Origin of the sequence: Pseudomonas sp. MYb13, from assembly GCF_002980075.1 — a bacterium.
Lineage (GTDB): Bacteria > Pseudomonadota > Gammaproteobacteria > Pseudomonadales > Pseudomonadaceae > Aquipseudomonas > Aquipseudomonas lurida.
This window is the reverse complement of sequence record NZ_PCQI01000001.1, coordinates 112,095-227,437: the sequence shown is the minus strand read 5'-3', so window position 1 is coordinate 227,437 and position 115,343 is coordinate 112,095. Positions and strand designations below refer to the sequence as shown.

Sequence of the window (115,343 nt, the reverse complement as noted above, 5' to 3'; positions counted from 1 at the left end):
GGCCGCGCGGTACGCTGAACACGGCGTCTTCGGCGATGGAGTAGATGTTCGGGATCACCGCGAACCCCATGGCCAGGCCGACGACCAGGGCGTTGCGCTGGTCGTAGGTGATGCCCAGGTCGTGGGAGATCCACATGCGCATGTCGCCGCCGAAGAACCAGGTTTCCAGGTACGGGCTCATGTACAGCGAGAGCCAGCCCACAAACAGAATCACCGGGATCAGGATCGCGCTTTCCCAGCCATCGGGAACCCGCAGGCGGATGGACTCAGGCAGGCGACTGAAGATGAAGCCAGCCACCAGGATGCCAATCGGCAACAGCATCAACAGACTGAAAATGCCCGGTAGATGCCCTTCCACATACGGCGCCAGGAACAGGCCGGCGAAGAAGCCGAGGATCACCGTCGGCATGGCTTCCATCAATTCGATCACCGGCTTGACCTTGCGGCGCAGGCTCGGGGCCATGAAGTAGGCGGTGTAGATCGCTGCGGCAACGGCCAGTGGCGCGGCCAGCAGCATGGCGTAGAACGCGGCCTTCAAGGTGCCGAAGGTCAGCGGGGCCAGGCTCATCTTGGGTTCGAAGTCGGTATTGGCGGCGGTCGATTGCCAGACGTACTTGGGCTCGTCGTAGTTTTCGTACCAGACCTTGCTCCACAACGCACTCCAGGACACTTCCGGGTGCGGGTTGTCGAGCATCAACGGTTGCAGCTTGCCGCCGGCTTCGACGATCACACGGTTAGCCCGTGGCGACATGCCGTACACGCCCTGGCCGTCGACCACCGGGTCCACCAGCAGGGTGCGGTGGGCGGTGCTGTGGAACACGCCGAATTTGCCGGAAGCGTCGAGGGCGGTGAAGCCTTTGCGGCGCTCTTCGGCGGAGATCTCCACGATAGGCGTGGTGCCCATCTGGAAGGTGCGGATCTGCTTGAAGCGCTGCTCGCCATCCGGGTCGCGGGCCATGAACCATTGGGCCAGGCCGCCCTTGGAGTTACCGATGATCAGCGAGATACCGCCCACCAGCTGCGTGCTGGCGGTGACCTCGGCATTGCCGTCTTCCAGCAGTTTGTAGCGACCATTGAGACTCTTGTCGCGCAGGCTGAACACATCGGCAAGGGCACGGCCGTTGATCACATACAACCATTGCTGGCGTGGGTCGATGAAAATCGCCTTCACTGGCTCGGTCATCTGCGGCAGCTCGATACGCTTCTGCTCGCTGGTGACTTCGCCGGTCATCATGTTTTCTTCGCGGCTCAGGGACAGCACGTTCAAGTACGAACCGGCGGAACCTGCAATGACCAGGGAAGAATCCGTGGCGTTGAGGGCCACATGCTCCAGTGGCCGACCGGCGTCGTCCAGCACGATCGGCGTTTCGCCGTAAGGGTATTCGATCGCGGGAGTAATGGTTTTCTTGCCGTCCGGGTAGGACACCTTATAGGTGTGGCGGAATACCAGGGTCTGGCCATTGGACAGACCGAGGATCACCAGCGGGCTACCGGGCTGGTCTTCACCGATCGAGACAACGCGGGTGCCCGCTGGCAGTGGCAGGTCTACACGCTTGAGTTCAGCACCGGTCTCGACGTTAAAGAACAGCGCCTGGCCCTTGTCGGAAACCCGCATGGCCACTTGGTTCTGTTCTTCGAGGGAGATCATCAGCGGCTTGCCGGCGTCCTGGATCCAGGCCGGGGTCAGGGCGTCTTCCTTGGTCAATGAAGCGCCCTGGAACAGCGGCGCGACCACATAAGCCAGGAAGAAGAAGATCAGGGTGATGGCGCCAAGGACGGCGAGACCGCCGACCAGCACGTACCAACGGGTCAGGCGATCCTTGAGCGCGCGAATGCGGCGCTTGCGTTGCAGCTCAGGCGTATTGAAATCAATGCGCTTGGGGGGAGAAGTCGTCGTCATGGTGGAATTGGCCAGATCATTCATGCGCACACCCTAGCGATCCTGTATGACAGAAAGATGACAGTGCAGTGACGCAACAAATCCGCCGCGAAGCAAAGCTGGCAGCGGACTAGAAAATTCGGATGCGGGACCGGTAGGCCGGCCCCGCAGAGGCAATCAGTTGCCTTCTTTCAGACCCAGGTCAGCCAGGGCCTTGGCGGCGACTTTGGCTGGCAGGGGGATGTAGCCGTCTTTCACCACAACTTCCTGGCCCTGTTTGGACAGAACCAGTTTCACGAACTCGGCTTCCAGCGGGGCCAGAGGCTTGTTCGGGGCTTTGTTGACGTACACGTAGAGGAAGCGCGACAGCGGGTACTTGCCGTTCAGGGCGTTTTCTTCGGTGTCTTCGATGAAGTCAGTGCTGCCTTTCTTGGCCAGGGCCACAGTCTTCACGCTGGCGGTCTTGTAGCCGATGCCCGAGTAACCGATGCCGTTCAGCGAGGAGCTGATCGACTGCACGACCGAAGCCGAGCCAGGTTGTTCGTTCACGTTTGGCTTGTAGTCGCCTTTGCACAGGGCTTCTTCCTTGAAGTAGCCGTAAGTGCCGGATACCGAGTTACGACCGAACAGTTGCACCGGCTTGTTGGCCAGGTCGCCAGTCACACCCAGGTCACCCCAGGTTTTCACGTCAGCTTTGCCACCGCACAAACGTGTCGAGGAGAAGATCGCGTCGACTTGTTCCATGGTCAGGTGCTGGATCGGGTTGTCCTTGTGCACGAACACAGCCAGGGCATCCACGGCGACCGGGATAGCGGTTGGCTTGTAGCCGTACTTCTGCTCGAAGGCCGCCAGTTCGGTGTCCTTCATCTTGCGGCTCATCGGGCCCAGGTTGGAGGTGCCTTCAGTCAGCGCGGGTGGCGCGGTAGCGGAGCCGGCAGCTTGAATCTGGATGTTGACGTTCGGGTATTCCTTTTTGTAACCCTCAGCCCACAGGGTCATCAGGTTAGCCAGGGTATCGGAACCGACGCTGGACAAGTTGCCCGACACACCAGTGGTCTTAACGTAAGCCGGAATTGCCGGGTCAACACCAGCGGCCACCGCGTTGGCGGTCGCAACGCCAGCAGCGACAAAAGTCATTGCCGCCATCAAACGTTTCAGTTTCATGCCTTGCTCCTAGCAGATAGGGATAGTTGGATCGGGGCCAAGTATCGGGAGGCCGTGTGAACACTCTATGTCTGCAATGTGACAGTTAGATGAAAGGCCACTATTGGGAGCGAAGGCGTATGAGGAGCGAAACAGTGAATACGCAGAAGGGGCGAGGTAGCTTGCTTGCGCCGGGCCGCTAAACGGCCCCAAAAAAGGGACTGCCGCGCAGTCCAACGCGAGCAAGCTCAATCGCCACCGGGGATCGGGCGGGTTTCAGCGTCCGCGCTTCCACAGATAGCCACCCACCAACAGGCCCATCACACACAGGGCAGCCACGTAGTAAGACGGCCCCATCGGGCTTTCCTTCATCAGCAGCGACACCGCCAACGGCGTCAGTCCCCCGAATATGGCGTAGGCCACGTTATAGGAGAACGACAACCCGCTGAAACGCACCACCGGTGGGAAAGCCTTGACCATGACGTAAGGCACTACGCCGATGGTGCCGACGAACAGACCGGTCAACGTGTACAGCGGGAACAGCCAGTCCGGATGAGCGATCAGGCTGTGATACAGCGTCCAGGAGGTTGCCAGCAACAGCGTGCAACCAACGATCAGCACGCGGCCGGCACCGAAGCGGTCCGCCAGGGCGCCCGAGGCAATGCAGCCCAGGCTCAAGGCGACGATGGCCAGGCTGTTGGCCTGCAGCGCGACGGTCGCGCTGAAGTGATAAACCGTCTGCAGCACGGTCGGGGTCATCAGGATGACGACGACGATACCCGCCGACAGCAGCCAGGTCAGCAGCATCGACAGCACGATGGCGCCCCGGTGATCACGCAATACCGCGCGCAACGGCAGCTCGGCGGCCAGTGTCTTGCGTTGCTGCATCTCGGCGAAAATCGGCGTTTCATGCAGCCAGCGGCGCAGGTAGACCGACAGCAGGCCGAACACGCCACCGAGCAGGAACGGGATACGCCAGGCGTAATCCGAGACCTGCTCCGGGCTGTAAATCGTATTGATCGCGGTGGCCACCAGCGAGCCCAGCAGGATCCCGGCGGTCAGGCCGCTGGTCAGGGTGCCGCAGGCATAGCCGATATGGCGGGGCGGTACGTGCTCGGAGACGAACACCCAGGCGCCAGGTACTTCGCCGCCAATGGCCGCGCCCTGGATGATGCGCATCAGCAGCAACAGGACCGGCGCCCACAGGCCGATCTGCGCGTAGGTCGGCAGCAGGCCCATGATCAGGGTCGGCACGGCCATCATGAAGATGCTGAGGGTGAACATCTTCTTGCGGCCCAGCAGGTCACCGAAGTGCGCCATGATGATGCCGCCCAGGGGGCGGGCGAGGTAACCGGCGGCGAAGATGCCGAAGGTCTGCATCATGCGCAGCCATTCGGGCATGTCCACGGGGAAGAAGAGTTTTCCGACCACGGTGGCGAAAAACACGAAAATGATGAAGTCATAAAACTCCAGCGCCCCGCCCAAGGCAGACAGCGACAGGGTTTTGTAGTCGTTGCGGGTCAGCGGGCGCGACGGTTGCGCACTGCTTGCGGGCACGGAGGACATGGCAAGGCTTCTCTTATAGTAATCAGGAGGGCAAGCGGGACTTGCGGCAGGTTTGGCAAGATAGCAAATCGCTAGAAAAAGCACAGCGTTGAGCGAATAACAGTTCAAAGCGATGAAATATTCCCCATTCCTGCTCTTTAACGGCGCCCAGAAGCACAGTTACCGGAAAAAGCCGCGATACAGCCGCTAATTGCCGACCAAATGAGCGCCCAGAGGTCGTCGTGGCGCCAGGGTCTCGATATACTCGGCCCCTGCGAGCGCAAGACCCCCAGTCTTGAGGGGCTGCTGTGCCAAAACGTCGTTGGGCGCCATCCAGCCGATTTGGCAGAGTTTCCCTTTAGTACGCCTTACGAGAAATGCATCACGCGGTGTATGTTGGTGCTGAAACGTTTTTTTCGAAGACGGCTATCCACTTGAAATACCCATGAAGCGTTACGGGTCAGAGGCACCCTCGGCATGATCGAACTCGAACAAGAAGATCCTATCCCGCAAGGCGATCTCGCCCTGCAAATCACCGCACTCCCGCGTGAAACCAACGGTTTCGGCGACATCTTCGGCGGCTGGCTGGTCGCGCAGATGGACCTGGCTGGCACCGCAATGGCCAGTAAAGTTGCAGGCGGTCGAGTGGCCACTGTCGCCATTGATCGCATGGCGTTCCTGGTGCCGGTCGCCGTGGGCGCGCAACTGTCCTTCTATACCCAGGCCCTGGAGATCGGCCGTAGCTCGATCCAGATGATGGTCGAGGTGTGGAGCGATGACCCGCTGTCCAGCGAATGGCGCAAGGTTACCGAGGCGGTATTCGTGTTCGTCGCCATCGATGGCAGCGGTCGTACGCGTTCGGTTCCGTCGCGCGCGCGTTAAACCTCACCGGGTTTTAACGGTCAATTGCCCCATTGCCTGCCATTGAGAGTGCTTTGTTATGCCGACGCCCCACGTTGAAACCGTGAAAATCGACGAGCTGGATTGCTGGCGCATCCGCCACAACGGCGCCGAGCTGATGGTGGCCCAACAGGGCGCGCATATCTTCAGTTACCAGCGCGCCGGCGAGCAGCCGCTGATCTGGCCGAATCCTCAAGCGGTGTTCAAACAGGGCAAGGGCATTCGTACCGGCGTACCGGTGTGCTGGCCGTGGTTTGGCGTATTCGACCGCAACCCGCAGAGCGTGAAGGCGATGCGCCAGAGCGAGCAACCAGCCGGCGCCCACGGTTTTGTGCGTACCGCGCTGTGGGAATTGGCCGCGAGCGAGTGTGAAGGCGACGCGTTGCGCGTGGACCTGGTGCTGCCGGTGCCGGCAGGCGGCTTTCCGGGCTGGCCCCATCAGGTCGACCTGAAGCTGAGCGTGTTGCTGGACGACCAGTTGCATATCCACCTGACCAGCCACAACCGTGGCACTGACACCGTGACCCTCAGCCAGGCGCTGCACACCTACTTTGCCGTGAGCGATGTGCGCAAGGTGCAGGTCGAGGGCCTGGACGGGCTGGCTTATATCGATACCGCCGACGGCTGGGCCGTGAAGAATCAGTCCGGCCTGCTGCACTTCACCGCCGAGACCGATCGCATCTACCTCGACACACCGCCCCAACTGGCTATCGTCGACAACGACTGGCAGCGTCGCATCCAGCTCACTGCCGAGGGCTCGACGTCGACAGTGATCTGGAACCCCTGGACTGAACGCGCGAAGGCGTTCGACGACATGGCTGACGATGGTTGGACCGGCATGCTGTGCATCGAAACGGCGAACGTGCTGGACGATGTGGTGAGCCTGGCGCCCGGTGAACGTCACACCTTGGGCGTGAGCATCACCGGTATCGCCCTGTAGAAACGCCGATCAAAATGTGAGACCTGGCTTGCCTGCGTCGCAGGCAAGCCAGCGCCCACAGGGGTAAGTGTTGGGCCTTAGAGATCTGACTCCTTCACCACCCGCACTTTCCCCGCATCCAGCGCATAAGCGGCGTCCGCCAGATCATTATTCACTTTCTCCACCTTCAACGTGCCCGTCACCCACAGCGGTGTGTAGATGTCATCCAGCTTCAGCCCCTTGGGATAGCGCACCAGCACCAACTGGTTAGGCGGCGGAGGCGGCACGTGGATGCAGGCGCCTGGGTACGGCACCAGGAAAAACAACGTGCTGCGGCCCTTGCCGTCGGTTTCCAGCGGCACCGGATAGCCGCCGATGCGGATGTCCTTGCCATTCATGGCAGCCACGGTCTTGGTCGAATACATCACCGCCGGCAAGCCCTTGCTCTGCTTCAGGCCACCCTTGTCGGTGAACGTACCTTGGGCTTCGGGGGAGTTGTGGTCGATCTCGGGCATGGCTTCGAGGGCTTTTTGATCCGACAACGGCATCAGGTCAAGCCAGTCGGTTTCCGGCAGTTCGCCGGCATGGGCCAGGCCAGAGCCCAGCAATAAGAGCGTAAACAGAAGACGGCGCATGGAGGGGCTCGACAAGGTTAACAGTGTCGGCATTCTAGCCCCCTGCGCCTGCGCAGCGCAGAGGGCCGTGACGCTAAATCATTTTTTTCGCAGCAGACCGTAGATCACCAACAGCACGATGGCGCCGATCAGCGCGCCGAGGAAGCCTGCGCCTTGACCTGCCTGGTAGATGCCCAGGGCCTGACCACCGTAGGTGGCCACCAGGGAACCTGCGATACCCAGCAGGATGGTCATGATCCAGCCCATGCTGTCGTCGCCGGGCTTGAGGAAACGCGCGAGCAGACCGACGATCAAGCCGATAAAGATGGTTCCGATGATACCCATGGCATTTCCCTCTGATTGAATGTGAGTCATGGCAAAGCCTAGTCAGGCTTTGCCATCCTGCAATCAGAGAGACGGCGGCAACCAATGGTTCCCGCCGATCCGAGGCTTATTGCTCGGCGATCAGCGCCTCGACCTTGAGGATCTGCGCCTCGAGGGTCGCACGATCCTTGCAACGCAGGTTGGCGTGGCCGACTTTGCGCCCGGCCTTGAAGGCCTTGCCGTAGTGATGCAGATGGCAATCGTCGATGGCGATGACCTTTTCCACAGGCGGTACAACACCGATGAAATTGAGCATGGCGCTCTCACCGACCTTCGCGGTGGAGCCCAGCGGCAAGCCCGCAACCGCCCGCAGGTGGTTCTCGAACTGGCTGCACTCGGCGCCTTCGGTGGTCCAGTGCCCGGAGTTGTGCACGCGCGGGGCGATTTCGTTGGCCTTGAGGCCACCGTCGACTTCAAAGAACTCGAACGCCATCACGCCGACGTAGTCCAGTTGCTTGAGCACACGGCTGGAATAGTCTTCGGCCAGGGCTTGCAGCGGGTGGTCGGTGCTGGCCACGGACAGCTTGAGGATGCCGCTGTCGTGGGTGTTGTGCACCAACGGGTAGAAGCGGGTTTCGCCATCACGGGCACGCACGGCAATCAGCGAGACCTCGCCGGTGAACGGCACGAAGCCTTCCAGCAGGCAAGCGACACTGCCCAGCTCAGCGAAGGTGCCGACCACGTCGGCTTCGGTGCGCAGGACTTTCTGGCCCTTGCCGTCGTAACCCAGGGTGCGGGTTTTCAGCACGGCCGGCAGGCCGATGCTGGCGACGGCAGCGTCCAGGTCTGCCTGGGACTGGATATCGGCGAAGGCCGGGGTCGGTATGCCCAGGTCCTTGAACATGCTCTTCTCGAACCAGCGGTCGCGGGCAATGCGCAGGGCTTCGGCACTCGGGTACACCGGCACGAACTGCGACAGGAACGCCACGGTCTCGGCCGGGACGCTTTCGAACTCGAAGGTCACCAGGTCGACTTCATCGGCCAGCTGGCGCAGGTGGTCCGGATCGCTGTAGTCAGCGCGCAGATGTTCACCCAGGGCGGCCGCACAGGCGTCCGGCGCCGGGTCCAGGAAAGCGAAGTTCATCCCCAGCGGGGTGCCCGCCAGGGCCAGCATGCGACCCAATTGGCCGCCACCGATTACACCGATTTTCATCGTCAACAACCTCAGGCAATGCGTGGGTCTGGATTGTCCAGCACGCTGTCTGTCTGCTCAGCACGGAATTTTTTCAGCACCGCATGGAACTGCGGATGCTTGGCGCCCAGGATGCTGGCGGACAACAACGCGGCATTGATCGCGCCGGCCTTGCCGATCGCCAGGGTTGCCACCGGGATACCGGCGGGCATCTGCACGATGGACAACAGCGAATCCACGCCCGAGAGCATTGCCGACTGCACTGGCACACCGAGCACCGGCAGGTGGGTCTTGGCCGCACACATGCCTGGCAGGTGCGCTGCACCGCCTGCACCGGCAATGATCACCTCGATGCCACGGGATTCTGCTTCATCGGCATACTGGAACAGCAAATCCGGAGTGCGGTGGGCGGAGACCACTTTCACTTCGTAGGGAATGCCGAGTTTTTCCAGCATATCGGCGGTGTGGCTAAGGGTGGACCAATCGGACTTGGAGCCCATGATCACGCCAACCAATGCACTCATCGTCGTGCCTCTTCTCTCTGGGCGCCCACAGGCGCGTCAAAAAACAACAAGCCACGCGGGAAATCCGGCGTGGCTTGTTGTACGAATTAAGGCCGGTTGGACCGGCCGAAGGCCGCGCAGTATACCGTAATAATCAAGATAAACAGCCCCTTGGATGACCATCTGTCTAGCGGCGCAAACCAGCGGTTTTATTGACTTTCAGGTCAGCGAAAACACCACAAAACCCTGTGGGAGCTGGCTTGCCTGCGATGGCGGAGGGTCAGTGCCTGAAATGTCGACTGATACACCGCTATCGCAGGCAAGCCAGCTCCCACATTTGATCTGTGTTGGCTCAGGTATGCTGCGCTGCCCCACCTTCCAACTTGCGCCACAACAACCGCACATTCGCCTTGCGCACCAGTGCACAGCGATACAGGCGGATCTCCAGCGGCACATGCCATTGCGGCCCGCCGCACACCACCAGTTCGCCACGGGCCAACTCCGCCCGCACGCTCAACTGCGGCACCCAGGCAATCCCCAAGCCTTCAAGGGCCATGCTCTTGAGACTGTCCGCCATGGCCGTTTCGTACACGGTGGTAAAGCGCAGTGCGCGTTGGCGCAGCAGCAGGTGCACCGAACGCCCGAGGAACGCGCCAGCACTATAGGCCAGCAGCGGCACACTGCCCTCGCCTTCCAGGTCGAATAGCGGCTTGCCGTCGGCATCGGCGGCGCACACCGGGAGCATTTCGGTGTTACCGAGGTGCAGCGACGGGAAGATTTCGGCGTCCATCTGCATCGCGGCGTCCGGGTCGTAGAATGCCAACATCAGGTCACAACCGCCTTCGCGCAGCGCGTGCACGGCGTCACCGACGTTGGTGGCCACCAGCCGCGTGGCGATGTTCAGGCCTTCGTTGCGCAGTTGTGCGATCCAGCGCGGGAAGAAGCCCAGGGCCAGCGAGTGGGCGGCCGCCACTTGCATGACTTCGCCCTGCCCGCCTTCCAGGTGATGCAAATGGCGCAGGACTTCGCCCAACTGCTCAACGACCGTACGCGCAGTCACCAGGAACAACTGCCCCGCCGCCGTCAGCTCGACCGGCGTGCGCGAGCGGTTGACCAGGGTCAGGCCCAGTGCGGCTTCCAGGCTGCGGATACGTCGGCTGAACGCGGGCTGGGTGACAAAGCGCCGCTCTGCCGCCTGGGAAAAGCTGCGGGTTGCCGCCAAGGCACTGAAGTCTTCCAGCCATTTGCTCTCAAGGTTCATCACTTCCTCCCACGGGTACGCACCATTTTGGCACACACGCCCGCCATGATAACCGGGTCACACCGACATTATGCCGTTTGTGCATAGGCCAGTGTTTAACAGCATTGGCCCAAAAAGCTCTACAAGCCTAGCATTCGCAGCGTTCCGGCCAGTTCCGGGTCCATATCGAGATGATTTCCGTCATGTCCTCCGCTGCATCTTTCCGCACAGAAAAAGACCTGCTTGGCGTACTCGAAGTACCTGCCCAAGCGTATTACGGCATCCAGACCCTGCGAGCGGTGAATAACTTCCGCCTCTCGGGCGTTCCGATTTCGCATTACCCCAAATTGGTGGTCGGCCTGGCAATGGTCAAGCAAGCGGCGGCTGATGCCAACCGCGAGCTGGGTCAACTCAGCGAAGCCAAGCACGCGGCTATCAGCGAAGCCTGTGCCCGTCTGATCCGCGGCGACTTCCACGAAGAGTTCGTGGTGGACATGATTCAAGGCGGCGCTGGCACTTCTACCAACATGAATGCCAACGAAGTCATCGCCAATATCGCGTTGGAGGCCATGGGCCACAACAAGGGCGAATACCAGTACCTGCACCCTAACAACGACGTGAACATGGCGCAGTCGACCAACGACGCCTACCCCACCGCGATCCGCCTGGGTCTGCTGCTGGGCCATGACGCGCTGCTGGCCAGCCTCGACAGCCTGATCCAGGCGTTCGCCGCCAAGGGCGAAGAGTTCAGCCACGTGCTGAAAATGGGCCGCACCCAACTGCAAGACGCCGTGCCGATGACCCTCGGCCAGGAATTCCGCGCCTTCGCCACCACCCTCGGTGAAGACCTGGCCCGCCTGAAAACCCTGGCGCCAGAGCTGCTGACCGAAGTCAACCTGGGCGGCACCGCCATCGGTACCGGCATTAACGCCGACCCGCGCTACCAGGCCCTGGCCGTACAGCGCCTGGCTGTAATCAGCGGCCAGCCGGTTGTCCCAGCCGCCGACCTGATCGAAGCCACCTCCGACATGGGCGCCTTCGTGCTGTTCTCCGGCATGCTCAAGCGCACCGCGGTGAAGCTGTCGAAGATCTGCAACGACCTGCGCCTGCTGTCCAGCGGCCCGCGCACCGGCATCAACGAGATCAACCTGCCGGCCCGCCAGCCAGGCAGCTCGATCATGCCCGGCAAGGTCAACCCAGTCATCCCGGAAGCCGTGAACCAGGTTGCGTTCCAGGTGATCGGTAACGACCTGGCGCTGACCATGGCGGCCGAAGGCGGCCAGCTGCAGCTGAACGTGATGGAGCCGCTGATCGCTTTCAAGATCTTCGACTCGATCCGCCTGCTGCAACGTGCCATGGACATGCTGCGCGAGCACTGCATCGTCGGCATCACCGCCAACGAAGCGCGCTGCCGCGAACTGGTGGAGCATTCCATCGGCCTGGTGACCGCGCTGAACCCTTACATCGGCTATGAAAACGCCACCCGCATCGCGCGCATCGCTCTTGAAAGCGGCCGCGGCGTGCTGGAACTGGTGCGCGAAGAAGGCTTGCTCGACGACGCCATGCTCGACGACATCCTGCGCCCCGAAAACATGATTGCCCCACGTTTGGTCCCGTTGAAGGCCTAAGCGTTTGTTGCACCGCTCACCAGGTTGAGGGACTAGACACCTCTCACCTTTTGAGGGCCTGAAGGCTCGTTCTTCAGGCCCTTTTTTTTGCCTCAAGGTTGTGAAATGACGCCCATAAAAAATCCAATATCGCCCTGCAAACCCTCCTTGCCCGCCGCCGCCTGGCTGAAACCTTTAATCAGACCGTGCAGACGGATGATGCTCGCCTAGGTATAGTGCCGCCCCTCTTCGCGTCAGAGATCGTCGGTAACGAGGTCCTGGACAGCGCGAAACCGCATGAATAACAACACCCGCAAAAGGATTGGGGTCGAAGCGTCGTGCACTGCCTGGTGCCATACGACGTGTCGGACCGTCCTGCGTTTGCCATTAGAAAAATCAGCGAGGAACACTCCATGCTCGAAGTCATCAACGACTTCCTCTCAGGGAAAGTCCTGATCGTGCTCATTGTCGGGCTCGGCGGTTATTTCACGATTCGCTCGCGTTTCGTTCAGTTGCGCCACTTTTTCCACATGTTCTCGGTGTTTAAAGACAGCCTGAAGAGCAGCTCCGGCCAGCTCAGTTCGTTCCAGGCCCTGATGCTCAGCCTGGCTGGCCGCGTCGGTGCCGGTAACATCGCCGGCGTCGGTATCGCCGTGACCCTGGGCGGCCCAGGTGCCGTGTTCTGGATGTGGATCACCGCGCTGGTGGGTATGTCTTCGAGCTTTATCGAATGCTCCCTCGGCCAGTTGTACAAACGCACTGATGCGGAAGGCACCTACCGTGGCGGCCCGGCCTACTACATCCAGCACGGCCTGCAGAAGCGCTGGCTGGGCATGGTCATGGCGTTCCTGCTGCTGGTGACCTTCGGCTTCGCCTTCAACGGCCTGCAAGCCCACGCCGTGACTCACTCGCTGAACAACGCCTTTGGCCTGGACACCACTTACACCGGGCTGGCCCTGGCGGTATTGCTGGGCCTGGTGTTCATCGGCGGGATCAAGCGCATCGCGTCGATCGCCGACCTGCTGGTGCCGGTCAAGACCCTGGTCTACATCGCCGTGACCCTGTACGTGATCGTGCTGCAATTCGACCACGTGCCGGCCATGCTCGCGACCATCGTCAAGAGCGCCTTCGGCCTCGACCAAGCCTTTGGTGGCCTGGTGGGCAGCGCAATCATCATGGGCGTGAAGCGCGGCGTGTTCGCCAACGAAGCCGGGTTGGGCAGTGCGCCCAACGTGGCGGCGGTGGCTTCGGTAGAACACCCGATCGCCCAAGGCGTGGTGCAGGCATTCAGCGTGTTCCTCGACACCTTCGTGATCTGCACCTGCACCGCGTTGCTGATCCTGCTTTCCGGCTTCTATACCCCGGGTTTCGAAGGCGACGGCATTGCCCTGACCCAGAACTCCCTGGCGGCGGTGGTCGGCGACTGGGGCCGCATGTTCATCTCGGTAGCCCTGGCGTTGTTCGTGTTCACCTCGATCATGTACAACTACTACCTGGGCGAGAGCAACCTGCGCTTCCTGGTGGGTAACAACCGTAAAGTCTTGATGGGCTACCGTGCGCTGGTGCTGGTGCTGATTTTCTGGGGTTCCATCGAGAACCTGAGCACCGTGTTCGCCTTCGCCGACATCACCATGACGATGCTCGCGTTCGTCAACCTGTTCGCCCTGGCGTTCCTGTTCAAGATCGCCATGCGCATCCTGAACGACTACGACAACCAGCGTGCAGCGGGCATCAAGACCCCGGTGTTCGACTCCAGCCAATTCCCTGACCTGGACCTGGATCGCAAGGCCTGGCCAGCGAATCCGGTGAAGCCTGAGCCAACGGCTCACGCATCGGCAGAGCTGAACACTCAAGCGCAACGCTGAGCGTAGCCCGCCTAGATAGATGACACGCCGCCCGGCCTTGGGCATGCTCTGGGCCCGGCGGCGTTTTTCGTTCAGGAGATCTTATGCAACCCGCTAACAACGTAATGGTGCTCTACACCGGCGGTACCATCGGCATGCAGGCCAGTGCCAATGGCCTGGCGCCTGCATCCGGTTTCGAGGCCCGCATGCGTGAGCAACTGGCCAATCAGCCAGTGCCCGCCTGGCGCTTCCAGGAAATGTCGCCGCTGATCGACAGCGCCAACATGACCCCCGCCTACTGGCAGCGCCTGCGCACCGCCGTGGTCGACGCCGTGGAGGAAGGCTGCGACGCTGTGCTGATCCTGCACGGCACCGACACCCTGGCCTACAGCGCGGCGGCCATGAGCTTCCAATTGCTGGGCCTGCCGGCGCCGGTACTGTTCACCGGCTCGATGTTGCCCGCCGGCGTACCGGACAGCGATGCCTGGGAAAATGTCAGCGGCGCCCTCGCCGCGCTGGGTGAAGGCCTGGCGCCGGGTGTGCAGTTGTACTTCCACGGTGCGCTGATGGCGCCGACCCGTTGCGCGAAGATCCGTAGTTTTGGTCGCCATCCGTTTGCCGCCTTGCAGCGCAATGGTGGCGTTGCCAAGGCCGACGCAATTCCCGCCGCCCTGGACTATCGCCAGCCCAAAGCACTGGCCAACGTCGGCGTGCTGCCGCTGGTACCGGGCATTGCCGCCGGGCAACTGGATGCACTGGTCGACAGCGGCATCCAGGCGCTGGTGCTGGAATGTTTTGGCAGCGGCACCGGCCCGAGCGACAACCCGGCGTTCCTCGCCAGCCTCAAGCGTGCGCAAGATCTTGACGTGGTCGTGGTGGCAATCACCCAATGCCATGAAGGCGGCGTGGAGCTCGACGTGTACGAGGCCGGTAGCCGCCTGCGCGGCGTTGGCGTGCTGTCCGGTGGCGGCATGACCCGCGAAGCAGTGTTCGGCAAGCTGCAGGCCCTGCTCGGCGCCGGGCTGCTCACCAGCGAAGTGCGCCGCCTGGTAGAGCTGGACCTGTGCGGCGAACTGCGCTGACCGGCATATAACTTGCTGTCCTTCCAGCCTCCCCTGGCTGGAAGTTCCCATGCTGCACTCCCACCTCACCACCCTCAATGCGGTCTCCCTGGTGCTCAGCACGTTCAAGGCCGAAGGCGTGCCCTTTGATGCGCTGTTGGCCGGTAGCGGTATCTGTGCCGCGGACTTGAACCGCGCCGACACGCGCATCGCCACGCACCAGGAGATGCAGGTGTGTGCCAATGCCGTCGCCCTGCAGCGCGATATCGGCTTGATCGTGGGACGGCGCATGCACGTCTCCTCCTACGGCATGCTCGGCTACGCCCTGCTCACCAGTGCCACTTTCGGTGACGCTTTGCGCCTGGCGCTGCGTTATCCGGCGCTGTTGGGAACACTCTTCGAACTGAGCCTGGAGGAGGACGGCGAACGTATCTGGTTCACCGCTGGCGATTACCGCGAGAACCCGGCACTGGCCGCCTTCAATGTCGAGCTGTGCCTGGGGTCGCTGAAGGTTATCTGCGACGACCTGCTCGGCCACCCGCTGCCCTTGCTGGGCGCGCGCTTTGAGTACGATGCGCCGGATTATCAAGCGCGCTACACCGAGTCTTTCGACTGCCCGTTGCAGTTCCAGGCCACCGCCAACGCGTTCGCCTTTGATAAACGCTGGCTGGCCCAGCCCTTGCCCCTGGCCGACACCGTGACCCACCAGGCCATGGCGGAGCGCTGCCGTAAACAGAACACCGAATTTACCGGGCGCGAGGCCTGGCTGGGACGAATCCGTCAATTGCTCGCGTCGCAACTGCACGCTGCACCTGGGCTGGAGGGCCTGGCCCAGCAGATGAACTGTTCGCCGCGCACCCTGCGCCGGCACCTTCATGACCTGGGCTGCAGTTATCAGGAACTGCTCGATGAACTGCGTTTCGAGCGCGCCAAGCAGTGGCTGGCGCAGGACCAGTGGCCCATCCACCGGATTGCCGAACAGTTGGGTTTCAGTGAGACCGCGAGTTTCAGGCATGCGTTTGTGCGCTGGAGCGGTGTGGCGCCGAGTCAATTTCGCCCCTGACTCGCACCGCGCGCTGCCTTCGCGAGCAGACCATGCGCTCCCATGGGGCGAATTACGGACAGACAATCTGGCCATATTTATCCCCTTTTGGCCGCTCTTGCCGTTCTCATAACACCCGTCGCCAGCAAGACTGCATGCACCGATACCGCCTGCGGAGAACAACAACATGCTGACGATTTACTCGGACGATCACCACCTGCATCACGGCCGTTGTGAACTGATGGACGGGCAACTGATGCCCTGCTTCGAAATGCCCTCGCGCGCCGACCACGTGCTGCAACGCGTCAAGGACCGCGAACTGGGCCCTGTTCACCCGCCGCAGGACTTCGGCCTGGCACCGCTGCAGCGCATCCACAGCCACGACTACCTGGGCTTCTTCCAGGGCGCCTGGGCGCGCTGGACCGAATTCGGCCAGGACGGCGACTTGTTGCCCTACACCTGGCCGGCGCGCACCTTGCGCCGCGTAGTGCCCACCAGCCTGCATGGGCAGTTGGGTTACTACAGCTTCGACGGTGGTGCACCGATCACCGCCGGCACCTGGCAAGCCGCCTACAGCGCAGCGCAAGTCGCGCTCACGGCCCAGGCCGCCATCCAACAGGGCGCCCACAGTGCTTTCGCCTTGTGCCGACCACCGGGGCATCACGCCGCCAGCGACTTGATGGGCGGTTATTGCTACCTCAACAACGCCGCCATTGCCGCCCAGGCCTTCCTCGACCAGGGCCACAAAAAGGTCGCGATCCTCGATGTCGACTACCACCACGGCAACGGGACCCAGTCGATCTTCTACGCGCGCAGCGACGTGCTGTTCACCTCGATCCACGGCCATCCGGAAGCCGAGTTTCCGTTTTTCCTGGGCTATGCCGACGAACGGGGCGAAGGCTCGGGCGAAGGTTTCAACTTCAACTACCCGCTGCCGGCCGGTTCCGGCTGGGAGTGCTGGAGCGCAGCGCTTGAAGAAGCCTGCGCAGAGATCGAGCGCTATGGCGCCGACATCATCGTCGTGTCCCTGGGCGTGGATACCTTCAAGGACGACCCTATCTCGCAATTCAAGCTCGACAGCCCGGATTACCTGGCAATGGGCGCGCGCATCGCGGGCCTGGGCAAACCCACGCTGTTTGTGATGGAAGGCGGCTACGCCGTGGAAGAAATCGGCATCAATGCCGTCAACGTTCTTGAAGGTTTTGAAGGGGCTGCCCAATGAATATGCTCAAGTCACTTGTCCTCTGCGCTGCCGTTATCAGCGGTGTTGCCCATGCCGAAGAGAACACCCTGCGGGTCTATAACTGGTTCGATTACATCACCCCCAAGGCACTGGAAGACTTCAAGGCGCAGAACACCCAGGTCAAACTGGTGTACGACATCTTCGACACCAACGAGGCGCTGGAAGCCAAGCTGCTCACCGGTAACTCCGGGTATGACGTCGTGGTGCCGTCCAATGTGTTCCTGGCCAAGCAGATCGAAGCCGGCGTGTTCCAGCCGCTGGACCGCAGCCAGTTGCCGAACTGGAAGCACCTCGATCCCAAGCTGATGAAGCTGATTGAAGCGAACGACCCCGGCAACAAATTCGCGGTGCCCTACATGTACGGCACCATCCTCATCGGCTTCAACCCGGACAAGGTCAAGGCCGCGTTGGGCGCCGATGCTCCGGTAGACAGCTGGGACCTGATCTTCAAGCAAGAGAACATCAGCAAGCTCAAGCAGTGCGGCGTCGCGCTGCTGGATTCTCCGTCCGAGATCCTGCCGCTGGCCTTGCAACACCTGGGCCTGGACCCCAACAGCAGCAACCCCAAGGACTATGACAAAGCCGAAGCGCTGCTGATGAAGATCCGCCCCTACGTCACCTACTTTCACTCCTCCAAGTACATGGCTGACATCGCCAACGGTGACATTTGCGTCGCCGTCGGTTACTCCGGCAGCTTCTCCCAGGCCGCCAACCGCGCCAAAGAGGCCAAGAACGGCGTGACCGTGGACATGCGCCTGCCTAAAGAAGGCGCGCCGATCTGGTTCGATATGCTCGCCATTCCCAAGGGTGCCAAGAATCCGCAAGACGCCTACACCTTCATCAACTACCTGCTGCAACCCCAGGTGATCGCGCCGATCAGCGACTTTGTCGGCTACCCCAACCCCAACAAGGACGCCACCGAGCAGGTTGACCCGTCGATCCGCAACAACCCCAACCTGTACCCGACCGAGGCGGCGATGGCCACGCTCTACACCCTGAAGCCGCTGGGCCGTGACGCCGAACGCGCCCGCACGCGGGCGTGGACCAAGATCAAATCGGGCACCTGACACCCTTTGGCGGCACCCCATGGGTGCCGCTAACTAACTACCGCCGTCACCACTGAACACCTGGCTACTGTGGGGCAATCACGCTGCCAACTCGCGGCGACCCTTGCCTGACGGATTGCCCAATGACCGATTCTTCCTCACCCGACTCCCGAACGGCGCAGACCACCAATGCCCTGGTCACTCAGCTGACGACGGGGCCCTCAATGCGCGAGGTCGCCGCCAAGACCTTGCGCCCGGCCTTGAAAGCGCTTTACCCACAGCTTGATATCGACCCGGACCTGGCGATCGTCGTGTCGCCTTCCTGGCGGGTCGTGGAGGGGCAAGTCACCCCTGGCGCGCCTCGCTATGAACACCTCAGCAGCGTCCTGGCCCTGCAAGCCAACGCCGACACACCCGTGGTCTATATCGATGGCGAGCATTACTTGACCTACCGCAACACCAACAGTGGCCCGGATATTCATCTGCCGGTACGGATCGACGACATCGCCCGGATGATCAACGAATTCGCACCGCTGCTGTTCATTGCGCTCCAGGAACAACAATTGGATTACTGGAACCACACCGCCGACCCTACAGGGCCACGCTGGAAGACCTTTGCCAACACATTGCGCGGTGCCTGGGGCTTGCAGGGCAACGATTGGGACGAACACGAACAGGCCATCGCCAGGCTGGTGTTCCAATACCCCGACTACGCACTGCGACTACCCAATGACAAATACCGTACGCGCACCTATCTGATCGATGTCGATGTGAACAGGGATAACCGCATCAAACATCTCGGCTATGCCTCCTACTCGGTGTTGATTGGCACCCACGAGAAACGAGCCATCATCCTCGCCTACTCGATTGCCACCGGACACAAGCGATTCGACAGCCTTCAAAACCTGGGAGAAACCCTCAACCGTCATGCCGTCACCGTCCAGGGACATCCGCTGCACTGGCGGTTGTTCGAACCGGAAGGTGATTTTTTTGAGTTCCAGGCCTGTATGTTGATCAGCCAGCAAATCGACGCCCTCACCGAGATTGATTTTTCCGAACGGACCCCGCCCTCAGCCGACGATCCTGAGCAGCAAGACTTGACGCTGGAGTTCAATCAAATATCGGTAGCGAACCAGTCCAAACTGCAATTGATCCGTGATGTGATGCCTGACTGGCTGAAGAGCGCGTCATTCACCGATGGGTCGCTGTACAGCCGTTACTTGCTTGACCTGGCAATGCTCAATGACAGCCAGGCCAACAAGACCTACCTGGACGGGATTGCCCCGATCCGCGACTACGCCCTGCAAGCCCTCCAAGAGGCAATGCTCAAAGACCATCCACGATCGACCAACCTGAACGTGCAAAACATTCGCGTCACCATCACCAGCCAAGTGGTGCTGGGGCTGTTCACCGCCCCAGGGTTGGTAGATACCCAGACCTTCGCCTTGGTCGACATGGCCCTGGAAAACCTGATCGCCCTGCCCCTGGGCAACAAGACGGTGTACTACGAAAACGGCGGTGCTGTGCCAGAGTGGATGACTGCCGATTACCTCGAAAGCCTGATTACCCAAGTGGACGTCGGCAAGCACTATCCGGCTCTGATCAAGCGCACGCTGCTCGATAACCCGACCGAGTCCCTGCGCAGGCAAACGCTCTATGCCAACCAGTTGCGTCTGCAATTGCCGCTGCTGGCCTTGCAATACAAAATCCTCAACCAGTTCGGGGTGGATGAGCTGGGTTACCGCTACGTATGCGCCCTGATGAAAACCGACCCCGACCAGCGACGGGTCGACGGCCAGGCCATCGTGATCCGTCCCCTGGCTTTCATTCCCTCGCGCCGGTTGACGCAAACTGCGGACACTGTCGCCAACATGTTCGTGATCGGGCCTCAGGACGCCCAGGCAGGTCCGTGCCTGCTGTACCGTCCGCTGTCCAACATGCCGTTACTGCAATTTGCCTCGCACACCAACCTGCTCTACGCCATCAAACAGGACACCTCGCTGCGCCAGGCCGTGTTGGCCTGGCTGCCCGACAGCAGCCGTTTCAGCTATGCGCAGTTCGTGTTTCCCGGGTCATTGTCTTCGCCGTGGGTCTTGTCCAAGCTGTTGATCGAACCGTTGACGGCCGTGGTCATGAGCGGGCCCATCGCCTTGGGTGATGGGGCTGTCGGCGGCGACTACATGGCCGCGCTGTTCAAGTCCAATGCCAACGCACTGGTAACGCTGGCCGACCAGCAATCGGTGTCCAACGCTGAAGGACGCTGGGAAAGCTTCAAGCAAGCCGGATGGCTGGTCTTCAATGCCGCATTGCCATTCCTGGGCAAGACGGTGGGCACGGCTGCCTGGGTCGGGCAACTCATCGATGATCTGGAGCAAGCCATCGAGGCCAGTGAAAGTGGCAACGTCGAAGCCAAATGGTCAGCCGTGACCGACATCATTCTCAACCTGGGCATGGCCCTGGCCCTGCATGTCGCCGACAGGCATAAACCGCCAGTGGCGCGTTCCGCCCGCAAACCGCTCGTCGACGAAGAGAAAACAACCCCACCGACGCCGGCGCGCGCGCCCACGATCATCCAGAAACCCGACATCGAAATCGCACAATTGCCCATGGGCCACGAACCCTCGCTGCATACACTGGGCACCCTGACCCGCAACCCCCCTAGCCTGAAAAAGACCCTGGACAGCTTCAGCGTGGCCAAGCCCGAGGGCCTGGGGGCGCAACATGCCCAGGCGGGCGCCTATCAACATCTGTACCCCTTGCAAGAGCACTGGTACGCACCGGTCGCACAGCAGTGGTTTGAAGTGGTGGTCGACGAAAATGACGCCGTGATCATTGTTGATCCAAAGCGACCCACGCGCCTGGGCCCGGTGTTGATCAACAATCGCCTGGGCCAGTGGTTCATCGACACACGCCTGCGTCTGCGGGGCGGTGGGTTCAGGAGCCGCCTCAAAGGACGCCAGCGCCTGCGGCCACCGAAGATCAATGAACTGCGCGAGCAACTGGACGCCTTCGACGATCAGAGAGAACAGAAACTGGCCGAGCTTATGGCTGCCCGCAGCGCCAGTCTGGCGGCACCCTCCGCATCGGCCGAGGCCAAGCGGGCTGAATACACCAATAAGCTGCAAAAGCGCCGGGAGGAATATGAGATCCCCATCGCCCAACTCAAGTCTCTGAACATTCTCGATACCGTCCCCGACTACCCGGAAAGGATGATCCATTACCTCAAGCATCAAGTCCTGCTGACACGAGCCACCATCGACGTGGTCAGGGACGACTTCCAGCAGCAACTCGACGACATTGGCCCGCACCTGAACGACGAGTCGCCGACGATAGACCTGCATCAACGCGTGGACGCGACGACAGTGCAAATGGTGCAGCAACTGGAGTATATGCACGCCCGCTTCAAAGACCTGCAAGGGCTTGGCGCCAATGGCCTTGCCTTCGTGGAAGACACTCGCCTGCACATGCCCGGCACCCGTCTCAATGACCTGAAAGCCTTTCGGATTTCACTGACACGCTACTGTGCCCTGAAGCCAGGCAATGCCGCCGCCCGGAGCGGTGCACGCCAGGCGCTCAACCGTATCGTCGAGTCAGCCGACCTGGCGGTTCAAAGCCTGGAGGAGGTCCAGCAACTGCAAGAGACAGCGCCTCTGAATGAACGGGTCGAGGTACTGGACAGCCTGGTGGACCAATTTGCCACGATCAACCAGGACCTTCTCGACCTGCCCGACGAATACCCGAGGGAGGTCTTGATCGAGCACCTCGAAGACGTGCGCCAACTGATCGATGAATTCGCCCAGCGCGCCACGCGGCAATTGGTGAGCGCCTTGCGCGAGCGAAAATCCCTGGAACCCAAGCCTCAAGCATCAGGCTCCAGCCAGGCGCCCCGGCGCAAAATCATCAAGACCCGTTACAAAGGTATGGTGGTGGGAGAGCCCCGGCCCCATGAGTCGGGCCTGGTCGACGTCACGGAGCCGCTTACCCACAAGGTCATCGCCACCTTCCACGAGAAAACGCCGGGCGTCTGGCTCAGGCGCGAACCGCCACGACAGGAAGCGTCCCGTAAACCGCCACCGGGTCTCTCCGCCAGCATGAAGAGCGGTCGGGAACTGCTCGCTGACGTGGATGGTTTTATCGAACGCACCAAGGTCCAGGCGCGCAAAAAGCAACGCTTGCCGGTGGAGATAGAAGAGAAAGTCCAGCGCCAGGCGAAAAAACTCGAGGAGGCAAGTGCGACCATCGAACACGCTGCCAATGCCACCAACCAAACCGATAACACCACTTCCGAAGCGCTACGCCAGCAGCTCGGCGTGGCCGTTAAAAAACTCTACGACGAAGGCCGGCGGATCAAGCTCGACATGCTAAAGACACGACCTCCCACTGCGGCCCATGTGCAACTGCTGCACCAGGCCAAGGAGGTCACCATAGCGATCAGCGGCAGCCGCCGCAGGCTCAAGGGCCCGCGTAAGGACTACCTGCAGGAATACGAAATACGTGACAAAAAGACTAAACGGGTTTTGTGGTACGCCCACTTTCACTACCAGGCCCCGAAGAGCGGCGATGAGCTTTACAGCGCAGCGCACTTGAAAACGCCCGAACAACGCCGCCTGGGAGGCGCATTCGTGGAGCGCGGCGTCACCTCGGAACAGGCCGGTATCGCGGTGTACCGCAGTGAAATCGGCCCACACCTGGCGCAGTTACTGTTCTTGGGTAAACCCACGGAGCCGGAGGCGTCTACGTCCACGCCTGGCGCAAGCGCATCAGTGCCGAGCTGATCTGCAGTTCGGGCACGGCAGCGAACCCCAGCACCAGACCGGCGCGCTGATCCACCGGCGTACAGGCGTCTGGCAGCCAGTAGTCGCTCAGGCCGTTGATTTCGACACCGACAACAGCGGCCTGGGCGATCAACGCCTGCTCACGCGCAACGTTCTGCACTGGCACCGTCAAGTGCAGGCCTGCCGCCACACTGGGCAATTGGCCAACCCCGTCAATGCCTTCAGGCCATTCGGCCAGCAACGCATCGAGTCGACCCAACGCTGCCCGACGCATACGCCGCACATGGCGCTGAAAGTGCCCTGCCGCCATGAACTCCGCCATCACTGCCTGGGTACTGACCTCCGAATGACGCACATCCACCGCGCGCCGCCGGGCGAAAGCATCCACCAGCGTGGGCGGCAGCACCAGGTAGCCCAAGCGCAGCGCCGGGAACGCGACTTTGCCGAAGGTGCCCACATAAAGAACCCGTCCGCTGCGATCCAGGGCCGCCAGCGGGGCCAGCGGAGCACCGCTGTAACGGTACTCGCCGTCGTAGTCGTCCTCGATGATCCAGCCGCCGCTGCGCTCGGCCCAGGCCAGCAGCTCCAGGCGACGGGCCAGGCTCATGACCACACCCAGCGGGTACTGATGGGAGGGCGTGACATAGGCCAGACGGCAGCCGTGGAGGCTGTTCAACGCGTGACAGTCAAGGCCTTCGCCGTCCACTGCCACGCCATGCAAGCGTCCACCGGCGAGGGCGAACGCATGCCGGGCAGCGCGGTACCCGGGATTTTCAACCGCCACACCGTCGCCGGGTACCACCAGCAACTGTGCACAAAGGCTGATCGCCTGCTGCGCGCCACTGGTGATCACAATTTGCTCAGCCGTGCACTGCAAACCGCGGGAACTGCGCAAATACGCGGCGATCAATCCGCGCAATCGCTCATCCCCTGCGGGGTTGCCGTAACACAGTTGCTCAAGGTCCGGCTTACGCCAGAAAGCCGCAGTCAGCTTGGCCCAGACGTCGAAAGGGAATAGATCGAGTGCTGGAACCCCTACCCGAAACGCTCGCGGCGGCCCCGTGGGCGGCAGGGGCAAATGGTTGTGCTCAAGCCGTTCCAACGCCGGGCTGTGGATAACTTTACCGAGCGAAAAATAGTCTTGTTGCGCGTCAATTGTGGATAAGGCTGGGGATAAGCCTGTTGAAAACCCTGTGGACAGTTTTGTGGATAATTTTTTTGCGCTGGGCAATTGTGCCACGTAGGTCCCATCGCCCACCCTGCCCTCAATAAACCCCTCCGCATACAGCTGATCGTAGGCGCGCACTACGCTGTTACGGGAAATCGACAACGCTGCCGCCAAGTCACGCGTGGCTGGCAATCGCGTGCCGCCGACCAGTCGGCCGTCCAGCACCCGCTGGCGCAAGGCGTCATACAGCTGGCGCGTCAGCCCTTGGCGACGATCCAGCTCGATCCCGGCAGGGTTGAACGACAACGGCGGCGCAAGGGGTGACATGGCAGAAGCTCCGGAATTGGACCTATGAAATTGGCCCTAGATGGCTCTTACAACGAACCATTAGCCTGCCTAGGATGCAAGCATTCGCCAAGGAAAACTTCCATGTACACACCACGCGCCTTCGCCCTCGACGATTTGCCCGAACTCCAGCAACTGATCCAGCACACCCGCCTGGCTCAGGTGGTGACCTTTGGTGAGCAAGGCCTGCAAGCCAGCCACTTGCCGCTGCTGCTCAACCCCGATGAAGGCCCGAACGGCACGCTGTACGGCCACCTGGCGAAGGCCAATCCGCAGTGGCGCGACCTGCACAATGGCAGCGAGGCATTAGTGATCTTTGCCGGTGCGGAAGCCTACATCAGCCCGGCGTTCTACCCGGCGAAGGCCGAACACGGCAAAGTCGTCCCTACCTGGAATTACATCGCCGTGCATGCCTACGGCAAGGCCGAGGTCTTCAGCGATGCCGAGCGTTTACTTGCGGTGGTCAGTGCCCTGACCGATCGCCACGAAGGCAGTCGCGCCCAACCCTGGACAGTCAGTGATGCCCCAGCCGACTACATTGACGGCATGCTCAAGGCCATCGTCGGCTTTGCCCTGCCGATCGACCGCCTGATCGGCAAACGCAAACTCAGCCAAAACCGCAGCCCGGCGGATATCGCCGGCGTGCGCGAAGGCCTGGCCGCCAGCGTCGATGTGCGCGACCAGACCCTCGCCCGCTTTATTCCTCAAGGAGCCTCAGAATGAGCCAGATCGACATCCGCCCGGTTACCGCTGCCGACCACGCCGCCTGGCTGGCGCTGTGGCAAGCGTATTTGACGTTCTACAACACCGAGTTGCCGGACGCCGTTAGCCAGAGCACCTGGCAACGCCTGATCGATGCCAACGAGCCTACTCACTCGGCCCTGGCCTGGCAGGACGGCAAGGCAGTGGGCATGGTCAACTTCATCTACCACCGCTCCAACTGGAGCATCGAGAACGCCTGCTACCTGCAGGATCTGCTGGTGGTCCCGGCCCAACGCGGCACCGGCGTCGGCCGCAAGCTGATCGAATTCGTCTACACCACTGCCAAGGCTGACGGCTGCTGCAAGGTCCACTGGCTGACCCATGAGACCAATGCCACCGCGATCCAACTCTACGAACGCATCGCCGAACGCCCTGGCTTCATTCAATTTCGCAAAGGTCTTTAAGGAGCGCAGCATGACTACCTCTCTCGCCGACTGGAAAGGCGTCCCGGCACCCACGGTCCAACTGCTCGAAGGGCGTTTTATCCGCCTGGAAAAACTCGACCCGGCCCGCCATGGCGACGACCTGTTCAACGCACTGCAAGGCCCCGGTGCCGACCCCAAGCTGTGGGACTACCTGCCTTACGGCCCTTTCCCCGAGCGCAGTGCCTTCAATGACTGGCTGAACAACCATGCTGCCCACAGCGACCCGTATTTTTTCAGCGTGATCGACCGTGCGACCGGCCAGGTACAAGGCATCCTCAGCCTGATGTCCATCGTCCCCGAGCAAGGACGCATTGAAATCGGCCACGTCACCTTCGGCGCACCGATGCAGCGCTCGCCGAAAAGTACCGAGGCCGTGTATTTGCTGGCCAAGTACGCGTTCGAGCAAGGCAACCGCCGCCTGGAATGGAAGTGCAACAACGCCAACGGCCGCTCCAAGTACGCTGCAGAGCGGTTGGGCTTCAGTTTTGAAGGGGTGTTCCGCCAGCACACCGTGGTCAAGGGCAAGAACCGCGACACCGCGTGGTACTCGATCATCGACTCGGAATGGCCGAAGGTGGGCGCCGGGTTTGAGGCGTGGCTGTCGGAAGGAAATCAACGGGGTGACGGGCAGGTGAAGTCACTGGCACAGTGCCGGGGATGAGTCTTAGGTCGTTCCCACGCCTGTGGGAACGACCACATCACAGCGTGCCGCGTGCCAAGGCATCCTGAATGCTTTCAGTCAGCAGGGTTTGCTTAAAATTTTGACCCGTCATCACGTGCTTTTAATCGCGCCGTACTAGAGACAACTCCCGCAAACCAGAGCTCGATAGCCTGACATTTATCACCCCGCCATCTCGCTAAATTCCCGGCCTCACTCATCAGAGGTTGGGACTTCATGCCTTTTACCCCTTGCAGATTCGCCCTTGTCATCGCCCTTGCCCTCAGCGCCGCCAGCCTTCAGCCCGCGCATGCGCGAGGCGATATCGAATACACGCCGTACCCGTCGCAGCCCTACGAGGCGCCGCCCGATGCCTGGTTTTACCCGCCCGAAGCCCAAGCACAGCCCCTCAACGGCCACCTCACCCGCAGGGCCACCTCGCACAATGGCCTGCAAGTGGCCAAGGTGCTGGACCCCGCGCTGATTCGGTTATTGCAGTCCGGCAGCCTGACCGCCGAGCAAGTCAAAGCCCTGGAAAAATTCGCTGCAGCGCTGGGCCAACAACCTGGCGGGATCGGTGCAGGCCTCGAGCAATTGGCCGGCAGCCAGAACGCCAACCTCGCCACAGCAACGCAGAACACCACCCAGCATCTTGGCAGCCAGCTGCTTTCGGCCCTGCGCACACTACCTGCGGACGACGATGGGCACTTGTGGGTGCAAGGCCTGGGCAACGACGGCAGCCTCGATAAGCAAGGCGGCAGCGCCGGCTTGAAGTACGACGTCAACGGACTGCTGCTGGGCGCCGACTGGGCACTGGATCATGCCTGGCGCGTTGGCGTCCTGGCCGCAAAAACCATCAGCCATTTCGATACCCAACGCTTCTCCGCCGACGTGGACAGCTGGCACCTGGGCGCGTACGCCGTGCGCCAGGACGGTCCGCTGGCCCTGCGCCTGGGGGCGATCTACAGCGACCATGCCGGGCAGAACAAACGCGACGTGAGCCTGCTTGATTACAAGGAACAGCTCAAAGGCCAATACAACGCCCAGAGCCAAACCCTGCTATCGGAGCTGGGCTATCAATTGGGCAGCGCGGATCTCAGTGTCGAGCCTTATGTCGGCCTAGGCTTCCAGCGCTATCACCGCGACCGTTTCAAGGAAACGGGTGGCCGGACTGCATTGAACGTTGGCGCACACACCCAGCAAAACCTCAGCAGCACCTTTGGCATTCGCCTGGCGACGGTGTATCGATTCGATAACCAGATCAGCCTCACGCCCCACCTCAGCACCGGCTGGAAACACCTCTACGGTGAAGTCGACAGCCAGGTGCGCCAGTCCTACCGCGCCCTGCCCGGACTGATTGAAGGCTTCACCGTCAATGGCACCGCGCTGGATCGCAACAGCCTGGACGTGCAAGCCGGCCTGGACCTCGCCGTGTCGAAACAACACACCCTTGGCCTGGCCTACAGCGCCCAGGCCGGCACAAACAGCCACAATCAAGGCCTGACGGGGCAGTGGAAAATGAGCTTCTGACCACCAAATTGCGGGCGAAAAAAAAGGGGGGCACTCGCCCCCCCGAGGATTAAACGTTAGTCTCGAAGGCTGCTATCAGCCTTCGATTTCAATCAGGATTTCGCCAGGGTTTACCCGGTCGCCCTTGGCCACGTGAACGGCGGTCACCTTGCCGGCAATGGCAGCCTGCACTTCGGTTTCCATCTTCATGGCTTCGGTAATCAGTACGGCCTGGCCAGCCTTGACCACGTCGCCTTCCTTGACCAGCACATCGACGATATTGCCCGGCATCGCGGTGCTGACATGGCCAGGCTCGGTGGCGTGCTTGCGTTTGCTGCCGCCGCTGCTGACGAATTCGTTGAGCGGTTCGAACACCACCTCTTCCGGCATGCCATCGATGGACAGGTAGAAGTGGCGCTTGCCTTCGGCCTTCACGCCGACACCGGTGATGTCGACGCGGTAGCTTTCACCATGCACGTCAATGACGAACTCGGTCGGCACACCTTCGCCACCGGCACGCGCTACACCGCCAGCTTCAGGAATAGGCAGCAGCACTTCCGGCGCCAGGGTGCCGGCATCGCGTTCTTCGAGGAACTTGCGCCCGATGTCCGGGAACATGGCGTAGGTCAGCACGTCTTCTTCGGACTTCGCCAACGCGCCGATCTCACCGCGCAGCTTGGTCATTTCCGGCTTGAGCAGGTCGGCCGGACGCACATCGATCACGTCTTCGCTGCCAATGGCCTGGCGACGCAGTTTCTCGTTCACGGTGCCCGGCGCCTTGCCGTAGCCGCCTTGCAAGTAGAGCTTCACTTCGTTGGTGATGGTCTTGTAGCGCTCGCCGGCCAGTACGTTGAAAAACGCCTGGGTGCCGACGATTTGCGACGTCGGTGTCACCAGCGGCGGGAAGCCGAGGTCTTCACGCACACGCGGGATCTCGGCCAGCACTTCACCCATGCGGTTGAGCGCGCCCTGCTCTTTCAACTGGTTGGCCAGGTTGGAAATCATCCCGCCCGGGACCTGGTTGACTTGCACACGGGTGTCGACGGCGGTGAATTCGCTTTCGAACTGGTGGTACTTCTTGCGCACGGCGTAGAAGTACAGGCCGATCTCTTGCAGCAGCTCCAGGCTCAGGCCGGTGTCGAACTCGCTGCCTTTGAGGGCGGCGACCATCGACTCGGTACCCGGGTGGCTGGTGCCCCAGGCGAAGCTGGAGATGGCAGTATCGATATGGTCGGCACCATTTTCGATAGCCTTGAGTTGGCACATCGCGGCCAGGCCAGCCGTGTCGTGGGAGTGGATGAAGATCGGCAGGTTCTGTTCGGCTTTCAGTGCCTTGACCAGTTCGCCGGTGGCGTACGGCGTGAGCAGGCCGGCCATGTCCTTGATCGCGATCGAGTCGCACCCCATGGCTTCCAGTTGCTTGGCCTGGGCGACGAAGGCCTCGACGGTGTGCACCGGACTGGTGGTGTAGGCGATGGTGCCCTGGGCATGTTTGCCGGCGGCTTTCACCGCTTCGATGGCCACGCGCAGGTTACGCACGTCGTTCATGGCGTCGAAGATGCGGAACACGTCGATGCCGTTAACAGCCGCCTTGGCCACGAACGCCTTGACCACGTCGTCACTGTAATGGCGATAGCCCAGCAAGTTCTGGCCGCGCAGCAGCATCTGCAAGCGGGTGTTGGGCAACGCGGCGCGCAGTTTGCGCAGGCGTTCCCACGGGTCTTCCTTGAGGAAGCGCACGCACGCGTCGAAGGTCGCGCCGCCCCAGACTTCCAGGGACCAGTAGCCGACTTTGTCGAGCTTGTCGCAGATCGGCAGCATGTCGTCGGTGCGCATGCGGGTGGCCAGCAACGATTGGTGGGCGTCGCGCAGGACAGTGTCTGTAACGAAGATTTTCTTAGTCATTGGTATCTCCTCATAGCGGCAAGTTTCACGCTACAAGCTGCAAGAAAAAGCCACTCTGCTTTTACTTGATGCTTGCGGCTAAAAGCTCGCAGCTGCTTCATTCATAGGCCTGCGTGGGCGGCGATGGCGGCGGCGATGGCCAGGGCCAGCTCTTCGGGTTTGCGCTTGATCGAGTAGTTGGTCAGCTCAGGGTGGCTTTCCACAAAGCTTGTATTAAATTGGCCGCTGCGGAATTCCGGATTGCGCAGGATTTCCTGGTAGTAGGCGGCAGTGGTCTTCACGCCTTGCAGGCGCATGTCGTCCAGGGCACGCAGGCCGCGGTCCATGGCTTCTTCCCAAGTCAACGCCCACACCACCAGTTTCAGGCACATGGAGTCGTAGAACGGCGGGATGGTGTAGCCGGTATAGATCGCCGTGTCGGTACGCACACCGGGGCCGCCGGGTGCGTAATAACGGGTGATCTTGCCGAAGCTGGGCAGGAAGTTGTTCTTCGGGTCTTCGGCGTTGATGCGAAACTGCAACGCGAAGCCACGGTGCTGGATATCTTCCTGTTTCACCGACAGCGGCAGGCCCGAGGCGATGCGGATCTGCTCGCGGACGATGTCGATCCCGGTGATTTCTTCGGTGATGGTGTGTTCCACCTGCACCCGGGTGTTCATTTCCATGAAGTACACCTCGCCCTCGGCGAGCAGGAACTCCACAGTGCCAGCGTTCTCGTATCCCACGGCCTTGGCCGCGCGCACCGACAGGTCGCCGATATAGGCACGCTGTTCCGGCGTCAGTTGCGGGCTGGGGGCAATTTCGATGAGCTTCTGGTTACGCCGCTGGATCGAGCAGTCACGCTCGAACAGGTGCACCACATTGCCAAAGCTGTCACCCAGGATCTGCGCCTCGATGTGCTTGGGGTTGACGATGCACTTTTCCAGGAACACTTCCGCCGAACCGAAGGCCTTGGTGGCTTCGGAGATCACGCGGGGGAAGGCTTGCTCGAGTTCTTCACGGCTGTTGCAGCGACGGATGCCGCGCCCGCCGCCGCCGGAGGTGGCCTTGAGCATCACCGGGTAGCCGATGCGGTCGCCTTCGGTCAAGGCTTCGTGGATATCCGCGACGTTGCCTTCAGTGCCGGGTGTGACCGGCACACCGGCCTTGATCATGCTGCGGCGCGCTTCGGTCTTGTCGCCCATGCGACGAATGACTTCAGCCGACGGGCCAATGAACTTGATCCCGCGTTCGGCGCAGATGTCTGCCAGTTCGGCGTTTTCCGACAAGAAGCCGTAGCCGGGGTGCAGCGCATCGCAGCCGGTTTCCACGGCCAGGTTCACCAGCTTGCGCGGGTTCAGGTAGCCGGCCAGGGGCTCGGCACCAATGCTGTGGGCTTCGTCGGCACGTTTGACGTGCAACGCATGGCGGTCGGCGTCGGAGTAGACCGCGACCGAGCGAATGCCCATCTCGGCGCAAGCACGCACGATTCGTACGGCAATTTCACCACGGTTGGCGATCAGGATCTTTTTTATCACTTGGAAATTCCCTTGAGCCGATTGCTGCGTTCTTCGACCCGCTGGAGCCGGGTCGGCGCGTGACCAAATGTTTCATGACAGTCGCGAGACACACACTAAGCCCGCAGAGGGATTAACAAAAATCAATAATTATTGGGTCATACATAAGTAAAGACTTATAGTTGGCCGGACGGCCTTGGGCGAAAGGATTGAGATAATGCGTAAGTCATTGATGCGTATGACATTGCGTCAACTGCAGATCTTCAATGAAGTGTGCGACTTGCGCTCCTACAGCCGCGCCGCTGAGGAAATGTCCCTCACACAGCCGGCAGTTAGCCTACAAATTCGCCAGCTGGAAGAGCTGATTGGCCAGCCGCTTTTCGATTATGTCGGTAAAAAGCTCTACATGACCGAAGCCGCCGAAGCCTTGCAGCGCGCCAGCCGCGACATTTTCGGGCGCCTGGAAAACCTCGATATGCAGCTCTCGGACATGCAGGGCTCACTGCAAGGCCAGTTGAAATTGGCCATTGAATCCAGCGCCAAGTACTTCGTGCCGCACCTGTTTGCCGCGTTCAAACGCCAGCACCCGGAAGTGCAGCTGCACCTTACGGTAGTGAACCGCGCCCAGGTGATCCGTCGGCTGTCGGACAACCGCGATGATTTGGTGATCATGTCCATGGTGCCCCAGGACATGGGCCTGGAATTCCTGCCGTTCCTCAACAACCCGATCGTTGCCGTGGCACCCCTCGACCACCCCTTGAGCCTGCAAGGCCCGCTGCGCCTGCAGGACCTGGAGCCCTACACGCTGTTGCTGCGCGAACCGGGCTCTGGCACGCGGCTGGCCTGCGAGGAGTATTTCAAGGAGAAACGCGTGCACTTCACCCAGACGGTGGAAGTGGCCTCGGCCGAAGCGCAGCGTGAATGCGTATGCGCCGGGCTGGGCGTGGCCCTGCTGACACGCCACGCGGTCAATATGGAACTGGCCACCGGCGGGCTCAAGGAGCTGCCGGTGGAAGAGCTGCCGCTGTACCGCAGTTGGTGCCTGGTGCAGGCCAAGGCCAAGCGCCTGTCACCGGTGGCCCATGCGTTCCTGGGCTTTATCCGCAGCGAACGGGTGCAGATCAGCGCGCTGGCTGAGCGCTTCGCTGGGCTGCCGCGGGTGCCTGCCAGTGGAGTTCCGGGTAATCCGTGATGCTCTGGAGCAGTTGGCGCTCCTCACAACGGTCTTCGATTGCGCGACGGAACGCCATGCGGCGCTGGTCTTCCTGCTGACGACGGGTTTTGACGGAGCTGCTGCTTTCTTCGTAGTGCCGGGCCATTTGGAGTCTCCCAATGCGAGTACGGGGAGCTCAGGATAGCCTTGGGCGATGACGGTTTGGCGGCGCGGGGGTTACAGGAAGATGAATATTCCAGATAGGTCAGAGATCCAAATGTGGGAGCGGGCTCTGTGCAAAGCCCTTAGTCGTCGAGGGCTTTGACAGACTTGGGCGACAACCGCAGGCTGCGCAAGCTGCGCTTCACGCTCTTGAGGTGGTTGACCAGGCTCGGCCCGCGCGCCATGGCCACGCCCATCGCCAGTACATCGATCACCACCAGGTGGGCGATGCGCGAGGTCAGCGGTGTGTAGATCTCGGTGTCTTCATGGACGTCGATTGCCAGGTTGACCGTGGACAGTTCCGCCAGCGGCGTCTGGCTCGGGCACAGGGTGATCAGCGAAGCACCGCTTTCACGCACCAGGTTGGCGGTGATCAGCAAATCTTTGGAGCGGCCCGACTGGGAAATGCAAATGGCGACGTCAGTGGGCTTCAAGGTCACCGCCGACATGGCCTGCATGTGCGGGTCACTGTAGGCCGCTGCGGTGAGCAACAGGCGGAAGAATTTGTGCTGGGCATCGGCCGCTACCGCGCCAGACGCACCGAAACCGTAGAACTCGACGCGCTGGGCCTGGGACATGGCCGTCACGGCCTTCTGCAATTCCACCGGGTCGAGCTTCTCGCGCACTTCCATCAAGGTGTGCAGGGTGGTGTCGAAGATTTTCAGGCTGTAGTCAGCGACCGAATCGTCTTCATGGATCGCAAACTGCCCGAAGCTCGCACCGGCGGCCAGGCTTTGGGCCAACTTGAGTTTCAAATCCTGGAACCCGGAGCAACCGATGGCTCGGCAGAAGCGCACGATGGTCGGCTCACTGATGCCCACGCTGTGGGCCAGGTCGGCCATGGAACTGTGCATCACAGCCGCAGGGTCAAGCAGCACGTGATCGGCAACCTTGAGTTCCGATTTGCGTAACAGGTGGCGCGACTGGGCGATATGTTGCAACAGGTTCAAAGGGCAGGACTCTTGTTATGGGCAGGGCCAAGGATGTAGCAAGCTTGTAGTTATACTACAAGAATTGTCGTTTTGCCCGTCCGACGCATCACTAAATCGCCCTGCCCGCCTTTGAATCTAAGGGCGGCGCCGTTGTAGCCACCGGAGCGGCCTCGGTGTCACTGGGGAAAATCTGCATTTTTCCGTAACAAATCTGCCAGCCCTTCGGCCTCCATTGGCCGGCTGATCAAATAGCCCTGCACCTCGTCACAACGCTCGCCGCGCAGGAAATCCAACTGCTGCTGGTCTTCCACGCCTTCGGCCACCACCTTGAGCGCCAGCCCGTGGGCCATGGCGATGATTGCCCGGGTGATGGCGGCGTCCTCTCGCCCCTGGCCAAGCCCGCGGATGAAGGTCTGGTCGATCTTCACGTAGTCCACGGGAATGCGCTTGAGGTAGCTGAGGGACGAATAGCCAGTGCCAAAATCGTCGATCGCCAGCTTCACGCCCAGATCGCGCAGTTGCTGGAAGGTGGCGATGATGTGTTCGACACTGTCCAGCAACTGGCTTTCGGTCAGCTCCAGCTCGAGGTATTGCGGGTCCAGGCCGGTTTCTTCGAGTACCTGGCGCACCAGGCTGACCAGCTTGCCCTGGCGCAGTTGATGCACCGAGAGGTTCACCGACACACGGATCGGCGCCAGCCCCTGACGCTGCCATTCACACGCCTGCCAGCAGGCCTGGCGCAGCACGAATTCGCCCAGCGGCACGATCAGGCCGGTTTCTTCGGCAAGGCCGATAAAATCGCCCGGGGGCACCATGCCCCACTGCGGATGCTCCCAGCGGATCAACGCCTCGGCAGCATTCAGTTTGCCGCTGGCCAGGCACAGCTTCGGCTGGTAGAACACTGAGAGCTGGCGGTCGTCGATGGCTTTGCGCAGGTGGTTTTCCAGCTGCAAGCGCTCCAGGGTGCTGGCTTGCAGGCTGTCGGTATAGAACTGGAAGTTATTACCGCCCAGGTGCTTGGCATGCTGCATGGCCATGTTCGACTGGCTGACCAGCGCAGAAATTTCCCTGGCGTTGTCCGGCAACAGGCTGACGCCCATCGAAGCACTGACCACCAGTTCATGCCCCTCCACCGTCACCGGCACCCGAAGCTTTGCCAGCAGACGCGTAGCGACGCGCGCCAGGCTCGACAGGTTGCCGTAGGCGTCGAACAACACGGCAAACTCATCCCCGGACAGCCGGGCAATGGTGTCGGCCTCGGGCAAGGCGTTGATCAGGCGACGCGCCATCTTCTGCAGCAATTGGTCGGCGACTTCATGACCGAGGCTGTCATTGAGCAGCTTGAAACGGTCCAGATTGATGTGCAGCAGTGCCAGGCTGCGCCCGCCCTGGCGAACCCGCTGGTGAGCCTCACGCAGCCGTTCGCGGAACAGCGAGCGGTTGGCCAGGCCGGTCAGCTCGTCGTAATGGGTAAGGTAGCGCATGCGCTCTTCGGATTCACGCCGCGCCGAGAGATCGGCGAAGAAGCCGACGATATGGCTAACTTTTCCTCGAACATCGCGCACCACATTCAATTGCAGCCATTGCGGGTACAGCTCGCCATTCTTGCGCGTCTCTACCAACTCGCCCTGCCAGGTGCCATGGCTGAGCAACGCCTGGCGGATCACCGGGAAGTGGCGACGGGCGTCACGACTGCTGGGCAGCTCAACCACGTTGCGACCGAGCATATCGTCGATGTCAAAGCCTGTGACGCGACTGAAGGCCTGGTTCACAGCGATCAGTTTGTAGTCTGGATCGAGGATCACAATGCCTTCGCTGGCCGCTTCAAATACGGTCGACGCCAGACGCTGCTGTTCCTCCAGGGCTTTGCCGGCGCTGATGTCGCGGCGTGTGCCGAGCATGCGCGTGACCCGGCCGCTGGCCGTACGCTCGACGGCGCGGCCTCGGTCTTCGATCCATACCCAGTGCCCATCGCCATGGCGCACGCGGTATTCCACCTGGTAGTCCTCGCTGCGGCCCTTGAGGTGTTCCACCAGGGCACGCTTGAGCAGCGGCAGGTCTTCGGGATGCAGGCGCGGCTTGAGATGGCTGAGCATCGCCGTGACGTACTCCGGTTCCAGGCCGAACAGCTCCTTGAGCTGGGTGTGGTGGACTTCGTCGGTTTGCAGGTTCCAGTCCCACAGTCCCAACTCACTGGCCTGCAGGGCCATGGCCAGGCGCGCTTCGCTTTTATTCAGGGCCAGGCTGGCCGCGTCCAGCTCCTGGCTGCGCTGCGCGACGCGGTCCTGCAGGCCGATCTGGGCGTCGCGCAGCTCTTGCTCGGCCTGACGACGCTGTTCGACTTCACGCACCAACTCCTGATTGAGTTGCTCGCTGCGCTGCTGCGCCTGTTGCAGATGCTCGATCAGCGCCTGGTTCTGGAAGCCGCGCAACAGCCCGCGCTGGATCAGGCGGTTGACCTGCCACGCCACCAGGCTCAAGGACGCCAGCAGGATCAGGCCGAGTACGCCCCAGCCACGCTGCTGTGGTTCGCCGCTCCAGAACAGATAAAGGATGGCCGGCACCAGGCACGGCAAGGCGAACGACAAAAATGCCGGCAGGCTCACGGCGTAGGCCACGCTGGCCGACAACGTCGCAGCACCGATCAGGCCAAACACCCAGGCCTGTTGCATAAAGCTGTCCACTGGCACCAGGGCGATGGCGGCGATAGCCAGGGTCAAGCCGCTGACCGCCGAGCCGAGCATGAACATGCGCCGCCACACCGGCTGGGCCTGGCGGCTGGGCATGGCCGAATCGAACGCTGCCACTTGGATCACACGCATCGCCACCAGGGCCAACAGCCAGACCAACCAGATGCTGTCCAACAGGTATTGCTGGGGGTTCCAGAGCAGCCAGGCGCAGACCAGGCCATTGACCAGCATCAACAGGGTCGGCAGCAGCGAGCCCTGGTACAGCAGGCGCGTGCGCTCGACCGCCATCTCGGTGGCGTAATGTTTGCGAAGAACCTGTGCGGGCGCCACCGAGGGGCCGAGCAGGTCGGTGCTGAGGGTCATAGGCAGTGTTCTTATAATGGTGAGCCCGAAACGTCGACGGAGCATACACAAGCAAGCGCTTGGGCCAAACTGCTCTACGTCATAAAAACTGCACGGTCACGCAGCGCAAACTTCCGGCCCAGACGGCTTGAGCGAGACGCTGCGCGGGCTGTGGCCATTGACCGACCGGTCATCACCCTGAATGTTTTCCGTCGACCACCCAGCATTGTTATTTGCCCCACTCTCCCGTGGGCCATAGAATGCGCCGATGCGCGATGATCTCTCCCTTCTGCTGAACTCCCTCAACGATGCCCAACGCCAGGCCGTAGCGGCCCCCGTTGGCCGTCAGTTGGTCCTGGCCGGTGCTGGCTCCGGTAAAACCCGAGTGCTGGTGCACCGCATCGCCTGGTTGATCCAGGTCGAAAACGCGTCCCCCCATTCAATCCTGTCGGTGACGTTCACCAACAAGGCTGCGGCCGAGATGCGCCACCGCATCGAACAGCTCATGGGCATCAGCCCGGCCGGTATGTGGGTGGGCACCTTCCACGGCCTGGCGCACCGCCTGTTGCGAGCGCACTGGCAGGAAGCGGGCCTGAGCCAGACCTTCCAGATTCTCGACAGCGATGACCAGCAACGCCTGGTCAAGCGGGTGATCCGCGAGCTGGGCCTGGACGAACAGCGGTGGCCGGCGCGCCAGGCGCAATGGTTCATCAATGGCCAGAAAGACGAAGGCCTGCGCCCACAACATATCCAGGCCAGCGGCGATTTGTTCCTGGCCACCATGCGCAGCATTTATGAAGCCTACGAGGCGGCCTGCGTGCGCGCCGGGGTCATCGACTTCTCCGAGCTGCTGCTGCGCGCCCTCGACCTGTGGCGTGACAATCCTGGCTTGCTGGCCCATTACCAGAAACGCTTCCGGCATATCCTGGTGGACGAGTTCCAGGACACCAACGCCGTGCAGTACGCCTGGTTGCGCCTGCTGGCCAAAGGTGGCGACAGCCTGATGGTGGTGGGCGACGATGACCAGTCGATCTACGGCTGGCGTGGCGCGAAAATCGAGAACATCTACCAGTATTCCGAAGACTTCCCGGACGCGGTCACCATCCGCCTGGAGCAGAACTACCGCTCCACCGCCGGGATCCTCAAGGCTGCCAACGCCTTGATCGCCAATAACACCGGGCGCCTGGGCAAAGAGCTGTGGACCGACGGCGGCGAAGGCGAAGCCATCAACCTGTACGCCGCGTTCAACGAGCACGATGAAGCGCGCTATGTGGTGGAAACCATCGAAAGTGCGCTGAAAACCGGTCTGGCGCGCAGCGACATCGCCATCCTGTACCGTTCCAACGCCCAATCGCGGGTATTGGAAGAAGCCTTGCTGCGCGAACGTATTCCGTACCGCATCTATGGCGGCCAGCGCTTCTTCGAACGTGCCGAAATCAAGAACGCCATGGCTTACCTGCGCCTGCTGGAAGGCCGTGGCAACGATGCGGCGCTGGAGCGGGTGATCAACATCCCGGCACGGGGCATCGGCGAGAAAACCGTCGAAGCCATTCGCGACCATGCGCGCCACGCCGATGTGTCGATGTGGGAAGCCATGCGCTTGCTGATCGCCAATAAAGGCCTGACCGGCCGTGCAGCCGGTGCGTTGGGCGTGTTTGTCGAGCTGATCGAGAACCTGGCCGCCAAGTGCGCGGAAATGCCCCTGCACCTGATGACCCAGACCGTGATCGAACAGTCGGGGCTGATCGCCTACCACGAAGCGGAAAAAGGCGAGAAAGGCCAGGCCCGGGTAGAAAACCTTGAGGAACTGGTCAGCGCTGCTCGTGCGTTCGAGAACACCGAGGAAGACGAAGAACTCACCCCGCTCGCCGCATTCCTCGGCCATGCGTCGCTGGAAGCCGGGGATACCCAGGCCGACGAGCACGAAGACAGCATCCAACTGATGACCTTGCACAGCGCCAAGGGCCTGGAGTTCCCGTACGTGTTCCTGGTGGGCATGGAAGAAGGCCTGTTCCCGCACAAGATGAGCCTGGAAGAGCCCGGCCGTCTTGAGGAAGAGCGCCGCCTGGCCTACGTGGGCATCACCCGCGCGATGCAGAACCTGGTGATGACCTACGCAGAAACCCGACGCCTGTACGGCAGCGAGACCTACAACAAGGTGTCGCGCTTCGTACGTGAAGTGCCGAAGGGGCTGATCCAGGAAGTGCGCCTGTCCAACAGCGTCAGCCGCCCGTTCGGCGGGGGCCAGCAGCAGAACTCCAGCAGCATGTTTGCCGGTTCAGAGATTCCGGAAACCCAATTCAGCCTTGGCCAGCAGGTCAGGCACTCTGTATTCGGCGAAGGCGTGATCCTCAACTTCGAAGGGGCCGGCGCCCAGGCGCGGGTGCAGGTGAATTTCGCCGAAGGCAGCAAGTGGCTGATGATGGGTTACGCGAAGCTTGAAGCCATCTGAAACACTGCACGCTCACTGCAGGAGCCCGGCTTGCCGGCGATGGCGGTCTTAACGTCGCTGTCGCCGCGTCGCGACGACCCGACAAGTCGGGCGCCTACCCCGTGAAGAATGCTGTCCCTCCCTTGTTTTTTATCCGTCCGGGCCAATATCTGTAATTAGTCCTACAGACCCTTCGGAACTGGTCTTACGCAAAAGCCCGAAACATTATGCCGCTAGCCACTATCACTACACCTGTGCAACATGGCGCGCGTGCAATCCACAAATGGGAATTCCCTTTATGAAACGTTTTCTTAGCATCGCCATGGCGTTGTGCATCGGCCTGACGATGAGCATCGACGCCAACGCCAAGCGCTTTGGTGGCGGCAAAAGCATGGGCTCGGCACCGACTCACCAGACGAGCCAAATGGCCCCATCCGCCGGTGCCGGCGGTGCTGCGGCCACCGCAGGCGCAGCCGGTGCTGCAGGCGCCGCTGCCAAGGCTGGCGGTGCTTCGCGCTGGTTGGGCCCTCTGGCCGGTATCGCAGCCGGTGGCCTGCTCGCTTCCATGTTCATGGGCGACGGCTTCCAGGGCATGCAGATCTTCGACATCCTGATCATGGCGGTCATCGCCTTCCTGATCTTCCGCTTTATCGCCGCCCGTCGCCGCAAGCAGCAGGAGCACTTGGCTCCAGCCGGCGCGCCAATGCAGCGTGAAGTGTTCGAGCAAAAACCAGCCATGGGTTCGATTTTCGGTGGCTCGGCAGCACCTGCCGCAGCCCGCCCGGTGATCAATGCGCCGGCCTGGTTCAACGAAGAACGTTTCGTCGAAGCGGCCCGCAGCCACTTCCAGTCCCTGCAGCAGCACTGGGATGCTAACGAAATGGACAAGATCTCCGAGTTCGTGACCCCGCAACTGCTGGAGTTCCTCAAGCGCGAACGCGCCGACCTGGGCGACGGCTTCCAGTCGACCTACATCGAAGACCTGCGCGTACAACTGGAAGGCGTGGATGATCGTGCCGACAAGACCATCGCCACGCTGACGTTCAGCGGTGTGTCGAAGACCTCGCGTTTCGACCAGGGCGAAGTGTTCAGCGAAAGCTGGAACATGGAACGTGCCCAGGGTGACAACCAGCCTTGGCTGGTCGCCGGTATCCGCCAGAACGGCTGATCCCTGCACGCCTGCAAGCAGATACAAAAAACCCCGGACCTGTCCGGGGTTTTCTATTTCACGGTTGCACTTATAGCGAGCTACTGTATAAAACGCCCCTATAAACCGCGCCATCTAGCAAGAGGATCCCGGCCGTGGAAGAAATCATCGAACAATTGCGTGAAGCCAACGAACCGGTCCCGGTTCCTCTGGAGCTGCCTGACGAAGATTTGCTGGTGGAGATCGAGGAACAACTGTTCATCGACATCCCGTTTGTCTTCCGTGAATTCCTGCTGACCGTCAGCGACGTGGTGTACGGCAGTCTGGAGCCGGTGACCGTCACCGACCCGCAGTCCCACACCTACCTGCCGGACGTTGCAGCCAACGCCTGGGACGCCGGTGTTGATCGCAGCCTGATCCCGATCTGCCAGGACGGCGACGACTACTACTGCGTCGAAGAAGACGGCACCGTGGTGCTGTGGTCCGGCGAAGAAGAAATCGTCACCGAAGAAACCTGGGAATCGGTGTGGCACTGGGCGCGGGATGTCTGGCTGGAAAGCTGATAGCACTGCGGTCCTGTAGGCGCCGGCTTGGCGAATCTTCGCGCTGCGGCGATGGCATCGTCGCAGTGCATCAGATGCACCGCTTCGCCTGAATCGCCGGCAAGCCAGCGCCTATAAGGAAATCAGTGCTCCTGCGTATCCTTGTGGTTATCCAGCGTTTCCAGCAAGGCGACCTGCATCCGTGTATGCACGCGGATGAACCACCGCCACAATACGGCCGCTACCGCCGCCGTCACCACGGCGATCAGCACCAACAACTTGTTGGTCGGCAGGATACTGGCCGACAAGGCTGCCAATAGCAGGAAGATCATCAGCAGCGAGAGGATCGGGATCAGTTCCGCGATCACCCGCCGCACACGCTGGGTATGCCGCCCGGCCATTTCCGGCTTCACGCTCATCTCCGCCAGCAGCATCGACAGCGCCTTGAGCTTGCGGTACGCCGCAATCAGGAATGGCAGCGACAACAGCAACGCCCCGCCCCAGATCAACGCCTTCTGCCAGCTTGGATCGCTGATCCAGCCTTCCAGGTACCCACCAATACGCGCCGCGAAAAAGCTGCCGGCAAAGAAGATCGCGATCACCAGCGCCAGGTTGACGCCTACCTGCAGAATGATCTTGCGGATCATCGACGCCAGCATCGCACCCTCGCCCTGTGGCTGAATGCTGCGCAGCCATTCGCCGTACATCCCGAACACTCGGCTCAGGCGCTTGGGCATGACCGCCGCGATCTTCAATGACAACGGATCGGCGCCACGGATCAGGTACGGCGTGAGCAATGTGGTAATCGCCGACACCGCCACGGCTACGGGATAGAGAAAATCGCTGGTCACCTGCAACGTCATCCCCAACGCCGCGATGATGAAGGAAAACTCACCAATTTGTGACAGCCCCATGCCCACACGCAGCGAGGTACGGCCATCATTGCCGGCGATAAACGCGCCCAGGCCGCAGGACAACATCTTGCCCAGTACCACTGCGACGGTGATCACTGCGATCGGCCAGGCATATTGCAGCAGGATCTGCGGGTCGATCATCAAGCCGATCGCCACAAAGAAGATGGCGCTGAACATGTCGCGAACCGGCTCGATCAGGCGCTCGATCTTAATCAACTGACGGGACTCGGCCATGATCGCGCCGATCAGGAAGGCACCGAGTACCATGCTGTATTCCAGCTTGACCACCAGCAGGCAGAAACCGAAACACAGGCCCAGTACGGTGATCAGGAGCATTTCATTGCTTTCGAACTTGGCCACGTAGGCCAGCAGTCGCGGCACCAGCAAGATACCGATGACCAGCGCAACGATCATGAACAGCGAGAGCTTGCCGACCGTGGAAAACACCTCGCCGGAACTGACCGTGCCGCTCACGGCGATGCTCGACAGCAAGGCGATGATGCCGATGCCGAGGATGTCCTCGACGATCAGCACACCGAAAATCAATTGGGCGAAGCGCTGGTTCTTCATCTTCAGGTCGTTGAGCGCCTTGACGATGATGGTGGTGGAGGAGATCGCCAGGATCGCGCCGAGGAACAGCGAATCCATGGTATTCCAGTCGAACCAGCGGCCGATCTCGTAGCCGATCCAGATCATCAGGATGATTTCCAGGAAGGCCGCGATAAACGCCGTGGCGCCGACCTTGAACAGTTTGCGCAGGCTGAACTCCAGGCCCAGGCAGAACATCAGGAAGATCACCCCCAGCTCGGCGAGGGTCTTGATGGTGTCTTCGTCGTGGATCAGGCCGAACGGTGGGGTGTGGGGGCCGATGATGAACCCCGCGACGATGTAGCCCAGCACCACCGGCTGCTTGAGGCGGTGAAACAGGATGGTGACAACCCCTGCCACCAACATGATCACGGCCAGGTCCTGGATAAAGCTGATGGCGTGCATGGCGAGGGGCTCCTTGAAAGTACTGGCACTTCTCCCACTTCCACCCGCGCCTTTGAACCGTTGCAAAGTGCGGAAGGAAAAGTCTGCCTTGATCGTAAGAAATGCCCTGACACGGGCTTTTGAAGGTTAACACCGCGACTTCCAGCAGAAAGCCGGTGCAATATATGGAAACAGATCGGTGCACGCGTGACGGCAAGCCGCCCACTGGCGTCCCGTTATGGATGGCGCTGCAAAGATTCCAGCACCCGTAGAGGTGCCCCCCAACCAATGCCTACAACCCGTGAGTGTGCTATGGAACCCGGAAACGCCCAGCTGTCGATGACGGTATTGATGACCCCTGATATGGCCAACTTCTCAGGCAATGTCCACGGCGGCACCCTGCTCAAGTACCTCGACGAAGTGGCCTACGCCTGCGCAAGCCGTTATGCCGGCCGCTACGTCGTGACGTTGTCGGTAGACCAGGTGATTTTTCGCGAGCCGATCCATGTTGGCGAGCTGGTGACGTTCCTCGCATCGGTCAACTACACCGGCAACACCTCGATGGAGGTGGGCATCAAGGTGGTGACCGAGAACATCCGCGAGCGCTCGGTGCGCCACACCAACAGCTGCTTCTTCACCATGGTGGCCGTGGACGACCAGCGCAAGCCGGCCGCCGTGCCACCGCTGCAGCCGCACAACAGCGAAGACAAGCGCCGGTTCGTGCAGGCCCAGCAGCGCCGGCAGATCCGCCAGGAGCTGGAAAAGCGCTATCAGGAAATCAAGGCAGACGCGCCGTAAGCCATGCCCCCCGTGTAGGCGCGAGCAAGCCCGCGCCTACAACCTCCAGCACCCATCGTAGTGGGCACACACATCAAAGCGCTGATCCAACTGGCTCATGCGCTCCATGTGATGGTTCACGATGTCCACCATCACGGCTTTGCTGGTGTTCTTGTAGTACTGCGCCATCAACTTGTCGTTGGCCTTGACGTGCTCGACGACGACGGCGTCCGTCGGGCTCTGCCATTGCTCCAGAATCGCATCTTCGGTGCCGCTCAGGCGCATGCGGTAGACCCGCTCATAAAGCGCCAGCGTACGCGCCTTGCGGCCGGCCATTTCCTCGTTCACCCGTGCATAGTTCTGACGGAACTCAACCCAGTAGGCCTCAGGTGGAGTGAAGGTGCCAAGTTTCGCCTTGCGCTCGGCAATCGCCTCGTCAGTGGCTTGCGGGCGTTGCGCCGTGTCGGGCTCCATCAACGTGATGAGCTGCATATGGGTTTCAACGATCGCGTTGATCAATGCGGTACGGTGAGGCGTAGCCGGGATCACCTTGCCGAATATCGGGCTCTTGCCCGCGCAAGACGGCATGCCGTTCTCGAATATCGGCTGGGGAATGCGCACATCCTTGCCCTGCGCACGCGTCAGACGCTGAAGCGAGGTCGTGCACATGCCCCGTTCCATATCGAAGGTCACTTCATACTCTTCCCCGGCCTTTGGCGTGATGCTCATGGATTTGCCGCAGACATAGCTTCCGCCATTGGTGTTGATCATCAGCATGGTTTCTTTGCCGGGTGCCAGCTTGAACTCCAGCAGGCCCCTCGCCTTGGCCGGCGGGGGCACGGACATGCCGACACGTCGGCGGGTATCGACCAGGAAAATATTGTTGAGCATGCCAGTGGTCTGGCCCATGCAGTGCTCAGCGTCGTAGACGTCGATGGTGGTATTGGAGGTATTAGAGATGAAGCGCAGTTTGGCGGCATCCGCCTCGGTGGCGTCAGGGTAAGTACCGTTCACACTGCAACCGGCCAGCAACGATGTCAGCACCAGGGCGGTTAGCACCCTTGGCGAGGGGAATACGGGGGACATGGATCTTCCTTGAAAAGCACGGGGGACTAAGAAGCGTCCGATAGTAACGGACGCCCTTTGCCTGGCTCAATCAAGAATATTCCTACAGCTCGATCGGTGTGGCTTCAAAACGCACGCGAGGATGGGCAATGCGATCCTGGGCGCGCACCAGCTCCAGCTCGTAACTGGCACAGGCCTGGGTTTCCAGCAGCACTTCATGGACCGCGGCGGCAGTGAACTCAAAGGCCGCCAGCAGGCTGTCGCCCAACAGAACGCGCGCCAGGAACAGGCCCGAGGTCAAATCGCCAACGCCCACGGGCTGGCGCGGAAACGCCAGCAGTGGACGACGCAAATGCCAGCTGCCTTCGGCGGTCACCAACAGCATCTCGAAACCGTCCGGCAGCTTGCCCGGATAATCCAAGTGCTTGACCAACACCGCCTTCGGCCCGCGCGCCAGCAATGCCTTGGCCATGGCCAGGCAATCGAACAGCGACTGCGGTTTGCGCCCGGCAAAGCTGTCCAGTTCCAGCTGGTTGGGGCACAGGAAGTCAGCCATGGCCGCGGCTTCGTCCAGCAGGAAATCGCTGACCTCCTGAGGCACGATGCAGCCCTTTTCCGGGTGGCCCATCACCGGGTCGCACAAATACAGGGCCTTGGGGTTGATGGCCTTGATCCGCGCAACACCCGTCAGGATCGCCCGGCCCTGATCCGCACTGCCCAGGTAGCCGGACAGAATCGCATCGCAGTTGCCCAACTCGCCGATGGCGGCAATACCTTCCACCAGCGCCGGAATCTGCTGCGGCGCCAACACTTCGCCCGCCCACTGGCCATACTGGGTGTGGTTGGAGAATTGCACCGTGTTCAGCGGCCAGACGTTCACCCCGACCCGCTGCATGGGGAACACGGCGGCGCTGTTTCCGGCGTGGCCAAAGACCACATGAGACTGGATCGCAAGCAAATGAGGTGTGCGTTTCATGCAGAGGATTTCCGTAGAGCCGTTGAAATTCTGGCCGCGCAGTATGCGACTAAACACAGCCTGTACGACAGGCCGGCGACGCAGTTAAGCTGCTCTCACTTTGTTGGAGTTCATCGCATGCTCACCCTGGGAAACATCTTCGTGTTGATGCTGCTGGCCACCGGCGCCGCCTGGGTGTGGCACAACCACGGCCTGCGCGAACGCGCGCTGGAGCGGGTCAAGCAGCATTGCGCCAAGCTCGACATCGAACTCCTTGACGGCGCGGTCGCGCTCAAGCGCATCGGTTTTGTGAAGGATGCCAACGGTCGGCGACGCCTGGCACGCATCTACAACTTTGAATTCACCGTGACCGGCGAAACCCGCCATCCGGGGACCATCACCCAATTCGGTGCCCACAGTGCGCAGATCGAACTGGCGCCCTACCCGTTCGAGATCAAGACGCCACTGCCCAGCGCCGAAGTGATCGAGCTGAGCCAGTGGCGCCAGGACCACGGCACCAAGAACCGTCAGTGACGGCAGGCGGCCAGGGCGGCCTGCAACGCGGTCACATCCTGTGGTTCGCTGAAAATCAATTCGATACGTGAGTCACGCCGCCACTCGCTGGGCTGCCAGGCGAGCGCACTGTTGTCCACCGCGTTGGCCGAAACCCAGCCTTCGGCACTGTGGATAACCAGCTTGGCGCGGCGCCACCCAAGGCTTGCCAGCCAACGCTGCAGGCGTTGCGCATCGAATTGCAGGCTTGGGTGCCAGCGCCAGCCGATGCTCCAGCTGCCCTCTTGGGCCTGGCTCAGGCAGATCGGTTGCGCCGGATCGCTCCAGATCGCTGGCATCTGCGCCAACCCCCTGGGCACGTCGACGTTATCCACAGCCGCTGCCGCCTGCGCATTCAAGCCTGGCAACTGCTCCAGACGCAATTGAGCCTGGCGCGTCCAGTACAGCGGGCAGTCGGGTAACTGCTGTTCAATCGCTCGGCGCTGTGCAGCGTCCAGCGCTTCCTCCTTGTTCAATACCAGCAGCCCGGCGCTCGTTAGGGCTTCTTGCTGCGCTGCCGGCAACGGTTTGCCCGCCGCCAGCGCCTGGGCATCCAGCACCAGCACACAGGGCTGCACCGCCAGCACGTTTTGCCAAGGCGCCTCGCGCAGTTGCTTGAGCAATTGCGCCGGATGACCCAGGCCCGACGGTTCGATAAACAGCCGGTCGGGCTTGGCCTTACGCAACAGGCGACCCAGTCCTACCTGAAACGGCGCGCCATTCACGCAGCACAGACAGCCTCCAGCGACTTCGCCCAGGGCGATGCCGTCGTCATCCTGTGTGAGCAAGGCAGCGTCCAGGCCGATCTGCCCGAACTCGTTGATCAGTACGGCCCAGCGCTCGTTGGCCGGGCGCTGGGCGAGCAGGTGCTTGATGAGGCTGGTCTTGCCGGCCCCCAATGGGCCGGCAATCACGTGAGTGGGAATGTTCTGCAGCATGAGGGGCATCGTTCGGACCATGTAGAGCGTTTGATCCTACGCGGTTATGCGAGCCAATCCAGCGTCAGGATCAAGCGACGCTCGTCGGCCTTGAGTGCCGGCGAACGGTGAACCAGGCCGTGGCCTTCATTGCCTTGCCACTGGGTGCCCTTGAGCAGGGCGACTTCGCCGCAGTGAAGCTGTTCGATACGGTCGGTGGGTTCGGCATCCGGCTGGCCCAGCTGGCGACGGTCCATCACACCTTCACGCAACCACTGGCTGCCGATACCGGCATAGGTGGTGATCAGCCGCACCGGCACATGGTCGACGTGAAACCGTGGGCACATGGCTTTATCCAACAAGCGCAAGCGCACCCCGATGCGCTTGGCACCCAGCAAACAGGCGAATGCGCTGACCAGCCAGGACACATCGGCGATAAAGCCTTCGTAACCTTCAAGGTCACGGCAACTGGACGCCAACCCGTGCAAATCGGGAACGGCGTCTTCGTTGCTCAGCTCGATCACCCTGGCATCGGCCAGCGGCTCGTCAAGCGCCACCAGCAAGGCGCCGAACTCGGCGATGTGCAGGGGCAACTGGCGCTGCCACACCGCCAGGTTGACGCCGTCTTCGAGGATCTCGGAGAGCGCCAGTGGGGTTTCACCGCGGGTCTGGCGAATCACGGGGCGCAGGGGAATAACCGGGGCCAGCATCAGGCGGCTGCCTCCTCATACCAGGGGCCAAAAGGATCGGCCAGCAGGCGCCAACCGTCGACGCCCAGAGCCATTTCTTCATCATTGAGCAAGCAGGCGTCCAATTCGACGCGCAGTTGGGTGAAGTCGATGTTCTGCCCGATGAACACCAGTTCCTGGCGACAATCACCGGTGCTCAATTGCCAGTTGCCCATGATCGCCGCGACGTTTTCTTCGTCCTGGGGCCACTGGCTCTTGGGCACGAAACGCCACCAGCGACCGGCGAACCCATGGCGCATCAAGCCGCCGGCCTGGGACCAACTGCCCGCATCCTGGTGCTTGCTGGCCAGCCAGAAAAAACCCTTGGAGCGCAGCAGTTTGCCGTTGACCCACGGGCGGTCGATAAAGTCGAAGAAGCGCTGCGGATGAAAGGGACGGCGCGCACGGTAAGCACTGGAGGCGATGCCGTACTCGTCGGTTTCCGGCACATGTTCACCGCGTAATTCCTGTAACCAGCCCGGGGCTTGCGCGGCGCGTTCAAAGTCGAAACGGCCGGTGTTGAGGATCTTGTCCAGCGGCACTTCGCCCATGACCATCGGGATGATTTCTGCCTGGGCATTCAGGCGCTCGAGGATCGCTATCAGTTCTTCGCGATCACGGCTGCTGATCAGGTCGATCTTGCTGATCAGGATCACGTCAGCGAACTCGACCTGCTCGATCAACAGATCGGTGATGGAGCGCTCATCTTCTTCACCGAGGGTTTCACCGCGCGAGGCCAGGCTTTCGGCGGCCTGATAGTCGAGCAGGAAGTTCATGCCATCGACCACCGTGACCATGGTGTCCAGGCGCGCGATGTCGGCCAGGCTTTGCTCGTCTTCGTCACGAAAGGTGAAGGTTTCGGCGACCGGCAAGGGTTCGGAAATGCCCGTGGACTCGATCAGCAGGTAATCGAACCGCCCTTCCTTGGCGAGCTTTGCGACTTCCTCCAGCAAGTCTTCACGCAAGGTGCAGCAGATGCAGCCGTTGCTCATCTCCACCAGCTTTTCTTCGGCGCGGTTGAGGGTGACGTCACGCTGGACTTCGCTGCCGTCGATGTTGATTTCGCTCATGTCGTTGACGATCACCGCGACCCGCAGGTTTTCGCGGTTGCGCAGGACGTAATTGAGCAGTGTGCTTTTACCGGCGCCGAGAAAGCCGGACAACACGGTAACGGGGAGACGATTGGGCATCAGGTATTCCTCATCAGGGTTGGCCGGTCAAATCGCCCGTTTATGGCGTTCGCGCAGCTCTTCACGTTCTTTGGCTTCGATACACAGGGTGGCGGTGGGCCTTAATAGCAGGCGTTGCAGGCCGATCGGGTCGCCGGTTTCGCGGCACCAGCCGTATTCGCCACGGGCGAGCAATTCGAGGGCATCGTCGATCTTGTCCAGCAGCTTCTTTTCCCGTTCAAGCAGGCGCAGTTGCCATTGGCGCTGTTCTTCGGCGCTGCCCACATCGGCCGGGTCGCTGTTGGTTTCCTGCTCACGCAGCACCAGGAACTCGGCGTCGATACGCACTTGCAGTTCATGGCGATGGGTCAGCAGCAACGCACGGAAGAACCCTTGCTGGGCTTCATTCATGTAGTCGGCAGGCGGCTGGGCCAGGAGGTCTTGTTCGGTCATGGGGAGCGGTTCACGGGTCAGGCTGTGCTTTAATGTTATAGTATAACAATGCAAATAAGCCAATCCCCTCTTGCTCACCTCGACGAAGGGCGTAATCCTTGAAAACCTCCCTGCCGCGAGAAACCCCATGAAATACCTGGTGTGCGCCCTGCTATTGCTTGCGACAGGATCCGCCTGCGCCCAAGCGCCGAGCCTGCTGGCCAACTGCACGCGCAGCGCCAACCTGCTCGCTTGCGTCGACCCATTGGGCAATGCCTACAGCGTCGCCACGGTCGGCGGTACCACGTATTTGCGCGGGTATGAGGTGATCGGCAATCGCTATTGGGCACAGACCAACAGCCGCTACGGGCAACTGACGTTCTTCACCGGGTTGGCGTCGGACGGTGAGGCGTGGGTGGGCTACACCCGGCGTGTGGGCTGGACCACCCTCAACCGGTTCTCCAGTTCGGGTGGCACCAGCGCCAGATTCACCTGCAGCCGCCTCACTGGCTGTTAGACCTGACTGTTCTTCTGTTCCTGAACCCACGCCATGTAGCTGTTCATTGGTGGGTTCTTCTGGAAGTATTTTTTCAGGCCTTCGAACAGGCCGTCGGCAACCGCTTGCTGATGACGCGCGGTGACCAGGCGCGCACTGTCACGCGCATTGGAGATAAACCCGGTTTCCACCAGGATCGACGGCACGTCCGGTGACTTGAGCACCGCGAACCCGGCCTGTTCCACGCGTTTCTGATGCAGGCTGGTGATGCCTTCCAGGCTACCCAGGATCGAGTTGCCCAGTTGCAGGCTGGAGGCGATGGTGGCGTTCATCGACATATCCAGAATCACCCCCGCCAGCATCGGGTCCTTATCCTTCAGATTGAGCAGGCTGGTGGCGCCAAGCAGATCGGCGCCGTTTTCCCGTTGTGCCATGAAGCGTGCGGTAGCCGACGTCGCGCCGCCTTCGGACAAGGCATACACCGAAGCGCCCGACGCGGTGATCCGTGGTGCCGCATCCGCATGCACCGAGATGAACATATCGGCATTGTGCTTGTGGGCGATCTCCACCCGTTTACGCAGCGGTACGAAGAAGTCGTCGTTGCGCACCAACTTCACGTCAAAGCCCTTCTCGCGCTTCAGGCGCTTGGCCAGCAGCTGGGCAATGGACAACACCACGTCTTTTTCGCGCTGGCCCTTGGAACCGACCGCGCCTGGGTCCTTGCCGCCGTGACCGGGATCGACCACCACAATGATGTCGCGTTTGGGATGCGCCTTATCCACCAGCGGCTTGGGCTCAGGCGTAATTTGGCGAGGCACCTGGGTGGCGCTGGTCAGGTCCAGCACCAGGCGATGCCCCTGGCCATCCTGGGGAGGCAATAAAAAGCTGTTGAGCTGCATCGGCGCGGCCAGGTCCAGCACGATGCGCGTATCGCCTTGACCAAAATGCCCTGAGCGGATCGACGTGATTCCGCTGTTCGTCAACGCCAGCTGAGAAAAGTCGCCACTGAGGCCGGCGCCGCTCAGGTCGATGATCAAGCGTTCCGGCGCGCTCAGGGTGAAGGTCTTGTACTGCACCGGGCCACTGAGGTCGAACACCAGCCGCAGCTTGTCGTCCGAGCGCCATAGGCGGGCATTGCGTATCTGTGTGGCGCGGGCTGCAAACGGCAACGTGAAAAGAGGGCTGGCCAGAAGCAGGTTAAGGAGCTGACGTCTGTGCATGAAAAATACCGCGAATGAAGGAGCGTCCCTACTCGACATGACTGAAAAAAGGCTGGAGCAGAAAAATCATCGTCGACTCAATAGTTATAATATAACATGTCTTTTTATTTCCAACGATGGACCTGCTCATGAATGCGCTGACTCTGCCGGATATCGCCGCGCAGGCTTCACGCCAAGCCTTGCCACTCGAATGGGTGGGCATGTGCGGCATCGCCCTGCCCATTCTCATCGACGGCCAACGCCTCGCCGCCACCGCCGATGCCGGGGTAAGCCTGAACGACGGGACTGCCCGTGGCATTCACATGTCACGCCTGTACCTGGCGCTGGAGATGCTCGACCAGCAAGCACTTACGCCTGCACTTCTGCGTAATGTACTGCAGCGTTTTCTCGACAGTCATGAAGGTTTATCTAATAACGCCTACCTGCGTATCCACACCGATGTACTGCTCAAACGCCCTGCGCTGGTCAGCCCGCTGGCCGGTTGGAAGGGCTACCCGGTAAGCATCGAAGCGCGTCTGGAAAACCAGATGTTCCACGTGGAACTAAAAATTGACGTTGCTTATTCCTCAACCTGCCCTTGCTCCGCTGCCCTCGCCAGGCAGTTGATTCAGCAGCAGTTTCTCCAGGACTTCGCCAACACGCCGCTGCAACATGAAGACGTGTTGACCTGGCTCGGCAGCGCCAGCGGCATCGTCGCCACGCCTCACAGCCAGCGCAGCAGCGCGCAATTACTGATCCAATTGGACGGCGACCAATCCGGCCTGCCCATCACCGATCTGATCGATGACGTTGAAGCCGCTCTCGGTACCGCCGTACAAACCGCCGTGAAACGCGCGGACGAACAAGCCTTCGCCCTGGCCAACGGGCAGAACCTGATGTTCTGCGAAGACGCCGCGCGCCGCCTTAACCTCGCCTTGAAACGCTCGGACGCCGTCAAAGCCTTCCACCTCAAAGTGATCCACGCCGAAAGCCTGCACGCGCACGATGCCGTGGCTGAAAGCCGCTGGACGAGAAACCCTGCATGATCACCTGCACCGCATTGCGTTGGGGCGCCCCAGGCCAGCCGCTGACGCCAGCCATCGATCTCAAGCTGGAAAAAGGCAGCCTCACCGGCATCATCGGCGCCAACGGCACGGGTAAGAGTAGCCTGCTCAAAGTCATCGCCGGCCTGCAAAAACCGCTGGCGGGCAAGGTCACGGTTGAGGTTCCACGGCGTGGCGGCCTATCGTTTCTGCCCCAGCAGCAACACCTGGACCGCCAGTTCCCCATCAGCCTGCAAGAACTGGTCGCCGCTGGCTTCTGGGGTACCCAACGCTCCCCGCAACAACGCAGCCAGCACTTAGAAGCGGTACTGGAAGACTGGTGCCTCAGCGGCCTGGAGCACCGCCCATTGATGGCGTTGTCCGGTGGCGAACTGCAACGCGCCCTGCTCGCCCGCATGAGCCTGGCCGAAGCGCCGGTGCTGCTGCTCGACGAGCCCCACGCCGCCCTCGATGAAGAAGGCCAGGCGCTATGCTGGAAGCACATTCATGCCTGGCACGAGCAGGGCCGCACGCTGATCGTGGTCTGCCATGACCTCGCGTCGGTTCGCCACCACACCCAGCAAGTGGTGCAGATCAAAAGCACCGGCTGCCTATTCGGCCCGAGCAAAGAGCTGATCCGCCCGCAGCCTCACATGCAGGTGGCCTGATGCACTTGGCCGGCCACCTGTGGGCCCCCTTCCTCGACTTCGTCTTCATGCGCCGCGCCCTGATTGGCGGCCTGGTCCTCGCCTGCAGCACTGCGCCGCTGGGGGTGTTTCTGATCCTGCGGCGCATGAGCCTGATCGGTGATGCGGTGGCACACGGCATCCTGCCCGGAGCGGCCCTCGGCTTCTGGTTCGCCGGCCTAAGCCTGCCCGCCCTGACCATCGGCGGCCTCGGTGCAGGCCTGAGCATGGCCGGCCTGTCCGCCTGGATCACCCGTCGCACCGGCCTGCGCGAAGACGCCAGCCTCGCCGCCATCTACCCCATCTCCCTCGCCGCCGGCGTACTGATCCTTGGCCTCGCCGGCAAACGCCTGGACTTGCTCCACCTGCTGTTCGGTTCCGCCCTGGCTGTCGACGAAACCACCCTCACCGGCATGCTCTGGGTCTCCAGTTTCAGCCTGATCGCCATGGCCGTGATCTACAAACCGCTGCTGCTGGACACCCTCGACCCACTGTTCCTGCAGACCGTCAGCCGCCTCGGCCCGTTGGCTCATGGGTTGTTCCTGACCCTGGTGGTGCTGAACCTGGTGATTGGCTTCCAGGCGATCGGCGCGTTGATGGTGGTGGGGTTGATGATGTTGCCGGCCATTGCCTCACGTTTCTGGAGCCGGCGCCTTCCGGTGCTGATCGCGGTATCGGCGGTGCTGGGATGCCTGTCGGTATGGCTGGGGTTGTTGCTGTCGTTCTACTACTCGCTGCCCAGCGGCCCGGCCATCGTGCTGGTGGCGGGCGCGGGGTATCTGCTGTCCGTGGTCTTCGGTCCGGTGCACGGTTTGCTGCGCCGCCCGCCTTTGCTTACATCCCAATGAGGTGCTTCCCGATGCGCGCTCTACTCGTGCTGTTCAGTCTCGTCTTGTCGCTCTCGACGGCTCAGGCCGCAGACAAGCTCCAGGTGGTTACCAGCTTCAGTATTCTCGATGACATCACCCACCAGATCGGCGGCGATCACATCCAGATCAGCAACATGGTTGGCCCCGACGCCGACGCCCATACCTACGAGCCAACACCCGACGACGCCAAGGCGCTGCTCAAGGCCAAGGTGATCATCAAGAATGGCCTGGGCTTCGAGCCATGGCTGGACCGCCTGGTGACCAGCACCGAAACCAAGGCCACGGTGGTCACCGCCAGCAAAGGCGTGATCTCCCACACCATGGAAGAAGACGGCGAAACCATTCCCGACCCACATGCCTGGCACAACCTGGCCAACGCCGAAATCTACGTGAACAACATCACCAAGGCGCTGGTGGCCGCCGACCTGGCCAACAAGGCTGATTACCTGCGCAACAGCCAGGCCTACCTCAAGGAAATCTACCGTCTGCTTGCGCAGGCCAAGAGCAAGTTCGGCGCGCTGCCACCGGGCAACCGCCGCATCGTCACCTCCCATGACGCCTTTGGTTACCTGGGCCAGGCCTATGGCATCGAGTTCCTCGCGCCACAAGGCCTGTCCACCGAGCGTGAGCCGTCCGCCGCCGAAGTCGCCGCCCTGATCACCCAGATCCGCAAAGACAAAGTCAAAGCCGTGTTCATGGAAAACATCAAGGACTCGCGCCTGCTCAAGCAGATCGCTGACGAAAGCGGCGCGCAGATCGGCGGCACGCTGTATTCCGACGCCCTCGCCGCAGAAGGCCCGGCCAGCACGTTTACCGGACTGTTCGAATACAACCTCAACACCCTGTGCGCGGCCCTGGGCAAGCCATGAGCCTGAGCATGCTCGACCTGGAAGGAGCTGCCGTCGGCAGCCGCTTTCCACTCGAACACGTCCTGGACGCGCTGCCCTGGAACAGCGTTGGACTGATCGCCGCCATTGCCCAGCAACACCGCAGCGGCGAGGTACTGATGCTGGCCTGGATGAACCGCCAGGCCCTCAAGGAAACCCTGGCCACCGGGCAAGTCTGCTACTGGTCGCGCTCGCGCCAGCAGTTGTGGCGCAAGGGCGAGAGCTCGGGCAACGGGCAGCAGTTGATCGAGGCACGACTCGATTGCGACGGCGACGCCGTACTGCTGATCGTCGACCAACAAGGCCCGGCCTGCCACACCGGTCGACCGACCTGCTTCTACAACGCTATCGATGGCGACTACGTTCACATCCTCACGGAGCCCTGCGCATGATCCGCAAGAACCCTTCCGGCGACCTCCCAGTGATTGCCGAATCGGCCTACGTCGACAAGACCGCAATCATCTGCGGCAAGGTCATCATTGGTGAGAACGTGTTCGTCGGCCCCTACGCCGTGATCCGTGCCGACGAGGTCGACGCCAGCGGTGCGATGGACCCGATCACCATCGGCGCCAACTCCAATATCCAGGACGGTGTGGTCATCCACTCCAAGTCCGGCGCGGCGGTCACGATCGGGGAATTTACCTCCATTGCGCACCGCTCCATCGTCCACGGCCCCTGCACCGTTGGCGACCGTGTGTTCATCGGGTTCAACAGCGTGCTGTTCAACTGTGCCGTGGGCGACGGCTGCGTGGTGCGCCACAACTCGGTGGTCGACGGTCGCGATTTGCCCGCCGCCTTCTATGTGCCCTCCACCACCCGTATAGGGCCCAACACCGACCTGTCGCAATACCCGCCGGTGAGTGTGAGCGCCTCGGAATTTTCCGAAGACGTTGCGCGCACCAACGTCGACCTGGTGCGCGGCTACAAAGCCTTGCAAAACGAGTTCTGAACCATGAGCCGCCTGCTGATTCGCAATGCCCACCTGGTGAACGAAGGCCAGACATTCCACGCCGATGTGCTGGTTGCCAACGGCCGCATCGAGAAGATCGCCAGCAGCATCGAGGGCTGCAACGCCCCCGTGGCCATCGACGCCCAAGGCCAATGGCTGCTGCCGGGCATGATCGATGACCAAGTGCACTTTCGCGAACCCGGCGCGCCGGACAAAGGCAGTTTCTACAGCGAATCTCGCGCTGCAGTGGCCGGCGGCATCACCAGTTTCATGGACATGCCCAACACCCACCCGGCTACCCTGACCCTGGAGGCCCTGGCCGATAAAAAACGCCGCGCGGCCCTGCACTCGGTGGCCAACTATGGCTTTCACTTCGGCGTGAGCAACGACAACCTCGACACCGTCGCTGCCCTCGACCCGCGCGAAGTCGCCGGGGTCAAAGTGTTCATGGGCGCGTCCACCGGTAACATGCTGGTGGACGACCCACGGATCCTGGAGCGGCTGTTCGCCGAAGTGCCAACCCTCCTGCTGGCCCACTGCGAACACACGCCGAGTATCCAGGCCAACGAACAACGCCTGCGCGAACGCTTCGGTGACAAGATTCCCCCCGTGGCCCACCCGCTGATCCGGGATGCCGAGGCGTGTTATCGCTCATCGTCGTTCGCCGTGGAATTGGCCCGGCGCCTGGGAACGCGCCTGCATGTGCTGCACCTGACCAGCGCCCGCGAGCTGAGCCTGTTCGAGGACACGCCACTGGCGGAAAAACGCATCACAGCGGAAGTCTGCGTGCACCACCTGCTGTTCGATGACCGCGACTACCATCGCCTGGGCCATCAGATCAAATGCAACCCGGCGATCAAGACCCGCGCCGACCGCGACGCGCTGCGCCAGGCCTTGCTGAGTGATCGTCTGGATGTGATTGGCACTGACCATGCGCCGCATACCTGGGCGCAAAAGCAGTCGGGCTATCGCGAAGCGCCGTCGGGTTTGCCCCTGGTGCAGCACGCGCTGCCCGCGTTGTTGGAGCTGGTGGCCGATGGGCTGCTGCCGCTGACCACCCTGGTGGCGAAAACCAGTCACCGCGTGGCCGACCTGTTCGCCATCCCAGACCGGGGTTATCTACGCGAGGGTTATTGGGCCGACCTGGTGCTGATCAAACCGGAGCCTGCGGGCAAACCAGTCAGCAGCCAACCGATCCTGGCCCGCTGCGGCTGGACGCCCTTTGCCGAACGCAGCTTTCGCCACAGCGTCAGCACCACGCTGGTCTCCGGCCACCTGGCTTGGCACAACGGCCAGGTGGTCGACAGTTGCCAGGGCCTGCCGCTGCATTTCCTGCGTTAGGCTCGCGGCTTGACCGTACCGCAATCGTTGCCCAGCCACTGGGCATGACTGTCGAGGCTGCCCTTCTGCTGAATACCGGTGGCATTGAAGGTGCCATTGACCGTGGTGGTGAATTCTTTCTGGCTCTGGAAAGTGGCGACACCAGTACCCTGGGCCTTCGGGCAACTGAAGCGGAATTTCCACTGGTTACCGGTCTTGTCGGTGACTTCCTGTTTGCAGCCCGACTGCGGGTCGGTCAGGGGGATCGAATCGGAAGCGACCTGTGCCGGTGTCAGGCACACCTGCACGCCTTTGCCGGCCATGGTGATGCCTTGTTTCTCCAGCATGGCGCGCTGTTCGGGGGTCATCTGTTGCTTGAGCTGACCGAGGATCAACGACAGGTCCGGCAGGTCCTGGTTATCGACTTTCATATTGCTGGTGGTCAATTCCCACAAGCCCGGCGCCAGCATCTGCGCCTGTGCTGCCAAGGGCAGCGCCAAACCAGTAACCATGGCTAAACAGAGCAAACGAGCATTCATCGGGTAACTCCTGGGCAATTGTTGGCGTTAGACGCCGCAAAGCGGCCAGTGTTGCACGGCAAATAAAATAGCGACATTCGTGATCGAACATGGTCTGTTAGGCACTGGATTGCCTGGAGTACCGTCGTCCATGGATTTTTTTGGTCCGCACCTGCTCGCCTATTTCATTGCCACGCTGCATTTTCTCGGGTCGCTTGCCGCGATCCACGCGGTGCTGACAGTCAGGACCGCCCAAGGCTCGATCGCCTGGGCCTTGTCGCTGATGTTCATGCCCTACCTCACCCTGATCCCTTACCTGATCTTCGGTCGCAGCACCTTCGACGCGTACATCCAGGCGCGTCGCCAGGCCAACCAGGAAATGCACACGGCAATCACCGAGCTGAACTGGCGACCCTGGGTCGAGGAAGCCCTGGCCGCGCGCAACTCCAGCGCCTACGCCTCACTGCGCGCCATGCCCAAGCTGGGCCGCATGCCGTGCCTGGCCAACAACGAGGTGCGGTTGTTGATCAATGGCGAGGCCACTTTCGGCGCGATTTTCGAGGCGATTCGCAACGCCAGGACCGCCGTGCTGTTCCAGTTTTTTATCATTCATGACGACGAACTCGGCCGCCAGCTGCACGCCCTGTTGAAGGAAAAAGCCGCCGAAGGCGTGAACATCCACGTGCTCTATGACCGCATCGGCAGCCACGCCCTGCCCCATCGTTATGTGCAATCGCTGCGCGATGCCGGGGTGAAAGTCAAAGCCTTCGCTACCCGCAGCGGCTGGCTCAATCGCTTCCAGGTCAACTTCCGCAACCACCGCAAGATCGTCGTGGTGGACGGCATCACCGGGTTCGTCGGCGGGCATAACGTCGGGGATGAATACCTGGGCAAGAAACCACCGCTGGCACCGTGGCGCGATACCCATGTGCAGGTCACCGGTCCTGTGGTGGCATGCTTGCAGGAGTCGTTCGCCGAAGACTGGTTCTGGGCGGCGCGCGAGTTGCCGCCGCTGATCCTGCCAGACGCCTACCCCGAGGACGGCGTGCTCTGCCAATTGCTCGCCAGCGGGCCGGCCGACCCGTATGAAACCTGCTCGCTGTTCTTCGTCGAAGCCATCCACGCGGCGACCGAGCGCGTGTGGATCACCAGTCCGTATTTCGTTCCCGACGAAGCCGTGTTCGCCGCGTTGCGCCTGGCCGTCTTGCGTGGCGTCGACGTACGCCTGCTGCTGCCCTCACGACCCGATCACCGCATCGTCTACGCCGCCTCGAGCCTCTACGCGATCGAAGCCGTACGGGCCGGTGTGCGGGTATTTCGCTATACGCCGGGGTTCCTGCATCAGAAGGTGGTGCTGGTGGACAGCGAAATCAGCGCCATTGGCAGCGCGAACATGGACAACCGTTCATTCCGGCTGAATTTTGAAGTGATGCTACTGACCGTCGACGAAGCCTTCGCCAAACAGGTCGAGCACATGCTGCTGGACGACTTCGCCCTGGCCCATGAAGTCAGCCACGAAGAAAGCCGCGAAACCCGCCGCCTTCAACAACTGGGCATGCGGATCGCGCGGCTTATTTCACCCATTCTCTGACAGCTCCCACAGAGGTATCGGTGTTTTCCACCCTCAGCGGTAGATATCTTCCCGTGTCCACGGCAGCTCATGACTGCCATCGGCATGGGGTTTCACCGCCAGAATCTGGTGCAGGTTGATCCAACCCCGTGCGAATGCATACGCGCAACCGGCCAGGTAGAGCCGCCAAATGCGCAGCGCTTGCTCTGGCACCATCTTCGCCGCGGCTTCCAGATTGTCTTCCAGGCGCTCGCTCCAATGATCCAGCGTGCGCGCGTAATGCAAGCGCAGGCTTTCGACGTCGACCACTTCGAGCCCGACTTCACTGATCTCGGCAGTCATCATCGCCAGGTGCGGCAGTTCGCCATTGGGGAACACATAACGCTCGATAAAATCTCCGGCGCCACGCCCTACAGGACGGCCATCGGTGTGCTTGGCGGTAATACCGTGGTTCATCACCAGGCCGCCTTCGCGCACTGCGCCATACAAGGTCTTGCAGTACTCGGCCAGGTTGGCATGGCCGACGTGTTCAAACATGCCCACGCTCACCACTTTGTCGAAACGGCCGTCCTGCGGGAGGTCACGGTAGTCGAGCAGTTGCAGGTCCACCTGGCCCTCCAGGCCTTCGGCTTTCACCCGTTCCCGGGCTAGCGCCAGCTGCTCCTTGCTCAAGGTGATGCCAAATACTTTCACTCCGAACTCACGCGCCGCAAACCGCGCCAGCCCGCCCCAGCCACAGCCGACGTCGAGCAAATACTCGCCTGGCTGCAGCCGCAATTTGCGGCACAGGTGGCGAAATTTGTCTTGTTGAGCCTGGTCGATGGACTCGCTGCCGGTCTCGAAATAACCGCACGAGTACGCCATGTCCTGGTCCAGCCACAGCTGGTAGAACTCGTTGGACAGGTCGTAATGGTAGGAAATGGCCGCTGCGTCAGTGGCCTTGTCGTGGATCGAGCGCACCGGACGACTGTCCTCGCCGTCTTCGATCAAGGCGTGACTCAATTCGTCACATACCCGGATGACCTCGGAGATCGAGCCTTCCAGCTCCAGTTTGCCCTCGACGAAGGCTTCGCCCAGGGAATCGAGCGTGGGATGGGTCAGCTTGGAGACGACCGTTGGGTCCTTCACCACGATGGTCACACTGGGCTCGGGGCCCAAGTTGAATTCATGGCCGTCCCAGAGTCGAAGACGCAGCGGTAGCTGAAGATTCTGTAAGGCCGGTGGAAGTTGCGCGAGCATGAGTAGTCCCCCCTTGTTTCAGACGTCTGGTGTGAGGGTAGACCATCCGAAGACAAGTAGGAGGCTATCGATTTGATAGCGGTCTTCTATGGGGCTCGGCGCTCGAGCAAACCGTCCTGGATCCACTGTTTCAACCATGTGGCGGCCTGCAGTGGTGCCCCCTCTTCGTAACTGACTGCCAGCGCTGCGCACAGTTCGGCAAAGCTCCAGCCGGTGGTCGCCATCCCAGCCAGGGCATCGGCTTCATCGGGTTCCAGGCTGCGGTAATGGCACACATGCTGATGTCGCCATACCAGGCATGTCTGCGCCGGGGCTAACGCCTGGCTGTGGGGAAACGGCGACGCGTCCTTGCTGGCACGCCAGATCGCCACACTATTGAAACGGCAAGGCAACTGCTGCACCGACGGTGCCAAGGTAACCTGCAATGCCGGCCAGGCTTCGGGTGGCAACCTGGCCATGTCATCCAGCGTCAGCGGTTCGCCCGGCGGCGCATCAAATGCCAGGGTAAACGCCCACTCCAACCGCGCCAGCTCTGCCAGCGGTGCACTTTGCTCCGCCACCCGATGCTCAAGGATAAACGCCGGGAAACGCTCGCCCAGCCAACGCAGGCTGTAATGCGCCGATGGATAACGGCGTACATAGGCCTGGGTCAGCGACGCGAATTCATCATCACCCAGCCAATAGAAGATGGCACTGAAGTCATGCCGCAAGACGTCCTGCAACCGCGAGAGATAGCCGTGGTGGTAGATCGCCAGGCCGGTATCCACATCCAGCGTCGGCCCGCCCAGCAGGGTGGCGGCGAAGCCACTGTCGGCGATTGGTGTTTCAGATAACAGGTGCTGTTCGAAGGCCAACTGCCAATCGGTCAGGCGCATGACGATCTCCTGGCCAATGCCATGGCACCCAGTTCGCGGGCCTTGCTCAGTTCGGTGAACAGTTCTTCAAAAGGTGGGAAATGGTCGTCCCGCTCCAGCAGCGTCGACACCGGCCCCAGGTGTTCCAATGTCTGTTGATAGAGCGCCCACACCGGGTCACACACGGGATGGTCATGGGTGTCGACCACGTAGTCGCCATAGTCCATGTGCCCCGCCAGATGCAGTTGACGGATGCTCTGAGGTGGCAGGTTGCGGATGAACGTCCAAGCGTCGAAGCCATGATTGCGCGAGCTGACATACACATTGTTGACGTCCAGCAACAACTGGCACCCTGACAGGTGGGCCAGGGCGTTGAGGAACTCCCACTCAGTGAATTCATCCGCTTTCGAGCGCACATAGCTTGAGACGTTTTCCAGGACCAGCGGACGTTGCAACGTGTCCTGCACTTGGCGCACCCGGGCGGCCACGTGGTAGAGGCTCTCTTCGGTGTAAGGCAACGGCAGCAAGTCATGCAACTGGTGGGCGTTGCCGCGGCTCCAGCACAAGTGATCGGAAACCCACGCCGGCTGGATACGCTCGGCGAGCTGCTTGATTTGCTTCAGGTAATCGGTATCGAGCGCATGGGGCCCGCCGATGGACAGCGATACACCGTGCATCACAAGGGGATAGCGCTCGGCGATTGCATCCAGGTAGTACAAGGCTTTACCGCCCTGGACCAGATAATTTTCGGAGATCACTTCGAACCAATCCACGGCCGGCGATTGTTCCAGGATCTGCTGGTAGTACTCACTGCGTAGACCCAGGCCGTAACCGAGGCTTGAAGAGGATGCGGACATACGACACTCCTGGGCAAAGTGTCCGCAGCGGTGGTGGACAGCCGCTGCGGGAGCACTCGGTGGCCGGTTATTCGCCGACGGTGCCGCCTTTCTGGTCGCACATTGCCTTGCTCATCGACAGGAAGCCCTGGCCCTTGCAGGAACCTTGGCCTTTGCACGCGTGATCCTTGGTCTTGCAGTCGTTCTGGCCTTTGCAGGCGTTGACGCCATAGCAGTGAACGCTGGCGTCCGCAGCTTGTGCTTGGGTAGCAACACCGGCAAACAGCGTCGCGGCGGCCATAGCGAGCGCGGCACCAGCAGCAGCGGATTTGATGTTCATTGTTGTATTCCTCATGATCGGTAGGGGTGCCGGTCTGAACGGATTGCTCAGTCTCGACACACCACTAGAGTGAGGCCCCTCCTGCGCGTTACAGCCCTGTGCAAATATTTCTGAAATTATTCCTCAAGCTTCAACAGGGGCTCCTGAAAGCGCAGCAAACGTCCGGCATTGCCCAGTACCAATAAGGTGCTGAGGTTGTGCAGCACCGCCGCAATCATGGCGCCGGCTGCCCCCAACCAGCCAAACGCGGCAAACACAACGATGGCCAAGGTCCAGCCCAGGCCGATGATCACGTTGACCTGCAACGTCTGCCGACATTGACGGCTCAAGCGCACACAAGTACCGAGGCGCCGCAGGTCGCTGCCAATCAACACCACATCCGCCGACGCCAAGGCGATATCCGCCCCGCCCGCCCCCATGGCCACGCCAACCACGCCGGCCTTGAGCGCCAGCGAGTCATTGATGCCATCACCGACCACCATCGGACGGAAGCCACTGCGAATCTCACCCAACACGCGGTTGAGCTTGTCTTCCGGCAAGGCCTGGGCTTCGACATCGCTGATGCCCACCTCCAGCGCCAGGCTATCAGCCACACTCTGGCGGTCGCCGGTGAGCAGCAGTTGGCGACCGAGGCCAAGGTCACGCAGCTCTTGCAAGGCCTGGCGTGCTTCCGGCTTGACGCTATCGGCCAGCAACAGCCAGGCGAGAAACTGCCCGTTCAGCGCCAACCCGGCGATGGGCCCGTCGTGATTCGGCACAGCGGTGGTGAGGATGCCCAGTTGCTCGAACAACGCCGGCCGGCCCAATGCCGCTTCGCCTTGATCGGTCTGCGCCACCACGCCCAGGCCCTGGCGCTCGCGGATATCCGTCAACGCCAGCAGCTGTTCCTGTGTCGCCAACCCCGCCAACGCTCGGCTGACCGGGTGGCTGCTGGCCGAGCCCAAGCTGGCTGCCAGGTTCAACAACACCTGCCGATCCGGCGCGGTGGTTTCGATGGATTGCAGGCGCAGGGTGCCAAAGGTCAGGGTGCCCGTCTTGTCGACGACCAGGGAGGTCAGGTCCGCCAGCTCTTCGAGGAACGCCGAGCTGCGAATCAGGATGCCATGCCGCGCCGCCACGGCGATCCCGGCAATCGCGGTGGCCGGCGCCGACAGCACCAACGCACACGGACACGCGGCCACCAGCACGGCAAGCATTGCCTGGGCGTCGTTGGTCACAAACCAGGTGACCGCGGCCAGCAGCAACACCAGCACCATATAGCTGCCGGCGTAACGCTCCAGCAGCCGCGTGATCGGCGGCTTGGCACGCTCGGCGTTCTGCATCAGCGCAATGACTTTACCCAGGGTGGACTCGTTACCGGTGCGGGTCACCTGCAAGCGCAGCAAGCCATCAAGGTTGATTGCCCCGCCAAACACCTGCACGCCCACGCTGGCTTCCAGCGGCACCGACTCACCGGTAATCGGCGCCGTGTCCAGGCTCGCCTGGCCCGACAGCACCACGCCATCAGCCGGCACCCGATCCCCCGCGCGCACCTCGACGATATCGCCGGTGTTCAGCGTGCCGTTATCCACTGCTTGGATGCTGCCGTCAGGCTGCACCAACCGCGCTTGGCTGCGGGTCAATTTGCCCAGGGCATGGATCGCCTCCTGGGAGCCGATCACGCTGCGCTCTTCCAGCACATGGCCAAAGATCATGATGATCGGCAGCAGCGCGGCGGTCAGCAGATCACCCGTGGCCCAGGCGCCGAGCATGGCCAGGGCGATCAGTTGGTCGGTGATGCCGTGCAGGCTGGGGAACCGCAGGCTGTACCAGGCCGAGCGCATCACCGGTACCGCCACCAAGAGCGACGCGACGCCCAGCAGCAATTGGCTCACGCCGGTCTGGTCCGGCGCCCGCCAGCGCCATACCAGGCCCAATACCAGCAAGCCCAAGGCCAACATGGCCAGGGTCAATTGCCGGGCAGCGCTGCGCTGCTCGGCGGAGGTCAGCATGGGTGCGCTCATTGTTCGGCTCCCTGGATGATCAAGCGGGAGTCGTCTTTCGGATCGACCGTGGTCACGGAGCCGGCCTGGCCGAGAATCTTCGGCAGGCGCTCGCGGTACAGGCGCACCAGCAGGCCCGGGTCCTTCACCTGGGCCAAACGGGCGACCGTGGCGGTTTGCGCCTGGGCGTTGGCCAGGCGTTCGCTCGCCTGGGCGTGGGCGACTTGCACCAGGCGATCGGCCTGCTGGTTCGCGGTCTGGGTGAGTTTTTCCGCGTCGGTTCGGGCGTTGGCCACGGCTTTATCGGCTTGCTGACTGGCGGTCAGTACCGCATTGAATGCGTTAACCGCCGGGCCTGGCAGGCTCGATTGCACATCCACGCGAGTGACTTGGATACCCAGTCCCAACCCTGTGGAGGTGAGCTCCGCCAGGCGTTTATTGATGCCTTGCACCAAATCGCCCCGCAGCCGTTCGCGGCGTTCGGCAGCACGGTTATCGGTGCCGATCAGCTCAGGCCGCGCCACCAGGATCGTGTCCAGGTCCCGCGCTGCCGTGAGCGCGACGGCGCTGCGGGTGACCAGGCGATCCAGCGCCGGCAACACATGCTCGCCTTGCAACACAAAGGCATAGGGTTCGATGACTTTGTAGAACACCCGCACATCCAGCTGCACCACGCCGGCATCACCGGTCAGCAGGTAACCGGAACCGGCCAGTGCATCACTCAAGGGCGTGGCGAAACTGGCCACGCGATCGGCCTGGATCGCCGCGTCGGAACGCAGCAGGTTTTCCACCCTGCGCTCGATCACCCGGTCGGCCGCCGGCAACAACACCACCTGTTCGAATGGCTGCGGCCACGCCAGCAACAGCCCCGCATTCTGGATACGGTCGAGAGCGCCGAAGTGCAGCACCACCGCACGGTTCTGCGGGTCGATCTGGCGCACATTGGAAAACGCCCAGGCCAAGGCGGCCAGCACGGTCACCGCGTACAGCGCCAGGAACGTCAGGCGCCCGGCCTGGATCCACGGGCTGTCCGGGCTGTCACGCTCGGTCATGGCTGGATATCCTTCGGCCCGTCGACCAACGCGCGGAACGGCGCAGCATCGGTGCGCAGGATGATCTTGGTGCCCGGCGTGACCACGGTGCCCAAGGTATCCAGGGAACGCAGCAGGTTATACAGCTGCGGATTGCCGGCGTAGGCGCGGCCATAGATCTGCGCGGCCTCGACCCGCGACTGCGCCTCGATATCGGCGGCTTTCACCGTGGCATCGGCCTGCACAATGCGCGCATCGCGCTCGGCCGCAGAACGGATCTGCGCCGCCTCACGCTTGCCCACGGCAGTGCGCTCGGTGGCGATGGTTTCCCGCTCGGCTCGCATGCGGTCGACGGTGGCGGTGAGGGTCACCGACGGCAATGTCAGCCGTTCGATACCCACTTGGGCCACGCGCACCCCATAGGTCGTGAGCAATTGTTGATCAATCTGCTCACGCAACTGCGCTTCGAAATCGGCGATGCGCACCTGGCTGGCATCGGTATTGATCAGGCTGGACAGATCGAAACTGGCCGCCGTGGTTTCCAGCGCCGAGCCCACGAACGTACGGATCTGCCGCGCCGCCTCATCCGGTTGGTTCTGCACGGCACGCATGAAGCGCTGCACATTGTCGGCATCGCCCTGCACCTGCCACGCCACGTACGCCTGCACGATGATGCGCAGGCCATCGCGGGTGCCCACATCCTGCAAGCCGCTGGAAGTGGTGCGCAGGCGCAAATCGACCGGGATCGCCGCCTCGAACGGCGCCGGCCAGCGCCAGCCCAGGCCCGGTTCCAGCAGCACCCGCGATGGGTTGCCGAAACGGGTGACCACCGTCGCTTCGCCGGACCGCACTTGCACCAGGCTGGCAGCGGCGACTGCAAACAGCACCAGCAACACTGCCCAGGCCATGCGCCGCCACGGGAAAGGGCCGGCGGCTAGCTCGTCACCATGATGATGGTGGTGGTGGCCATGATGATGATCGTGAGAATGAGCGCTCAACAGACAGACTCCTTATTGAACGGCTTTACGCGGCACCGAGGGGTCGGCCGGCAAGGTAAAAGAACGCAGATCGATCGTCGGCGCGCCATCGGCACCCAGGCGATGATCCAGAATGAGCAGCTTGGCATGGGCCAGGCCCTGGCTGAGTTGGCCAAGGTATTGCTCCAGCACGAAGGCCTGGCCGGCCGTGGCATAGGCCTTTTGTTCGGCAGCGAAACGCAGGTCGGCAGCTTGGGCGCCGGCGTTCACTTCCCTTGCGGTGGCCTGGGCCTGATCACGCGCGGTGCTGGCTTGCAGCAGCGCCTGGTTGGTCTGCTCACTGGCCGCACCGCGCTCGCGGGAGATCAGGGCCTGGGCCCCGATCTGCGCGGCTTGCACGCCGTGATAGGCGTTCGCGGCACCGGCCGGGGGGTGGATCGCCTCGACCACCGTGGCGAGGATTTCCACGCCGCTGTCGAGCTTTTGCAGATCCGCCTGCACGGCGCGGCCGATCTCGTCGGCCAGGCGGGTGCGTTGTTCGCCGAGCAATTCATCGAGGGTACGCGAAGCAAAGTCATGTACCAGGATGCGGCTGGCGGTGCTACGGATCAGGGTCGGTACATCCGCACTGTTATACGTGGCGGCGAGAGCGGCCTGATCGGTGAGGCCGATGCGGTAGACGAAACGCACATCCATGTTGACGATCTGGAAGCTCTGCTTGTCGCCGCTGCTGCTGGCGATCACCTGGGATTTGTCATTCACATGGCTGGCGTCCCACAACCGATTGGCAGTCAACGGTGGCGGGCCTTCGGCGGGAGCCAGTGCCGGGGCTGCGGATTCAGTGACACTGGTTGCCAGCTCATGCACCCCACCGTTCTCCACCCTGATCACACGCCCCAGCGGCCACGGTAATCCGGCATGCAAACCGGGGCCGAACACCTCGACGGGCTTACCGAAGCGCTCATAAATCCCACGACCCTGCAGGGGTACTTCGTGCACGCCGGTGAGCGCCCAGCCGACCGCCAACACCACCAGCAACACCGGCAGGAACGCCCGGCGCATGTAGGTAAACGCCCAGATCTGACGCAGGTCGATGCCAAAGCGGTTGTGCAACTCATGCTGCAACGCGAGCAACGGCTGGGGCGGCCAACGCAGCAGCCCGGCGATGAAACTTTGCGCCATCAAGCGAGGTTCGAGGCGCGGCTGGCGTGGGCTGAACAGCGACAGCACGGCCCTCAACAGAAACTCCAGCGAGGCCAGTGCTGGCAGCAAGCCAACCAGTACCGCCACGCGCAAGGGCCATACCGACGCCGCACCGGCAAACAGCAGGCAAACCGCACTGACCACCAGGCAGATGATCGCCAACCGGCTCAGTTGCGCCAGTGGCGAGGCTTCCGGCCACTGCGCGGTACTTTCCTGGGCGAGGCGACGTTCGAACACCAGCAGCCCAAATGCCAAGGCCAACCCCAGCGCGGCACCGATGCTTGCCGATTGACCGACCGGCGCGGCGGGCAATGCCAGGTTCCAGAACTCGATCACGCTGACCAGCACCAGCAGCGACCAGCCCCCGAGCCACAACGCCGGCGCGCCGACCTGCTTACCAACACGTTCCATAAAGCGCGCGTATCGGCCGCTGCCTTCAATCGGCACGTCAACTGCAGGCTCTTCCAACGACTGGGCGCGCCAGTCCGCCACCCACCACGCCGATTGCAAACCGGCTACCAACAGCAACAACGCCGACGCACAGTTGATCAGCACCACCGGCCAGATCGACAGCGGCACGAACAGCGCGACAAACAGTGCCAACACCCAACCGGCAACGCCCAGCACCGTCAGGCTGATACCCGCCTGGCGCAATCGACGGGCATGGAACAGCCCCTGTTGAAAACGCGGAAGGCCTTCCACCGAAGCGCCGCCAGCTTCCAGATCCACTTGCATCCACTCAACGCCCAGTTGTACACAATTCGTTACGATATAACACGCAGCGTGAAATTTTTGTTCGAAACCCGCTCCCACATTTTTTTGGCGACGTCCTCGATAGCGTGACTAAACCCCCAGAAACACGCGCCATCACTGGTGCAGGCCATGATTAATCGGCACACTCCAGAACAGTTTTTCGCGGGTCCACGGACAAGGAAGCGTCACCCCCCATGATTTCGATCTATCAGCTCAAACCGCGTTTTCAGAACCTGCTGCGCCCTCTCGTGCAGCGCCTCTACGACAACGGCACCACCGCCAACCAGATCACCGTATTGGCCGGCGTGGTTTCCCTGCTGGTCGGCCTGTTGATCGCCAGCTTTGCCCAGCATCTATGGCTGTTTGCGCTGATTCCGCTGTGGATGATCCTGCGCATGGCCCTCAACGCCGTCGACGGCATGCTTGCCCGCGAATTCGGCCAGCAGTCACGCCTGGGCGCCTACCTCAATGAATTGTGCGACGTGATCGCCGACAGCGCGCTGATCCTGCCGTTTGCGCTGATCCCCGGCGTGAGCCTGGTGCCGGTGCTGCTGGTCGCGTTGCTGGCGGTATTCAGCGAATACGCCGGCGTGTTGGGCCCCATGGTCGGTGCCTCGCGCCGCTACGACGGGCCGATGGGCAAGAGCGATCGCGCCTTCGTACTCGGCGTACTCGCCACCGGCGTGGCGCTGGGCTGGCTGGGCAACGGTTGGGTCGACGCGGTGATGTGGCTGGTCGCGGCCTTGCTCGCCTACACCCTGGTCAATCGGGTGCGTCAGGGCCTTAAAGAACAACAAGATACTTCACCGATTGCATAAGGATCTTTGCGATGCGCGAACAGCAAGAGCACACCTTCGGTACCCATGATGGCGTCGAGCTTTTCTACCGTCACTGGCCGGCTACCGCCCAGGCGGACGGCGAGCCACGCAAGGCGATTGTGTTGTTCCATCGCGGCCACGAGCACTCGGGGCGGATCGCCCATCTGGTCGATGAGCTGAACCTGCCGCAATTCGACTTCTTCGCCTGGGACGCCCGGGGTCACGGCCAGTCCCCCGGCGAGCGGGGTGACAGCCCCAGCTTCGCCACCAGCGCCCGCGATGTGCAGACCTTCTGCGACCACATCGGCGCTGCCTACGGCATCGAGGAAGAAAACTTCGCCGTCGTCGCCCAAAGCGTCGGGGCGGTGATTGCCGCGACCTGGGTGCACGACTACGCACCGAAAATCCGCGCCTTGGTGCTCGCCTCCCCGGCCTTCAAGGTCAAGCTCTACGTGCCGTTCGCACGGCCAGGCCTGGCGCTGATGCGCACGTTTCGCGGCAATTTTTTCGTCAACAGCTACGTCAAGGCCAAGTTCCTCAGCCATGACCCGGAGCGCGTGGCGTCATACGACAGCGACCCCTTGATCACCAAGGCGATCTCGGTGAACGTACTGCTCGGCCTGTATGAAGCGGCCGACCGCGTGGTAGCTGATGCCCAGGCAATACAGGTGCCGACCCAACTGCTGGTCTCCGGCTCCGACTTTGTGGTGCATCGCAAACCCCAACAGCAATTTTTCGACCGCCTTGGCAGCCTGAAAAAAGAGCTGCACATCCTCCCAGGCTTTTTCCATGACACCCTCGGCGAGCGTGACCGCGCCACCGCCGTGAACAGCGCCAGGCGCTTTATCCTGCAGAACTTCGAACACCCGCTGGACCGTGCCTCGTTGCTGGATGCAGACAAACTGGGCGCCACCTGCGCCGAGTCCGAAGCCCTCGCCGCACCACTGCCGCGCAACTCCGTGCGCGACCTGTATTGGCGCCTGACTCGCGCCAGCATGGGCCTGGGCAAGAACCTGTCCGACGGCGTGAAGCTGGGCTTTGACACAGGTTTCGACTCCGGCAGTACCCTGGACTACGTGTACCGCAACACGCCGACCGGCAAGGGTGGGTTGGGGCGGATGATCGACACCAACTACCTTAACTCCATCGGCTGGCGCGGCATTCGCCAGCGCAAGCTGAACGTCGAGGAGCTGCTGCGCCTGGCCATGGCCAGGTTGCGCGCCGCTGATCGCCAGGTGCGCATCGTCGATATCGCTGCCGGCCACGGGCGCTACATCCTGGAGGCCTTGCAGGGCGTGTCGCCGCTGCCGGAATCGATCCTTCTGCGCGACTACAGCGATATCAACGTGCGCGACGGTGGCGCATTGATCCGTGAGAAGGGCCTGGGGGATATCGCGCAGTTCGTCAAAGGTGATGCGTTCGACCGCTCGGACCTGGCGGCACTGGAGCCGAAACCGACACTGGCGGTGGTGTCCGGGCTGTATGAACTGTTTGCCGACAACGGCATGGTCGGCGGCTCACTGGCCGGACTGGCCGAGGCCGTGGAGCCCGGTGGATACCTGGTCTACACCGGCCAGCCATGGCACCCGCAATTGGAACTGATCGCCCGGGCACTGACAAGCCATCGCCAGGGCCAGGCCTGGGTCATGCGGCGACGCAGCCAGGCGGAAATGGATCAACTGGTGGAGGCTGCCGGTTTCCGAAAGATCACCCAGCGCGTGGATGAGTGGGGCATCTTTACCGTGTCCCTGGCACAGAAGATCTGAACATGCGCGAACCCGGCTTGTTGAAACCCGCGGTCCTCTGGCTGCTGCTGTTGGCGCCGCTGTTTTTCAGTACCTACGGCTTTGCCACCTGGGTGACCAGCCAGCGCAGCGACGTCGGCACGCTGGTATTTGACTGGGAAGCCCATATGCCGTTCTGGGCCTGGACCATCGTGCCCTACTGGTCCATCGACCTGCTCTACGGGTTTTCCCTGCTGCTGCCCAATAGTCGGCATGAGTTGAAACAACATGCGCTGCGGCTGCTATCGGCCCAGGTCATCGCGGTCAGTTGCTTCCTGGTCTGGCCGCTGCGCTTCACCTTCGAACGGCCGGAATTGGACGGTGTATTTGGCTGGCTGTTTGCGGTGCTGGCAGGGTTCGACAAGCCATTCAACCAGGCGCCATCGCTGCATATCGCACTGCTGGTGATCCTGTGGGTCATGTACCAGCGCCACACCCAGGGTTTCTGGCGGTGGGTGGTGCATGCTTGGTTCGCCTTGATCGGTATCTCGGTACTGACCACTTATCAACACCACTTTATCGACTTACCCACAGGTGCCCTCGCCGGGTGGCTGTGCGTGTGGCTGTGGCCGGTAGAACACCCCAACCCACTGTCGAACGCGCGGCTGACGCGAGACCCCAAGCGCTGGCGCTTGGGCATGCGCTATGGCGTGGGAGTCCTGGCCTTGTTGGTCCTGGCTGTTGTCATGGGTGGCGTATGGCTGTGGATACTGTGGCCAGCGGTATCCCTTGCCTTGGTCAAGGCGAATTACCTCGTGCTGGGCCCTTCGGGTTTCCAGAAACGCGCCGACGGCCAACTGACGCCTGCCGCGCGCTGGCTGTATGCCCCATACCTGGCCGGCGCGTGGATCAACTCGCGGCTGTGGACACGCAAGCATCCACAACCCGACCTGATTGTGGATAACGTCTGGCTTGGGCGCATTCCTACGACGAGTGAGCAGGAACCCTTCAAGGCCATCGTCGACCTGTGTGCCGAACTGCCAATTAATCCACAGGGCCGCGCCTACCAATGCATCCCGGTGCTGGACCTGATCGCGCCGACGCCCGACGAATGCCTGCACGCCGCGCACGCCATAGAACGTCTGCGTTCCAGTGGTCCGTTGCTGGTGTGCTGCGCCCTCGGCTACTCACGCAGCGCGACCGCCGTCGCCGCCTGGCTGTTGCACACCGGACGCGCCACGACGGTCGAGCAAGCGCTGGCTATCATTCGTACAGCGCGGGCTGATGTGGTCCTGCACCCCGCACACCGTGAAGCGTTGGAGGGTTTACCCCATGCCCATTGATATGGAACTCCAAGTGGTCGCCAGCCTGTTACGGCGTGGCCGTTCACTGGATCAGTTATCCACAGGCCTGACGCTGGTCGGCGTGTTGTTCGGCCTGGCGCAACTGCTGATGGCCAGTATTGCGCCGATTTGCCTGCTGCTGAGCCTGTGGATGATTATCCTCGGCCTGTTGCAAAAGTATTGGGCGCTGCGCGTGGCCTTTGATGCAGATCTGTTCACCCTGCTCGCCCGTGACATCGAGCGCACCCCAGACCTCGACCAAACCCTGCAAACGCTTGGCCTGCAATCTGCCAAACGCGCCGGCCGGCCCTGGACCGAGCGCCGCCGTGGGGCGCTCAAACTGTTGCGCAAACAAGCCTGGCTGCTCGGCGCGCAAGCGCTGCTGACCCTGGGCGTGATCCTCGCCAGCCCTTGGCTGCCTTTCGCCGGATAAGGAATTCCCATGTTCGAACCCGTGGTCGCCACGTTGATTACTTCGATGGCCCGCACCGTCACCGGGGCCCGCAGCCTGTGGCTGGGTTGCGCGCCGGTGCCGGTGCAACGCATCTATTTCGCCAATCACAGCAGTCACGGCGACTTTGTATTGGTGTGGGCATCACTGCCGCAGAACCTGCGCAAATTCACGCGCCCGGTGGCTGGTAGCGATTACTGGAACAAAAGCGCCCTGCGCCGCTACATCATCAACCGCGTGTTCAACGGCGTATTGATCGACCGCGAACGCAAGGACCCTGTGGATAACCCCCTGCAGCCCATGCTCAACGCCCTGGAAGGCGGCGACTCGCTGATCATCTTCCCCGAAGGCACGCGCAATCTCGAGGACGGCCTGCTGCCGTTCAAAAGCGGGTTGTATCACTTGGCCAACCGTTACCCACAGGCGCAATTGATCCCGGTGTGGATCGCCAACCTCAACCGGGTCATGCCCAAGGGCCGCGTACTGCCGCTGCCCCTGCTGTGCACCACCAGCTTCGGCGCACCGCTGCAACTGGAAGAAGGCGAAGACAAAGCCGCCTTCCTCGCGCGCGCCCGCGATGCCCTGCTCGCCCTTGCCCCGGAGCCTGTCTGACATGGATAGCCAAACCCTGATGTTGTTCGGCGGCATCGGCGCGATCCTGGTGCTCGCCTCGTTGATCGGCCTGATCCTCAAGCTGCGCACCCGTGGCACCCCCAACGCGGTGATCGACAACCTCAATGCCCGCATCAATGCCTGGTGGGTGATGGTGGTGGTCATTGGCATCGCTTTCTGGCTGGGTACCGGCGCGGTGATCCTGCTGTTCTACGCGGTGTCCTTCTACGCCCTGCGTGAATTCCTCACCCTCACGCCCACCCGTCGCAGCGACTACCCGGCGCTGGTCGCCGCGTTCTACCTGGCACTGCCGCTGCAATACCTGCTGATCTACTCCGACTGGTACGGGCTGTTCTCTATCTTCATACCGGTGTACGTGTTCCTGCTGCTGCCGATCCTCGCCTCCCTTGGCGGCGACAGCACGCACTTCCTGGAGCGAGCCTCGAAAGTGCAGTGGGGCCTGATGATCGCCGTGTTCTGCGTGTCGTTCGTGCCCGCCCTGCTCACCCTCGACATCCCCGGCTACGAAGGCCGCAACCTGCTGCTGATCGCCTACCTGGTGATTGTGGTGCAGCTGTCTGACGTGCTGCAGTACGTGTGCGGCAAGCTCTTCGGCAAACACAAGATTGCGCCTAACCTGTCACCCTCGAAGACGGTGGAAGGGTTTGTCGGCGGGATTTTGCTCTCGTCCCTGATCGGTGCGGCATTGTGGTGGACCACGCCGTTCAACCCATGGCAGTCGTTTTTGATTGCGCTGTTGATCAACCTGCTCGGGTTCGCCGGCGGCATCGTGATGTCGGCGATCAAACGCGACCGGGGCGTGAAGGACTGGGGCCATATGATCGAAGGACACGGCGGAATGCTGGATCGGCTGGATTCGGTGTGCTTCGCCGCGCCCATCTTCTTCCATCTCGTGCGCTACTGGTGGACCTGACCCACCCACCTAAGACCCTATGGAGATCAACAAGCGGGCTTGCTCACGATCGCGCTGTGTCAGCCAACGAATGTAACGGCTGATATACCGCCTTCGCGAGCAAGCCCGCTCCCGCACCCGTCTTGTGTCGATTTCAGATCCTCTATCAACCCGGTAAATGCCCCAGCGGCAACGCCCCTGGGGTTTTCACGGTCTGGATCGCGAAGTTGCTGCGGATGTCCCTCACCCCTGGCAGTTTCAACAGGCTGCCAGTGACAAACCGTTCGTAGCCGCGCAAATCCGGCACCACCACCTGCAATAGAAAGTCCGACTCCCCCGACACCAGGAACGCCGAGATCACTTCCGGCAGCGCCGTCACCGCCTCGCGAAAGGCGTTGGCCTCGGTGTCGTTATGCCGCTCCACCTTGACGCCAACAAACACCATCATCCCCAGTCCCACTTCGTCGCGATCCAGCGTGGCCTGGTAGCCGCGAATCACGCCGGCCTCTTCCAGCAGACGCACGCGCCGCAGGCAGGGTGAAGCGGACAATCCGATCTCGTCCGCCAGTTGGACGTTGCTCAGGCGGCCATCGCGTTGCAGGGCTTCGAGAATCTTGCGGTCAAACGCATCGAGTTTAAGATTTGGCATAAGTGAATGGCTGTTCAGGTTTTTAGTGGCAGACAGTGCCAAGACTAGACGCTTTTCTAGCTGACTACGCAAGCACCTGCCCTGCCCTCCCGCCCTAGAATTGGCAAACAAACAAGGGGGTGAGACATGGCGGAACTCTGGTTATTTCTGGTGGCCCTTTCAGTGGCGTTTCTATTGCCCGGGCCGGACATGATCCTGTTGCTGCAAACCGGCGCGCGCCAGGGCAAGGCCTTGGCGCTGACCACGGCGATTGGCTTGGGGCTGGCCCGCGCCTGCCATGTGGCATTGGCAGGCATGGGGCTGGCGACCTTGTTCAAAGTGGCGCCATGGACGTTCGATGTCGTGCGCCTGGGCGGCGCGGCCTACCTGTTGTGGCTGGGTATTCAATGCCTGCGCTCGACGATGCTGCCGTCCCTCGATACCGCGAACACGCCTCCAACACGGCATGCCTGGCGCGCGGCCTTTCAGCGAGGCTTGCTGACCAACCTGCTCAACCCCAAGGCGCTGCTGTTCTGCTCGGTACTGCTGCCACAATTCATCAACCCGCAGGCCGGCCCGGTGGCGACGCAATTTGCGTTGCTGGGGGTGATCCTGGTGAGCCTCGGCTTCGTGTTCGATTGCTGCTACGCCCTGGCAGGCGCGCGCATCGGCCAGTGGCTGGCGCGCAATCGCGCCGCGCAGCGTATGCAGCAGTGGTTATTCGGCAGTCTCTTGATCGGTTTTGCGCTACGTCTCACGTTTGTGCAACACACCTAGCGGGCAGCGTATCTGCGTCATCTTTTGTATCAAAGACGCGTGTAAGATACGCCGCACTTAGCCAGGGATGCTCACCATGTTCGATTCGTTCAAAGCGATCAGCCGCCGTATTGTCGGTGCGTTATTGACTGTGGTGGGGGCCGTCTTTGGCCAATGGCATCCGCCCCTCTGGCTGCGTGCAATTGGCCGTGGGCTCACGAACCTGGGCAGCAAGGCCCGCCGTTATCCACGTCAAACCGGTGCAGGCTTGCTGGGGCTGGTGTTGCTGGCCGCCGCCGCTTTCTACGGCTGGCACTGGTATTCCAACCTGCCACAGCCGCACACCGCGAGCTATTCGCTACACAAACCGAACCTTACCGACTACACCCAGCAAACGCCGGTTGTGGATAACTTGCAGGTGCGTTTCGGCGAATCCGTGGCCCCACTGGCCGCCATCGGCAAACCCGTCACCGAGGGCATCACCCTCAAACCTGCGGTCGCGGGCACTTGGCGCTGGGCGGATGACCGCAGCCTGCTGTTCGTACCGGAAAAAGACTGGCCCATCGACGCCCATTACACTGTCGACCTGGCCAAGAAAAACCTGCTGGCTGACGGCGTGTTGCTGGACCAATACAGCACTCAGTTTTCCACCCAACCGTTCCGTGCCACCCTGGCGCAAAACGAGCTGTACCAAGACCCGTCCAATCCAACGCTGAAGCAGCTGGTGGCAACGTTCCGTTTTTCCCACCCCGTGGATGAAGACACTCTGCGCAAGCGCGTCACGGTGACCCTCGGCAAAGGCCTGGCCTACCGCGACGCCCAATTGCCCAACCGCCCCGAAATCACCTTCGACGAGAAAAAACTCAACGCCTACGTACGCTCAGCCGCGCTCGCTACGCCGTTGGAAAGTACGCCGGTGAGCGCCAAGCTCGACGAGGGCATCAAGGCCCGTGACGGCGGCAACGCCAGCACCACACCGCTGGTGGCGCAAGTCACCGTGCCCGGTCGCTATCGCCTGACCTTCACCGGGGCCGACGTGAGCTTTGTCGACAACGAACGTGGCGAGCCGGAGCCGGTACTGATGTTCAGCAGCTCCAGCGCCGTGGCCGACGAAACCATCGCCGGCAAGGTCCAGGCCTGGCTGTTGCCGGAAAAGGCCCAGGACGACACGCGCCCCTACAGCAGCAGCGACATCGATGACGCCCTGCTCGCCCGCAGCACCCGGATCAACCTGACCCATGTGCCCAGCGTCGAACCGCTGAATACCCTGCACGCCTTCAAGTTCAAGGCCCCGGCCGGACGTGCCGTGTATGTGCGCGTACCCGCCAACCTGGAAGCCATCGGCGGCTATCTGGCGAAGAATCCTACGGCGTCGCTGATCAGCATGCCGGCGTACCCGCGCACCTTGCAGTTCCTGTCCGACGGCGCCTTGCTCAGCCTCAACGGCGAAAAACGCCTGGGCTTCATGGCCCGTGGTGTACCGGGCGCCCACGTGGAAATCGCCCGCCTGTTACCTAACCAACTGCAACACCTGGTGGACCAGAGCAGCGGGAGCTTTGCCCGGCCGAACTTCGGCAACGAGTATTTTGATCGCATGGTCGAGCGTCAGTCGCTGGACATCCCGCTGTCATCCAATGACCCCGCGAAGACCGTCTACGACAATGTTGACCTCAGCCACTACCTCACCGCCAATGGCGGCCGGCGGGGCATTTTCGTGCTCAAGCTCAGCCCGCAGGATGACCCGGCACCGCGCACGTTCGAGTACGACCGCAGCAGTACCAGCGACCTGCGTTTCATCGTGGTGACGGACCTGGGCATCATCGCCAAGCGTTCCAGCGATGGCAGCCACGATGTGTATGTGCAGTCCATCGGCAATGGTTCGCCCGTGTCTGACGCGCAAGTCGACATCATCGGCCGCAACGGTTTGCCGGTGAGCAGCGGCCACACTGACGCCGAAGGCCATGCGCATTTCGCCAAGCTCGATGAACTGCGCCGTGAGAAAACGCCGCTGATGTATGTGGTCACTCGCGGCAATGACCAGTCCTTCCTGCCAATCGCCCGCCAATCCCAGCAGTTGGATTTGTCGCGTTTTGACGTAGGCGGTCTGGAAGAAGACGGCGCGATTGATCGCCTGAGCGCCTACCTGTTTACCGACCGCGGCCTGTACCGGCCCGGAGAGACCGCACACCTGGGCATGATCGTGCGCAGCGGCAATTGGAAGGGTGCACTACAAGGCTTGCCGGTGGAGCTGCAAATCACCGACCCGCGTGGCCTGGAAGTGATTCGCCAGCCGTTGAAGCTGTCCGCCAGCGGTTTTGAAACCTTTGATTTCCCCAGTAGCGAAGTCGCCCCCGCCGGGGAATACACCGCGATCTTGCAGTTGATTGGCCAGAAGCAGACCCGCACCGACTTGGGCAGCGTGAACTTCAAGGTCCGCGACTTCGAACCGGACCGCATGAAGGTCAGCCTGAGCCTGCATGACACCCCAGTGCAGGGCTGGATTCCACCGGACCAGGTGGTGGCCAAGGTCACTGCCATGCACCTGTTCGGCGCTCCGGCCTCCGGCCGGCGTGTCACCGCGAAAATGTCCCTGAGCCCGACGCTGGCGGCCTTTGACCGTTATCCGGACTACCGTTTCCGCCTCAACGATTCCCTGGAAGACGCGACTACCGAAGACCTGGCCGAAACCACTGTCGACGACAATGGCCAGGCCGTACTCGACCTCAACCTGCAACGCTTCGCCAACAGCACCTACCGCCTGCAGGTGATGACCCAGGTGTTCGAGGCCGAAGGCGGCCGTAATGTCGCGGCGCAAAATGCCTTGCTGGTGTCGTCCGCGCCCTACCTGGTAGGTGTGAAAAGTCAGGACTCGCTGTCGTACATCGCCAAGGACGCGCCGCGCCAGGTGCAATGGCTGGCTGTGGCGCCGGACCTCACGCCTGTGGCGGTGGACGGCCTGACCAGCGAAGTGGTCGAGCACCGTTATGTGTCGGTGCTGGTGAAACAGTCCAACGGCACCTACAAGTACGAATCGCGGATCAAGAACATCAGCCAGCCGGCCTCGCCGCTGGTCATGACCAAGGAAGGTGCCAAGCAGGTCCTGAATACTGGCGCACCGGGTGATTTCACCCTCCAACTCAAGGACGCCAACGGCAACCTGCTCAACCAGATCGACTATAGCGTGGCCGGGCGTGGCAACACATCGCGCTCGCTGGAACGCAACGCCGAACTGCAATTGCGCCTGGATAAACGCAGCTACGCCACCGGCGATGAGATCGCCATCAGCATTCGTGCCCCGTATACCGGCGCTGGCCTGATCACCATCGAACGCGACAAGGTCTACACCCAGCAGTGGTTCAAGGCCGACAGCACCAACAGCGTGCAGCACATCCGCGTGCCGGCAGGGCTTGAGGGCAATGCCTACGTCAACGTGCAGTTTGTACGCGACATGGGGTCGGCCGAGGTGTACATGAGCCCACTGTCCTATGGCGTGGTGCCGTTCAGCATCAACCTGGATGCGCGACGCATGGCATTGAAGGTTGAAGGCCCGGCGAAGATCGAGCCCGGGCAGACGCTGGATATCAAGGTCAACGCTGATCGCCCAGGCCGTGCCGTGGTGTACGCGGTAGATGAAGGCATCCTGCAAGTAGCGCGCTACCAGACGCCCGACCCATTGGGCTTCTTCTTCCAGAAGCGTGCGCTGGAAGTGGGCACCAGTCAGATCCTTGACCTGATCCTGCCGGAATTCAGCCGCCTGCTCAGTGGGGCGGCGCCCGGTGGCGATACGGAAGGCGCCCTGGCCAACCACCTCAACCCGTTCAAGCGTAAACACCAGCCGCCAGTGGCCTGGTGGTCCGGGCTGGTGGACTTGCCGGCGGGTGAAACCGTGCTGCATTACCAAGTGCCGGACAGCTTCAACGGCAAGCTGCACCTGTTCGCGGTGGCGGTGGACAGCGACAGTGTCGGCGTCAGCGAAGCCAACACCGACGTGCGCGGGCCTATCGTGATCACGCCGAACGTGCCGGCCTTCGTGGCGCCAGGGGATGTGTTCAACGTCAGCGCCGGGGTATTCAGCAACCTCGACGCGGCGGCGGACGTGACGTTTGAAGTGCAGACCAGCGCTGGCCTGGTCGTTCAGGGCGACAAGGGCAGTACCTTGGCCCTGCAACCGCGCAAGGAGGGCACGGCCGAGTTCAAGATCAAGGTCGGCGACACCCTCGGCTCGGCGGACCTGCGTTTTGTCGCGGTGCTACCCGATGGCAAGCGTATCCAGGTGGCGGAAACCACCTCGATTCGCCCACTGAGCGAACATCGCGTAGCCCTGAGCCTGGGCCGTTTCGACAGCGCCAGCAAAGAGCTCAAACCCACCCGCGAGCTGTTCAGCCAACTGCGCGACGTGCAACTGGGCGTGGCGGCCTCGCCGCTGGTGTGGGCCAACGGCCTCAAGCATTACCTGGATGACTATGGCTACGCCTGCACCGAGCAACTGGTGTCCAAGGCCATGCCGGCGTTGATCTGGGGCGGTAACGCCATTGAGGCCGAACAAGCCTTCGGCAGCGCGGTACGCATGCTGCGCCAACGCCAGAACCAGGCCGGCGGCTTTGGTTTGTGGGCGGCCAACCCGGACGTGGCGCCGTACGCCAGCCTCTACGCCACCGACTTCCTCATCGAAGCCAGGGAGCGCGGGTTGCCGGTGCCAGAAGACCTGCTGGTACGCTCGAATGCGTACCTGACAGACCTGGCCAATGGTCCTAGCGAAGGCCTGTCGGAATTGCGCAACCGTGCCTACGCCAGTTACCTGTTGAGCCGTCAGGGGATTCTGGTCAGCGGTGCGTTGAGCGATATACGCGAGCGCTACGAAAGCTACTTCAAGGACACCTGGCAGAACGACCTGGGCGCCGCTTACCTGGCGGCCAGTTACAAACTGCTCAAGCAAGATCGCCAGGCCGATACGCTGTTTCGTAAAATCCCATGGCGTTCGCTTGTGGATAAGTGGGACAGCGATGGCCTGTATTACGACCCGCTGGTGCACGACGCTGAGCACCTGCACCTGTTGGCGCGCCACTTCCCCGAGCTGATGGACGATGTGCCCACGGCGTTGCTGGATAAACTCGGCAAGCGTCTCAACGAACAGCGCTACAACTCGCTGTCGGCGGCCCTGTTGCTACGCGCCCTGGACAACTATGGCCAACGTGCGCAAAGCGACATGACCTTCAAGGCCACCGCCTGGCTGGGCGACAAGCAGCAGCAATTGCTGGAGATGGCCGGCCAGCCGCCACGCGCCGCCGTGCCGGGCAACACGCAAAAGCTGGTGCTGGAAAAATCCGACGGCCCGGCCGCGTTCTACATGCTCAGCGAAGCCGGTTTCGACAAGGGCGCCAAGCTCAAGCCGATCAACAATGGCCTGGAAGTCATCCACGAATACCTCGACCTCAAGGGCGAGCCCGTGAGCAAGGTCGCAGTGGGCGAAGAGTTCCTGGTGCGCCTGCGCCTGCGGGCTACCGACCGCGATCAGGTGCAGCAAGTGGCCGTGGTGGACCTGCTGCCCGGTGGCGTCGAGCCTGTGTATAACCTGCCGCCGGAGCCGGAGGCGGCCAGCAGCGAGGAAAGTGAGGGTGAAGCGTCCGAGTACGTCGAGGAAGACAGCCAGGAAGAACAAAGCTGGCAAGCGCCTATCGGTGAAACCGAACTGAGCAACTGGCAGCCGGACTATGTGGACGTGCGTGATGATCGGGTGGTGTTGTACGGCACTGCGCTGCGTGATGTCGGCACGTTCGTGTACCGCGTGCGCGCCACCAACGCAGGTACCTTCAACACGCCTGCGGCCTACGCCGAAGGTATGTACGAAACCACCCTGCAAGGGCGCGGCAAAGTAGGCCAGCTTGAAATTACCAAGCCTTAAGCGCCTGACGCCGCTGCTGGTAGCGGCAGCCTTACTGGCGGGGTTGCGGCTTTGGCCTCACGCCCCGCTGGAACAAGCCGTAACCTCATCGCGGGTCGTGCTGGCCGACGACGGTTCGCTGCTGCGCATGACGTTGGCGGATGACGGGCAATACCGCCTGTGGCTACCGCTGGAGCGGATCTCTCCTTCACTGGTCCAGGCATTGCTGCTCAAGGAAGACCGCAATTTCTACTGGCACCCGGGGATCAATCCCCCAGCATTGCTGCGCGCAGCCATGGCCACCTACAGCGGTGGCCAGCGCCAGGGCGGCTCGACCTTGAGCATGCAACTGGCGCGGCGCCTGTGGGACCTCAACACCCGCCAGGTGCCGGGCAAGTTGCAGCAGATGGCGTTGGCCCTGTGGCTGGAGTCGCGCTATAGCAAGCACGACATCCTGGAGGCCTACCTGAACCTGGCGCCCATGGGCGGCAATATCGAAGGGGCCGAGGCGGCGAGCCGCATCTATTTCGGCAAGTCGGCAGCGCAGCTGTCGTTATCCGAGGCACTGGGGCTGGCGGTGATTCCCCAGCAGCCGGGCCGGCGTGCACGCTTCGGGCCGTCGCTGCAAAATGCCCGCCTGCGCTTGATGACCGACTGGCGCGAGACTTATCCACAAGACCCGCGTAACGACAGTTTGCTGGAGTTGCCCCTCGAAGCGCGCAACCGCCAGCAGATCCCGTTCCTGGCGCCGCACTTGAGTGAACAGCTATTGGCGTCCCAGGCCGGCAATGAGCTCAACAGCACCCTCAACCTGCCGCTGCAACACTTGCTCGAACGCCTGATCACGGGCTTTATCGCCGAGCGACGCAGCACGGGTGTGGAAAACGCCACGGCAATCCTGATCGACAGCCGCGACCAAAGCGTCAAAGCGCTGGTGGGTTCGGCGGACTACTTATCCACAAGCCTGCATGGCCAGGTCAATGGCGTGCTGTCGCGACGCTCACCAGGGTCGACGCTCAAGCCCTTCCTGTATGGGCTGGCGCTGGACCAAGGGGTTATCCACCCCATGAGCATCCTCAAGGATTTGCCGAGTAACTTTGGCTACTTCCAGCCGGAAAATTTCGACGGCAGTTTTGTCGGCCCGCTGACCGCGCGAGACGCGCTGATCCGTAGTCGCAACATCCCGGCGGTGTGGCTGGCCAGCCAGGTCAAGTCGCCGTCCTTGTACGGGCTGTTGCAACGCGCCGGGATCAAAGGCCTGCGCGACGAAAGTCATTACGGCTTGGCCTTGGCCCTCGGGGGCGGTGAGATGACCCCGGAAGAGCTGGGGCGGCTGTACGTGATGCTGGCCGGCGACGGGCACCTGCGGCCGTTGCGCTATTTGCAGGAACAGCCCCAGACCACGGGGGCCCAACTGCTGACGCCCCAGGCGGCCTTCATGGTGCGCGACATGCTGCGCCGCAACCCACGGCCGGATGGCCTGCCCGGCCGCCACTGGCGCACCGCGTGGAAAACCGGCACCTCCTGGGGCTTTCACGATGCGTGGAGCGCCGGCCTGGTCGGCCCCTATGTGCTGGTGGTGTGGGTGGGTAATTTCGATGGTCGACCGAACCCGGCGTTTATCGGTGCCAAGACCGCTGCGCCGTTATTCTTCCGCATCGCCGACGCCCTGCCCCTGGCCTTGCCCAACACCGTCATCAAGCCCGACAAGCCGCCCGCCGGGCTGGTGCGCATCGACGTCTGTGCCGCGTCCGGCGAGTTGCCCAACCGCTGGTGCCCGCAAACCCGCAAGACCTGGTACACCCCCGGCGTGTCGCCGATTCGTGTCTCGAACCTGCACCGCCCGGTGCTGATCGACACCCGTACCGGCAAGGCCGCATGCCCGCCGTTCGAGGCGCAATACACCCGCGAAGAGGTCTTCGAATTCTGGCCCAGCGACGTGCAACGGCTGTACCGCGCTGCCGGCCTGCCCCGGCGCACGCCGCCCAACGTGATGAAAAACTGCCAGCCCAATCGCCTCAGTGACCAAAGCGAAGCGCCGCAGATCCGCTCGCCGCTGACCCAGGTGAGCTATCAACTGCGTCTGTCCCAACCGCAGGAAAGCATCCCGCTGAATGCCAACGCAGCCAGCGATGCCGCGACGTTGTACTGGTTTGCCGACCAGACACTGATCGGCCAAGGCCCGCCGCAAACCACACTGAACTGGCGGCCGGGCAAGTCGGGGGAATATCGGTTGCGGGTCAGTGATGATCAGGGACGCAGCGCGAGTCGGGGCTTGAAGGTGGAGTTTGTGCCTTAGGCACGGCGCTCACGTTCGACAAACTCGACATAGTTTGACTCTCCGCCTCCCGTCGCGCCCGATAACCAGCCTCATACAAAGCTCAGGGTAGTCCGCCCGGCCTGATCCACGCCGACCACACCACGCGACCAGCCGGACAGCAGCTCACCCTCCAGGGTCAGGCACTGATACAGCAGTTCGATAGTATTCGCACCGGTCACTCGCCCTACTTGCATGCCCAGGCGAATCCGTCCGCCTTCGTAGGTACCGGAAATGGCCTCGCCTTGGACAAGGTAATGAAACACCGTGCCTGCGCCGGATAGCCCGTGGGTGTTGTGGGCGACGGTGAATCGGCGGTTGTTAAGGCGGTGGTGGAGCTGGGAGGGCGTTTGCATCGAGGTCGCGTCCTTTCGCGGAACCTGGAGACCCGGGCGGGTCTCCAGGGCATGGCGGGTTACTCCACGGTCACCGACTTCGCCAGGTTGCGCGGCTGGTCCACGTCGGTCCCTTTGAGCACAGCGACGTAGTACGACAGCAGCTGCAGCGGGATGGTGTAGAGGATCGGCGACAGGGTGTCGTTGATGTGCGGCATGTTGATGACGTGGGTGCCTTCACCGTTGGTCATGCCGGCTTTTTCATCAGCGAACACCACCAACTGGCCACCACGGGCACGGACTTCCTGCAGGTTGGACTTGAGCTTCTCCAGCAGTTCGTTGTTCGGCGCCACGGTAACCACCGGCATGTCGTCATCCACCAGGGCCAATGGGCCGTGCTTGAGCTCGCCGGCCGGGTAGGCTTCGGCGTGGATGTACGAGATTTCCTTGAGCTTGAGCGAGCCTTCCATCGCCACCGGGTATTGCGCGCCACGGCCGAGGAACAAGGTGTGGTTCTTGTCGGCGAACAGTTCGGCGACTTTTTCCACGGTGCTGTCCATCGCCAGGGCTTCACCCAGTCGGGCTGGCAGGCGGCGCAGTTCTTCGACCAGAGTAGCTTCGACGCCTTCGGCCAAGGTACCGCGCACTTGACCCAGAGACAGGGTCAGCAACAGCAGGCCAACCAACTGAGTGGTGAAGGCTTTGGTGGAGGCCACGCCAATTTCGCGACCGGCCTGGGTCAGCAGGGTCAGGTCGGATTCACGCACCAGCGAGCTGATGCTGACGTTGCAGATCGCCAGGCTGGCCAGGAAGCCCAGCTCCTTGGCATTGCGCAGGGCGGCCAGGGTGTCGGCGGTTTCGCCGGACTGGGAGATGGTCACGAACAGGGTGTCGGGCTGCACCACCACCTTGCGGTAGCGGAACTCACTGGCGACTTCCACCTGGCACGGGATGCCGGCCAGTTCTTCCAGCCAGTAACGGGCAACCATGCCGGCGTGGTAGCTGGTGCCGCAGGCCACGATCTGCACATTGCGCACTTTGGCGAACAGTTCGGCGGCTTGCGGGCCGAAGGCGTTGACCAGCACCTGGTTCTGGCTCAGGCGGCCTTCCAGGGTGCGTTGCACCACCGCGGGCTGCTCGTGGATTTCCTTGAGCATGAAGTGGCGGTATTCGCCCTTGTCGGCGGCTTCAGCGCCGTCGCGGTATTGCACGGCTTCACGCTCGACGGACTGACCGTTGACGTCCCAGATCTGCACGCTTTCACGGCGGATGTCGGCAATATCGCCTTCTTCCAGGTACATGAAGCGGTCGGTGACCTGGCGCAGGGCCAGTTGGTCGGAGGCCAGGAAGTTTTCCCCCAGTCCCAGGCCGATCACCAATGGGCTACCACTGCGCGCGGCAACCACGCGGTCGGGTTGGCTGGCGCTGACCACGGCAAGGCCATAGGCGCCATGCAGTTCCTTGACGGTGGCCTTGAGGGCGACGGTCAGGTCGCCCAGGTCCTTGAGCTTGTGGTTGAGCAGGTGGGCGATGACTTCGGTGTCGGTGTCCGAGGTGAATACGTAACCCAGGCCCTTGAGTTGTTCGCGCAGCACTTCGTGGTTTTCGATGATGCCGTTGTGGACCACGGCCAGGTCACCGGAGAAGTGCGGGTGGGCATTGCGTTCGCACGGTGCACCGTGGGTAGCCCAGCGGGTGTGGGCAATGCCCAGGCGACCTACCAGTGGCTCGCCAAGCAGCGCTTGCTCCAGCTCGCTGACCTTGCCCGGGCGGCGCATGCGCTCAAGCTTACCGGCGTTGGTGAAGACGGCCACACCGGCGCTGTCATAGCCACGGTATTCCAGGCGCTTGAGGCCTTCGAGCAGGATGGGGGTGATGTTGCGTTCAGCGACTGCGCCTACGATGCCACACATGGTGTTTCTCCTAGATGATTGCCGCGCATATCAGCGTAATGCCGCGGGCTTGGATCTGGTCGCGGGCCTCAAGCGGCAGGCGATCATCGGTGATCAGGGTATGGACGCTGCTCCAGGGCAGTTCCAGGTTGGGAATCTTGCGGCCGATCTTGTCGGATTCGACCATCACCACCACTTCACGGGCGACCTCGGCCATGACGCGGCTCAGGCCCAGCAATTCATTGAAGGTGGTGGTGCCACGTTCCAGGTCGATACCATCGGCACCGATAAACAACTGGTCGAAGTCATAGGAACGCAGGACCTGTTCGGCGACCTGGCCTTGGAACGAGTCCGAATGCGGGTCCCAGGTGCCACCGGTCATCAACAGCACGGGCTCGTGTTCCAGTTCGCTCAGGGCGCTGGCCACGTGCAGGGAATTGGTCATCACCACCAGGCCGGGCTGGTGGCCCAGCTCGGGGATCATCGCGGCGGTGGTGCTACCACTGTCGATGATGATGCGCGCGTGTTCGCGCAGGCGCATGACGGCAGCACGCGCGATGGCACGCTTGTAGACCGATACCGGTTGAGTGGCATCGCCCACCAGCTCCTGAGGCATGGTGATTGCGCCACCGTAGCGGCGCAGCAGCAGGCCGTTGCTCTCCAGGGCGGCCAGGTCCTTGCGGATGGTGACTTCCGACGTTTCGAAACGCTTGGCCAACTCGTCCACGCTGACTTCGCCCTGTTCGTTGAGCAAGGTCAGGATGTTGTGGCGCCGCTGGGGAGTATTTCGTTTCGACATGGTGATGATAAGTTTCGTTTCGAAAGATAACGAAGGCAATCAAAACCCATTGGCGAAAGATCGTCAAGCGGGCGAGGACATTTTTTATTTACCCGCACACCAATGTGGGAGCGGGCTTGCTTACGAATGCGCGGTCCAGTCGTCACTTCCGGTGACTGGCACTGCGCATTCGCGAGCAAGCCCGCTCCCACAGGGGATTACTGACCGCTGGCGAGAATGTGGATAAGTCAGGTCTTCTTGATTTTGACCGGGCGTTTCCAGCCGTCGATGTTGCGTTGGCGGGCGCGGGCGACGGCCAGTTGAGACTTATCCACATCCTGGTTGATGGTTGAGCCGGCGGCGGTGCTGGCGCCATCGTCGAGGGTCACCGGGGCGACCAGCGAATTATTGGAACCGATAAATACATCCGCCCCAATGGTGGTCTGGTGTTTATTGGCGCCATCGTAGTTACACGTGATGGTGCCGGCGCCGATGTTGGTTCGCGCGCCGACGGTAGCATCACCCAGGTAGGTCAGGTGACCGACTTTGGCTTCGGCATCCAACTTGGCGTTTTTCAGTTCAACAAAGTTACCCACATGGGCCTTGGCACCCAGCACGCTACCTGGACGCAACCGCGCAAACGGGCCAGCGTCGCTGCCCTCGCCCATCACGGCACCGTCTATGTGGCTGTTGGCCTTAATCACCACGCCCTTGCGCAGGGTGCTGTCCTTGATCACGCAGTTGGGACCAATCACCACGTCGTCTTCGATGACCACACGGCCTTCGAGGATCACGTTTATATCGATCAGCACGTCGCGGCCGACGGTCACTTCCCCGCGCACATCGAAACGCGCCGGGTCACGCAGGGTCACACCCTGGGCCATCAGGCGACGACCTTCGCGCAGTTGGTAGTGACGCTCCAGCTCGGCCAGTTGCTTGCGGTCGTTGGCGCCCTGCACTTCCATGGGGTCGTGGGGTTGTTCGGTTGCGACCAGTAGGCCATCGCTCACGGCCATCTCGATGACGTCGGTGAGGTAGTACTCGCCCTGGGCGTTGTTGTTGGACAGGCGGCTCATCCAGTCCGCAAGCTTATTGGCAGGGACTGCGAGAATGCCGGTATTGCCTTCGGTAATGGCGCGCTGTGCTTCGCTGGCATCCTTGTGCTCAACGATGGCCGCGACCTTGCCGTCGGCGTTGCGCACGATGCGCCCGTAGCCGGTGGGGTCTTCCAGCTCAACGGTCAACAGGCCCATCTGGCCTGGGACTACATGCTTGAGCAGGCGTTGCAGCGTTTCGACTTCGATCAGCGGCACGTCGCCATACAGGATCAGCACGGTGTCGGCCGTGATGAAGGGCACGGCCTGCGCGGTAGCGTGGCCGGTACCGAGTTGCTTGTCTTGTAGAACGAAATTCAAGTCGTCTGCGGCGAGGCGCTCACGCACCACATCGGCACCGTGACCGATCACCACGTGAATGCGTTGGGGGTCCAACTGCCTGGCGCTGTGGATAACATGACCCAGCATGGAATTACCGGCAACCGGGTGCAGCACCTTGGGCAGGGCCGAACGCATACGGGTGCCCTGGCCTGCGGCGAGAATGACGATTTCAAGAGACATGAATGGCTACCAATCCTGGGCGGTCCGGCTTCAGACCAAAGAAGTGTTTTGCAAAAAAAGAAAAAGGGTAGCCGAGGCTACCCTTTTTAATCAATCGCGCATGAAGCATGACGGCATGGCCGATTACTTCTTGCGGATCTGCTGGAGCGTGCGCAGCTGGGCTGCAGCCTCGGCCAGACGTACAGCAGCAGCGCTGTAGTCGAAGTCCGCACCCTTTTCGTTCAGGGCCTTCTCGGCAGCCTTGACGGCTTCCTGAGCGGAGGCTTCATCCAGGTCGCCAGCACGTTGCACGGTGTCGGCAAGTACCTTGACCATGTTCGGCTGAACCTCGAGGAAACCACCGGAGATGTAAAACACCTCCTTTTCCCCGCCTTGCTTGGTCAGCGTGATCGGACCTGGCTTCAAGCTGGTGATCAACGGCGCGTGGCCCATGGCAATACCCAGGTCACCCAGGTCGCCGTGTGCAATCACCATTTCTACCAGACCGGAGAAGATTTCCCCTTCCGCGCTGACGATATCGCAATGGACTGTCATAGCCATCTGATTGCCTCAACCTGATGAGCGCCCGTTACCGGGCGCTTGGATTACAGTTTCTTGGCTTTCTCGATCGCTTCTTCGATGCCGCCGACCATGTAGAACGCTTGTTCTGGCAGGTGGTCGTAGTCACCGTTGAGGATGCCTTTGAAGCCAGCAATGGTGTCTTTCAGGGAAACGTATTTACCCGATGCACCGGTGAAGACTTCAGCCACGAAGAACGGCTGCGACAAGAAGCGCTGGATCTTACGAGCGCGGGATACCAACTGCTTGTCGGTTTCCGACAGCTCGTCCATACCCAGGATCGCAATGATGTCCTTCAGTTCTTTGTAACGCTGCAGCACGTACTGAACGCCGCGAGCGGTGTCGTAGTGCTCCTGGCCGATCACGTTCGGGTCCAGCTGGCGCGAAGTCGAGTCGAGTGGATCGACCGCTGGGTAGATACCCAGGGAAGCGATGTCACGGGACAGAACGACGGTGGCGTCCAAGTGGGCGAAGGTGGTCGCTGGCGACGGGTCAGTCAAGTCATCCGCAGGTACGTATACCGCTTGGATGGAAGTGATCGAACCTTCCTTGGTCGAAGTGATACGTTCTTGCAGAACGCCCATCTCTTCAGCCAGGGTCGGCTGGTAACCTACTGCCGAAGGCATACGGCCCAGCAGTGCGGATACTTCAGTACCGGCCAGGGTGTAACGGTAGATGTTGTCGACGAACAGCAGAACGTCGTTACCTTCGTCACGGAACTTCTCGGCCATGGTCAGGCCAGTCAGTGCTACGCGCAGACGGTTTCCCGGCGGCTCGTTCATCTGACCGTAAACCAGTGCCACTTTGTCCAGAACGTTGGAGTCCTTCATCTCGTGGTAGAAGTCGTTACCCTCACGAGTACGCTCACCCACACCAGCGAACACGGAATAACCGCTGTGCTCGATGGCGATGTTACGGATCAGTTCCATCATGTTTACGGTCTTGCCTACACCGGCACCACCGAACAGACCAACTTTACCGCCTTTGGCAAACGGGCAAACCAGGTCGATAACCTTGATGCCGGTTTCCAGCAGATCGTTGCCGCCAGCTTGTTCGGCGAAGGAAGGTGCTGGACGGTGAATGCCCCAGCGCTCTTCGGTGTCGATCGGGCCAGCTTCGTCAATCGGGTTGCCCAGTACGTCCATGATCCGGCCCAGGGTCGCTTTACCGACCGGTACGGAGATGGCAGCGCCAGTGTCGACAACGTCCAGACCGCGCTTCAAGCCTTCGGTAGAACCCATCGCAATGGTACGAACTACGCCGTCGCCCAGCTGCTGCTGAACTTCCAGAGTAGTTTCCGCGCCTTGTACTTTCAGCGCGTTGTAGATGCTCGGTACGCTGTCGCGTGGAAATTCCACGTCGATAACGGCGCCGATGATTTGAACGATACGTCCGCTACTCATAGCTGGATCCTCTGAATATTTGAACCGTTAAACCGCGGCAGCGCCGCCGACGATTTCCGAGATCTCTTGGGTGATCGCAGCCTGACGCGCCTTGTTGTAGATCAGCTGCAAATCGCTGATCAGATCACCGGCGTTATCGGTAGCGTTTTTCATCGCGATCATCCGCGCCGCTTGTTCAGCTGCGTTGTTCTCGACCACCGCCTGGTACACCTGCGACTCCACGTAGCGCACCATCAAGCCGTCAAGCAGCTCTTTGGCGTCTGGTTCGTAGAGGTAGTCCCAGTGGTGCTTGAGTTCCTGATCCGGAGTCGCCACCAGTGGAATCAATTGCTCCACGGTTGGCTGCTGGGTCATGGTGTTGATGAACTTGTTGGATACCACGGACAGGCGGTCAATCCGGCCTTCCAGGTACGCATCCAGCATCACCTTCACACTGCCGATCAAATCATTGATCGACGGCTCTTCACCCAGGTGGCTGATAGCTGCAACGACGTTACCGCCGAAGTTGCGGAAAAAGGCCGCACCCTTGCTACCAACAACACACAGATCGATCTCGACGCCGTTTTCGCGGTTTACCGCCATGTCCTTGACCAGGGCCTTGAACAGGTTGGTATTCAAACCACCGCACAAACCACGGTCACTGCTCACAACCACATAACCGACGCGCTTAACTTCGCGGTCGATCATGAACGGGTGGCGGTATTCCGGGTTGGCGTTGGCCAGATGCCCAATTACCTGGCGGATACGCTCCGCATAAGGACGGCTAGCAGCCATGCGCATTTGTGCCTTGCGCATTTTGCTGACCGCCACTTTTTCCATGGCGCTGGTAATTTTTTGCGTGCTTTTGATGCTCGCAATCTTACTGCGAATCTCTTTTGCGCCTGCCATGTAACACCTATCAGGTTAGCAAGCGGGAGCCTTGCGGCTCCCGCTGCGGCTTACCAGGTTTGGGTGGCCTTGAACTTCTCGATACCGGCTTTCATGCCAGCGTCGATATCGTCATTGAAGTCACCCTTCACGTTGATCTTCGCCATCAATTCGGCGTGATCGCGGTTGAAGTAAGCAATCAGCGCTTGTTCAAAGCTGCCGACCTTGGCGATTTCAACGTCGGTCAGGAACCCACGCTCAGCGGCATACAGCGACAACGCCATGTCAGCGATCGACATCGGGGCGTATTGCTTCTGCTTCATCAGCTCGGTAACGCGCTGACCATGCTCAAGTTGCTTACGGGTCGCTTCGTCCAGGTCAGAAGCGAACTGGGCGAATGCCGCCAGTTCACGGTACTGAGCCAGAGCGGTACGGATACCACCGGAGAGCTTCTTGATGATCTTGGTCTGAGCGGCACCACCCACACGGGATACCGAAACACCGGCGTTCACTGCAGGGCGGATGCCCGAGTTGAACATGGCCGATTCCAGGAAGATCTGACCGTCGGTGATGGAAATCACGTTGGTCGGAACGAACGCGGAAACGTCGCCAGCCTGGGTTTCGATGATCGGCAGTGCGGTCAGGGAACCGGTTTTGCCGGTCACTGCGCCGTTGGTGAACTTCTCTACGTACTCTTCGGAAACGCGGGATGCGCGCTCCAGCAGACGGGAGTGGAGATAGAACACGTCGCCTGGGTAGGCTTCACGGCCTGGTGGACGGCGCAGCAGCAGGGAAATCTGGCGGTAAGCCACTGCTTGCTTGGACAGATCGTCATAAACGATCAGTGCGTCTTCACCGCGGTCGCGGAAGAATTCACCCATGGTGCAACCGGAGTACGGTGCCAGGAATTGCAGCGCAGGAGATTCCGAAGCACTGGCAGCCACGATGATCGTGTTGGCCAGGGCGCCGTTTTCTTCCAGCTTGCGAACCACGTTGGCGATGGTCGATTGCTTCTGACCGATCGCTACGTAGACGCAGAAAATGCCGCTGTTCTTCTGGTTGATGATCGCGTCGATCGCCAGAGCGGTTTTACCGATCTGACGGTCACCGATGATCAGCTCACGCTGGCCACGGCCGACAGGGATCATGGCATCGACAGCCTTGTAGCCAGTCTGTACAGGCTGGTCTACCGACTTACGCCAGATCACGCCTGGAGCAACTTTCTCGACCGCGTCGGTCTCGGTGTTGCCCAGTGGACCTTTACCGTCAACAGGGTTACCCAGTGCGTCGACTACGCGACCCAGCAGTTCCTTACCAACCGGAACTTCCAGGATGCGGCCTGTGCACTTGGCGCTCATGCCTTCAGCCAGACTGGTGTAAGCGCCCAATACAACGGCACCTACGGAGTCTTGCTCCAGGTTGAGGGCCATACCGTAGACGCCGCCCGGAAACTCGATCATCTCGCCGTACATAACGTCGGCCAGACCGTGAATCCGCACGATGCCGTCAGATACGCTGACGACAGTGCCTTCGTTACGGGCTTGGGAGGTCACATCGAGCTTGTCGATGCGGCCCTTGATAATTTCACTTATTTCGGAAGGATTGAGTTGCTGCATTGCTCTGCTGCCCCTTCAAACTCAAGATTTCAATGCTTCGGCAAGTTTCGCGATTTTGCCGCGAATCGAGCCATCGATAACCAGGTCGCCGGCACGGATAACAACACCACCAATCAGGGATGCGTCCTCCGAAGCTTGCAGGCGCACTTCCCGATTGAGTCGTGCACTGAGAACCTTGGCGAGTTTGTCTTGCTGTTCTTGGTTCAATGCAAAAGCACTGGTCACTTCAACGTCTACCGATTTCTCTGCTTCGGCCTTGTACAGGTCGAACAGAGCGGCGATCTCCGGCAAAAGCGGGAGACGGTCGTTTTCGGCAACGACGTGGATGAAGTTCTGCACTTTCACATCAAACTTGTCGCCGCACACTTCAATAAAAGTGGCGGCCTTGTCTGCGCTCGTCAGGCGCGGGGCCTTGAGCACGCGCTGCATGGTGTCGTCTTGCGACACTGCTGCAGCCAGGCCGAGCATGGCTGACCAAGAGGCCAGCTGCTGGTGGGCCTGGGCGTGCTCGAAGGCTGCCTTAGCGTAAGGTCGGGCCAACGTGGTCAGTTCTGCCATGATCGCCCTCGCTTAAATTTCAGCAGCCAGTTTGTTAACCAGCTCCGCGTGCGCGTTTTGATCGATTGTGGCACCGAGGATCTTCTCAGCACCGCCGACCGCCAGAGCACCCAGTTGGGCACGCAGCGCGTCTTTGACGCCGTTCAGTTCCTGTTCGATCTCGGCATGAGCCGAAGCCTTCACACGGTCAGCTTCGACGCGGGCTTTTTCAACAGCCTCTTCGACGATCTGGTTACCGCGTTTCTTGGCTTGCTCAATGATTTCAGCTGCCTGTGCTTTAGCATCGCGCAGTTGATGACCCACTTTCTCTTGGGCCAACTCCAGGTCGCGAGCTGCACGGCTGGCAGCGTCCAAGCCATCAGCGATCTTCTTCTGACGTTCGTGCAAAGCCGCGATGACCGGAGGCCACACGAACTTCATGCAAAACACTACAAAAATGAAGAACGCAACGGATTGGCCAATCAGGGTTGCATTAATGTTCACGCCAACACCTCGCTCATTCGTTGTCCATCACTCCAATCAACTCGAAAAATTCGAGTGATTAGCCAGCGAGTTGACCAACGAAGGGGTTCGCGAAGGTGAAGAACAGAGCGATACCAACGCCGATCATGGTCACGGCGTCGAGCAGGCCGGCGACGATGAACATTTTAACTTGCAGCATTGGAACCATTTCTGGCTGACGCGCTGCGCCTTCCAGGAATTTGCCGCCCAGCAGGCCGAAACCAATGGCAGTACCCAGGGCGCCCAGGCCGATCAACAGTGCAACAGCGATAGCGGTTAGACCAACTACAGTTTCCATCTTTCCTCCCGACTTTTACGTCGTATGGTTTAGGTTTTTTAGATTTTAAAGCGGTAAAACAAATCGTTTCATAGCCCTGGTGGGCCACCTTCCCGTTTTACCGGGAAGGACATCAGACTAGTCGAGACTGGTCTTAATGGTTCTCTTCGTGCGCCATCGACAGGTAGACGATGGTCAGCATCATGAAGATGAAGGCCTGCAGGGTGATGATCAGGATGTGGAACACAGCCCACGCCCACTGCAGAACCACGCCCAGGCCGCTAAGCCAGAGCAGACCGCTGCCGAACATCACAGCGATCAGAATGAACACCAGCTCGCCGGCATACATGTTGCCGAACAGTCGCAGGGCCAGGGAAATCGGCTTGGCGACCAGGGTCACGAACTCCAGCAGGAAGTTCACCGGGATCAGCAGGGCTTGAACGAAGATGTTCTTGCTGCCGAACGGGTGCAGGGTCAATTCGCCGATGAAACCGCCGATGCCCTTGACCTTGATGCTGTAGAAAATGATCAACGCGAACACCGACAAGGCCATGCCCAGGGTGGCGTTAGGGTCAGTAGTCGATACTGCACGGAATGGAATGTGCGCATCGCCCGTGATCAGGATGGCCAGCTGAGGAATCCAGTCGACCGGGATCAGGTCGACGGCGTTCATCAGGAACACCCAGACGAAGATGGTCAGTGCCAGCGGTGCAATCACCGGGCTACGGCCATGGAAGCTGTCTTTCACGCTGCCATCGACGAATTCGACCAGGACTTCAACGAAGTTCTGCAAAGCACCTGGCTGACCGGACGTTGCCTTCTTTGCCGCCATGCGGAAAATCAGGACGAAGATCAGACCCAATGCGACCGACCAGCCCAGAGTATCCAGGTGGAAAGCCCAGAAGCCCATTTCTTTGGCCTCTGCTGCGGTGTGGGCAAAGCCCCAGCCGCCATTAGGAAGCTGACCGAAGGTCAGGTTCTGCAAGTGGTGCTGGATATAGCCCGAAGCGGTTGTTTCTGCCATGGTTGCCTCAAACGCCCTAAGGTTTCGAAAGTCTTGTTTTCATTAGCAGGGGAGCGAACCAGCTGACCAGTTGGGTCAACACGAAGACGCCGAATACAGCCAGCGGCGCCAATGGCTTCACACCTGCAAAGGTCAGTGCAAACAGCACTGCCGTCAAAATCAGTTTCCCTGCCTCGCCGGCATAAAAGGACCGGACGATAGCCTGGGCTGCTCGGGCGCCGGAAAACCGAAAGGCCCTGTGAGCAAAATACATATTGGGCAGCAAGGCTATCAGGCCTCCGCAAAGTCCTGAATATCCGGCTACGACTCCATGCCAGTACCAAAGCGCCAATGCGGCGATCAGCAAAATGACAAATTGAGCCAATAAAACCGGAAAAACAGCCAAGCGATGGAACGGCAACGTGTTTGGCGTGCGGGTTTCCATCACTCTTGCTCCTCAATGGTCGGCTGCCGGAAATCAATAACTTGGCATAATTTGTGCCGACAAAATGCGCGCAGAGTATAGGGGCGGTTCAGCCCCTATTCAACTGCCGGGTAGTGATTTCCGATCACGCGCTACATAAGCAAATGTTTCAGCGGATGTGGGCAAGGACGCCCTGGAGCTCGTCAAGGGAGTTATATCCGATGACCAATTGCCCTTTGCCCTTCTTGCCGTGGCGAATTTGCACCGCAGAGCCCAGGCGCTCGGCCAAGCGCTGCTCAAGACGCGCGATATCCGGATCAGGTTTGGTCGTTTCGACCGGTGCAGGTTTGCCGCTGAGCCACTGGCGAACCAGCGCCTCGGTCTGACGAACGGTGAGCCCCCGTGCGACAACGTGTCGCGCCCCTTCAACCTGTTGATTTTCCGGCAAACCGAGCAATGCACGCGCGTGGCCCATTTCCAGGTCGCCATGGGACAACATGGTCTTGATGACTTCCGGCAGCGCGATCAGGCGCAGCAAGTTGGACACGGTCACGCGGGATTTACCCACCGCCTCGGCCACTTGCTGCTGGGTCAGCTGGAACTCCTGCTGTAAACGCTGCAAGGCGATCGCTTCTTCGATCGGGTTGAGGTCTTCGCGCTGGATATTCTCGATCAACGCCATGGCGATGGCGGTTTCATCCGGGACATCGCGCACCATCGCCGGAATGGTTTCCTTGCCGGCCTGCTGACTCGCGCGCCAGCGGCGTTCGCCGGCGATGATTTCAAAACGGCCACCACCAATGGGGCGCACCACGATCGGCTGCATCACGCCCTGGGCCTTGATCGAATTGGCCAGTTCTTCCAGGGCCTGGGGGTCCATGTCCCGACGTGGCTGGTATTTACCGCGCTGGATCAAGTCCAGGGGCAGGTGTTGCAGCTCGCGCTCGTCGGCCTGCACCGCTTGTTCTTCAAGCGATGTGACGGTCGGACCACTCAACAGTGCATCCAGTCCACGTCCTAGACCTCGTTTCTTGACGGCCATGGGGATTCCTTAAGTTGGCTGGGCTGCAGCGGTACGTGAATTGCGGCGCTGGCGACGAACCATCTCGCCGGCCAGCGCCAGGTAGGCAATGGCACCACGGGATTGTTTGTCGTACGCGAGCGCCGGCATGCCGTAGCTCGGGGCTTCGGCCAAGCGAATGTTGCGCGGGATCACCGTGTCGTACAGCTGATCGCCGAAATGTTCCTTGAGCTGCGCCGACACATCGTTCATCAGGCTCAGGCGCGGATCGAACATGGTCCGCAGCAGGCCTTCGATCTGCAGGTTCGGGTTGAGCAACTCGGCGATACGCTTGATGTTATCCACAAGGTCGCTCAAGCCTTCCAGTGCGTAGTACTCGCACTGCATGGGGATAATCACCCCATCGGCGGCCACCAGCGCGTTCAATGTCAGCATCGACAGTGACGGCGGGCAGTCGATCAGGATGTAGTCGTAGTTCTCGCGAATCGGTGCCAGGGCGCTGCGCAGACGGCTTTCTTTCATCTGCATTTCCAGCAGCACCACCTCCGCCGCGGTCAAATCGCGGTTAGCCGGCAGCAGTTGGTAACCGCCGTGCTCAGAGTAGTGCATGGCCTGGGCCAGGTCGCACTCGCCGATCAGCAAGTCGTAGACCGAGTTTTCCAGGCCATGTTTATCCACACCGCTTCCCATGGTGGCGTTGCCCTGTGGATCGAGATCGATCAGCAGCACCCGACGCTTGGTAGCGACCAGGGAAGCTGCGAGGTTGATGCAGGTGGTGGTTTTGCCCACGCCACCTTTCTGGTTCGCTATCGCGAATACCTTAGCCATTCTTGCTTGTGTTCCCAATCATGCCGTGCGGCGCAGTATCAGCAGATGGCGTTGGCCTTGGCAACCGGGTACGGCCAAGGCGTGTTCGCTATCGAGGTGGAAGTCTGCCGGCAATGCTAACAGCTCGTCGCTTGGATGGACGCCCTTCATTGCCAGCCAGCGGGTGTCGCGGTCGCCCAGGTGGCGAGTCCAGTTGCTGAAGTTCTCCATGCTGCTGAACGCCCGGGAAACAATTCCGTTGAAAGGCTGTTCAGGCGTGAACGCTTCGACGCGACTGTGGATAACTTTCAGGTTATCCAGCTTGAGTTCGAGTTTGACCTGCGTCAGGAAGCGGGTCTTCTTGCCGTTGCTGTCCAGGCAGGTCACGTGCGACTCGGGAAACAGGATTGCCAGCGGGATGCCGGGCATGCCGCCGCCACTGCCGACGTCGAGCCAACGACCGTTTTCGATAAACGGCATGACGCTCAAGCTATCGAGCAAATGGCGCGACACCATTTCGTCGGGATCGCGCACTGCAGTCAGGTTGTAAGCCTTGTTCCATTTGATCAACAGGGCCAGGTAGCCCAACAGCAATTCGTGCTGGGCCGGGCTCAGGTCGACGCCCAACTGGCGTGCACCTGTGGATAACTCTTCGGCGTGTTGCGAGGTGACCAACGAACTCAAGCGCTTTGCTCCAACTGACGGCCCGCGCCGCGTTTTTTCAAATGGATCATCAACAGCGAAATCGCTGCTGGGGTGACGCCCGGGATACGTGACGCCTGGCCCAGGGTTTCCGGCCGAGTTATCCCCAGCTTGCTCTGGATTTCTTTCGACAAACCGGAAATCCCGGTGTAGTCGATATCCACAGGCAGCTTGGTGTCTTCACTGGCGCGCAGGCGAGCGATCTCGTCCTGCTGGCGGTCAATGTAACCGGCGTATTTGGTCTTGATCTCGACCTGCTCGGCGACTTGTGGGTCTTCTGCACCCTGGCCAGTCACTTCGACCAGACCAGCGTAGTCGATTTCCGGACGGGAAAGCAGGTTGAGCAAGTTGTACTCATGAGTCAGTGGCGTGCCGAATTTTTCCGCAATCGCATCACCTTGCTCAGTGCCCGGACGAACCCAGGTGCTTTTCAGGCGCTGCTCTTCCAACGCAATACTTTCGCGTTTTTTGCAGAACGCTGCCCAGCGCGCGTCATCAACCAGGCCCAGTTCGCGACCCTTCTCGGTCAGGCGCAGGTCGGCGTTGTCTTCCCGCAGGATCAGGCGATATTCCGCGCGGGAAGTGAACATCCGGTACGGTTCCTGGGTGCCCAGGGTAATCAGGTCATCGACCAATACACCGATGTACGCTTCATCGCGACGTGGGCACCAGCTGTCTTTGCCCTGAGCACGCAGCGCGGCGTTTGTGCCCGCCAGCAAACCTTGGGCGCCGGCTTCTTCGTAACCGGTAGTGCCGTTGATTTGCCCGGCAAAGAACAGGCCGCCGATCACTTTGGTTTCCAGGCTGTACTTCAGGTCACGCGGGTCGAAGTAGTCGTACTCGATGGCGTATCCCGGACGCACGATGTGCGCGTTTTCCATGCCGCGAATCGATTGCACGATCTGGATTTGCACGTCGAACGGCAAGGAAGTGGAAATCCCGTTCGGGTACAACTCGTGAGTGGTCAAGCCTTCGGGCTCGATGAAGACCTGGTGGCTTTCCTTGTCGGCAAAGCGGTGGATCTTGTCTTCGATCGACGGGCAATAACGCGGGCCGATGCCTTCGATTACCCCGGAATACATCGGCGAACGATCGAGGTTCGCGGCAATGATTTCGTGGGTGCGCGCATTGGTGTGCGTAATCCAGCAACTGACCTGTTTCGGGTGCTGCTCCTTGGAGCCCATGAACGACATGACCGGGATCGGGGTGTCGCCGGCTTGTTCGGTCATCACCGAGAAATCCACGGAACGCCCATCGATACGCGGCGGGGTCCCGGTTTTGAGGCGGCCGACACGCAGCGGCAGTTCACGCAAACGCTTTGCCAGGGCAATCGACGGTGGGTCACCGGCACGGCCACCGGAGTAATTCTGCATACCGATGTGGATAAGTCCGCCCAGGAACGTACCCGTAGTCAACACCACGGACTCTGCGAAGAACCGCAGGCCCATTTGCGTGACAACACCGCATACCTGGTCCTGCTCGACGATCAGGTCATCCGCTGCCTGTTGAAATATCCACAGGTTCGGCTGGTTCTCCAGGGTTTCGCGGACCGCCGCCTTGTACAGGATGCGATCGGCTTGTGCCCGAGTCGCACGTACGGCAGGGCCTTTACGGCTGTTGAGCACGCGAAATTGGATGCCACCTTTGTCGGTAGCCATGGCCATAACGCCGCCAAGGGCGTCGATTTCCTTGACCAAATGGCTTTTGCCGATCCCACCGATGGCAGGGTTGCAACTCATTGCACCAAGGGTTTCCACGTTATGCGTCAACAACAGGGTTTTTACGCCCATGCGTGCTGACGCCAGTGCTGCCTCGGTACCGGCATGACCGCCGCCGATGACGATCACTTCAAAACGGGAAGGGAAATCCACCACGCACCTCGTGCCTGCTTATGTAGGTAATTAGGAATTGATTGGTTGAGCTGGTTTTAGAGCTTTGGCGGCAAGTATAGGGACTTAGCCCTCCCTAAAGAACCCTTTGCACAAAATTTAACCAGCTGTGGATGAATCACAGACAATAGAAATTAAAAGAGAGAAATTTATTAAATCTTTGTTTTTATGTTTATTTATACTGAGCAACCTTTCTGTGGATAGATCTCTACAAGCCTTTATTTACGTTGTGTACAGCGATTCAAAAGTCTGTGGTCATGTGCCAATGAGGCCCTTGGATAAGTGCTTTAAGCCTGTGGATTAAAGCGATGGTTATCCACAGAGGGGTTTTTGCTCAGGTTTCAGGGCCTGTTATCAACTGGGCACAGAGGTGGTTATTCACAGGGCTTAATCCACATAAATCAGCCCCCCCTTGTGTATTTCTTCCACGACGAAGCCATTCGAATACGCCCGCCCGGTAGTAAGCGCCGCCAAAAAAGAGATCTATTGTGAGAAAACAGCGGGGCAGTTAATAATAGCGATTATCATTAACCTACCTTGTCATGCCCTATGTCCCCTTCTTCACACACGGCTGCGGTCCAGAACATCTACGAGCAGCACCATTCCTGGTTGCATGGGTGGCTCAAAGGCAAGTTGCATAACGCCTGCGATGCGGCCGACGTGGCGCACGATACGTTCGTGCGTATCTTGGGCGGGCGACATGCGGCGCAGATCCTTGAACCACGTGACTACCTGGCGACCATCGCCAGGGGCCTGGTGATTGATCGTTACCGTCGGCATGCCATCGAGCAGGCCTACAAGCAAACCTTGGCCGAGCGGCCTGACGCCACAGCCATCAGTGAAGAAGACAAAGCCATCATCATCGAGACACTGGTGGCCGTGGATAAAGCCTTGGCCGGGCTTGGCGAGCGGGCTCGGCGGATCTTCATGCTGTCGCAGATCGAAGGCCTGACTTATCAACAGATCGCGGATGAACTGCAGGTGTCACTGACCACGGTGAAGAAGCACATGATCCGTGCACTGACTGAATGCTCGCTGATCATGGCCAGCCTGTAATGGCGAACCCCGATCGCAAGACCTTCGAGGCCGCTGCCACTTGGTATGTACAGTTTCAATCCCAGGCGCCGACCGCTGCCGAACGCCTGGCCTGGCAACAATGGCTCAACGGCGATCCGTCTCATCAGGCCGCGTGGAACCAGATGGAACAACTGCAGCGCAGCCTCGGCGCACTGCCGCAGGACTTCACCCGCCGCGCATTGTCGACCACCCAGCAACGTCGCCAGGTACTGAAGTGGATGCTGGTGCTCGGCGGTACTGGGTACCTCGGCTGGAATGTCCAGCAGCACACGCCCCTGGGTAATGTGTGGGCTGACTACCGTACGTCCGTGGGGGAGCGCCGGCGCATCGAATTGGCCGATGGCACGCGGATCGATCTCAATACCAGCACAGCGATTGACGTGGTGTTCGACGGGCGCCAGCGTTTGGTTCGCCTGCGCGAAGGTGAAGTACTTATCCACACTGGGAAATTGGGTGGGCAGACACCGTTTTATGTCGAGACCCGCCAAGGCCGGGTCCAGGCGTTGGGCACCACGTTCACTGTGCGCCAGTTGCCAGACGCCACGCGTGTCGGCGTCCTGGAGGATCGGGTAAGCGTGTCGCCAGGGGATCAACCTGAACACGCACGACTGCTGGCTGCCGGGGAAAGCGTTGACTTTGATCGCCAAAACGTGGGGCTAGACCGTGTGTATAGCGGGTCACAGGCGGCCTGGGTTGATGGCCAACTGATCGTCTTGGACGCTCGCCTCGCAGATGTGATCGAAGAGCTCGCCCGCTACCGTCCGGGTGTCCTGCAATGCGACTTGGCTTCGGCACGTCTACGTGTTTCCGGGACCTTCCGCCTGGATTCTACCGACGCGGTACTGGCCAACCTGCAAGCAACCCTGCCGATCCAGGTGAAGTACTTCACTCGCTATTGGGTTTCGGTGAAACGAATCGGCTGATCGCAAAAAAATATTCGCACAAGGGGTTATCTTTTTTTTACCTGGCACGGCCCTACAGGTAATCACGACGCCACCTTCAGGGCTTATCCACCTATGCGCCTTCCTACCAAGCTTCGCCAGCGACTTTCCTACCACGGCATGACCTGCAGCCTTCTGCTCGGCACGGCAGCCACTGCTGGTGTTTTGCTCTCTGCTGACGCCACGGCCGCCAGCGCAGTGCAGCATTACATTATCGCCGCGGGCCCCCTGGACAATGCCTTGAGCCAGTTTGCCGCCAGGGCGAATGTGATCTTGTCGTTCTCCCCCCAGCAAACCGCGCGTTTGAACACACCTGGGCTGGAAGGTGACTATTCGGTGGAGCAAGGCTTTGCCCTGTTGTTGCAGAACTCGGGGTTGCAAGCCGTCACCCAGGCGCCCGGCAGTTATGTCCTGCAGCCTATTCCCGCAGGTCAACTCACGCTCGCACCTACCACCGTCAGCACTTATCAACAGGCGGGTTTCAATCAAGAGATTGCCGGGGATGTGGGCTACAAGGCGCAAAATAGCCGTATTGGTACCAAGACCAGCACGCCTTTGTCGGAAACACCCCGTTCGGTATCGGTCGTGACCGGCCAGCGCATCAAGGACCAGAAGTCGCAGACCCTGACTGAAGTATTGGGCTACGTGCCAGGTATCTTCGCGCCACCTTTTGCTGCCGGCGATGGTCTGGCGGGGGATTTATTCTTCATTCGCGGTTTCAATGCCACGGATTACGGCTACGGTCTGCTGCGAGACGGCCTGCGCGTGCAAGGCAATCGGTACGACACCACCAGTGAGCCCTATGGCCTGGAACGGGTCGAAATCTTCCGTGGCCCCTCTTCCCTGCTCTACGGCGAAAACGCGCCTGGCGGTTTGGTGAACCTGGTGAGCAAACACCCTACTGCGACGCCGCAAGGTGAAGTCCAGCTGGGTTATGGCTCTAATAATCGCCGCCAATTGGGTGTGGATATCTCGGGGCCGCTCAACGACAGCGACAACATTCTTGGTCGCGTTGTGATGCTCGGGCGTAAGTCCGACACGCAGACTGACCATGTGCCCGATGATCGCCTGTACATCGCCCCCTCGCTGACCCTGAATTTCGACGATTACAACACCCTCACGCTGTTGGCCAATTACCAGAAGGACCACACCAACCTCGAACTTGGCCTACCGGCCGCAGGCACCTTGCTTACAAATCCCAATGGCAAGCTGTCCAAGCACACCATGCTCGGCGACCCGGATTGGAATACGTTCGAACGTGAAGCCTGGAGCACCGGCTACGAATTCAGCCACAGCTTCAACGATGATTGGCAGTTCCGTCAGAACTCGCGCTATATGCAGTCGCGCATCAACCGGCATGAGACCTGGCCCAGCACGTTGAACAACCGCGGTTTCGGTACTCAACTGAACATGACCGCCTACGACCGCTACAACAAGTCGATGGTCTATTCCCTGGATAACCAGTTGGAAGGCAAATTCGAGGTCGGTGGCCTGGAAAATACCGTTCTGTTCGGTGCCAGTTACGACCGCACCTCTTTCAGCCAGGATTGGAACGCAGGCTTTGCCGGCACCATCAATGTGTATAACCCCGTGTACCTGCGCGATCCGTTAACCCCGGTGGCCGTGCAAAACACCTTGCTCGAACAGCAAATGAAGGGCGTTTATGCACAGGTGCAGAGCAAGTACGACCACTGGTTGTTCCTGCTGGGCGGTCGCCAGGACTGGGTCGACAGTGATTTCCGCGACAAGGTCAACAAGGCCAGCAACACCGGCTCGCAAGACCGCAAGTTCACCTACCAGGGCGGGGTGATGTACCAGTTCGACAATGGCGTGACGCCGTATGTCAGCTACTCCACCGCATTCGTGCCTGTGCAGCAGATCTCCAACGCCGGATCACCGTTGAAGCCGATCACCAGCAGCCAGTACGAAGTGGGTGTGAAATACGAACCGATCGGCTGGGATACGGCGATGACCCTGTCGGTGTATGACTTGCGCAAGGAAGACGACACCTACCTGGACGCCACCACCAACAGCTACCGCCAGGTAGGCGAAAGCCGCGCCAAAGGGGTGGAAGTCGAGGTGAACAGCAACATCACACCCAACCTGAATGTGACGGCGGCCTACACCTACACTGACGCTCGGATTACCAAGGACTCGGCTACATCGCTGGTCGAGGGGCACCAAATGACGGGCGTTCCTCGCAACCAGGCTTCAGTGTGGGGCAAATACCGTTTCCTTGACGGTCAGCTCAAGGGCTTCTCCCTGGGCGGCGGCGTGCGGTATTTCGACAGCACGTTCTCTTACACGGCGCCAACGCTTTACGGGAAGCTGGACGCAGGGAGCGTCACCCTGGTGGACGCAGCCGTTGGTTATCAGATCGACAAACACTGGTCTGTGGACGTGAACGCCAAGAACCTGTTCGACAAGGAATATGTATCCGGGTGCAACGATGCGGGCCGCTGCTATTGGGGCGACAGCCGTACGCTACTCGGGACCGTTTCGTACAACTGGTGATGGAAATCGGCCTGAAGTGTCTACGTGTTCTTCAGGCCGATATCGCTCGCACGCCAGTGCCCACAGGGAGTGTGGATAACTTGGCTATTTGCCGATGCAAAAGCTGGAAAAGATCCGCCCCAACAAATCATCGGAGCTAAACGCACCGGTGATTTCTCCCAACAGCTGCTGTGCCTGGCGCAGATCCTCTGCCAGCAGCTCCCCTGCCCCCGCCAGGGTCAGCTGGGCCCGACCGTGCTCCAACGCCGCGCTGGCATGGCGCAACGCCTCCAGGTGCCTGCGGCGCGCACTGAAGCTGCTTTCCGAGGTCTGTTCGTAGCCCATACAGGCCTTGAGGTGCTCGCGCAGCAATTCCAGGCCTTCACCTGCCGCCTTGGCGCTGAGGCTGATGGTGACATGGCCATCGGCGCTGGTTTCAATCGCAATGGCTTCGCCTGTCAGGTCGGCTTTGTTGCGAATCAAGGTGACTTTGGCCGGGTCCGGACGTTGCTCGAGGAATTCCGGCCACAATGCGAAAGGATCCACCGCCTCGGGCGCCGTGGCATCTACCACCAGCAGCACCCTGTCGGCTTCGCCAATGGCCTTGAGCGCGCGTTCCACACCGATCTTTTCCACCTGGTCATCGGTATCGCGCAAGCCGGCGGTGTCGACCACGTGCAGTGGCATGCCGTCGATGTGGATATGTTCACGCAGGATATCCCGGGTGGTGCCGGCAATCTCGGTGACGATAGCGGCCTCACGCCCCGCCAGTGCATTGAGCAGGCTGGATTTGCCTGCGTTAGGCCGCCCAGCGATCACCACTGTCATGCCGTCACGTAGCAGTGCGCCCTGCCCGGCCTCGCGCAGGACTGTGGATAACTCATCGCGAACGTTGTCGAGCATCGCCAGGACATGGCCATCGGCGAGAAAGTCTATTTCTTCCTCGGGAAAATCAATCGCCGCCTCCACGTAAATGCGCAGGCTGATCAACTGCTCGGTCAAGTTATGCACACGCAGCGAGAACGCGCCCTGCAGTGAGCGCAGTGCATTGCGTGCTGCCTGTGCAGAACTGGCCTCGATCAAGTCGGCGATGGCTTCGGCCTGGGCCAGGTCGAGCTTGTCATTGAGAAACGCACGTTCGCTGAATTCCCCCGGCCTGGCCAAGCGGCAGCCCAGCTGCAGGCAACGTTGCAGCAGCATATCCAGCACAACCGGGCCGCCATGGCCCTGCAATTCCAGCACATCTTCCCCGGTGAATGAGTTCGGCCCTGGGAAATAAAGAGCCAAACCCTCATCCAGCACGCTGTCATCTGCGTCCAGGAACGCGCCGTAATGGGCATAACGCGGCTTCAACTCGCGGCCGCTGATGGCCTTGGCTGCAACGCTTGCGAGCGGCCCGGAAATTCTAACGATACCGACACCGCCGCGACCCTGAGCGGTAGCGACGGCAGCGATGGTTTCACGAGGAGCGCTCATCAGCAGATTCCAGAACAAAAGTGACGGAAAGCAAAACGCCCCACTAGGGGGCGTCTTGAGTGGTTATCCACAGAGTAAATTACGCCGCGGCTTTTGCGGTAGCCGCTTCGATTTTACGTGTGATGTACCACTGTTGAGAGATCGACAACACGTTGTTGACCACCCAGTACAGCACCAGGCCCGCTGGGAACCACAGGAAGAAGAAGGTGAAGATGATTGGCATCATTTTCATTACCTTGGCCTGCATCGGATCCGGCGGAGTCGGGTTCAGGCGCTGCTGGATGAACATGGTCGCGCCCATGATGATCGGCAGGATAAAGAACGGGTCTTTGATCGACAGGTCAGTTATCCACAGCATGAACGGTGCCTGGCGCATTTCCACGCTTTCCAGGAGTACCCAGTACAGCGACAGGAACACCGGCATCTGCACCAGAATCGGCAAGCATCCACCCAGCGGGTTGATCTTCTCTTTCTTGTACAGCTCCATCATGGCCTGCGACATTTTCTGCCGGTCATCGCCATGTTGTTCTTTCAGCGCTGCCAGTTTTGGTGCCACGGCACGCATGCGCGCCATCGACTTGTAGCTGGCTGCCGACAATGGGAAGAAGATCCCTTTGATCAGCATGGTCAGGAAGATGATCGAGAAGCCCCAGTTACCCACGATGCTGTGGATATGTTGCAGCAACCAGAAAATCGGCTGGGCAATGAACCACAGGAAACCGTAGTCCACCGTCAATTCCAGACCTGGGGACAACTCTTTGAGTACCGCCTGGCTTTTCGGGCCGGCGTACAGGGTAGCGCTGGTTTCAGCCTTGGCACCTGGAGCGACGGTCAACGCCGGGCCAGTAAAGCCAATGATGTAGTTGCCCTGGCTGTCCTTGCGGGTCTGGACCAGGTTCGCTTCACCTTTGTTCGGGATCCAGGCGGTCACGAAGTAGTGTTGCAGCCAGGCGACCCATCCACCTTGGACGGTCTCTTTCAGCGAGCCCTTGTCGATATCTTTCATCGACACTTTTTTGTACGGCTCGTTACTTGTCCACAGGGCAGCGCCCAGGTAAGTCGCGGTGCCGGTGGCAGTGCTGGAAGAAGGATCGGAGCTGGCGTCACGCTTGAGCTGGGCAAACAGGTTGCCGCTCCATGGCTTGTCGCTTTCGTTGTCGATCAGGTAAGTGACCTTCAAGTCGTACAGACCACGGGTGAAGCTGAAACGCTTGATGTAGTTGACGCCGTCGAGGCTGAATTTCAGGTCGACGTTCAACTGGTTCTGGCCATCAGCCAGTTGATAAGTCTTTTGTTCGGTCGAATAAACCGGACGACCGGTAGCACGTGCATCCGGACCGTTGGTGCCGGTCAGGCCGCTTTGTGCCAGATATGTACGTTCACCACCGTTATCGAACAGTTGGAACGGAACATCCGGATGGTCCTGGCGACGTGGATACAGCGGCAGTTTCAACTGCGCGATATCACCACCCTGTGGGTCGATAGCCAAGTCGAGCACATCCGTTTTCACATGGATGAGGTCTTTATTGGTGACCACGGGCGTTTCTAGAGGGGCGCTTGTCTCGCCATTCGCGCTGGGAACATCGGCACTCGCGGACGCATTGTTACCCAGCGGGGTGTCCGGAATTGCCGGCGCAGCCTGGTTGGTAGCAACATTCTGAGTCGGCAGGGCAGCCTGGCCGTAGTCCTGGTTCCACTTAAGAACCATGACGTAGGACACGATTGCCAGGGCGACGATCAGGATCGTGCGTTTAATATCCATGATTACTCGGCCATCGAAGAAGAACGGGAGGTAGGGATAGGTGGAACCGGGTCATAACCACCGGGATTCCACGGATGACAGCGACCTAAACGACGAAAGGTCAGCCAGCCACCGCGCAGAAGACCATGGTTTTCTATGGCCTCTAACGCGTAGCAGGAACAACTGGGGTAGAAACGACAGTGGTTGGCCATCAGAGGACTAATGGCATAGCGATAAAACTGGATCGGAACGAGGGCCAGTTTACGCATCAAGGCTGTCTACCCCTACAGTTTCGGTGCTGACTGCTGGTGCTGGCTTGTTGGTACGCGCCAAACGTTTCCAGAGCTTGCCGAAATGCTGAATCAATTCGGGGTTTTCTACGTCCCCCAAGCCTTTGCGCGCGACGATAACAATATCCCAACCAACCAGAGTGTCCTGGTGGAGGCGAAACGATTCGCGCATCAGACGCTTGAGGCGATTGCGCTCAACGGAGAGCTTTACGCTCTTCTTGCCGATCACCAACCCGAGTCGGGGGTGATCCAGATCGTTGTTACGCGCAAGGAGCAGGAGATTTTTCCCCGGAACCTTGCCGGTGGGGGAGTCAAAGACTGCCTTGAAATGCCGGGGGGTTAGCAAGCGCTTTTCCCGACTGAAGTCCTGACTCACCACCAGTACCGGATTATCAAACTGCCAGACGCGCACGACCTTTGGCGCGACGACGCGACAGGACAGCACGGCCGTTCTTGGTAGCCATGCGAGCACGGAAGCCGTGGGTGCGGGCGCGTTTGATGGTGCTTGGTTGGAAAGTACGTTTCATGGCGTTGTTACCTGGTTCGTCCACAACGGGCCGGAATGGCCCCCGTTTTAAGAGACCGGCGATTCTAGTGAAAGCAAGCCTCTAGGTCAATTTCCAACCAGCTTTTCCTTTAATTAGATCTCCACAGGCCATTTGGTCTTTTCCATCCGCTGGGCTTCCACGTGTCATGGGATAGATATAAAAATAAAGAAGGAAGTTATTTAAAGCTTTTCTGTAAAGCTTATAAAAGCTAGGCAGGCATTCATCTGTGGATAACTGCCTTGAGGCCATATTCCACCTGATGTACAGAGAATGACAACACAGGGGAGAAACGGTGCTCTGCCTGTGCTGCGCTGTCGGATAAGCTGTGTGTGGAATGGCTTGTTATCCACAGGCTGGTTACCCACAGACTTTCGCCCCCACTTGTACAACGACCTTAGGCGGGTTTATCCACAGAGCTTATGCACAGACCATTGGTCGCCTTTATTACCGTTAAGACGTTGATTTTGGCCGGCCTGTGATCAAGCTACATGTGGATAAGTGGGCGGCTCGCCGCTACAATGGCGGCTGTTTTTGCCTCACCGGCTTTCAACTTAGGGGATATCCGTGTCAGTGGAACTTTGGCAGCAGTGCGTGGAGCTTTTGCGCGATGAGCTGCCTGCCCAGCAATTCAACACCTGGATCCGTCCGCTACAGGTCGAAGCCGAAGGCGACGAGTTGCGTGTCTACGCGCCCAATCGTTTTGTACTCGACTGGGTCAACGAGAAGTACCTGAGCCGCGTTCTCGAACTGCTCGACGAACATGGCAACGGCCTCGCGCCCGTAGTCTCCTTGTTAATAGGCAGCAAACGCAGCTCTGCGCCTCGCGCTGCGCCGAACGCGCCACTGGCTGCGAGCGCCTCTCAGGCGCAGGCAGCAGCAGCGCCTGTTAATAATTCGCCAGCGCCAGTTGCCCAGACGCCTTCGAAATCCTCGGCGCAAAAAAATGCGCCTATAAATGAAGAGCCGTCCCGCGACAGCTTCGACCCGATGGCTGGCGCCAGCTCCCAACAGGCACCGGTTCGCGCAGAACAGCGCACCGTGCAGGTCGAAGGCGCGCTCAAGCACACCAGCTACCTGAACCGTACGTTTACCTTCGAGAACTTTGTAGAAGGTAAATCCAACCAGTTGGCTCGTGCAGCCGCCTGGCAAGTAGCCGATAACCCCAAGCATGGTTACAACCCGCTCTTCCTATATGGCGGCGTCGGCTTGGGTAAGACCCACTTGATGCACGCTGTGGGTAACCACCTGTTAAAGAAGAACCCGAATGCCAAGGTCGTGTACCTGCACTCGGAGCGCTTTGTGGCTGACATGGTCAAGGCCTTGCAGCTAAACGCTATCAACGAGTTCAAGCGGTTTTACCGCTCGGTTGATGCCCTGCTGATCGATGACATTCAATTCTTCGCTCGCAAGGAGCGTTCCCAGGAAGAGTTTTTCCACACCTTCAACGCCCTGCTCGAAGGTGGCCAGCAGGTCATCCTGACCAGTGACCGTTATCCGAAAGAAATCGAAGGCCTGGAAGAACGCCTGAAATCGCGTTTCGGCTGGGGCCTGACCGTTGCGGTAGAGCCGCCGGAACTGGAAACCCGCGTCGCGATCCTGATGAAAAAGGCCGACCAGGCGAAAGTGGACTTGCCTCACGATGCTGCGTTCTTCATTGCTCAACGCATTCGCTCCAACGTGCGTGAACTGGAAGGTGCACTGAAGCGGGTCATCGCGCACTCTCACTTCATGGGCCGCGACATCACCATCGAGCTGATTCGCGAATCCCTCAAGGACTTGTTGGCGCTGCAGGACAAACTGGTGAGTGTGGATAACATCCAGCGCACCGTGGCCGAGTACTACAAGATCAAGATTTCCGACCTGCTGTCCAAACGCCGTTCGCGCTCGGTAGCACGTCCCCGTCAGGTGGCCATGGCCCTCTCCAAGGAGTTGACCAACCACAGCCTGCCGGAAATCGGTGATGTGTTTGGCGGACGCGACCACACCACGGTCTTGCACGCGTGCCGCAAGATCAATGAACTTAAGGAATCCGACGCGGATATTCGCGAGGACTACAAGAACCTGCTGCGTACACTGACAACTTGATGACACCAGCGCAGCTTATTAAGGCAAGGGACTAGACCATGCATTTCACCATTCAACGCGAAGCCCTGTTGAAACCCCTGCAACTGGTCGCAGGCGTCGTCGAGCGCCGACAGACCTTGCCGGTGCTCTCTAACGTATTGCTGGTGGTCGAAGGCCAGCAATTGTCCCTGACCGGTACCGACCTGGAAGTCGAACTGGTTGGCCGCGTGCAGTTGGAAGAGCCTGCCGAGCCTGGCGAGATCACCGTCCCGGCGCGCAAGCTGATGGATATCTGCAAAAGCCTGCCCAACGACGCGCTGATCGATATCAAGGTTGATGAGGCGAAACTGGTCGTCAAGGCCGGCCGTAGCCGTTTCACCCTGTCCACGTTGCCGGCGAATGATTTCCCGACGGTTGAGGAAGGCCCGGGTTCGCTGACCTGCAGCCTGGAGCAGAGCAAGCTGCGCCGCTTGATCGAGCGTACCAGCTTCGCCATGGCCCAGCAGGACGTGCGTTACTACCTCAACGGCATGCTGCTTGAAGTCTCGGAAGGCATTATCCGCGCCGTGGCTACCGACGGTCACCGTCTGGCGATGTGCTCGATGCGCGCCGATATCGGCCAGCCGGACCGTCACCAGGTCATCGTGCCACGCAAGGGTATCCTTGAGTTGGCGCGCCTGCTCACCGAGCCGGAAGGCAACGTCAGCATCGTGTTGGGTCAGCACCACATCCGCGCAACCACCGGCGAGTTCACCTTCACGTCCAAGCTGGTTGACGGCAAGTTCCCGGATTACGAGCGCGTGCTGCCTAAAGGTGGTGACAAGCTGGTACTCGGCGACCGTCAGGCACTGCGCGAAGCGTTCAGCCGTACCGCTATTCTGTCCAACGAAAAGTACCGTGGTATCCGCTTGCAGCTGGCGAATGGTCAACTGAAAATCCAGGCGAACAACCCGGAGCAGGAAGAAGCGGAAGAAGAAGTGGGCGTCGATTACAACGGCGGTTCGCTGGAAATCGGCTTCAACGTGAGCTACCTGTTGGACGTACTGGGTGTGATGACCACCGAACAGGTTCGCCTGATTCTGTCGGACTCCAACAGCAGCGCCCTGGTGCAGGAATCCGACAACGACGACTCGGCTTACGTTGTCATGCCGATGCGCCTGTAATCATGCTCAGCAGAAGCTAGATGTCCCTCAGTCGCGTCTCGGTCACCGCGGTGCGCAATCTGCACCCGGTGACCTTCTCCCCCTCCCCCCGCATCAATATCCTCCACGGCGCCAACGGCAGTGGCAAAACCAGCGTGCTGGAAGCCATTCACCTGCTAGGGCTTGCCCGTTCCTTTCGCAGTGCCCGCCTGTTACCGGTGATCCAATATGAGCAATTGGCGTGCACAGTGTTTGGCCAGGTTGAACTGGCAGAAGGTGGGCACAGTAGCCTGGGCATATCGCGTGATCGCGGCGGTGAGTTCCAGATTCGCATTGACGGGCAAAATGCTCGCAGTGCTGCGCAGCTGGCGGAGATCCTGCCGCTGCAATTGATCAACCCCGACAGTTTCCGCCTGCTGGAAGGCGCGCCAAAGATTCGCCGGCAATTCCTCGATTGGGGAGTGTTCCACGTGGAACCGCGCTTTATGGCCACTTGGCAGCGCCTACAGAAGGCCCTGCGGCAGCGGAACTCATGGCTGCGGCATGGTACACTTGACGCCGCTTCGCAAGCGGCCTGGGACCGGGAACTGTGCCTGGCCAGCGACGAAATAGATGAATACCGCCGCGCCTATATCAAAGCCTTGAAACCAGTCTTTGAGCAGACCTTGAGTGAGTTGTTGGACCTCGAGGGGCTGACGCTGAGTTACTACCGTGGTTGGGACAAAGAGCGTGAGCTGAGTGCAGTGCTTGCGACGTCCTTGCAGCGGGATCAGCAAATCGGCCATACCCAAGCCGGACCCCAGCGCGCTGATTTGCGCCTTAGATTAGGCGCTCACAATGCCGCGGACATATTGTCCCGTGGCCAGCAGAAGTTGGTGGTGTGCGCATTGCGGATCGCCCAGGGCCACTTGGTTAGCCAAGCCCGGCGCGGTCAGTGTATTTATCTGGTGGATGACTTGCCGTCGGAGCTCGACGAGCAACACCGCCGCGCGCTATGCCGCTTGTTGGAAGAATTACGCTGCCAGGTGTTTATCACCTGTGTAGATCACGAATTATTGAGGGAAGGCTGGCAGACGGATACGCCAGTCGCTTTGTTCCACGTGGAACAAGGCCGTATCACCCAGACCCACGACCATCGGGAGTGAAGGCATGAGCGAAGAAAACACGTACGACTCGACCAGCATTAAAGTGCTGAAAGGTTTGGATGCCGTACGCAAACGTCCCGGTATGTACATTGGCGACACTGATGACGGTAGCGGTCTGCACCACATGGTGTTCGAGGTGGTCGACAACTCCATCGACGAAGCTTTGGCCGGTCACTGCGACGACATCAGCATTATCATCCACCCGGATGAGTCGATTACCGTGCGCGACAATGGTCGCGGCATTCCGGTAGACGTGCACAAAGAAGAAGGCGTTTCGGCGGCAGAGGTCATCATGACCGTGCTCCACGCTGGCGGTAAGTTCGACGACAATTCCTATAAAGTCTCCGGCGGCCTGCACGGTGTGGGTGTGTCGGTAGTGAACGCGCTGTCCGAAGAGCTGATCCTCACTGTCCGCCGCAGCGGCAAGATCTGGGAACAGACCTACGTCCACGGTGTTCCACAGGAACCGATGAAAATCGTCGGCGACAGTGAAACCACCGGTACGCAGATCCATTTCAAGCCATCGGCTGAAACCTTCAAGAATATCCACTTCAGCTGGGACATCCTGGCCAAGCGTATTCGTGAACTGTCCTTCCTCAACTCCGGCGTCGGTATCGTCCTCAAGGATGAGCGCAGCGGTAAGGAAGAGCTGTTTAAGTATGAAGGCGGCTTGCGTGCATTCGTTGAATACCTGAACACCAACAAGACTGCGGTCAACCAGGTGTTCCACTTCAACATCCAGCGTGAAGACGGCATCGGCGTGGAAATCGCCCTGCAGTGGAACGACAGCTTCAACGAGAACCTGTTGTGCTTCACCAACAACATTCCTCAGCGTGACGGCGGTACTCACCTGGTGGGTTTCCGCTCCGCACTGACGCGTAACCTGAACACCTATATCGAAGCCGAAGGTCTGGCCAAGAAGCATAAAGTTGCCACCACCGGTGACGATGCCCGTGAAGGCCTCACCGCGATTATCTCGGTGAAGGTCCCGGATCCGAAGTTCAGCTCCCAGACCAAGGATAAGCTGGTGTCTTCCGAAGTGAAGACCGCGGTGGAGCAGGAGATGGGCAAGTACTTCTCCGACTTCCTGCTGGAGAACCCGAACGAAGCCAAGCTGGTTGTCGGCAAGATGATCGACGCGGCACGTGCTCGTGAAGCTGCGCGTAAAGCCCGTGAGATGACTCGTCGCAAGGGCGCGCTGGATATCGCCGGTTTGCCGGGCAAACTGGCTGACTGCCAGGAAAAGGACCCTGCCCTCTCCGAACTGTACTTGGTGGAAGGTGACTCTGCTGGCGGTTCCGCCAAGCAGGGTCGTAACCGTCGCACCCAGGCTATCCTGCCGTTGAAGGGTAAGATCCTCAACGTCGAGAAGGCCCGCTTCGACAAGATGATTTCTTCTCAGGAAGTCGGCACCTTGATCACGGCGTTGGGGTGCGGTATCGGCCGCGATGAGTACAACATCGACAAGTTGCGCTATCACAACATCATCATCATGACCGATGCTGACGTCGACGGTTCGCACATCCGTACGCTGCTGCTGACCTTCTTCTTCCGTCAGTTGCCGGAGTTGATCGAGCGTGGCTACATCTACATCGCTCAGCCACCGTTGTACAAAGTGAAAAAAGGCAAGCAAGAGCAATACATCAAAGACGACGACGCCATGGAAGAGTACATGACGCAGTCGGCCCTGGAAGATGCCAGCCTGCACTTGAACGACGAGGCACCGGGTATCTCCGGTGAGGCGCTGGAACGTCTGGTTAACGACTTCCGCATGGTGATGAAGACCCTCAAGCGTCTGTCGCGCCTGTACCCGCAGGAGCTTACCGAGCACTTCATCTACTTGCCGGCCGTGAGCCTGGAGCAGTTGGGTGACCATGCGCACATGCAGGATTGGCTGGCCCAGTACGAAGTGCGCCTGCGTACCGTCGAGAAATCTGGCCTGGTGTACAAAGCCAGCCTGCGTGAAGACCGTGAACGTAACGTATGGCTGCCAGAGGTCGAGTTGATCTCCCACGGCCTGTCGAACTACGTCACGTTCAACCGCGACTTCTTCGGCAGTAATGACTACAAGACCGTGGTAACCCTGGGTGCGCAATTGAGCACACTGTTGGACGACGGCGCTTACATTCAGCGGGGCGAACGCAAGAAGCAGGTCAAGGAATTCAAGGAAGCCCTTGACTGGCTGATGGCAGAAAGCACCAAGCGTCACACCATCCAGCGATACAAAGGTCTGGGCGAAATGAACCCGGACCAGCTGTGGGAAACCACGATGGACCCCGCTCAGCGTCGCATGCTGCGTGTGACCATCGAAGACGCCATTGGCGCAGACCAGATCTTCAACACCCTGATGGGTGATGCGGTCGAGCCTCGTCGTGACTTCATCGAGAGCAATGCGCTGGCGGTGTCTAACCTGGATTTCTGATCCAGGTAAACAGCCAGAACCAAAAAAGGCCAACGCTCAGCGTTGGCCTTTTTTATTGGGCAGTGTTCAGTGATCCACGAAAATGCTCCACGTGGAACATCGGCATTTTCAGTCTTCAGAAGCGGACGCGACACTCTCCAACCGATACCCATACCCGTAGATCGTCAGCAACTGCCAACCCCTGTCTGCAGTGAGGCCGAGCTTGTTGCGCAACCGATAGATATGCGTATCGAGCGGGCGAGACGACACCATTTCTTCATGGGTCCAGAACCGTTCGTACAGATACTCGCGAGACAGTGGCCGCGCAAGATTGGCAAACAGGCAACTCGCCAGACGGTATTCACGCTCCGTGAGGTTGATAGGCTTACCGGCGCGAGTGACGGTCAACTCAGCATCGTCGAAGGTCAGGTCGTTGAAACTCTGCACTTCTTGGGTGGCGGATTTCTGCAGGCCGTGGCGACGCAGAACGGCCGTGAC

At 60.8% G+C, this 115,343-nt stretch carries 99 protein-coding genes (2 of these 99 cut by a window edge); 44 read left to right on the top strand and 55 right to left on the bottom strand.

Annotated features, from left to right (window positions below; translation table 11 throughout):
• From CQ002_RS01050 to CQ002_RS01040, 3 genes are all read right to left on the bottom strand, one after another.
• On the bottom strand, window positions 1-1,672 hold the 5' portion of the coding sequence (locus CQ002_RS01050) for an ABC transporter permease subunit (protein ID WP_174555889.1). 362 nt of this gene lie to the left of the window's left edge; only the first 1,672 of its 2,034 coding nucleotides appear in the window; its start codon is at window positions 1,670-1,672; its stop codon lies beyond the left edge, outside the window.
• Between the two features lie 384 nt (window positions 1,673-2,056).
• Window positions 2,057-3,043, bottom strand: coding sequence for a phosphate ABC transporter substrate-binding protein PstS (locus CQ002_RS01045; protein ID WP_032884460.1), 987 nt, complete (start codon window positions 3,041-3,043; stop codon window positions 2,057-2,059).
• A gap of 255 nt (window positions 3,044-3,298) precedes the next feature.
• Complete coding sequence (locus tag CQ002_RS01040; protein WP_034110371.1) at window positions 3,299-4,588, bottom strand: MFS transporter; 1,290 nt, start codon at window positions 4,586-4,588, stop codon at window positions 3,299-3,301.
• A gap of 456 nt (window positions 4,589-5,044) precedes the next feature.
• Between CQ002_RS01040 and CQ002_RS01035 the strand changes: the two genes are divergently transcribed.
• Window positions 5,045-5,449, top strand: a complete 405-nt coding sequence (locus tag CQ002_RS01035) for an acyl-CoA thioesterase (protein WP_003176975.1) — start codon at window positions 5,045-5,047, stop codon at window positions 5,447-5,449.
• 58 nt (window positions 5,450-5,507) lie between these two features.
• A complete protein-coding gene (locus tag CQ002_RS01030; RefSeq protein ID WP_098467594.1) occupies window positions 5,508-6,407 on the top strand; it encodes a D-hexose-6-phosphate mutarotase in 900 nt (299 codons plus the stop codon).
• A 77-nt stretch (window positions 6,408-6,484) separates the two neighbouring features.
• Here the strand turns inward: CQ002_RS01030 and CQ002_RS01025 are convergent, their stop codons facing one another.
• From CQ002_RS01025 to CQ002_RS01005, 5 genes are all read right to left on the bottom strand, one after another.
• Window positions 6,485-7,021 carry a DUF3299 domain-containing protein gene (locus CQ002_RS01025; protein WP_034110375.1) on the bottom strand — a complete coding sequence of 179 codons (537 nt, stop codon included), beginning with the start codon at window positions 7,019-7,021 and terminating at the stop codon, window positions 6,485-6,487.
• A 78-nt stretch (window positions 7,022-7,099) separates the two neighbouring features.
• Window positions 7,100-7,345 carry a GlsB/YeaQ/YmgE family stress response membrane protein gene (locus CQ002_RS01020; protein WP_015886585.1) on the bottom strand — a complete coding sequence of 82 codons (246 nt, stop codon included), beginning with the start codon at window positions 7,343-7,345 and terminating at the stop codon, window positions 7,100-7,102.
• A gap of 106 nt (window positions 7,346-7,451) precedes the next feature.
• Window positions 7,452-8,537: a 5-(carboxyamino)imidazole ribonucleotide synthase gene (locus tag CQ002_RS01015; protein ID WP_034110377.1), complete on the bottom strand. Its 1,086-nt coding sequence runs from the start codon at window positions 8,535-8,537 to the stop codon at window positions 7,452-7,454.
• Between the two features lie 11 nt (window positions 8,538-8,548).
• On the bottom strand, window positions 8,549-9,040 hold the full coding sequence (gene purE / locus CQ002_RS01010; RefSeq protein WP_003176980.1) for a 5-(carboxyamino)imidazole ribonucleotide mutase: 492 nt from the start codon (window positions 9,038-9,040) through the stop codon (window positions 8,549-8,551).
• A gap of 331 nt (window positions 9,041-9,371) precedes the next feature.
• Window positions 9,372-10,280 carry a LysR substrate-binding domain-containing protein gene (locus CQ002_RS01005; RefSeq protein ID WP_034110379.1) on the bottom strand — a complete coding sequence of 303 codons (909 nt, stop codon included), beginning with the start codon at window positions 10,278-10,280 and terminating at the stop codon, window positions 9,372-9,374.
• A 182-nt stretch (window positions 10,281-10,462) separates the two neighbouring features.
• On the opposite strand from CQ002_RS01005, the gene aspA reads away from it, so the two are divergent.
• The 7 genes from aspA (at window position 10,463) to CQ002_RS00970 (ending at window position 22,877) form a co-directional block, all read left to right on the top strand.
• Window positions 10,463-11,887 carry an aspartate ammonia-lyase gene (aspA, locus tag CQ002_RS01000; protein WP_010207594.1) on the top strand — a complete coding sequence of 475 codons (1,425 nt, stop codon included), beginning with the start codon at window positions 10,463-10,465 and terminating at the stop codon, window positions 11,885-11,887.
• A 392-nt stretch (window positions 11,888-12,279) separates the two neighbouring features.
• Entirely contained in the window at window positions 12,280-13,731 is a 1,452-nt protein-coding gene (locus CQ002_RS00995; RefSeq protein WP_105163068.1) for a sodium:alanine symporter family protein, read from the top strand.
• Window positions 13,732-13,814: 83 nt separating this feature from the next.
• Window positions 13,815-14,792 carry an asparaginase gene (locus tag CQ002_RS00990; protein WP_034110383.1) on the top strand — a complete coding sequence of 326 codons (978 nt, stop codon included), beginning with the start codon at window positions 13,815-13,817 and terminating at the stop codon, window positions 14,790-14,792.
• Window positions 14,793-14,841: 49 nt separating this feature from the next.
• Window positions 14,842-15,834 (top strand): AraC family transcriptional regulator, encoded by a 993-nt coding sequence (locus CQ002_RS00985; protein WP_098467595.1) that lies wholly within the window; start codon window positions 14,842-14,844, stop codon window positions 15,832-15,834.
• A 166-nt stretch (window positions 15,835-16,000) separates the two neighbouring features.
• On the top strand, window positions 16,001-17,035 hold the full coding sequence (locus CQ002_RS00980) for a histone deacetylase family protein (RefSeq protein WP_105163069.1): 1,035 nt from the start codon (window positions 16,001-16,003) through the stop codon (window positions 17,033-17,035).
• On the top strand, window positions 17,032-18,123 hold the full coding sequence (locus tag CQ002_RS00975; RefSeq protein ID WP_098467597.1) for a polyamine ABC transporter substrate-binding protein: 1,092 nt from the start codon (window positions 17,032-17,034) through the stop codon (window positions 18,121-18,123). The genes CQ002_RS00980 and CQ002_RS00975 overlap by 4 nt, the downstream gene beginning before the upstream one ends.
• A gap of 122 nt (window positions 18,124-18,245) precedes the next feature.
• On the top strand, window positions 18,246-22,877 hold the full coding sequence (locus tag CQ002_RS00970; RefSeq protein ID WP_105163070.1) for a dermonecrotic toxin domain-containing protein: 4,632 nt from the start codon (window positions 18,246-18,248) through the stop codon (window positions 22,875-22,877).
• Here the strand turns inward: CQ002_RS00970 and CQ002_RS00965 are convergent.
• Window positions 22,837-24,372 carry a PLP-dependent aminotransferase family protein gene (locus CQ002_RS00965; protein WP_105163071.1) on the bottom strand — a complete coding sequence of 512 codons (1,536 nt, stop codon included), beginning with the start codon at window positions 24,370-24,372 and terminating at the stop codon, window positions 22,837-22,839. The genes CQ002_RS00970 and CQ002_RS00965 overlap by 41 nt on opposite strands.
• A gap of 102 nt (window positions 24,373-24,474) precedes the next feature.
• Here CQ002_RS00965 and CQ002_RS00960 point away from each other — a divergent pair, with 102 nt between their 5' ends.
• The 4 genes from CQ002_RS00960 to CQ002_RS00945 all read left to right on the top strand — a co-directional run bounded on the left by CQ002_RS00960 (window position 24,475) and on the right by CQ002_RS00945 (window position 27,765).
• Window positions 24,475-25,113 carry an FMN-binding negative transcriptional regulator gene (locus CQ002_RS00960; protein WP_034110393.1) on the top strand — a complete coding sequence of 213 codons (639 nt, stop codon included), beginning with the start codon at window positions 24,475-24,477 and terminating at the stop codon, window positions 25,111-25,113.
• A complete protein-coding gene (locus CQ002_RS00955; RefSeq protein WP_034110395.1) occupies window positions 25,110-25,556 on the top strand; it encodes a GNAT family N-acetyltransferase in 447 nt (148 codons plus the stop codon). Before CQ002_RS00960 ends, CQ002_RS00955 begins: the two co-directional genes overlap by 4 nt.
• A 10-nt stretch (window positions 25,557-25,566) precedes the next feature.
• Window positions 25,567-26,238 carry a GNAT family N-acetyltransferase gene (locus tag CQ002_RS00950; protein WP_069078594.1) on the top strand — a complete coding sequence of 224 codons (672 nt, stop codon included), beginning with the start codon at window positions 25,567-25,569 and terminating at the stop codon, window positions 26,236-26,238.
• Window positions 26,239-26,472: 234 nt separating this feature from the next.
• Window positions 26,473-27,765, top strand: a complete 1,293-nt coding sequence (locus CQ002_RS00945; RefSeq protein WP_105163072.1) for an autotransporter domain-containing protein — start codon at window positions 26,473-26,475, stop codon at window positions 27,763-27,765.
• Between the two features lie 75 nt (window positions 27,766-27,840).
• Here CQ002_RS00945 and oadA read toward each other — a convergent pair whose 3' ends face one another.
• Window positions 27,841-29,649 (bottom strand): sodium-extruding oxaloacetate decarboxylase subunit alpha, encoded by a 1,809-nt coding sequence (gene oadA, locus CQ002_RS00940; RefSeq protein ID WP_034110401.1) that lies wholly within the window; start codon window positions 29,647-29,649, stop codon window positions 27,841-27,843.
• 101 nt (window positions 29,650-29,750) lie between these two features.
• Window positions 29,751-31,166 (bottom strand): acetyl-CoA carboxylase biotin carboxylase subunit, encoded by a 1,416-nt coding sequence (locus CQ002_RS00935; RefSeq protein WP_003195732.1) that lies wholly within the window; start codon window positions 31,164-31,166, stop codon window positions 29,751-29,753.
• A 196-nt stretch (window positions 31,167-31,362) separates the two neighbouring features.
• On the opposite strand from CQ002_RS00935, the gene CQ002_RS00930 reads away from it, so the two are divergent.
• Window positions 31,363-32,337 carry a LysR family transcriptional regulator gene (locus tag CQ002_RS00930; RefSeq protein ID WP_034110403.1) on the top strand — a complete coding sequence of 325 codons (975 nt, stop codon included), beginning with the start codon at window positions 31,363-31,365 and terminating at the stop codon, window positions 32,335-32,337.
• Here CQ002_RS00930 and CQ002_RS28430 read toward each other — a convergent pair.
• From CQ002_RS28430 to CQ002_RS00915, 3 genes are all read right to left on the bottom strand, one after another.
• A complete protein-coding gene (locus CQ002_RS28430) occupies window positions 32,267-32,464 on the bottom strand; it encodes a PA3496 family putative envelope integrity protein (protein ID WP_078050795.1) in 198 nt (65 codons plus the stop codon). The genes CQ002_RS00930 and CQ002_RS28430 overlap by 71 nt on opposite strands.
• Window positions 32,465-32,603: 139 nt before the next feature.
• A complete protein-coding gene (gene hexR / locus CQ002_RS00920) occupies window positions 32,604-33,470 on the bottom strand; it encodes a transcriptional regulator HexR (protein ID WP_003177007.1) in 867 nt (288 codons plus the stop codon).
• Between the two features lie 158 nt (window positions 33,471-33,628).
• Window positions 33,629-36,505 (bottom strand): GGDEF domain-containing phosphodiesterase, encoded by a 2,877-nt coding sequence (locus CQ002_RS00915; protein WP_034110405.1) that lies wholly within the window; start codon window positions 36,503-36,505, stop codon window positions 33,629-33,631.
• A 247-nt stretch (window positions 36,506-36,752) separates the two neighbouring features.
• Between CQ002_RS00915 and uvrD the strand changes: the two genes are divergently transcribed.
• The 3 genes from uvrD (at window position 36,753) to CQ002_RS00900 (ending at window position 40,625) form a co-directional block, all read left to right on the top strand.
• Window positions 36,753-38,936, top strand: a complete 2,184-nt coding sequence (uvrD, locus tag CQ002_RS00910; RefSeq protein ID WP_015886602.1) for a DNA helicase II — start codon at window positions 36,753-36,755, stop codon at window positions 38,934-38,936.
• A 277-nt stretch (window positions 38,937-39,213) separates the two neighbouring features.
• Complete coding sequence (locus tag CQ002_RS00905) at window positions 39,214-40,083, top strand: Tim44 domain-containing protein (protein ID WP_034110407.1); 870 nt, start codon at window positions 39,214-39,216, stop codon at window positions 40,081-40,083.
• Window positions 40,084-40,217: 134 nt separating this feature from the next.
• Window positions 40,218-40,625: an SMI1/KNR4 family protein gene (locus CQ002_RS00900; RefSeq protein ID WP_010207624.1), complete on the top strand. Its 408-nt coding sequence runs from the start codon at window positions 40,218-40,220 to the stop codon at window positions 40,623-40,625.
• A gap of 122 nt (window positions 40,626-40,747) precedes the next feature.
• Here CQ002_RS00900 and CQ002_RS00895 read toward each other — a convergent pair whose 3' ends face one another.
• Complete coding sequence (locus tag CQ002_RS00895) at window positions 40,748-42,511, bottom strand: cation:proton antiporter (RefSeq protein ID WP_034110409.1); 1,764 nt, start codon at window positions 42,509-42,511, stop codon at window positions 40,748-40,750.
• Window positions 42,512-42,802: 291 nt separating this feature from the next.
• Here CQ002_RS00895 and CQ002_RS00890 point away from each other — a divergent pair, with 291 nt between their 5' ends.
• Entirely contained in the window at window positions 42,803-43,288 is a 486-nt protein-coding gene (locus CQ002_RS00890; protein WP_034110411.1) for an acyl-CoA thioesterase, read from the top strand.
• Between the two features lie 36 nt (window positions 43,289-43,324).
• Here CQ002_RS00890 and CQ002_RS00885 read toward each other — a convergent pair whose 3' ends face one another.
• A complete protein-coding gene (locus CQ002_RS00885; protein ID WP_105163073.1) occupies window positions 43,325-44,353 on the bottom strand; it encodes a hypothetical protein in 1,029 nt (342 codons plus the stop codon).
• Window positions 44,354-44,435: 82 nt separating this feature from the next.
• Window positions 44,436-45,308, bottom strand: a complete 873-nt coding sequence (gene pdxY / locus CQ002_RS00880; protein ID WP_034110415.1) for a pyridoxal kinase PdxY — start codon at window positions 45,306-45,308, stop codon at window positions 44,436-44,438.
• Window positions 45,309-45,425: 117 nt separating this feature from the next.
• On the opposite strand from pdxY, the gene CQ002_RS00875 reads away from it, so the two are divergent.
• Window positions 45,426-45,821, top strand: coding sequence for a DUF3301 domain-containing protein (locus CQ002_RS00875; RefSeq protein WP_015886608.1), 396 nt, complete (start codon window positions 45,426-45,428; stop codon window positions 45,819-45,821).
• Here CQ002_RS00875 and CQ002_RS00870 read toward each other — a convergent pair.
• The 4 genes from CQ002_RS00870 to dksA are packed head-to-tail and all read right to left on the bottom strand — an operon-like array spanning window position 45,815 to window position 49,106.
• A complete protein-coding gene (locus CQ002_RS00870; RefSeq protein WP_105163074.1) occupies window positions 45,815-46,777 on the bottom strand; it encodes a GTP-binding protein in 963 nt (320 codons plus the stop codon). The genes CQ002_RS00875 and CQ002_RS00870 overlap by 7 nt on opposite strands.
• Window positions 46,778-46,821: 44 nt before the next feature.
• Window positions 46,822-47,466: a DUF1826 domain-containing protein gene (locus tag CQ002_RS00865; RefSeq protein WP_098467607.1), complete on the bottom strand. Its 645-nt coding sequence runs from the start codon at window positions 47,464-47,466 to the stop codon at window positions 46,822-46,824.
• Complete coding sequence (gene zigA, locus CQ002_RS00860) at window positions 47,466-48,674, bottom strand: zinc metallochaperone GTPase ZigA (RefSeq protein ID WP_105163075.1); 1,209 nt, start codon at window positions 48,672-48,674, stop codon at window positions 47,466-47,468. Before zigA ends, CQ002_RS00865 begins: the two co-directional genes overlap by 1 nt.
• Before the next feature lie 27 nt (window positions 48,675-48,701).
• The gene (dksA, locus tag CQ002_RS00855; RefSeq protein ID WP_034110427.1) at window positions 48,702-49,106 is read right to left on the bottom strand and encodes an RNA polymerase-binding protein DksA; all 405 of its coding nucleotides are present in this window, start codon (window positions 49,104-49,106) and stop codon (window positions 48,702-48,704) included.
• Window positions 49,107-49,233: 127 nt separating this feature from the next.
• Here dksA and CQ002_RS00850 point away from each other — a divergent pair, with 127 nt between their 5' ends.
• On the top strand, window positions 49,234-49,602 hold the full coding sequence (locus CQ002_RS00850; protein ID WP_034110429.1) for a hypothetical protein: 369 nt from the start codon (window positions 49,234-49,236) through the stop codon (window positions 49,600-49,602).
• On the opposite strand, the gene CQ002_RS00845 is transcribed toward CQ002_RS00850, so the two are convergent.
• A complete protein-coding gene (locus CQ002_RS00845; RefSeq protein WP_034110431.1) occupies window positions 49,599-50,801 on the bottom strand; it encodes an N-acetylmuramoyl-L-alanine amidase in 1,203 nt (400 codons plus the stop codon). The two genes, CQ002_RS00850 and CQ002_RS00845, sit on opposite strands and share 4 nt — an antisense overlap.
• A 128-nt stretch (window positions 50,802-50,929) precedes the next feature.
• Here CQ002_RS00845 and folE2 point away from each other — a divergent pair, with 128 nt between their 5' ends.
• From folE2 to CQ002_RS00810, 7 genes are read left to right on the top strand one after another with little or no spacing between them, the layout of a single operon-like run.
• Window positions 50,930-51,826: a GTP cyclohydrolase FolE2 gene (folE2, locus tag CQ002_RS00840; protein WP_105163076.1), complete on the top strand. Its 897-nt coding sequence runs from the start codon at window positions 50,930-50,932 to the stop codon at window positions 51,824-51,826.
• Entirely contained in the window at window positions 51,823-52,491 is a 669-nt protein-coding gene (locus CQ002_RS00835; RefSeq protein WP_069078603.1) for a metal ABC transporter ATP-binding protein, read from the top strand. The genes folE2 and CQ002_RS00835 overlap by 4 nt, the downstream gene beginning before the upstream one ends.
• On the top strand, window positions 52,491-53,357 hold the full coding sequence (locus CQ002_RS00830) for a metal ABC transporter permease (RefSeq protein ID WP_069078604.1): 867 nt from the start codon (window positions 52,491-52,493) through the stop codon (window positions 53,355-53,357). Before CQ002_RS00835 ends, CQ002_RS00830 begins: the two co-directional genes overlap by 1 nt.
• A gap of 11 nt (window positions 53,358-53,368) precedes the next feature.
• A complete protein-coding gene (locus tag CQ002_RS00825; protein WP_105163077.1) occupies window positions 53,369-54,247 on the top strand; it encodes a metal ABC transporter substrate-binding protein in 879 nt (292 codons plus the stop codon).
• Complete coding sequence (gene hisI, locus CQ002_RS00820) at window positions 54,244-54,657, top strand: phosphoribosyl-AMP cyclohydrolase (protein WP_105163078.1); 414 nt, start codon at window positions 54,244-54,246, stop codon at window positions 54,655-54,657. The genes CQ002_RS00825 and hisI overlap by 4 nt, the downstream gene beginning before the upstream one ends.
• Window positions 54,654-55,214 (top strand): DapH/DapD/GlmU-related protein, encoded by a 561-nt coding sequence (locus tag CQ002_RS00815; protein ID WP_034110438.1) that lies wholly within the window; start codon window positions 54,654-54,656, stop codon window positions 55,212-55,214. Before hisI ends, CQ002_RS00815 begins: the two co-directional genes overlap by 4 nt.
• 3 nt (window positions 55,215-55,217) lie before the next feature.
• The gene (locus CQ002_RS00810; protein ID WP_105163079.1) at window positions 55,218-56,555 is read left to right on the top strand and encodes a dihydroorotase; all 1,338 of its coding nucleotides are present in this window, start codon (window positions 55,218-55,220) and stop codon (window positions 56,553-56,555) included.
• Here CQ002_RS00810 and CQ002_RS00805 read toward each other — a convergent pair.
• A complete protein-coding gene (locus CQ002_RS00805; RefSeq protein WP_034110442.1) occupies window positions 56,552-57,073 on the bottom strand; it encodes a DUF3617 domain-containing protein in 522 nt (173 codons plus the stop codon). The genes CQ002_RS00810 and CQ002_RS00805 overlap by 4 nt on opposite strands.
• A 130-nt stretch (window positions 57,074-57,203) precedes the next feature.
• On the opposite strand from CQ002_RS00805, the gene cls reads away from it, so the two are divergent.
• Window positions 57,204-58,643 (top strand): cardiolipin synthase, encoded by a 1,440-nt coding sequence (gene cls, locus CQ002_RS00800; RefSeq protein ID WP_034110444.1) that lies wholly within the window; start codon window positions 57,204-57,206, stop codon window positions 58,641-58,643.
• A 33-nt stretch (window positions 58,644-58,676) separates the two neighbouring features.
• Here cls and cfaB read toward each other — a convergent pair whose 3' ends face one another.
• The 8 genes from cfaB to hflK (CQ002_RS00760) all read right to left on the bottom strand — a co-directional run bounded on the left by cfaB (window position 58,677) and on the right by hflK (CQ002_RS00760) (window position 67,819).
• Entirely contained in the window at window positions 58,677-59,861 is a 1,185-nt protein-coding gene (cfaB, locus tag CQ002_RS00795; RefSeq protein WP_034110446.1) for a C17 cyclopropane fatty acid synthase CfaB, read from the bottom strand.
• Window positions 59,862-59,947: 86 nt separating this feature from the next.
• Complete coding sequence (locus CQ002_RS00790) at window positions 59,948-60,736, bottom strand: DNA-binding domain-containing protein (protein ID WP_105163080.1); 789 nt, start codon at window positions 60,734-60,736, stop codon at window positions 59,948-59,950.
• Window positions 60,727-61,572 carry a DUF692 domain-containing protein gene (locus tag CQ002_RS00785; protein ID WP_034110449.1) on the bottom strand — a complete coding sequence of 282 codons (846 nt, stop codon included), beginning with the start codon at window positions 61,570-61,572 and terminating at the stop codon, window positions 60,727-60,729. The genes CQ002_RS00790 and CQ002_RS00785 overlap by 10 nt, the downstream gene beginning before the upstream one ends.
• 67 nt (window positions 61,573-61,639) lie before the next feature.
• Window positions 61,640-61,891, bottom strand: coding sequence for a membrane protein (locus CQ002_RS00780; protein ID WP_034110450.1), 252 nt, complete (start codon window positions 61,889-61,891; stop codon window positions 61,640-61,642).
• 116 nt (window positions 61,892-62,007) lie between these two features.
• Complete coding sequence (locus tag CQ002_RS00775) at window positions 62,008-63,894, bottom strand: cation-translocating P-type ATPase (RefSeq protein WP_105163081.1); 1,887 nt, start codon at window positions 63,892-63,894, stop codon at window positions 62,008-62,010.
• The gene (gene hflK / locus CQ002_RS00770; RefSeq protein WP_105163082.1) at window positions 63,891-64,925 is read right to left on the bottom strand and encodes a protease modulator HflK; all 1,035 of its coding nucleotides are present in this window, start codon (window positions 64,923-64,925) and stop codon (window positions 63,891-63,893) included. Before hflK (CQ002_RS00770) ends, CQ002_RS00775 begins: the two co-directional genes overlap by 4 nt.
• Window positions 64,922-65,902 carry a protease modulator HflC gene (gene hflC, locus CQ002_RS00765; protein ID WP_105163083.1) on the bottom strand — a complete coding sequence of 327 codons (981 nt, stop codon included), beginning with the start codon at window positions 65,900-65,902 and terminating at the stop codon, window positions 64,922-64,924. The genes hflK (CQ002_RS00770) and hflC overlap by 4 nt, the downstream gene beginning before the upstream one ends.
• Window positions 65,903-65,914: 12 nt before the next feature.
• Window positions 65,915-67,819 carry a protease modulator HflK gene (gene hflK, locus CQ002_RS00760; RefSeq protein WP_105163084.1) on the bottom strand — a complete coding sequence of 635 codons (1,905 nt, stop codon included), beginning with the start codon at window positions 67,817-67,819 and terminating at the stop codon, window positions 65,915-65,917.
• A 212-nt stretch (window positions 67,820-68,031) separates the two neighbouring features.
• Here hflK (CQ002_RS00760) and CQ002_RS00755 point away from each other — a divergent pair, with 212 nt between their 5' ends.
• From CQ002_RS00755 to CQ002_RS00730, 6 genes are read left to right on the top strand one after another with little or no spacing between them, the layout of a single operon-like run.
• Window positions 68,032-68,655, top strand: a complete 624-nt coding sequence (locus CQ002_RS00755) for a CDP-alcohol phosphatidyltransferase family protein (protein WP_034110459.1) — start codon at window positions 68,032-68,034, stop codon at window positions 68,653-68,655.
• Between the two features lie 11 nt (window positions 68,656-68,666).
• Window positions 68,667-70,421 (top strand): bifunctional alpha/beta hydrolase/class I SAM-dependent methyltransferase, encoded by a 1,755-nt coding sequence (locus CQ002_RS00750; protein ID WP_069078612.1) that lies wholly within the window; start codon window positions 68,667-68,669, stop codon window positions 70,419-70,421.
• A gap of 2 nt (window positions 70,422-70,423) precedes the next feature.
• On the top strand, window positions 70,424-71,722 hold the full coding sequence (locus CQ002_RS00745; RefSeq protein ID WP_105163085.1) for a phosphatase PAP2/dual specificity phosphatase family protein: 1,299 nt from the start codon (window positions 70,424-70,426) through the stop codon (window positions 71,720-71,722).
• A complete protein-coding gene (locus CQ002_RS00740) occupies window positions 71,712-72,155 on the top strand; it encodes a hypothetical protein (protein ID WP_069078614.1) in 444 nt (147 codons plus the stop codon). Before CQ002_RS00745 ends, CQ002_RS00740 begins: the two co-directional genes overlap by 11 nt.
• Before the next feature lie 9 nt (window positions 72,156-72,164).
• Window positions 72,165-72,785 (top strand): 1-acyl-sn-glycerol-3-phosphate acyltransferase, encoded by a 621-nt coding sequence (locus CQ002_RS00735; RefSeq protein ID WP_105163086.1) that lies wholly within the window; start codon window positions 72,165-72,167, stop codon window positions 72,783-72,785.
• 1 nt (window position 72,786) lies between these two features.
• Window positions 72,787-73,719 (top strand): phosphatidate cytidylyltransferase, encoded by a 933-nt coding sequence (locus CQ002_RS00730; RefSeq protein ID WP_017528659.1) that lies wholly within the window; start codon window positions 72,787-72,789, stop codon window positions 73,717-73,719.
• Between the two features lie 145 nt (window positions 73,720-73,864).
• Here the strand turns inward: CQ002_RS00730 and CQ002_RS00725 are convergent, their stop codons facing one another.
• The gene (locus tag CQ002_RS00725; RefSeq protein ID WP_016978705.1) at window positions 73,865-74,347 is read right to left on the bottom strand and encodes an Lrp/AsnC family transcriptional regulator; all 483 of its coding nucleotides are present in this window, start codon (window positions 74,345-74,347) and stop codon (window positions 73,865-73,867) included.
• Between the two features lie 126 nt (window positions 74,348-74,473).
• Between CQ002_RS00725 and CQ002_RS00720 the strand changes: the two genes are divergently transcribed.
• The 3 genes from CQ002_RS00720 (at window position 74,474) to pbpC (ending at window position 83,262) form a co-directional block, all read left to right on the top strand.
• Complete coding sequence (locus tag CQ002_RS00720; RefSeq protein ID WP_105163087.1) at window positions 74,474-75,103, top strand: LysE family translocator; 630 nt, start codon at window positions 74,474-74,476, stop codon at window positions 75,101-75,103.
• A 76-nt stretch (window positions 75,104-75,179) separates the two neighbouring features.
• Window positions 75,180-80,984 (top strand): MG2 domain-containing protein, encoded by a 5,805-nt coding sequence (locus tag CQ002_RS00715; protein ID WP_105163167.1) that lies wholly within the window; start codon window positions 75,180-75,182, stop codon window positions 80,982-80,984.
• Window positions 80,965-83,262 (top strand): penicillin-binding protein 1C, encoded by a 2,298-nt coding sequence (gene pbpC / locus CQ002_RS00710; RefSeq protein ID WP_105163088.1) that lies wholly within the window; start codon window positions 80,965-80,967, stop codon window positions 83,260-83,262. The genes CQ002_RS00715 and pbpC overlap by 20 nt, the downstream gene beginning before the upstream one ends.
• Window positions 83,263-83,333: 71 nt before the next feature.
• Here pbpC and CQ002_RS00705 read toward each other — a convergent pair whose 3' ends face one another.
• From CQ002_RS00705 to mnmG, 17 genes are all read right to left on the bottom strand, one after another.
• Complete coding sequence (locus CQ002_RS00705) at window positions 83,334-83,636, bottom strand: hypothetical protein (RefSeq protein WP_105163089.1); 303 nt, start codon at window positions 83,634-83,636, stop codon at window positions 83,334-83,336.
• Between the two features lie 59 nt (window positions 83,637-83,695).
• A complete protein-coding gene (glmS, locus tag CQ002_RS00700) occupies window positions 83,696-85,528 on the bottom strand; it encodes a glutamine--fructose-6-phosphate transaminase (isomerizing) (protein WP_034110478.1) in 1,833 nt (610 codons plus the stop codon).
• Between the two features lie 10 nt (window positions 85,529-85,538).
• Window positions 85,539-86,306: a DeoR/GlpR family DNA-binding transcription regulator gene (locus CQ002_RS00695; RefSeq protein WP_025854399.1), complete on the bottom strand. Its 768-nt coding sequence runs from the start codon at window positions 86,304-86,306 to the stop codon at window positions 85,539-85,541.
• A gap of 227 nt (window positions 86,307-86,533) precedes the next feature.
• Window positions 86,534-87,901, bottom strand: a complete 1,368-nt coding sequence (glmU, locus tag CQ002_RS00690; RefSeq protein ID WP_034110479.1) for a bifunctional UDP-N-acetylglucosamine diphosphorylase/glucosamine-1-phosphate N-acetyltransferase GlmU — start codon at window positions 87,899-87,901, stop codon at window positions 86,534-86,536.
• A gap of 123 nt (window positions 87,902-88,024) precedes the next feature.
• A complete protein-coding gene (locus CQ002_RS00680; protein ID WP_015886644.1) occupies window positions 88,025-88,441 on the bottom strand; it encodes a F0F1 ATP synthase subunit epsilon in 417 nt (138 codons plus the stop codon).
• 44 nt (window positions 88,442-88,485) lie between these two features.
• Window positions 88,486-89,862 (bottom strand): F0F1 ATP synthase subunit beta, encoded by a 1,377-nt coding sequence (atpD, locus tag CQ002_RS00675; protein ID WP_015886645.1) that lies wholly within the window; start codon window positions 89,860-89,862, stop codon window positions 88,486-88,488.
• Between the two features lie 27 nt (window positions 89,863-89,889).
• A complete protein-coding gene (gene atpG / locus CQ002_RS00670; RefSeq protein WP_010565870.1) occupies window positions 89,890-90,750 on the bottom strand; it encodes a F0F1 ATP synthase subunit gamma in 861 nt (286 codons plus the stop codon).
• A 50-nt stretch (window positions 90,751-90,800) separates the two neighbouring features.
• A complete protein-coding gene (atpA, locus tag CQ002_RS00665; RefSeq protein WP_003177064.1) occupies window positions 90,801-92,345 on the bottom strand; it encodes a F0F1 ATP synthase subunit alpha in 1,545 nt (514 codons plus the stop codon).
• Between the two features lie 21 nt (window positions 92,346-92,366).
• Window positions 92,367-92,903 (bottom strand): F0F1 ATP synthase subunit delta, encoded by a 537-nt coding sequence (locus CQ002_RS00660; protein WP_015886646.1) that lies wholly within the window; start codon window positions 92,901-92,903, stop codon window positions 92,367-92,369.
• A gap of 12 nt (window positions 92,904-92,915) precedes the next feature.
• Entirely contained in the window at window positions 92,916-93,386 is a 471-nt protein-coding gene (locus tag CQ002_RS00655; RefSeq protein WP_015886647.1) for a F0F1 ATP synthase subunit B, read from the bottom strand.
• Window positions 93,387-93,444: 58 nt separating this feature from the next.
• Window positions 93,445-93,702 carry a F0F1 ATP synthase subunit C gene (atpE, locus tag CQ002_RS00650; protein WP_002555987.1) on the bottom strand — a complete coding sequence of 86 codons (258 nt, stop codon included), beginning with the start codon at window positions 93,700-93,702 and terminating at the stop codon, window positions 93,445-93,447.
• 133 nt (window positions 93,703-93,835) lie between these two features.
• Entirely contained in the window at window positions 93,836-94,705 is an 870-nt protein-coding gene (gene atpB / locus CQ002_RS00645; RefSeq protein ID WP_034110482.1) for a F0F1 ATP synthase subunit A, read from the bottom strand.
• A gap of 16 nt (window positions 94,706-94,721) precedes the next feature.
• Complete coding sequence (locus CQ002_RS00640) at window positions 94,722-95,129, bottom strand: F0F1 ATP synthase subunit I (protein WP_010565865.1); 408 nt, start codon at window positions 95,127-95,129, stop codon at window positions 94,722-94,724.
• Window positions 95,130-95,277: 148 nt separating this feature from the next.
• The gene (locus tag CQ002_RS00635; RefSeq protein WP_038845392.1) at window positions 95,278-96,150 is read right to left on the bottom strand and encodes a ParB/RepB/Spo0J family partition protein; all 873 of its coding nucleotides are present in this window, start codon (window positions 96,148-96,150) and stop codon (window positions 95,278-95,280) included.
• Between the two features lie 9 nt (window positions 96,151-96,159).
• A complete protein-coding gene (locus CQ002_RS00630) occupies window positions 96,160-96,957 on the bottom strand; it encodes a ParA family protein (RefSeq protein ID WP_010207696.1) in 798 nt (265 codons plus the stop codon).
• Between the two features lie 18 nt (window positions 96,958-96,975).
• Window positions 96,976-97,620 carry a 16S rRNA (guanine(527)-N(7))-methyltransferase RsmG gene (gene rsmG / locus CQ002_RS00625; RefSeq protein ID WP_034110484.1) on the bottom strand — a complete coding sequence of 215 codons (645 nt, stop codon included), beginning with the start codon at window positions 97,618-97,620 and terminating at the stop codon, window positions 96,976-96,978.
• Window positions 97,617-99,509 (bottom strand): tRNA uridine-5-carboxymethylaminomethyl(34) synthesis enzyme MnmG, encoded by a 1,893-nt coding sequence (mnmG, locus tag CQ002_RS00620; protein ID WP_105163168.1) that lies wholly within the window; start codon window positions 99,507-99,509, stop codon window positions 97,617-97,619. The genes rsmG and mnmG overlap by 4 nt, the downstream gene beginning before the upstream one ends.
• A gap of 567 nt (window positions 99,510-100,076) precedes the next feature.
• On the opposite strand from mnmG, the gene CQ002_RS00615 reads away from it, so the two are divergent.
• From CQ002_RS00615 to CQ002_RS00605, 3 genes are all read left to right on the top strand, one after another.
• The gene (locus CQ002_RS00615) at window positions 100,077-100,583 is read left to right on the top strand and encodes a sigma-70 family RNA polymerase sigma factor (RefSeq protein ID WP_034110486.1); all 507 of its coding nucleotides are present in this window, start codon (window positions 100,077-100,079) and stop codon (window positions 100,581-100,583) included.
• Window positions 100,583-101,527, top strand: coding sequence for a FecR domain-containing protein (locus tag CQ002_RS00610; RefSeq protein WP_034110487.1), 945 nt, complete (start codon window positions 100,583-100,585; stop codon window positions 101,525-101,527). The genes CQ002_RS00615 and CQ002_RS00610 overlap by 1 nt, the downstream gene beginning before the upstream one ends.
• Before the next feature lie 93 nt (window positions 101,528-101,620).
• Entirely contained in the window at window positions 101,621-104,059 is a 2,439-nt protein-coding gene (locus CQ002_RS00605) for a TonB-dependent siderophore receptor (RefSeq protein ID WP_105163091.1), read from the top strand.
• Between the two features lie 84 nt (window positions 104,060-104,143).
• Here the strand turns inward: CQ002_RS00605 and mnmE are convergent, their stop codons facing one another.
• From mnmE to rpmH, 5 genes are all read right to left on the bottom strand, one after another.
• Complete coding sequence (mnmE, locus tag CQ002_RS00600; RefSeq protein ID WP_098467625.1) at window positions 104,144-105,514, bottom strand: tRNA uridine-5-carboxymethylaminomethyl(34) synthesis GTPase MnmE; 1,371 nt, start codon at window positions 105,512-105,514, stop codon at window positions 104,144-104,146.
• Between the two features lie 79 nt (window positions 105,515-105,593).
• Window positions 105,594-107,276 (bottom strand): membrane protein insertase YidC, encoded by a 1,683-nt coding sequence (gene yidC, locus CQ002_RS00595; protein ID WP_034110493.1) that lies wholly within the window; start codon window positions 107,274-107,276, stop codon window positions 105,594-105,596.
• A 2-nt stretch (window positions 107,277-107,278) separates the two neighbouring features.
• Complete coding sequence (gene yidD / locus CQ002_RS00590; RefSeq protein WP_003213574.1) at window positions 107,279-107,524, bottom strand: membrane protein insertion efficiency factor YidD; 246 nt, start codon at window positions 107,522-107,524, stop codon at window positions 107,279-107,281.
• A complete protein-coding gene (gene rnpA / locus CQ002_RS00585; RefSeq protein ID WP_010565857.1) occupies window positions 107,517-107,921 on the bottom strand; it encodes a ribonuclease P protein component in 405 nt (134 codons plus the stop codon). The genes yidD and rnpA overlap by 8 nt, the downstream gene beginning before the upstream one ends.
• Before the next feature lie 16 nt (window positions 107,922-107,937).
• A complete protein-coding gene (gene rpmH / locus CQ002_RS00580; RefSeq protein WP_003213577.1) occupies window positions 107,938-108,072 on the bottom strand; it encodes a 50S ribosomal protein L34 in 135 nt (44 codons plus the stop codon).
• Window positions 108,073-108,657: 585 nt separating this feature from the next.
• On the opposite strand from rpmH, the gene dnaA reads away from it, so the two are divergent.
• Genes dnaA through gyrB form a run of 4 tightly spaced genes read left to right on the top strand, consistent with a single transcriptional unit; the run spans window position 108,658 to window position 114,866 of the window.
• Window positions 108,658-110,178, top strand: coding sequence for a chromosomal replication initiator protein DnaA (gene dnaA / locus CQ002_RS00575; protein ID WP_034110495.1), 1,521 nt, complete (start codon window positions 108,658-108,660; stop codon window positions 110,176-110,178).
• 38 nt (window positions 110,179-110,216) lie between these two features.
• Window positions 110,217-111,320, top strand: coding sequence for a DNA polymerase III subunit beta (gene dnaN / locus CQ002_RS00570; RefSeq protein WP_010207719.1), 1,104 nt, complete (start codon window positions 110,217-110,219; stop codon window positions 111,318-111,320).
• A 20-nt stretch (window positions 111,321-111,340) separates the two neighbouring features.
• Window positions 111,341-112,444, top strand: a complete 1,104-nt coding sequence (gene recF / locus CQ002_RS00565; protein ID WP_034110497.1) for a DNA replication/repair protein RecF — start codon at window positions 111,341-111,343, stop codon at window positions 112,442-112,444.
• Window positions 112,445-112,448: 4 nt separating this feature from the next.
• Window positions 112,449-114,866 carry a DNA topoisomerase (ATP-hydrolyzing) subunit B gene (gene gyrB, locus CQ002_RS00560; protein WP_025854386.1) on the top strand — a complete coding sequence of 806 codons (2,418 nt, stop codon included), beginning with the start codon at window positions 112,449-112,451 and terminating at the stop codon, window positions 114,864-114,866.
• 108 nt (window positions 114,867-114,974) lie between these two features.
• Here the strand turns inward: gyrB and CQ002_RS00555 are convergent, their stop codons facing one another.
• A protein-coding gene (locus CQ002_RS00555; protein ID WP_034110498.1) for a response regulator transcription factor crosses the window boundary here: on the bottom strand, window positions 114,975-115,343 show its 3' portion. It continues 354 nt past the right edge of the window; the window shows 369 of its 723 coding nt (coding positions 355-723); its start codon lies beyond the right edge, outside the window; its stop codon occupies window positions 114,975-114,977.

Excerpts from the sequence above, each read along its gene's own strand:
- CQ002_RS01045 (WP_032884460.1), bottom strand. The coding sequence starts at position 3,043 with ATGAAACTGAAACGTTTGATGGCGGCAATGACTTTTGTCGCTGCTGGC.
- CQ002_RS01040 (WP_034110371.1), bottom strand. The coding sequence starts at position 4,588 with ATGTCCTCCGTGCCCGCAAGCAGTGCGCAACCGTCGCGCCCGCTGACC.
- CQ002_RS01035 (WP_003176975.1), top strand. The coding sequence starts at position 5,045 with ATGATCGAACTCGAACAAGAAGATCCTATCCCGCAAGGCGATCTCGCC.
- CQ002_RS01030 (WP_098467594.1), top strand. The coding sequence starts at position 5,508 with ATGCCGACGCCCCACGTTGAAACCGTGAAAATCGACGAGCTGGATTGC.
- CQ002_RS01025 (WP_034110375.1), bottom strand. The coding sequence starts at position 7,021 with ATGCGCCGTCTTCTGTTTACGCTCTTATTGCTGGGCTCTGGCCTGGCC.
- CQ002_RS01020 (WP_015886585.1), bottom strand. The coding sequence starts at position 7,345 with ATGGGTATCATCGGAACCATCTTTATCGGCTTGATCGTCGGTCTGCTC.
- CQ002_RS01015 (WP_034110377.1), bottom strand. The coding sequence starts at position 8,537 with ATGAAAATCGGTGTAATCGGTGGCGGCCAATTGGGTCGCATGCTGGCC.
- purE (WP_003176980.1), bottom strand. The coding sequence starts at position 9,040 with ATGAGTGCATTGGTTGGCGTGATCATGGGCTCCAAGTCCGATTGGTCC.
- CQ002_RS01005 (WP_034110379.1), bottom strand. The coding sequence starts at position 10,280 with ATGAACCTTGAGAGCAAATGGCTGGAAGACTTCAGTGCCTTGGCGGCA.
- aspA (WP_010207594.1), top strand. The coding sequence starts at position 10,463 with ATGTCCTCCGCTGCATCTTTCCGCACAGAAAAAGACCTGCTTGGCGTA.
- CQ002_RS00995 (WP_105163068.1), top strand. The coding sequence starts at position 12,280 with ATGCTCGAAGTCATCAACGACTTCCTCTCAGGGAAAGTCCTGATCGTG.
- CQ002_RS00990 (WP_034110383.1), top strand. The coding sequence starts at position 13,815 with ATGCAACCCGCTAACAACGTAATGGTGCTCTACACCGGCGGTACCATC.
- CQ002_RS00985 (WP_098467595.1), top strand. The coding sequence starts at position 14,842 with ATGCTGCACTCCCACCTCACCACCCTCAATGCGGTCTCCCTGGTGCTC.
- CQ002_RS00980 (WP_105163069.1), top strand. The coding sequence starts at position 16,001 with ATGCTGACGATTTACTCGGACGATCACCACCTGCATCACGGCCGTTGT.
- CQ002_RS00975 (WP_098467597.1), top strand. The coding sequence starts at position 17,032 with ATGAATATGCTCAAGTCACTTGTCCTCTGCGCTGCCGTTATCAGCGGT.
- CQ002_RS00970 (WP_105163070.1), top strand. The coding sequence starts at position 18,246 with ATGACCGATTCTTCCTCACCCGACTCCCGAACGGCGCAGACCACCAAT.
- CQ002_RS00965 (WP_105163071.1), bottom strand. The coding sequence starts at position 24,372 with ATGTCACCCCTTGCGCCGCCGTTGTCGTTCAACCCTGCCGGGATCGAG.
- CQ002_RS00960 (WP_034110393.1), top strand. The coding sequence starts at position 24,475 with ATGTACACACCACGCGCCTTCGCCCTCGACGATTTGCCCGAACTCCAG.
- CQ002_RS00955 (WP_034110395.1), top strand. The coding sequence starts at position 25,110 with ATGAGCCAGATCGACATCCGCCCGGTTACCGCTGCCGACCACGCCGCC.
- CQ002_RS00950 (WP_069078594.1), top strand. The coding sequence starts at position 25,567 with ATGACTACCTCTCTCGCCGACTGGAAAGGCGTCCCGGCACCCACGGTC.
- CQ002_RS00945 (WP_105163072.1), top strand. The coding sequence starts at position 26,473 with ATGCCTTTTACCCCTTGCAGATTCGCCCTTGTCATCGCCCTTGCCCTC.
- oadA (WP_034110401.1), bottom strand. The coding sequence starts at position 29,649 with ATGACTAAGAAAATCTTCGTTACAGACACTGTCCTGCGCGACGCCCAC.
- CQ002_RS00930 (WP_034110403.1), top strand. The coding sequence starts at position 31,363 with ATGCGTAAGTCATTGATGCGTATGACATTGCGTCAACTGCAGATCTTC.
- CQ002_RS28430 (WP_078050795.1), bottom strand. The coding sequence starts at position 32,464 with ATGGCCCGGCACTACGAAGAAAGCAGCAGCTCCGTCAAAACCCGTCGT.
- CQ002_RS00915 (WP_034110405.1), bottom strand. The coding sequence starts at position 36,505 with ATGACCCTCAGCACCGACCTGCTCGGCCCCTCGGTGGCGCCCGCACAG.
- uvrD (WP_015886602.1), top strand. The coding sequence starts at position 36,753 with ATGCGCGATGATCTCTCCCTTCTGCTGAACTCCCTCAACGATGCCCAA.
- CQ002_RS00905 (WP_034110407.1), top strand. The coding sequence starts at position 39,214 with ATGAAACGTTTTCTTAGCATCGCCATGGCGTTGTGCATCGGCCTGACG.
- CQ002_RS00895 (WP_034110409.1), bottom strand. The coding sequence starts at position 42,511 with ATGCACGCCATCAGCTTTATCCAGGACCTGGCCGTGATCATGTTGGTG.
- CQ002_RS00890 (WP_034110411.1), top strand. The coding sequence starts at position 42,803 with ATGGAACCCGGAAACGCCCAGCTGTCGATGACGGTATTGATGACCCCT.
- CQ002_RS00885 (WP_105163073.1), bottom strand. The coding sequence starts at position 44,353 with ATGTCCCCCGTATTCCCCTCGCCAAGGGTGCTAACCGCCCTGGTGCTG.
- pdxY (WP_034110415.1), bottom strand. The coding sequence starts at position 45,308 with ATGAAACGCACACCTCATTTGCTTGCGATCCAGTCTCATGTGGTCTTT.
- CQ002_RS00875 (WP_015886608.1), top strand. The coding sequence starts at position 45,426 with ATGCTCACCCTGGGAAACATCTTCGTGTTGATGCTGCTGGCCACCGGC.
- CQ002_RS00870 (WP_105163074.1), bottom strand. The coding sequence starts at position 46,777 with ATGCTGCAGAACATTCCCACTCACGTGATTGCCGGCCCATTGGGGGCC.
- CQ002_RS00865 (WP_098467607.1), bottom strand. The coding sequence starts at position 47,466 with ATGCTGGCCCCGGTTATTCCCCTGCGCCCCGTGATTCGCCAGACCCGC.
- zigA (WP_105163075.1), bottom strand. The coding sequence starts at position 48,674 with ATGCCCAATCGTCTCCCCGTTACCGTGTTGTCCGGCTTTCTCGGCGCC.
- dksA (WP_034110427.1), bottom strand. The coding sequence starts at position 49,106 with ATGACCGAACAAGACCTCCTGGCCCAGCCGCCTGCCGACTACATGAAT.
- CQ002_RS00850 (WP_034110429.1), top strand. The coding sequence starts at position 49,234 with ATGAAATACCTGGTGTGCGCCCTGCTATTGCTTGCGACAGGATCCGCC.
- CQ002_RS00845 (WP_034110431.1), bottom strand. The coding sequence starts at position 50,801 with ATGCACAGACGTCAGCTCCTTAACCTGCTTCTGGCCAGCCCTCTTTTC.
- folE2 (WP_105163076.1), top strand. The coding sequence starts at position 50,930 with ATGAATGCGCTGACTCTGCCGGATATCGCCGCGCAGGCTTCACGCCAA.
- CQ002_RS00835 (WP_069078603.1), top strand. The coding sequence starts at position 51,823 with ATGATCACCTGCACCGCATTGCGTTGGGGCGCCCCAGGCCAGCCGCTG.
- CQ002_RS00830 (WP_069078604.1), top strand. The coding sequence starts at position 52,491 with ATGCACTTGGCCGGCCACCTGTGGGCCCCCTTCCTCGACTTCGTCTTC.
- CQ002_RS00825 (WP_105163077.1), top strand. The coding sequence starts at position 53,369 with ATGCGCGCTCTACTCGTGCTGTTCAGTCTCGTCTTGTCGCTCTCGACG.
- hisI (WP_105163078.1), top strand. The coding sequence starts at position 54,244 with ATGAGCCTGAGCATGCTCGACCTGGAAGGAGCTGCCGTCGGCAGCCGC.
- CQ002_RS00815 (WP_034110438.1), top strand. The coding sequence starts at position 54,654 with ATGATCCGCAAGAACCCTTCCGGCGACCTCCCAGTGATTGCCGAATCG.
- CQ002_RS00810 (WP_105163079.1), top strand. The coding sequence starts at position 55,218 with ATGAGCCGCCTGCTGATTCGCAATGCCCACCTGGTGAACGAAGGCCAG.
- CQ002_RS00805 (WP_034110442.1), bottom strand. The coding sequence starts at position 57,073 with ATGAATGCTCGTTTGCTCTGTTTAGCCATGGTTACTGGTTTGGCGCTG.
- cls (WP_034110444.1), top strand. The coding sequence starts at position 57,204 with ATGGATTTTTTTGGTCCGCACCTGCTCGCCTATTTCATTGCCACGCTG.
- cfaB (WP_034110446.1), bottom strand. The coding sequence starts at position 59,861 with ATGCTCGCGCAACTTCCACCGGCCTTACAGAATCTTCAGCTACCGCTG.
- CQ002_RS00790 (WP_105163080.1), bottom strand. The coding sequence starts at position 60,736 with ATGCGCCTGACCGATTGGCAGTTGGCCTTCGAACAGCACCTGTTATCT.
- CQ002_RS00785 (WP_034110449.1), bottom strand. The coding sequence starts at position 61,572 with ATGTCCGCATCCTCTTCAAGCCTCGGTTACGGCCTGGGTCTACGCAGT.
- CQ002_RS00780 (WP_034110450.1), bottom strand. The coding sequence starts at position 61,891 with ATGAACATCAAATCCGCTGCTGCTGGTGCCGCGCTCGCTATGGCCGCC.
- CQ002_RS00775 (WP_105163081.1), bottom strand. The coding sequence starts at position 63,894 with ATGAGCGCACCCATGCTGACCTCCGCCGAGCAGCGCAGCGCTGCCCGG.
- hflK (WP_105163082.1), bottom strand. The coding sequence starts at position 64,925 with ATGACCGAGCGTGACAGCCCGGACAGCCCGTGGATCCAGGCCGGGCGC.
- hflK (WP_105163084.1), bottom strand. The coding sequence starts at position 67,819 with ATGCAAGTGGATCTGGAAGCTGGCGGCGCTTCGGTGGAAGGCCTTCCG.
- CQ002_RS00755 (WP_034110459.1), top strand. The coding sequence starts at position 68,032 with ATGATTTCGATCTATCAGCTCAAACCGCGTTTTCAGAACCTGCTGCGC.
- CQ002_RS00750 (WP_069078612.1), top strand. The coding sequence starts at position 68,667 with ATGCGCGAACAGCAAGAGCACACCTTCGGTACCCATGATGGCGTCGAG.
- CQ002_RS00745 (WP_105163085.1), top strand. The coding sequence starts at position 70,424 with ATGCGCGAACCCGGCTTGTTGAAACCCGCGGTCCTCTGGCTGCTGCTG.
- CQ002_RS00740 (WP_069078614.1), top strand. The coding sequence starts at position 71,712 with ATGCCCATTGATATGGAACTCCAAGTGGTCGCCAGCCTGTTACGGCGT.
- CQ002_RS00735 (WP_105163086.1), top strand. The coding sequence starts at position 72,165 with ATGTTCGAACCCGTGGTCGCCACGTTGATTACTTCGATGGCCCGCACC.
- CQ002_RS00730 (WP_017528659.1), top strand. The coding sequence starts at position 72,787 with ATGGATAGCCAAACCCTGATGTTGTTCGGCGGCATCGGCGCGATCCTG.
- CQ002_RS00725 (WP_016978705.1), bottom strand. The coding sequence starts at position 74,347 with ATGCCAAATCTTAAACTCGATGCGTTTGACCGCAAGATTCTCGAAGCC.
- CQ002_RS00720 (WP_105163087.1), top strand. The coding sequence starts at position 74,474 with ATGGCGGAACTCTGGTTATTTCTGGTGGCCCTTTCAGTGGCGTTTCTA.
- CQ002_RS00715 (WP_105163167.1), top strand. The coding sequence starts at position 75,180 with ATGTTCGATTCGTTCAAAGCGATCAGCCGCCGTATTGTCGGTGCGTTA.
- CQ002_RS00705 (WP_105163089.1), bottom strand. The coding sequence starts at position 83,636 with ATGCAAACGCCCTCCCAGCTCCACCACCGCCTTAACAACCGCCGATTC.
- glmS (WP_034110478.1), bottom strand. The coding sequence starts at position 85,528 with ATGTGTGGCATCGTAGGCGCAGTCGCTGAACGCAACATCACCCCCATC.
- CQ002_RS00695 (WP_025854399.1), bottom strand. The coding sequence starts at position 86,306 with ATGTCGAAACGAAATACTCCCCAGCGGCGCCACAACATCCTGACCTTG.
- glmU (WP_034110479.1), bottom strand. The coding sequence starts at position 87,901 with ATGTCTCTTGAAATCGTCATTCTCGCCGCAGGCCAGGGCACCCGTATG.
- CQ002_RS00680 (WP_015886644.1), bottom strand. The coding sequence starts at position 88,441 with ATGGCTATGACAGTCCATTGCGATATCGTCAGCGCGGAAGGGGAAATC.
- atpD (WP_015886645.1), bottom strand. The coding sequence starts at position 89,862 with ATGAGTAGCGGACGTATCGTTCAAATCATCGGCGCCGTTATCGACGTG.
- atpG (WP_010565870.1), bottom strand. The coding sequence starts at position 90,750 with ATGGCAGGCGCAAAAGAGATTCGCAGTAAGATTGCGAGCATCAAAAGC.
- atpA (WP_003177064.1), bottom strand. The coding sequence starts at position 92,345 with ATGCAGCAACTCAATCCTTCCGAAATAAGTGAAATTATCAAGGGCCGC.
- CQ002_RS00660 (WP_015886646.1), bottom strand. The coding sequence starts at position 92,903 with ATGGCAGAACTGACCACGTTGGCCCGACCTTACGCTAAGGCAGCCTTC.
- atpE (WP_002555987.1), bottom strand. The coding sequence starts at position 93,702 with ATGGAAACTGTAGTTGGTCTAACCGCTATCGCTGTTGCACTGTTGATC.
- atpB (WP_034110482.1), bottom strand. The coding sequence starts at position 94,705 with ATGGCAGAAACAACCGCTTCGGGCTATATCCAGCACCACTTGCAGAAC.
- CQ002_RS00640 (WP_010565865.1), bottom strand. The coding sequence starts at position 95,129 with ATGGAAACCCGCACGCCAAACACGTTGCCGTTCCATCGCTTGGCTGTT.
- CQ002_RS00635 (WP_038845392.1), bottom strand. The coding sequence starts at position 96,150 with ATGGCCGTCAAGAAACGAGGTCTAGGACGTGGACTGGATGCACTGTTG.
- CQ002_RS00630 (WP_010207696.1), bottom strand. The coding sequence starts at position 96,957 with ATGGCTAAGGTATTCGCGATAGCGAACCAGAAAGGTGGCGTGGGCAAA.
- CQ002_RS00615 (WP_034110486.1), top strand. The coding sequence starts at position 100,077 with ATGTCCCCTTCTTCACACACGGCTGCGGTCCAGAACATCTACGAGCAG.
- CQ002_RS00610 (WP_034110487.1), top strand. The coding sequence starts at position 100,583 with ATGGCGAACCCCGATCGCAAGACCTTCGAGGCCGCTGCCACTTGGTAT.
- CQ002_RS00605 (WP_105163091.1), top strand. The coding sequence starts at position 101,621 with ATGCGCCTTCCTACCAAGCTTCGCCAGCGACTTTCCTACCACGGCATG.
- mnmE (WP_098467625.1), bottom strand. The coding sequence starts at position 105,514 with ATGAGCGCTCCTCGTGAAACCATCGCTGCCGTCGCTACCGCTCAGGGT.
- yidC (WP_034110493.1), bottom strand. The coding sequence starts at position 107,276 with ATGGATATTAAACGCACGATCCTGATCGTCGCCCTGGCAATCGTGTCC.
- yidD (WP_003213574.1), bottom strand. The coding sequence starts at position 107,524 with ATGCGTAAACTGGCCCTCGTTCCGATCCAGTTTTATCGCTATGCCATT.
- rpmH (WP_003213577.1), bottom strand. The coding sequence starts at position 108,072 with ATGAAACGTACTTTCCAACCAAGCACCATCAAACGCGCCCGCACCCAC.
- dnaN (WP_010207719.1), top strand. The coding sequence starts at position 110,217 with ATGCATTTCACCATTCAACGCGAAGCCCTGTTGAAACCCCTGCAACTG.
- recF (WP_034110497.1), top strand. The coding sequence starts at position 111,341 with ATGTCCCTCAGTCGCGTCTCGGTCACCGCGGTGCGCAATCTGCACCCG.
- gyrB (WP_025854386.1), top strand. The coding sequence starts at position 112,449 with ATGAGCGAAGAAAACACGTACGACTCGACCAGCATTAAAGTGCTGAAA.